Source organism: Burkholderia sp. KJ006, from assembly GCF_000262695.1.
Taxonomy (GTDB): Bacteria; Pseudomonadota; Gammaproteobacteria; order Burkholderiales; family Burkholderiaceae; genus Burkholderia; species Burkholderia vietnamiensis.
This window is the reverse complement of the sequence record NC_017921.1, coordinates 2,236,963-2,352,305: the sequence shown is the minus strand read 5'-3', so window position 1 is coordinate 2,352,305 and position 115,343 is coordinate 2,236,963. Positions and strand designations below refer to the sequence as shown.

Below are 115,343 nucleotides of genomic sequence, written 5' to 3'. Positions count from 1 at the left end.
AACATTTTCTGTGGAGAAGTGCATGTGGCGATCGTGTGGCGCGGTGTCCCGCTGCGCGGCGGTTCACGGCGTGCCAAAAATGCCCGTCGGCGCGACTTTCCGGAACGACGGCAGCTGTTGTTTCGCGATGGCGGCTGATCGAAACGTCACGGTCGACCCCATTCGATCGCATCGTTGAAATACGTCGGACTGCTGGCGAGTGCGCGACGAAGCTGGGTCGGCAGTGAACTGCCGCTTCAATGAATTCGGTGTCGCCGAGCCGCACGGTTCGCGATGTCGAGGCTACCAGCGGTGTCCGCGGCGACGTCGCTTTGCTGCGTATCACATGCGATAGCCATGCGCGACGGCGCGTTTGCTGCGCACACCGATCAAATCTTTTCGGATCAATGGCTTGCTGTCGTTGGCGGCTGGTTGTCCACAAGCTTGCCAACACAATCTGTGGACAAGCCGCGCGACCGGCCCGCGTCAGGACTCGTCTGGCCTCGTCATGCCGCGGCCGGGAAGCGCACCGTCACCGTCAGCCCGCGTCCGCCCTCGGTCGTGCCGAGCGAGACGGTCGCGCGATGCTGTTCGGCGATCCGTTTGACGATCGACAGCCCGAGTCCGCTGCCGGACGACGTGACGGCCTGCGCGCCCGCGCCGCGATAGAAGCGTTCCCACACGTCGTTGCGTTCCGCCTCGGGGATGCCGGGGCCGTTGTCGGCGACTTCGAGCACGGGCGTCGCGCCTTCGACGCGTGCCGACACGTCGACGCGCGCACCTTCGCCCGCATAGCGGATCGCGTTGTCGACCAGGTTGTTCAGCAGCACGCGCAGCGTGTCGGGATTGCCGGCGGCCATCACCGGCGACGACACGATCGCGCCGAGGTCGATGCGATGCGCATCGGCGACCCGCGCGCGCTCCGCGACGACCGAGCGGCACAGTGCCGCGAGATCGACGCGCGCGGCGGCCGCTGCGGCCGCCGGCGCATCGGGCTCGAGGCGCGCGAGCGTCAGCAACTGCTCGGCGAGATGGCCGAGACGCGTCGTGCCCGCATGGATCTGCGCGAGGATCTGCTCGCGTTCGTCGGCCGTCGACGCGCGCCGCAACAATTCCGACTGTATCGACAATCCCATGATCGGCGTGCGCAGCTCGTGCGCGGCGTCGGCGATGAAGTGCCGCTGCAGTGTGAAGGCGCGCTCGAGCCGCGCGAGCAGGTCGTTGATCGCTTCGGCGAGCGGGCGAACCTCGTTCGGCATCGACGCGACGTCGACCGGTTCGAGGTTGTTGGCATTCCTGCGCTTCAGCCCGGACGCGATCGTGCGCAGCGGTCGCAGCCCCGCGCCGATGCCGAACCACAGCCCGATCGCGAGCACCGGCAGCATCGAGAACACCGGCCACAGCAGATGCACGGCGATGCCCGCGATCGCTTCCCAGCGCGCGTGGCGCGCCTGTGCGAGCCGGATCGTGGTGCCGGCGCGTTCGGTCACGTAGGTGCGCCACGGCTGGCCGTCGACGTCGACGCTCGCGATGCCCGACCGCGTCGGCGGCGGCAGCGCCGATTCGCGATCGGTCGAATAGACGAGCGTGCCGTCGCGCCATACCTGCAGCAGTACGGCGTCGGGATCGTCGCGCTTGAAGCCGTGCTTGTCGCTGCCGCGATCGCGGAACGACAGCTCGCCGTTCGGGCCGACCACGATCTGCTTCGACATGCTGCGCATCTGATCGTCGAGCAGGTCGTCGAGTTCGCGCAGCGCGCCCCAGTAGGTGCCCGCGCTCGCGACCAGCCCGATCGCGCAGGCGGCGGGCAGCAGCCACATCAGCAGGCGCCGCCGCAGCGACGCGCTGCGCCAGCGCGCGATCGCCTGTTGCAGGCCGCTCATGCGCTGTCACCGATCCGGTAGCCGACGCCGCGCACCGTGCGGATCATGTCATGACCGAGCTTCTTGCGCAGGTTGTGGATGTGAACCTGCACCGCGTTGCTCTCGATCTCTTCGCCCCAGCTGTACAGCCGTTCCTCGAACTGTTCGCGCGAGATCACCGCGCCGGGGTCGCGCATCAGTTCGTGCAGCAGCACGAACTCCTTCGGCGACAGCGTAACTTCGTCGTCGTTGAGCCACACCAGATGCTTGATCGGATCGAGCCGCAGCGGGCCGATCGCGAGCGTCGTCTGCGCGCGCCCGGCGTGACGCCGCGTGACCGCGCGAATGCGCGCGAGCAGCTCCTCGAGCACGAACGGCTTGACGAGGTAGTCGTCGGCGCCGCTGTCGAGGCCGGCGATGCGGTCCGGCACGCCGTCGCGCGCGGTGATGATGATCGCGGGCAGCGTTTCGTCGCGGCGGCGCAGTGCCGCGAGCACCGACAGACCGTCGCGGTTCGGCAGCCCGAGGTCGAGCAGCAGCAGCCCGTAGCCGGTCGAGCGCAGCGCGAGCGACGCGGCGTCGCCGTCCTTCACCCAGTCGACCGCGAAGCCTTCCTGTCTGAGGCCCTGTTCGAGCCCGCTGCCGATCAGCGGATCGTCCTCGACGAGCAGTACGCGCATGGATTGGTATCTCTTCAGCAGGGCGCGATGCGCCCGGGGTGTCCATGATAAGCGCCCGTATCTTAGGTCGTGCTTAAGTGCCGGCGCCCGGCGCCACGACCGCGTCGCGCGGTTCGCGCCTTCAGGTGCGCTTAATCTTACGCTTCGTAAGCTCTGGCCGTCGCGCTCGATCCGGGCGCGGCGCACCATCGAAGAAGAGGAAACGACATCATGAAGAAACGGTTCAGCATCCTGGCCGTCGCGCTCGCCACGCTGTCGGCGGGCGCGCACGCGCAATACACGGGGCCGTCGGCGGCCGCCGCCACGACCGTGAAGGACCTGCTCGCCACCGGCAAGGACGACCAGCCGGTGCAGTTGCACGGACGGATCGTCCGGCACGTCGGCGGCGACGACTACGAGTTCGCCGATGCGACCGGCACGATCCGCGTCGAAATCGACCGGAAGCTGTGGGCGGCGGGGCAGCCCGTCAGCGAGCAGAGCGACGTGAAGCTGACCGGCGAGTTCGAGCGCAAGTGGTCCGGCAGCGTGAAGGTCGACGTCGATCGCGTGGACGTGCTGCGCTGAACGGTGCGCGCGGGGCCGGTGATACCATGGGCGACCGGTTCCCGTTCTCACCAAGATGGCTGCCAATTTCGATGAACTCGCGTCCCGGATTCGGGCGCAATTTTCCGAACTGAGCCCGCAATTCCAGGCGGGTGCTGCATTTCTGCTCGATCATCCCGACGAGGTCGCCACGTCGTCGATGCGCAAGGTCGCGCAGCACGCGCAGGTTCAGCCCGCGTCGCTCGTGCGCCTCGCGCAGCAATTCGGTTTTCCCGGCTGGAACGAGCTGCGCGATCTGTGCGTCGCGCGCGTGCGCACGCGCCCCGAGCCGCTCACGCAGCGCGCGCGCTCGCTCGTGCGGCCCGACGCGAAGGCGTCGCTCGCGCACGACCTGCTCGCGGCCCAGCAGCACAATCTGTCGGTGACCGCCGCACAGAACGAGCACGCGCTCGCCGACGCCGCGAAGCTGATCCGCAAGGCAGCGCACGTGCACGTCGCGGGCTTCCGGTCGTGCTATCCGGTGGCGTTCGGTTTCGTGTACGGCTACCGGCTGTTCCGGCCGACCGTGTCGCTGCTCAACGGCGTCGCCGGTTCGCTCGAGATGGAGCTGCGCACGATCGCGAAACACAGCGTGACCGTGATCATCAGCTTCGCGCCGTATTCGGCCGAAGCGACGCGCGTGGCGCAGGCCGCGAAAGCGCAGGGCAGCAAGATCGTCGCGATCACCGACAGCGCGGTCGCGCCGATCGCGCTGCATGCCGATGCGCAACTGATCTTCACGCACGACAGCCCGTCGTTCTTTCCGTCGCTCGTGGCCGCGCATGCGATGGCCGAAGCGCTGGTCGCGCAGCTGCTCGCGCTGGAAGGCAGCGGTGCGGTCGCGGCGCTCGAGCGCACCGAAGCCGAGTTGCATGCGAAGGGCGCGTACGTCGTGTAGCCGCGCGCGCGGCTGCGGGACGCTTGCGCCGCCGACGGCCTGACACGGGTCCAACACGGATCTAACACGGCGGCAGACGGCCCGGCGCTCGCACGCGCATGGTCGCGATCAAACGGCGCGGCTCCCGTGCCGGTCTCGCCCGCATCGATATTTCAGCGCACGCCGAACCGTGCCCGCGCCGTGCGCGCGTATGCTGGCGTCTCCCGTTCCGAGGAGACGACGATGTCCGATTCCGTTCTGCAATTGCGCCACGCGCAAGCGTTTCGTGCGCTGCATACGCGCCCCGGCGCGTTCATCATCCCGAACCCGTGGGATGCCGGCTCCGCGCGGCTGCTCGCGATGGCCGGCTTCGACGCGCTCGCCACCACCAGCGCCGGTTTCGCCTATTCGCGCGGCCGGCCGGACAACGCGATCGGCCGTGACGAAATGCTCGCGCACATCGCGGAGATCGTCGCCGCAGGCGGTCTGCCGGTCAGCGCCGATCTCGAGAACGGCTTCGGCGATGCGCCCGACACGGTGGCCGACACGATCCGGCTGGCGGCCGCGGCCGGCGCGGTGGGCGGCTCGATCGAGGATGCGACCGGACGCGCCGACGCGCCGATCTATCCGCACGACCTCGCGGTCGAGCGCATCGCGGCGGCCGTTGCCGCGGCGCGCGAGCTGCCGTTTCCGTTCATGCTGACCGCGCGTTGCGAGAACTATCTGCACGGACGCCGCGATCTCGCCGACACGATCGCGCGGTTGACCGCCTATCGCGATGCGGGCGCCGACGTGATCTATGCGCCGGGCCTGACCGATCGCGACGACATCGCGGCCGTCACCCGCGCCGTCGGCGCGCCGGTCAATGTCGTGATGGGGCTGCGGGGCGGCGTGCTGAGCATGGATGAACTCGCCGCGCTCGGCGTGAAGCGCGTGAGCGTCGGCGGCGCGCTCGCGCGGACCGCGCTGGGCGCATTCCTGCGGGCGGCGACGGAAATGGCGCGCGACGGCACGTTTACCTTCGCGCAAGAGGCGGTGCTGGGCAGCGATCTCGATCGCTGGTTCGCCGCGCGGGACAATTCGCCGGTCCGTTTCGCAGAATGATCGTGGCTAAATCGGGGTAACGTTTTCCAGATGGATACCGGTTGACCGTTATCAAACGAAGCCGCAGTCGATTTAATCTTCGGTGACTGCGGCAATTACATCGTTTACTCTGCGAATTCCGGCCGATTGGCGGGAGTCGGCGCGCAAGCCGCGCCGGCATTGGCGCCAATCATGCGCCCGGCGTACCCGATTTACGTATTGTCCCGATTTTAAGACCGGTATTTTTTCGGTTTTCGGGAGTTGCCGGTTATTTTTCGGATTGTTAATCTGCGGCATATCCGAATGATCGGCCGGCGGGGCGCCGGAAATAATGAATATATAAAAATCGAGAGAGCGATGACAATCCGAGAAAATCACCGCAGCCGCTTTCGCGTCGGCGATGTCGTGACGCTGAAAACCGGCGGCCCGCGCATGACCGTGACTTACGCGGGCCCCGTCGTGTTCGACGACGCCGACTGGCTGATCTGCCAGTGGTTCGACGACGGCGGCCACTTCCGGCAGGAAATGTTTCACCACGAGATGGTCGCGCCGGAGCCGCGCGCGATTTCGGCGGGCCGCGCGCGCGTGCGCATGCAAACGTTTCGCTTTCGTTCGGCGGCCTGACGCAGGAGCGGGGCGCCGGTTCGGTGCGGCCGCTGCGCCTATTGTGCTGGCGGGTTCACAGCGGCATTGCGTCATTGCGGTCGTCGCGGCGATCCCGCTCACCGCGGCCACTGCGGCCACTGCGGTCACGCGCCCACGCAACCACGCCACCACGCCACCGCGCCACCGCGCCACCGCGCCACCGCGGCCCGAAGCCCCCGCACACCCGCACACCCGCACACCCGCACACCCGCACATCGACATTTCACGTCGACCCGAAACATGCTGCCGGCCTGCGCGCCGATACTGCACGCATGAACCCGACCGATCCGATTGCCGCGGTTACGCACCGCGATCCCTATCCCTACTACGCGACGCTCGTCGACGGGCCGCCGCTCGCGTTCGACGCGACGCTCGGCCTGTGGGTCGCGAGCCGCGCGGCCAGCGTGGCGGCGGTGCTCGGCCATCCGACCTGCCGCGTCAGGCCGCTCGATGCGCCGGTGCCGCCCGCGTTGCGCGGCACCACCGCCGGCGCGCTGTTCGGCGACCTGATCCGCATGAACGACGGCGCGTTGCGCCACGACGTGCCGAAACAGGCGCTGCGCGCGGCATTCGCATCGATCGACGCGCACGCGTTGCGCGAGCGGACCGCGTCGCTCGCCGGCCGCCGCCTGCGCGCGCCGCTCGACGCTGAGGCATTGAACGCATGGTGCCTGACGGTGCCCGTCTGCGCGGTCGCCGATCTGCTCGGCTTCGATGAAGCACAGCTCGACGACATCGCTGCGCTCGTCGTCGCGTTCGTCGCCGCGCTGTCGCCGCTGTCGGACGACGCGACGCTGGCGCGTGCAAGCGATGCTGCGCGGCGCTTGCTCGAACGGATGACGGAGCGGGTCGCACGCACGCGCGCCCGGGACGGGTCGCTCGTCGCGGCGGTTCAGGATGCGGCGCGCGCCGCGGGCTGGCAGGCCGGCGGCGCGCTGGTCACGAATCTGGTCGGATTGCTGTCGCAGACATGCGAGGCGAGCGCCGCGTGGCTCGGCAATGCGCTGATCGCTTGGGAAGAGTCGGCGCGCGCGAGCGCGGACGGCGGGCGGGCGATTCCGGATGCCGCTGCGCTCGACGCATTCGTCGCGGAAGTGGGGCGCTTCGATTCGCCGGTGCAGAACACACGCCGCTTCGTCGCGTCGCATACGACGATCGAAGGCGTGAGCGTCGATGCCGGCGCGGCGATCCTCGTCGTGCTCGCCGCGGCGAACCGCGATCCGGCCGTGCATCGCGAGCCGCATCGCCTGCTGCCCGGCCGCGCGCCTGCGCCGACTTTCGGCTTCGGTAAGGGGCCGCATGGCTGCCCGGGCGAGCGCATCGCGCGGGCGGTGACGACGGGGGCGTTCGACGTGTGGTTACATGCGAGCAGCGGCGAGCTGCCCAGCGGGCTCGTGTGGGACTACCGCGCGTCGACCAACATCAGGATGCCGAACTTCGGCATCGCGAGCCAGGCGTGAACAGGCGGTTCAGCGGCAGCCCTGCTTTTCGGCCCATTGCTCCTGGGCGGCGATACGGCGCTGCACGCGCTCGACGAGGCCGGTCGAGAAGGTCCGCATGCTGATGCCGCGGCGCTTCGCGAGGATCGTTTGCGCGACGTCGGCCCGCGGGTTCGGCTGGCACGCCCAGTAGAGCGTCATCAGCCAGCCGATGCCGGTCCATCCGAACAGTGCGTTGAACATCGCGATCGTCAGCTTGTCGTGCCGCCCGCGCCGGTCGGCGATGACGGCCGGCAGGAAATAGAGCGCGATCGCTGCGATCGAACCGGCTACCTGAATCAGGACTGCGTGTGGCATGTTGCTACTCCGTCCAGACTGCAATGAGACCGATTGTCGCGCTTTTTCCGTTCGTGTGCAGGCCTTCCTTCGGCAATTGATTGTTGCGTTTTTAGCGACGATCAGTGCATGGCACCGGTTTCCATTTGCGCATCGTTGCTCAGCGCGAAACCCTCGTCGCGCCAGCCGGCGATCCCGCCGATCATCAGCTTCACCGGGCGGCCGAGCCGCGCGAGCCGGATCGCCGCGCGCGCGGCGCCGTTGCAGTGCGGGCCCGCGCAGTAGACGACGAACAGCGTGTCGGCCGGATGGTCGCCGAGCTTGCCCGCGACGATCTTGCGGTGCGGCAGGTTGCGCGCGCCCGGCACGTGGCCGGCCGCGAATTGTTCGGGACCGCGAACGTCGAGCAGCACGAAATCGGCTGCGCCGGACGTGAGCGCGTCGTGCACGTCCCAGCAATCGGTTTCGAACCGCAGCGACGCTTCGAAATGCGTGGCGGCGCTTGCGCTGTCGGCGGCCGGGACGTCGGTGACATATGACATGAAATGCGCTCCTGAGCAGGCGGCGCGGAATGCGCCGCAACGAGGCCAGTATCGCGTGCGCGCCGGTTTTCCGGCAGTGGCGCGATCGACAAGTTCCGGTAACATCGCGCCATGCACAATCATCTCGTCGTCGCGCTTGCCTACGATCGGCTCTGCACTTTCGAATTCGGCTGCGTGGTCGAATTGTTCGCACTCGAACGGCCGGAACTCGGCGTCGACTGGTATCGCTTCGCGGTCTGTGCGAGCGAGCCCGGGCCGGTGCGCGCCGCGGGCGGCATCACGGTCGCCGCGCCGTACCGGCTCGCGATGCTCGATCGTGCGGACACCATCGTGATTCCCGGCTGGCGCGACCCGGACGAACGGCCGCCCGAACCGCTGCTGAAGAAACTGCGCGCCGCGCATCGCCGCGGCGCGCGGCTCTGTTCGATCTGTTCGGGCGTGTTCGTGCTGGCGGCGGCCGGCGTGCTCGACGGGCTTACCGTGACGACCCACTGGCGTTACGCGGAGCGCCTGCAGGCGCGCTATCCGGCGCTGCGCGTGAACCCCGACGCGCTGTACGTCGATGCCGGGCAGATCGTCACGTCGGCCGGTTCGGCGGCCGGCCTCGACATGCTGCTGCATCTGGTGCGCCGCGATCACGGCGGCGCGATCGCGAACCGCGTCGCGCAGCGGCTCGTGCTGCCGCCGCATCGCGACGGCGGGCAGGCGCAGTTCGTGCCGCGCCCCGTCGCGCCTGGCGGCAGCGACCGGCTCGCGAAGCTGATCGACTGGATGCGCGCGCATGCGGCCGAGCCGCACACGCTCGCGTCGCTGGCCGCGCATGCCGCGATGAGCCCGCGCACGCTGCAGCGGCAGTTCGCCGACGCGACCGGGATGTCGCCACTCGCGTGGCTGATCCGCGAGCGCGTGAACGTCGCGAAGGATATGCTCGAAGCGCAGCCGTCCCTGTCGCTGGCGCAGGTTGCCGCGCGTGCGGGCTTCGGCTCGGAGGAATCGTTGCGCCGGCATTTCCGGCGCGTCGCGGCGACGAGCCCGGCCGCTTACCGGCGCGGCATGGATCGCGGCGTGCGGCCGCCGCGCGCGTGACGCGTCGCGGCGCTCCTGGACGGCTGCACGCGGCGGTCGCCTTTTCGCTTTTCCCGTTGCCCGTTTCCGCCACCGCGTCGCACGCGTAAGATGGCGGTCGCCGTGCGGCGGCCGTGGATGCGGCGCCGCCATTCCTTCACCATAACGACAAGGACCACGACATGGGTCTGCTGGGAAAGCTGTTCGGGAAGAAACCGCGCGACGAGGCCGCCTCGCTCACGCCGCCCGCATCGTCTACGCAACGCACGCAGCCGTCGGACGCCGACGCGGACGCGGACGAACAGCGCGGCCCCGACATCGCCCCCGAACTGGCCGCGGCGCTGGCGGCATATCAGGCCGGCCGGCACGAAGCGGCGATCGCGGCTGCCGCGCCGCATGCGCAACGGCTGGCCGACGCGGCGCGTCTGTGCGCGCTGTCGTATTCGGCGCTGCAGCGCTACGCGGAGGCATTCCCTTACTGGCTCGAATTGTTCGGCCATGAGCCGAGTGCGCACAACGCGGTGCAGCTCGCGACGACGTCGGTGATGTGCGACGAAGTGGAGCGCGGCGAGGCGTGGATGCAGAAGGCGGCCGAGATCAATCATGAGACGCACGAACAGTCCGACGTCGCCGCGCGCACGAACTTCATTTCGGCATTGATGCAAAGCGGTCATGCGCGCGAGGCGCTGCCGCATCTCGGGTGGCTGCGCGACGTGTACGGCCATGTGCGCATCACCGATTCGACGTTCCTCTACATGCGCGGGATTCCGTTCTTCGGCGCGTTCCTCGAGAACAGCCTCGAGATCCTGAAGGCCACGCAGCCGGCCGACGCGATCGTGCAGTGGTATGGAGAACTCAGCGGCAAGCTCGACGACGAAGGCGAAGCGCAGCTTGCCGCGTGGGTCGCCAAGTTGCCCGCGTAGCGGGCCGGCACCCCCGGCCCCGGCCGGGGCCGTTAGCGACCGGCCGTGACGCCGGTCGCTGCTCACCGCCTTCGCTCAGCGCGCGGCGCTATCGCGGCCCGCCTGCCTGATGCACGCGATGCGGTACACGCCGTCGTCCACTTCGACGCCGTGCGTATCGTGCGTGAAGCCCGGGAAGCGCCGGTCGAACTGTTCGAGCGCCTTCAGGTAACCGAGCAGCGGACCGTCGGCCGGCCCTGCGTTCTCGCCCGGCATCAGCAGCGGAATGCCGGGCGGATAGGGCACGACGCCGGTCGCGACGGTGCGGCCGGCCATCTCCGACAGCTCGAGCATCTCGATGTCGTTGTGAACCAGATGCTCGTACGCCTCGGCCGGGCTGTAGTCCGGCTGCGGCAGCGTCGAGAAGCCGCGCGACATCATCTCGGTCGTCTTCAGGTCGCTCATCGCGGCGAACATCAGATCGCACAGCTCGCGCAGCCCCAGCTTGCCGTAACGCTCCGGATAGCGCGCGACGAGCTCCGGCAGCGCTTGCTCGAGCGGCGCGTTCGCATCGTAGTCGCGCTTGAAGTCGAGCAGCGTGTTGACGAGCGTGCCCCACTTGCCCTTCGTCACGCCGAGCGAGAACAGGAACAGGATCGTGAAGTCGGTCGTCTTCTCGACGACGATCCCTTGCCGGTCAAGATAGGCCGTCACCACCGACGCGGGAATGCCGACCGGCATCAGCCCGCCGTGCGGCGCGACGCCCGGCGTGACGATCGACACCTTGATCGGGTCGAGCATGCAGTAGTCGTCCTCGATCGCGCCGAAGCCGTGCCACGTGTCGCCCGGATGCAGCACCCAGCACGACGGATCGGTCGCGAGCAGCGTCTCGTCCGCTTCGTGGAACGGCACGCGTCGCCCGGTCTTGCGGTCGACGACCGTGTCCGGCTGCCAGCCGTCGAAGAACCAGTCGTCGTTCTCGTCGTATTCCGCATGCAGGCGCGCCAGCATCCGGCGAAACGACACGGCCTCGCGGATCGCGTCGGTCGTCAGCGCTTCGCCGCCGGGGCCGTCCATCATCGCCGCGCTCACGTCGTTCGACGCGATGATCGCGTAGTTCGGCGACGTCGACGCGTGCATCATGTACGCCTCGTTGAAGCGCGCGTGCTCGATCGGATTGCGGCCGTCGCGGATATGGATGAACGACGCCTGCGACAGCGCGGCGAGCAGCTTGTGCGTCGATTGCGTCGCGAACACCGTCGGCTTGCTCGCGTCGTGCTGCGCCGGATCGCCGTGCATCGCATAACGATCGCGGTAGATCGGGTTGAAGCGCGCATAGCCGTACCAGGCTTCGTCGAAATGCAGGCGGTCGACGCTCTGGCCGAGCAGCTCCTCGACGCGCGCGACGTTGTAGCACAGCCCGTCGTAGGTCGAGTTCGTGATCAGCGCGTGCACGGGCGTCGGGCTGATGCCGTCGCGGCCGCGCACCAGCGGGTTCGCGTCGATCGCGAGCCGCACGGCCGCGGCCGTGAGCCGCTCGGGCATGATCGGGCCGATGATGCCGTAGTGGTTGCGCGACGGGATCAGGTAGGTCGGAATCGCGCCGGACATCGTCATCGCGTGCTCGGCCGATTTGTGGCAGTTGCGGTCGCACAGCGCGACCTGATTGCGCGTGACGCTCGCCATCAGGATCACGCGGTTCGACATCGACGAGCCGTTCGTCACGTGATACGTGCGATGCGCGCCGAACACGCGCGCCGCATAGCGCTCGCTGTCGCCGATCGGGCCGGAGTGGTCGAGCAGCGAGCCGAGTTCGCCGACCGAGATCGACAGGTCCGAGCGAAACAGCGCTTCGCCGAAGAATTCGAAGTAGGCGCGCCCGACCGGCGACTTCAGGAACGCGGTGCCGCCCGTATGGCCCGGCGTGTGCCACGAGTATTCGTACACGCGCGAGAACTGCGCGAGCGCGCGGAACATCGGCGGCAGCACCGTCTCGCGGTAGCGTTCGATCGCGGCGACGATCCGCCCGCCGATGAACGCGGTGGTGTCCTCGAGCATCCAGATGAAGTCGTCGGCCTTGCGCATCGCGTCGACCGGAATCGCGGCCGCGCTCGCGCGGCTCGCGAGCAGGAACACCGGCACCGTCGCGTTGCGCGCGCGCATTGCGTCGAGCACGGCCTGCGCGGGCGCGTGGGCCGGATCGTTGCCGAGTTCCCAGTTGAGCAGCAGGCACTGGATCGCCGGATCGGCGACGACCACCGCGCACGCGTCGTCGGCGGAGGTCGCGATCACGACGTCGACGAGCCGCGTGCGCAATTCTTCGGCGAGCGCGGTGGCGGCGCGGCCGGTCGCGGTTCGCTCGTCGATGTCGTGCTGCACGAGCAGCGCCTTCATCCCGAGGCGGCGCAATGCGGGTTGGGTCAAGGAAGCGGTCATCTGTTATTCCCCCGTGTGCTGGGTTGCCGCGACGCCCGCGGCCGGCGAGCGTGCGTGAAGGAGATCGGCCTCGTGCTGGCCGACGGAGATCCAGAACGTCGCGGCGAGCGCGACGATGGTGACGCCGAGCGCGAAGTAGCGCACCCAGCGCGGCGAACGGCCGCCCGGATGGACGTGGGTTTCCTCGATTTCGCGCTGGCGGTTGATCGACAGTTCGTAGAACACGATCGTCGCGATCACGAAGATCAGCGACCAGCGCGTCTGCTGGCCGTCGGAGCCGACCATCGCCCACAGCGAGTAGACCGCGCCGATCAGGCCGACGATCGTGTAGAACGTGAACTGGTGCGGCGGCATCTTGCCGTAGCCGAGCACCTTGATCGCGATGCACGAGTAGATGTACGGCAGCAGCGTCATGATCACCGCGATCGACGCGATCTTGCCGAACTGCTGGCTTGCGCTCGGCGACATCGTCGCGAGCACCTGCACGGTCATGATGACGGCGACGATCGCGAGCCCCGCCGACGGCACGTTCTTCGAGTTCACGCGTGCGAACACGCTGGCGAACAGGCCGTCGTCGGCCGCGGCCTTCGCGGTCTGTCCGACCAGCAGCGTCCAGCCCGCGAGCGAGCCGAGGCAGCCGAGCGCCGCGCACAGCGCGACCGCGTTCGCGGCGGTGTCGCCGAGCGCGAGGCGCGCGGCGTCGGCGAACGGCGCGCTCGAGGCGAGCAGCGCCTTGTTCGGAATCATCCCCATGATGACGGTCGAGCTGAGCACGTAGCAGACGGCCGCGAGCACCACGCCGCCGACGGTCGCGATCGGCACGTTGCGCGACGGATTCTCGACCACGCCGGCCGACACCGACGCGCTCTCGACGCCGATGAACGCCCACAGCGTGAAGTTCAGCGTCGCGCCGATCGCGCCGATGCTGCTCGTGCCCGACACGTTCCAGCCCGCGAGATAGACGTCCTTGCTGAACCAGAACCAGCCGAACAGGGCCATCCCGAGGATCGGCACCAGCGCGACGACGGTCGTGACCGACTGCACGCGGCCGACCACGTTCGGCCCGAGGATGTTCGCGTAGGTGAACAGCCAGATCACGAAGATCTGCGCGAGCGCGAACACCAGCGGGTCCTTCATCACCGGGAAGAAGTGCGTGAGGTAGCCGAGTCCCGCGACCGCGAGGCCGACGTTGCCGAGCACGTTCGCGAGCCAGTAGATCAGGTTGGTCTGATAGCCCATGTACGGGCCGAACGATTTTCTGGCGTACGCGTAGGGGCCGCCAGCGGCCGGGTCGATCGCCGCGAGCTTCGCGAACACCAGCGCGAGCGAGACGGCGCCGACGACGGTGATCAACCAGCCGAAGATCGCGATGCCGCCGGTGGCGGCGAGGTTCGCGGGCAGCATGAAGACGCCGGAACCCATCATGTTGCCCGCCACCATCAGCGTGGCGGGAACGACGCCGATCTTCGGCGCGTCGGACGCTGCCGACGCAGCGGTGGAACGGGAGGAGGACGAGCTGGCATCGGACATGCGAGGCTCCTTGAACGGACGTGATGCGGTTGAGGTGGCGCGGCCGGCGCCGGTGGACGATTCCGAAATGGATCGCCGTTTTATTAACGTCGCCATGTTATCGCTTTGGCCCGTTCTGGTAATGGTAAACGCCGGAATTTAATGACTTTAATATTGATTCATGTCATTGAAAGTAGGCGGGCGGCGACGCGCCGTTTCGGTATGTCGGGCGCTCGGCCTTTACTGATAAGGGCTTCGCCGATTTTCTCGGTCATTCGCTGGATGCGCGGAACAACCGGCGCCCGGTAAATATCCTTGACGAAATGGCTAAATCAATTCGCGGCCTAAATAATCCGGCGGCTCGTAATCGTTTTGGTTGATGGGGCGCGTTCTGCCGAACGGTATCGCTCGCCGGCCGTGGCGGAAAGGGCACTGAAAGCCAGCGCGCCGTGAATGCACCCGGGCGGCGGGCCGTCGGCGTATCATCCGAATCTTCGTCAGCCCGATCCCGGCACCCACCATGACCTCCGTCGACACTACCCCCGTCCTCGACCATGACAAGCTCGTCGCCTTCGTCGAGCGCAAGTGGAACGATGAAATTCTCCACGCCCTGACCGACTACATCGCGATCCCCGCGAAGAGCCCCGCGTTCGACCCGGACTGGGCGAAACGCGGCTATCTGGAGCGCGTCGTGACCGATGCCGCGCAGTGGGCCGAACGCCAGCCGGTGAAAGGGCTGAAGCTCGAGATCGTTCGGCTGCCGGGCCGCACGCCCGTGATCTTCTTCGAAACGCCGGCGACGCGCGCGGGCAGCACCGACACGATCCTGCTGTACGGCCACCTCGACAAGCAGCCCGAATTCGACGGCTGGCGCGCCGACCTCGGCCCGTGGACGCCGAAGTTCGAGAACGGTAAGCTGTACGGCCGCGGCGGCGCGGACGACGGCTATGCGATCTACGCGAGCCTCGCGGCGCTCGGCGCGCTCGACGAGCAGGGCGTCGAACGGCCGCGCTGCGTCGGCCTGATCGAGACGTGCGAGGAGTCGGGCAGCTACGATCTGCTGCCGTACGTCGACGCGCTGCGCGACCGGCTCGGCCAGGTATCGCTCGTCGTGTGCCTCGATTCCGGCGCAGGCAACTACGACCAGATGTGGCTCACGACGTCGTTGCGCGGGCTGGTGTCCGGCGATCTGCAGGTCGAGGTGCTCGACGAAGGCGTTCATTCGGGCGTGTTCGGCGGTATCGCGCCGTCGAGCTTCCGCGTGATGCGGCAGCTGTTCGAGCGCCTCGAGGACGCCGGCAGCGGCAACCTGCTGCCGCGCGTGTTCCATTGCGAGATTCCCGACAGCCGCGTGCGCGAAGCCGATGCGGCCGCGGTCATCCTCGGCGATGCGGTATGGAAGGGCCTGCCGTGGGCCTGCGGCGCGGACGGCAAGCCGGTGCTGCCGACCACGACCGACCCGCGCGAGGCGCTGCTGAATTCGACGTGGCGGCCGTCGCTGTCGGTGACCGGCGCGTCCGGGTTGCCGGCGCTCGCCGATGCGGGCAACGTGCTGCGGCCGCGCACCGCGTTCAAGCTGTCGCTGCGCCTGCCGCCGCTCGTCGACGCCGCGCAGGCCGTGCAGCAGTTGAAGGAACTGCTCGAACTCGATCCGCCGTACAACGCGCGCGTCACGTTCAAGCCGGATGCGGGCGCCGCGACCGGCTGGAGCGCGCCCGATCTCGCGCCGTGGCTCGCGTCGTCGCTCGATGCCGCGTCGCACCGCCACTTCGGCGCAGCGTGCGGGTACATGGGCCTCGGCGGCACGATCCCGCTGATGAACGTGTTGCAGGCCGGCTTCCCGTCGGCGCAGTTCATGGTGTGCGGCGTGCTGGGGCCGAAGTCGAACGCGCACGGCCCGAACGAGTTCCTGCACGTGCCGTATGCGAAGAAGCTGACCGCGGCGGTCGCGGACGTGATCGCTTCCGCTCGCTGAGCGCGATGGCCGGCCGATCGGGCCGGCGTCGGTCTGAACCCCTGGAGTCCTGCCGATGACTGTGCCGCCGATACCCGATACCGATGCGTTGTGCATGCGCGCCGAGCCGCTGCACGACTTCGTCGCCGCGCTGTGGGAACGGGCCGGCAGCAGCGCGCGCGAGGCGCGGCTGGTTGCCGAGCACCTGGTCGGCGCGAACCTCGCCGGTCACGATTCGCACGGCATCGGGATGATCCCGAACTACGTCGCATCCTGCCGCGAAGGGCAGTTGCAGTTGAACCGGCATGCGGCGATCGTGCGCGACGGCGGCGCGGTGCTGACGATCGACGGCGGCCGCGGCTTCGGGCAGGTGATCGCGTTCGAGGCAATGGTCGAGGGCATCGAGCGCGCGCGGCGCATGGGCATCTGCGCGATCGGATTGCGCGACGTGCATCATCTCGGCCGCATCGGCCACTGGGCCGAGCAATGCGCGCGATCGGGGCTCGCTTCGTTCCATTTCGTCAACGTGCCGGGCGATCTGCTGGTCGCGCCGCTTCACGGCGCCGATCCCCGGTTCGGCACCAATCCGTTCTGCGCCGCGTATCCGCGCGCCGGGCGCGCGCCGCTGCTGCTCGATTTCGCGACCAGCGCGGTCGCGTACGGCAAGACGCGCGTCGCGTACCACCAGCGCAAGCGCGTGCCGGCGGGCGCGCTGATCGACCATCGCGGGCGGCCGACCGACGATCCGGCCGTCATGCACGAGCAACCGTTCGGCGCGCTGCTGCCGTTCGGGCTGCACAAGGGTTATGCGCTCGCCGCGATGTGCGAGGTGTTCGGCGGCGCACTCGTCGGCGGGCATACGACCTACGACGGCACGTTGCAGAAGACCAGCGCGATCGTCAACGGCATGCTGTCGGTGTTGATCGATCCGAACGCGTTCGATGCGGCCGATGCGCAGCGCGAGGCCGATGCGTTCGTCGCGTGGGCGAAGGCGTCGCCGCGTTCCGGCGACGCGCCGGTGCAGATGCCCGGCGAGCCGGAGGAGGCGAGCCGCGCCGAGCGGCTCGCGCACGGCATCCCGGTCGATCGGCCGACGTGGCGTCAGATCGGCGACAGCGCGGCGGCGCTCGGCTTCGACGCCGCCGAATTCGACGCATGGACGCAACGCTGCGTCGGCGCCGCGTGATGCACCGGCAAGAAGGAGCGTGCCGATGAGCTGGCAGGCAGACAAGGCGCACGGCGACGAGATCGCGTATCGGCTCGCGATGCTCGGCAACGTCGTGGTGACGCGATTCTTCGGCGGCGCGGCGATGCGGCTCGACGGCGTGATGTTCGGCTTCCTCGCGCGCGGGTCGCTGTTCTTGCGCGTCGACGACTTGAATCGTCCGGCGTTCGTCGCGGCGGGGATGGGGCCGTTTTCGTATACGGGGCGCACGCGTACCGTCGCGCTCGAAGGCTATTACGAAACGCCCGCCGACGTGCTCGAGGATGCGGGCGCGCTGTTCGACTGGTGTCGCGGCGCGTATCGGGCGGCGTTGCTTGCGGGGGCGCCCAAGCGCAAAGCGAAGGCGAGGCGGAAGCCGGTGGACGAGGGTGAGGCGGAGTCGCGGTCGATGCGTGGGCGCAGTGTCAAGCCGTCCGCGAAACCTGACGCGAAGCGGGCGACGGAATCGGCTTCGAAGCGTGCGTCGAAAGCGGAAACGAAATCCGGAGCGAAACCGGTGTCGAAGCGTAGGCAGGCGTAGCGTCGGTCGGCGCCGCGGCGCTCGGTGTTCGCTGCTCTTGGCATTCGGCACGCGACGCTCAGGACTCTTACTCGGTGCTCGGTGCCCAGTGCTCGATGCTCAGTGCCCTGCGCCGTCCACCCGCATACGCCCTGACGATTCGCGCGCCGCACGTTGCTCGCATCCGCTAGACGAAACTTCAAGCATGCCGCGCGCTGTTTCTCCGCGCTTCACAACGGCGGTCGCGGCGTTTATGATCGGCGCGAGCCGCACGCGACATCTGAGCGGCCCGCACCGCGACACCCGCCCCGCGAACGGCGCATCGACGCCGCGCTGAATGCATTCCCCACTCATCGTTGCAGATGGAGACAACCGATGCTCGTGCTGATTCTCGGTTTGGCGATCTTCCTCGGCGTACATTCGATCCGCATCGTGGCCAGCCGCTGGCGCGCCGCGACGATCGCGCGCGTCGGTGAGCGCGGCTGGAAGGCCGGCTATTCGGTTGCGTCGCTGATCGGCTTGGTGTTGATCGTGCGCGGCTACGGGATCGCCCGCGACAGCGCGACGCTGCTGTGGGTCTCGCCGGTCGGCGTGCGCCATCTGACGGGCATGTTGACTGCGATCGCGTTCGTGCTGATCGCCGCGTCGTACGTGCCGCGCAACCGGATCAAGACGCTCGCCGGGCATCCGATGGTCGCCGGCGTGATGGTGTGGGCCGTCGCGCATCTGCTCGTCAACGGCACGTTGCGGGCGGCCGTGTTGTTCGGCGCATTCTTCGTGTGGTCGCTCATCCTGTTCATCGCGTCGCGCACGCGCGATCGGCGCGACCGCGTCCGTTATCCGGCGGGCCGTCTGTCGGGCGATGTGTCGGCGATCGCGGCCGGCGTCGTCGCATGGGCGGTGTTTGCGCTGTTCCTGCACGGCCCGTTGATCGGCGTGCGGCCGTTCGGTTGAACGTTGCGCGTGCGCAGGCTCGGCGACTGCGTCACGCCGATCGGCCGCGGCCCGGCGCGCGAGCGGCAGGCATCGCCCGGCCTACCGGCCGACGCATTCAACATCGGTGGCGGCATTGACCGACGGCGGGCACGATCGCGCGGCGGCTGGCGAGTTCGCCCGCGCATCGACGCGGGCGCATGGCGACGACGCTCGCGGCACGCGCGTCAGAGCGGCCTGACGAACAGCCCGACCGTCAGTGCCGCGCCGATACAGACGATGGCGATCCGCAGCACGCGCTCGTTCACGCGATGCAGCGCCCATGCGCCGAGCAGGCCGCCGACGATCGCGCCGCTGCCGAGCGCAAGCGCCGCGCCCCAGTGCAATTGCGGCGAGGTGACGAACAGCAGGACCGCCGACGCGTTCATCACGCCCGCGAGCGCGTTCTTGGTCGACATCGCGTGACGCGGCGACAGGCCGGCCATCGTGAGCGCGGCCATCATCAGGAAGCCGATACCGCCGCCGAAATAGCCGCCGTAGATCGCGATCAGGAACTGCGAGATCCCGGCCGCCATCGGGCCGAGATGCTGCGCGGCCTCGGTCGGCTTGCGGAAGAAGCTGCCCCATGCGAACACGACGGTTGCGAACAGCACGAGCCACGGCACCAGCTGCGAGAAGATCGACGACGGCGTTTTGAGCAGCAGCAGCCCGCCGAGCGCGCCGCCGATCACGCTGATCACAAACAGCGCGCGAAACGACAGCGTGCCTGCGCCGCGGACCATCTTGCGGCTTGCCCAGCCGGTCGTGACCTGGCCGGGAAACAGCGCGACCGTCGACGTGATGTTGGCCGCGAGCGGCGACATCCCCGATACGATCAGCGCCGGTAGCGTGACGAACGAACCGCCGCCCGCGAGGGCGTTCTGGAGACCGGCCCACAGGCCGGCGAGGATGATGAGGACGAGCATCGGTGCGCAGGAAGGGTAGCGTGGCAGGGCGCGCCGGCGGCGAGCGCGAGCGCGAAGGTGGCCCGATGGTAATGCAGGATCGCGTCCGCGCAAAGGCGGTGCGTGCGCTCCGTTTCAGACGCGCACGGGCGGCCGCCGTGCGGCGGCGCATCGGCCGGCTGCGTCAACCGATCGTGTCAACCCGTCGCATCAACCAACCGCATCAACCAGCCGGCGCGGGCAGCGCCGACGCCCGGTCATTCGTTCGATTGCGGCGCGGCATCTTCCTGCGTATCGCCGTCGGCGTCCGGATAGACGACCGCACCGTCGTCGCGGACCGTCGCGCCGGCCGTGATGCGCGCCGGCTCGACACGATTCAGGCCCATGATGTGCAGCACCGTCTCGCCGCGCGCGAGCAGGTAGTCGGACACGATACGCCGGTGACAGCGCCACCAGACGGCCTCCGAACACATGAGCGCGCAGCGCTGCTGCTCCCCGAGCGCGATCAGCCGCGTGAGGCCGGCGCGGAATTCCGGCGACAGCGCGTAGTCGGCATACCGATGGAAGCTGCGGTTCGTCCAGAAGCCGTTGAGTGCGTCGGGCACGTCGCGCGACTTGCCGCGCAGCCCGCCGAGCTCGGCGATGTGCTCGTAGCCGATGTCGGCGGCGGCCAGCGCGTCGGGCAGCGTTGCCTCGTTGAACTGCGGGTTGGTGCGCGAGCGCGTCATCTTGCGGATATCGACGAGCAGCGTGATGTCGACGGCCCGCAGCATCGCGACGAGTTCGCCGAGCGTGCGGTTCGAATGGCCGATCGTGTAGAACGGGAGCGTCACGTGCGCTCCTTGCCGGCGACGCGTTCGAGCACGCGGCCGCGATGCGCGGCGATGTGGTCGGTGCGATCGCTTTTGATGTCGTATTGGGGGTCGTCGGGCGACGCGCGATGACGATGGCCCTTGTAGTCGAAATCCTGCGTGTGCACCGCGATGATCGTGCCGGTCACGTGACCGGCTTCGGAATTCCAGCGGACATGGTCGCCCGGTTCGAACGGCGTCGTCATGCGGGAGCCTCCTCGTGGTGATGCTGTTGCGATACGGCCGCAAGCTGCGGGTGGAGCGAGCCACGCCAGTATGCACATTGCCGCGCTTTCGCGCGTGCGAGGTGCATCGTGTGGGGTCTCGGGCAGGCTCGTCCATGCAATCTGCATGCCCTGTGTCGAGGTCTGAAGTGACATTTTTGCTTCGCGAGCATCGACGACTTTGCTTTGGCCGACGGCTCGACGACGATCAGGCGAAGCAGATGAAAGTCGATCCCGATCCGATCGTCCGGCATATGGCGCAGTCTCCGAACGACCGCCTCGAATCGGCGCGCGGTTCGGCAATGGACCGCCGACAGGACATCGTGCATCAGCAAAACTCTGGCAGTTTTTGCAGATGCGTTGTCATCTTCCACAAATTCATGCTCGCTGGATGTCGATAAAGTACGCATCACGGAGACGCTTCAAAGCACCGACGTGCCGGGTTCCGTGCTTCGGGCCGGTAGTGAACAAGCGTTGTGCGATGTCGATGGCCGCGATGCGTCATGAACCCATGATGCAGCGCTTCGAGCGCTGTTCAGCACCATCGACGGATCGCCGAGAGATCGACCGTAAGGTCGGGTCAGATAGGGAGTCAATCATCATGAAATTTGTCATTTCGAAAGTCGCAAAGGCAATCGTGTCCGCGTGCGCCATTCAGAGGGCCGACGTCATGGTCTGCAATTCGGCGGGACAGCAGATCCCGTACGTCATGTTGTTCACCATGTATGGCTTCGTCTGAGCGCGGCGCCACGGCTTCACAAGGAAGGAGATTCTCATGCGCACGGCAATTGCAGCGATACTCTGGTTCGTCACGTGCATCCCGTTGGTCGCGAGCGCCGGTGTAGTCGATGCGGGCTGCGCCGCGGCCGTGGTCACGAGCGGAAAGACACGCGCCGAAGTGCGGGCCGAACTCATTCAGGCAGAACGCGACGGCTGGATTCCGACTCACTCGCCCAGGCAGCGGACCTATCCGCCCGATATGGCGCAGGCTCGCCGGAATCGGGATGTCCGCGATGCAGGCGCGGTGGCGACGCCATCCTTGCAGGCGTCGAACCAGCAGCCTTGAACAATGACCCTGGCGTCCGCATGCTTGCGCTGCAATATCGCTGCATCGTCATGTAGGCTCCAGGGCGAGCCACGCTCAGAACTTATGTCGTATAGCGAGCCGATAAACCATCTGGTGGTTATTCGACGAATCTCCGGAGCCGCCGATGTTGGCGACGGCTGGCGCGCCCGTCGACGATGTGCCCGAAGCGCGCTGCCAGCCGCCGGAGAGGTACACGTCGGTACGCTTCGACAGCAGATAGTCCAGCGTGAACGCCACCTGATTGTAGTGCTGGTTGCCGACGGCATTGCCTTGTGCCGTCGTGACGCTCCGCGCGTTCATGTAGTCGTACGCGACGCCGACGAAAAAGACCGGCGTGACACGGTAGTTCAACCCGATGTCGTAGTTGTTGAAGACGGCGGTGCCGTTCATGAACCCCGCGCCGAGATTGGCGTATTGAACGTTCGAATACGATGCGCTGATCGTCGCGTTTCCGATCGTGTAGGCCGCCGCGATGACGGCGTCCTGATAGGCCTGCGCGACCTGATAGGCCGAGTTCAGAGAGGAGGCCAGCAGATTGAAGCCGCTTGCATAGTTGGTGAACCATCCGTTGCCTGGCGTCGAGGTCGGGTGTTTGAAGTAATCGAACGCCGCGCCGATCTGAAGCGGACCGTGTGTGTAACCGACTCCAAGCGAATAGCCCGACGTCGACGTGAAGTCGCCGGGTACGCCGCCAAGGCTATATTCGACGCCAAAGGAGAAGCCGCGGAAGTCCGGGCTCATGTAGCGCACCGAGTTGTTGAATCGCACGCTGTTGCTGGTGTTGTCGAAATCTCCCGGATGCGCGCTCGGCAGGTCGCCAACCGCCGCGGATCCGGCAAGAAACTCGGGGAAATACCACACCATGTCGTATTGGCGGCCGGCGGTGAGAGAGCCGTAAGTGTCGCTGCTCAGTCCGACGAAAGCCTGCCGGCCGAACGCCGTGCCGCCCTGGGCAAACTGTCCGTTGTTCACGTTGATGCCGGACTCGAGCGTAAAAATCGCCTTGAGACCGCCACCCAGATCTTCCTTGCCGGTCAGCCCCCAGCGGCTGCCGTCGATGCCGTCCAGCGAGTCCATGTAGACGGCCTTGCCGCCGCCTACGTTGGTCTGGTAATGAATGCCGTTGTCGATCTCGCCATAGAGTGTGACGCTGCTCTGGCTATGCGCGACGGAACTGGCCAGCCCCACGAGCGAGCCGACAATGATTTCGATTTTTTTGGTTTTCATGAGATCTCCGCAATCAAAAGGCCATACAAAAGAACGGTTCACTTGACGTTCATCGATTCAGCGAGCGGTACCGGTCAGGCCGAAAAGGATTTCTTCAGGCCGTTCTTCGTCAGGCCATAGCAAGCGCCCATCAGCGCCACGCAAGCCGCTGCAATGAGGATTGGCGCGGCTGCCACGCGAAACATCGCGTCGACGCTCCAGTTGTTCGCGTAAAGGACGCCCGCGAGGTAAGTGCCGCCCGCGGCGCCGAGCCGACCGAATCCGTAGGCCCACGCGACGCCCGGGGCGCGCAATTCCGGGCTATAGAACAGCGTGCACAACGCGATCGCGCAGGTTTGTCCGCCGCTGATGCAAAAGCCGCAAAAGAAGATCGTCGTGAGTAAGGCGAGATGCGATGAGCCGATCGCGATGGAGATTGCGTACATCGACACGGCGCCGCCGACGTAGACCGCGGACAGAATTCTGTAAGGGCTCGTGCGATCCATGATGGGTCCCATCAGCAGACTGGCCACCATGCCGCCGATGATCACGGTGATGGTCGCCCAGACCACGAGCGCGGGTGGGAACGAGATGGACGCGAGAACGGTCGGCAGCCAGCTCTGCAGAAAATAGAACGCGGCCAGGTTGATGGCGAATACGGCCCACAGCAGGAATGTCCCAACGCGGAATTGTGCGGAGAACAATCCGAGCACACTTGCGTCTGCCGGCTTCTCTTCGTGAGTGACCAGTTCGCTGTCCGCTTGCAGCGTGAAATCGGGAAAGAGGCGCTTGGTTGCACGAAGCAATTCACCGGGCTGCGCGTTTGCCGACAGGTAGGCCACGGATTCCGGCAGCAGCGGAACGAGCAACACCGTCAAGCCGAGTGCCGCGAGCCCGCCCAGCCACAGTGGGCCTTCCCAGCCGAACCGCGGGATCAACGCGCTGCTGCAGATGCCCGCGAAGATGAACCCCAGCGCATATCCCATGTAGACGAGAATGACGAAAGTCGCGCGGGTTCTCTTCGGGCTGAATTCCGAAACGAGGCCCACCGCGCAAGGCGTGGCCGCTCCGAGGCCGATGCCGGTGAGGAACCTCAAGGCGATCAGTTGCGGCACGCTGGTGGCAAAGACGGTCAGGACGGTGAACAGGCCGAAAGCAGCGGTTGCCACGAAAGCGATCTTCTTCGTGCCGAAGCGTCGGGTCGCGAACGGAATGCCGAAATTGCCGATCAGCAACCCGAAGAACACCGCTGAAAAAATCGCACCGAATACGGCCTTGGGCAGTTGCCATTCTTTCGCGAGAACGGGCACGATGAAGCTGATGACCTGAGTGTCGAAACCGTCGAAAAGCATCAGCAGCGCGCAGAAGGCGACGATGAAATACTGCCTCCTGCCGATTCTGCGACTGTCGATGATGTCGTAGACGTTGATTTTCCGTATTTCCACATCGTTCTCCTCGCGTTAAAAGAAAAGGTTTTACTTCGGGTATTGCACTTTCTTGCAGGGTTAAAGGTGATGGCGCGAATGGGCGGGCATTCGGTGCCATTAAAGCGGGCTTGAAGAATCGACGTTTAATACGACGAATACTTGATTAATTTCAGAAGCTGATTGCTGATGCAAATGCGGCGGCCCGGCGGATTCGGCCAACGACCGTGCCGTGCCGTCCCGTCCCGCACGGGGCAAGTGCCATGCACAATGGTGCGGTGCCGTCGTCCGTTCGGTATTGGTGTGAAAAAACTGTCTCGCTCGATTTATTATTCCGTCGCTCCGTATTTCATTGCGTTTGAAGAAATCCGGGGCGCCGGCATCGTGAAGTCATCTTGATTGCACGGAGAAATATTGCCGCAGTCCAGGCAGTATTTATTATTCTTGTGTTGCCGCGGCGGCGCTCCGTTCGGCAGATTGTGCGGTGAGAGCGGTTGATCGAAGCGTAATTCGCGGTCGGTGGCTCGCTGAACTTCGCGGTGCCGTCCACGCCGATCTGCTCGACGCCATCGTGGCGTTCGCCCGACTCGTGAAGCGTGCCCGTGACGTGCCACAGCCCACGTACGAAGCACAATCGGGTCCGAACCGGACTGCATGGGCATCGACACCGTCGAACCGCTCACGCGCGAGCCCGGACGTCGGGCGTCCGGGAAGGGGCGGTCTCGCGCAATGAAGTCGTGGCGCCATTCCAGCGTGGCACGTGATGCGGCTGTGCCTGCTTATGCTTCGCATCGTTCGCCACAATTTCAACATGTCGCTAGAATGCCCGATATGAACCGTTACGTTAGCCTTCCTGATTTTGCGGATCCGGACGCGATCGATCGGCCGGCGGTGGCGATGTGCATGCACGTCGACGAGCATGCTGCCGAAATTCCGGTTCACAAGCATCAGAAGGGGCAACTGGTGCTGGCGTTGCACGGCGCCGTGACCTGCCGGGTCGCGGGCGCGTTCTGGATCGTCCCGCCGCAATGCGGCGTCTGGATTCCCGGCGAGATGCCGCACAGTAACCATGCGACACCCAATGCCCGGCTTTGCTATCTGTTCGCCGAGCCCGGTGTCGTCGACCTGCCGACGGAGTGCTGCACGCTCTCCATTTCGCCGATGCTGCGCGAAATGATCCTGCATCTGGCCGGTGCGCCGCTCGACTACGAGCAGGGCGGCCATACCGACCGGCTTGCGCGCGTGCTGTTGCATGAGCTGACGTTGATGCCGGTCGAGCGCCTCTATCTGCCGGTTACGGATCATCCGCGCATCCGGCAGATGGCGGACGCGTTGAACGCCAATCCCGGCGATCGCAGCACCGTCGCGCAATGGGCGAAGCGTCTCGCCATGAGCGAGCGTTCGCTGGCAAGACTCGTCGTCAGTGAAACGGGACTGACCTTCGGCCGCTGGCGGCAGCAGTTGCAATTGCTCGTTGCGGTGCGCGAACTTGCCGGCGGCGCTTCCGTGCAACGCGTGTCGGACGAACTCGGCTACGAGTCGGTAACCGCCTTCATCACCATGTTCAAGAAAGCGCTCGGGCATTCGCCAGGCCGCTATTTCGCCGCGCTGGCTCGCACGCAATCGGAGGCCGGGCTCGCGCCGGCGGCTGCGACCGAGATGGACGACCGAGCGGATGGCGCAGCGGACGTTGTGGGCGATGCATGAAGCCGCGCCTTCGTCCGTTTTCCCGCCCGTGACGCCGGGTTCTCCACGCGAGACCGCGCGCATCGAATAGAAATGCTGTAGATCGCGCATTCCGCAGAAGACACTGCAGCCGACACCGCTTTGGCGGCCTTCAATACGACCACACATTCTGCGGCATCCCCCGTAATCTTTGCGCACTCGCCACTGAACTCGCATTGCTTTTACGGAGTTGCAAGATGACCGACTTATCGACGGGGACACCCTCGATCCTTTCCCTGGGCCAGACGAAAATCGACGACGACCCACTCGAAACCGCCGAATGGCTCGATGCGCTCGATGGCGTGGTTCGGCATGCCGGTGCCGAACGGGCTCAGTACCTGTTCGATCGGCTCGCGGCCCACGCGTCGTCCAACGGTATCGCAACGGCGCGCCTCAATGTCACGCCCTACGCGAATACGATCGCCGTCGATCAGCAGCCGCCGTATCCGGGAGACTTCGATATCGAAGAAAAGCTTGCCGCCGCGCTGCGCTGGAATGCGCTGGCCATGGTCGTGCGGGCCAATCGCGCCTACGGCGAACTCGGCGGGCATATTGCCAGCTATGCGTCGGCGGCCGACCTGTTCGAAGTGGGCTTCAATCATTTCTTTCGCGGCGCGAACGATGCCAACGGTGGCGATCTCGTCTATTTTCAACCCCATTCCGCGCCGGGCGTTTACGCGCGGGCTTACCTCGAGGGTTTTCTCGACGAAGCGCATCTCGAGCATTACCGACAGGAAATCACCGGTGCAGGCCTGTGTTCCTACCCGCACCCGTGGCTGATGCCGGACTTCTGGCAGTTCCCGACCGGCTCGATGGGTATTGGGCCGATCAACTCGATCTACCAGGCGCGCTTCATGCGCTACCTGCAGAACCGCGGACTGCAACGCACGGAAGGCCGCAAGGTGTGGGGCTATTTCGGCGATGGCGAAATGGACGAACCCGAGGCGATCGGCGCACTGTCGCTGGCGGCGCGCGAGGGTCTCGACAATCTCGTGTTCGTGATCAACTGCAATTTGCAGCGGCTCGACGGACCGGTGCGCAGCAATGGCCGCATCATCGACGAACTCGAGGCGCAGTTCACGGGGGCGGGCTGGAACGTCATCAAGGTGTTGTGGGGTTCGGACTGGGATCCCCTGTTCGCACGCGATCGCAGTGGGGCGCTGTTGCGCGCGTTCGCGCACACCGTGGACGGCCAGTTCCAGACTTTTTCCGCCAACGACGGCGCCTACAATCGTGACCGCTTTTTCGGCCAGAACGCCGAACTGGCCGCGCTCGCCGCGCATCTGAGCAACGACGATATCGACCGCCTGCGGCGCGGCGGCCACGATGTGCGCAAATTGCACGCTGCCTACGACAAGGCGTCGAAACACCGCGGGCAACCTACGGTGATTCTCGCGAAGACGATGAAGGGCTTCGGCATGGGCTCGATCGGCCAGGGGCGCATGACCACACATCAGCAAAAGAAGCTCGACATCGAACAGTTGAAGGCGTTTCGCGACCGCTTTCGCCTGCCGCTCTCCGACGACGATGTCGAACAACTCAAGTTCTACAAGCCGGACGAAAACAGTGCCGTCATGCAGTATCTGCACGCGCGCCGTGCGGCGCTGGGCGGCTATCTTCCGCGCAGGCGCACAGCTGCGTCGCACGCGCCCGCCGTGCCCGCGATGTCGTCGTGGGGACGATTCGCGCTCGATACCAACGACAAGGAAATGTCGACCACGATGGCGTTCGTGCGCATGCTCGGCAACCTGTTGAAGGACGCCGAGCTGGGGCCGCGTGTGGTGCCCGTCGTCGCCGACGAGGCGCGCACCTTCGGCATGGCGAATCTGTTCCGGCAAATCGGCATCTATTCTCCGCTCGGTCAACTGTACGAGCCGGAAGACATGGGTTCGATGCTCTATTACCGTGAGGATACGGGCGGCCAGATTCTGGAAGAGGGCATCTCCGAGGCGGGCGCGGTGTCGTCGTGGATTGCGGCGGCGACGTCATACAGCGTGCACGATCTGACGATGCTGCCGTTCTATATCTACTACTCGATGTTCGGTTTCCAGCGCATCGGCGACCTGATCTGGGCGGCTGCCGACCAGCGCGCGCGCGGTTTCCTGATCGGCGCGACGGCCGGCAAGACGACGCTCGGCGGTGAGGGTCTGCAGCATCAGGACGGCACGAGCCACCTTGCGGCCTCGACGATACCGAACTGCCGTGCGTACGATCCGGCGTTCGCGTACGAAGTGGCGATGATCGTCGACGAAGGCGTGCAGGAGATGATCGCGCGTCAGCGCGACGTCTTTTACTACATGACCGTCACCAACGAAAACTACGCACAGCGTTCGTTGACTGAAGCGGATCTCGATCGCGTCCGTAGCGGCGTGCTCAAGGGGATGTACGTGCTGGAGCCCGCGCAGATCGAGATCGCGCAGGTGCAGTTGCTCGGCTCGGGCGCGATTCTCGGTGAGGTCCAGGCCGCGGCACGGATGTTGAAAGACGACTGGCATATCGACGCGGCCGTCTGGAGCGTGACGAGCTTCACCGAATTACATCGCGACGGCGTGTCCGCGGAGCGTGCGCAGCGGCTATTGGCGCGCGGCGAGCCTGCGGTGCCCTACGTGACGGCGGCCCTGGGCGCCGCGCGTGGACCGGTGATCGCCGCGACCGACTATGTGCGCGCCGTGCCCGAGCTGATCCGCGCGTATGTACCGTCCCGCTACGTCGTGCTCGGCACCGACGGCTTCGGGCGCAGCGATACACGTGCGGCGTTGCGTGCGTTCTTCGAAGTGGACCGTGCGTCGATCGTGATCGCCGCGCTGAAAGCACTCGTCGACGAGGGCCGGCAGGACCCTGACGTCGTGCGTCAGGCGATCGACCGATACGGGCGAAGCGGAACCGGGCTGACCGAACCCTGGCTGGTCTAGCACCCGTTGACCGGTGAGCGTCGTGCGAGCGGCGCGCGAAGCGGCTGCTCGAAGGCCTTGCGCGTCCATCGGTCCATCGCGGGAAATCCGATCGAATCTAGTGCGTCCGACCTGATGAAGAGGGGGCGTTGACTGTTGAAATGCTTGCTGTTGGAGACGAATGTGCGGGTGACACGAATAGAAGTACCGGATATCGGCGATTACAAGAACATCCCCGTGATCGAAGTTCTGGTGGGAGTCGGACAACGCGTCGAACGGGAGCAGTCGCTCGTCGTGCTCGAGTCGGACAAGGCGACGATGGATGTGCCCAGTCCCGCCGCTGGCGTGATCAGGGAGATGAAGGTCGCGGTCGGCGAAACGGTGTCGCAAGGCACGTTGATCGCGCTGCTCGACAGCGACGGCGAGCGGCAGGACGACGCGGCGCCTGTGCCTGCGACCGCCTCGGCTGCGCGCGATCTCGCGTGTCCGTCGGCGAATGTCGCGACAGGGCTGGTGCCGGCGCTTGCGCCGGCGCCCGAACTGGAATCCGCATCCGCGCCATTGCAATGCGCGCCGGCGCGCGAAGGCGAGCCGTCTCGCGCCAACCACGCGTCGCCGTCGGTGCGCAAGTTCGCGCGCGAGCTCGGCGTCGACGTCGCGCGCGTGCCGGGCAGCGGCCCGAAGGGGCGCATCACCAAGGACGACATCACGGGCTTCGTGAAGGGCGTGATGTCGGGCCAGCGCGCGGCGCCGGGCGCGGCAGCCGCGCCGGCAGGCGGCGGCGAGCTGAATCTGCTGCCGTGGCCGAAGGTCGACTTCGCGAAGTTCGGCCCGTTCGAGGCGAAGCCGCTGTCGCGCATCAAGAAGATCTCGGGCGCGAACCTGCATCGCAACTGGGTGATGATCCCGCACGTCACGAACAACGACGAAGCGGACATCACCGAGCTCGAAGCGCTGCGCGTGCAGTTGAACAAGGAGCACGAGAAGGCGGGCGTGAAGTTCACGATGCTCGCGTTCGTGATCAAGGCAGTGGTGGCCGCGCTGAAGAAATTCCCGACCTTCAACGCGAGCCTCGACGGCGACAACCTGGTGTTCAAGCAGTACTACCACATCGGGTTCGCGGCCGACACGCCGAACGGTCTCGTCGTACCGGTGATCCGCGATGCGGACAAGAAGGGCCTCGTCGACATCGCGAAGGAAATGGCCGAGCTGTCGAAGGCCGCGCGCGACGGCAAGCTCAAGCCCGACCAGATGCAGGGCGGCTGCTTCTCGATCTCGTCGCTCGGCGGGATCGGCGGCACGCACTTCACGCCGATCATCAACGCGCCGGAAGTGGCGATCCTCGGGTTGTCGCGCGGGCAGATGAAGCCGGTGTGGGACGGCAAGCAGTTCGTGCCGCGGTTGACGTTGCCGCTTTCCCTGGCGTTCGATCATCGCGTGATCGATGGCGCTGAAGCCGCGCGGTTCAATGCTTATCTTGGCGCGTTGCTTGGGGATTTCCGTCGCATCGTTCTTTGATGAGAAGAGGGGCTCGCGGGGGCGTGCGTTTTTGTCGGTGCGCCTCTTACTGTCGTTGAACCTGTTTTGCATACGGTCTGCTGGCGTCGCCCCTGCGCGGGGCGGCGGTCACTTTTCTTTGTCTTCCAAAGAAAAGTAACCAAAAGAAAGGCGCGTCCTTGGGCGGACAGCAAAGGTGGTTCTGCCCAGGTTCGCGTTCTCTTGTCAGGCCGTGGCCGGTTCGTCGCGCGAGTTTCCATTCCCTCTCTCCGTAGCCAACAAGAAGGGGACGTACATGAGTCTCATCGAAGTCAAAGTTCCAGATATCGGCGATTTCAGCGGCGTCGATGTCATCGAAGTCAACATCAAGCCCGGCGACGTGATCGAAAAAGAGCAAACGCTCCTCACGCTCGAATCCGATAAGGCATCCATGGAAGTGCCCAGCGACATCGCCGGCACCGTCAAGGAAATCAAAGTCAAAGCCGGCGACAAAGTCTCGCAAGGCACCGTGATCGCACTCGTCGAAGCATCGACAGGCGCAGCCGCGCCGGCACCCGCGAAAGCACCCGAAGCACCGAAGCCCGCAGCGGCTGCGCCGGCTCCGGCCGCTGCCGCCCCGGCACCCGCGCCGCAAGTCGGCAGCTACGGCGGCTCAGCCGACATCGAATGCGACATGCTCGTACTCGGCGCCGGCCCCGGCGGCTACTCGGCCGCATTCCGCGCCGCCGACCTCGGCATGAAGACGGTACTCGTCGAACGCTATTCGACACTCGGCGGCGTATGCCTGAACGTCGGCTGCATCCCGTCGAAAGCACTGCTGCACACGGCGCTCGTCGTCGAGGAAGCCGCAGCGCTCGCGTCGCACGGCATCACGTTCGGCAAGCCCGAAGTCGACCTCGACAAGCTGCGCGACTTCAAGGGCGGCGTCGTCAAGAAGCTGACCACCGGCCTCGCCGGCATGGCGAAGGCGCGCAAGGTCGAAGTCGTGACCGGCATCGGCGCATTCGTCGACCCGTTCCACATGGAAGTGCAGGGCGACAACGGCAAGAAGGTCGTCAAGTTCAAGCAGGCCATCATCGCAGCCGGCTCGCAAGCAGTGAAGCTGCCGTTCATGCCGGAAGACCCGCGCGTCGTCGATTCGACCGGTGCACTCGAGTTGCGCCAGCTGCCCAAGCGGATGCTCGTGATCGGCGGCGGCATCATCGGCCTCGAAATGGCGACGGTGTACTCGACGCTCGGCGCCGAGATCGACGTCGTCGAAATGATGGACGGCCTGATGATGGGCGCCGACCGCGATCTCGTGAAGGTCTGGGAAAAGTTCAACGCGAAGCGCTTCGGCAACGTGATGCTGAAGACCAAGACGGTCGGCGCCCAAGCGAAGGAAGACGGCATCTACGTGAAGTTCGAAGGCGAGAAGGCGCCCGCGGAAGCGCAGCGCTACGACCTCGTGCTCGTCGCGGTGGGCCGCAGCCCGAACGGCAAGAAGATCGGCGCGGACAAGGCGGGCGTCGCGGTCACCGAGCGTGGCTTCATCGACGTCGACAAGCAGATGCGCACGAACGTGCCGCACATCTTCGCGATCGGCGATATCGTCGGCCAGCCGATGCTCGCGCACAAGGCCGTGCATGAAGGCCACGTCGCAGCCGAAGCCGCTCACGGCGAAAAGGCGTACTTCGACGCGCTGCAGATTCCGTCGGTGGCATACACCGATCCGGAAGTGGCATGGGCCGGCAAGACGGAAGATCAGTGCAAGGCCGAAGGCATCAAGTACGGCAAGGCGGTGTTCCCGTGGGCCGCGTCGGGCCGCGCGATCGCGAACGGCCGCGACGAAGGCTTCACGAAGCTGATCTTCGACGAGGCAACCCATCGCGTGATCGGCGGCGGCATCGTGGGCCTGAACGCGGGCGACCTCATCAGCGAAGTGTGTCTCGCAGTCGAAATGGGCGCGGACGCCGAAGACATCGGCAAGACGATTCACCCGCACCCGACGCTCGGCGAATCGGTCGGCATGGCCGCCGAATTGTACGAAGGCGTCTGTACGGACTTGCCGCCGCCCAGAAAGGCCTGATCGCCATCTCGGCTTGCGTGTCGCAAGTATGACGAGTTGCGGGTTTTCCCGAGCGTGCGGCGACAATGACCGTTTTTGGTGATAACTCGACTTTTTATCAGAATTTTCCGCGGAGCTGCCAGGCATAAACTTGTTCATCAGGTGATGTTGTTCGAATGCCTGCTGGAGCGGAAATCGATGTTCTGCCGCGCTAGCGAGCGTTCGAGCTTCAGGGCACCGGAGCCTTGTGCAAAGAGGAGACGCGGGCTATGAACGTTGCGCTGGACAGGATAGACCTTAGCATCCTGAGTGAACTTCAGGAGGACTCAAGTTTGACGAATCTCGAACTGGCGGCTCGAGTCAACCTGTCGCCCTCTCCCTGTCTCGTCAGGGTCAGAAATCTGGAGCGTCTCGGTGTAATCAGCCGACGCGTCGCCGTGCTCAATGCGTCCCTGCTCGGCCTGGGCATCATGGCCATCGTCGAGATCAGTCTGGAGCGGCAGGGCATGCAGGCGCGGGAGAGTTTCGCCGACACGGTCAGAGGCATCACCGAAGTCATGGACTGCTTCATGATGACCGGGCAAACCGACTATCTGCTGCGGGTGGTGGCGAGAGATCTCGTCGAACTCGAACACATCATCACGCACAAGCTGACGTCGCTTCCCGGTGTGGCCAGCGTTCGCTCGAACGTCGTCCTGAAACGGCTTGCCAACAAGACGACGCTTCCCATCGACAAGACGCGGCCCATTCAGATTCATGGACTGGCGCAGGCGTCGTGATCACATCGCGCAAGGTGCTCTCATGAGTAACGCAATGTCCGCCGGCCGGCCGGCAGATTCGCGCGCCGACATCGCAACGGCGTTGGAGATTATCGAAGAAGCGCGCGCCGGGCGGATGTTCATTCTGGTCGACGACGAGGACCGTGAGAACGAAGGCGACCTCGTCATTCCCGCGCAATTCGCCACGCCCGACGCCGTCAACTTCATGGCGACGCATGCGCGCGGCTTGATCTGTCTCGCGATGACGCGCTCGCGCTGCGAATCGCTGGGTTTGCATTTGATGAGCCGAATCAACGGTTCGCGGCACGAGACGGCCTTCACGGTGTCGATCGAGGCGCGTGACGGTGTGAGCACCGGCATCTCGGCGGCCGACCGCTCCCGCACGATTTCGCTGGCGATCAATCCGGAAACGGGGCGAGACGAGCTCGTTTCTCCCGGACACGTCTTTCCACTCATGGCGCGCGACGGCGGCACGCTCGTGCGCGCGGGCCACACCGAGGCGGCGGTAGATATCGCCCGGCTGGCCGGGCTCGCACCGGCCGGTGCGATCTGCGAAATCATGAACGACGACGGCACCATGGCGAGGCTGCCGGACCTCATCGCCTTTTCACGGCGGCATCAGCTGAAGCTGGGCACGATCGCCGATCTCATCGCATATCGCCGACGAACGGAACGGCTCGTGGAGGCCGTTGAACACGGGAGCTTCACCGAGCCGAATGGACGGCATTGGCGGATCGTGGTCTACCGGAACCGGATCGATCAGGTCGAGCATATCGCCTTCGTCATGGGCGATCTACGGGGCGCCGACCCCGTTCTCGTGCGCATGCATGCAATGGATACCATGAACGACGTCATCGGCGGTCACCACCTCGCGTCCCTGCGCGGCGCCGCGCGTTTGCTGGAGAACGAGAATCGCGGCGTCATCGTGGTGATCCGCGAATCCCGCCTCACGGCCGTGTCCGAGCGTGTGCGTGCCATGATGCATCCCAAGCCTGCCGAGCCGGAGCTGCGCGATTACGGAATAGGCGCGCAAATTCTCACCGAACTCGGCGTGAAGAACATGATCCTGCTCTCCAATCATGAAAGAACGATCGTGGGCCTGGAGGGCTACGGTTTGAACATGGTCGAGCAGAGAAAAATAGAGCGGATTCACGACTATCAGGAAGTTTGACGCCATCCGGTCGCGCTGCCGTGCCGATGCAGAAATCGGGTCGTCCCGTTCTGATCGCGGCGGCGTTGTTCCGGATGAAGTCGTGACGCTCATCGCAGGGCGTTCCGTGACCATAAAAGCAACTGGAGGAGAGATGAGACACGCAGAAAACCCCGACATCGTCGGCGCGCGCGAGCGCCGTGGCCGCGGGGCGGCCCGCATGAAAACGACGGCAGACCATCCCTATACGACCGGACTCGAGCGCGACCCGGCGAACTTCATTGCCTTGTCGCCGCTGACGTTTCTCGAACGCGCCGCATCCGTCTGGCCGGAGCGCACGGCCATCGTGCACGGCACGATACGCCGCGACTGGGCCGAAACCTACCGGCGTTGCCGGCTGCTCGCCGGCGCGTTGCGCGGGCGCGGCATCGGCAACGACGATACGGTGGCGATGATCGCGGCCAATACACCGGAACTGTTCGAGGCGCATTTCGGTGTACCGCTTTGCGGCGCCGTCCTGAACACCATCAACACACGGCTCGATGCCGACACGATCGCGTTCATTCTCGGCCACGGCGACGCGAAGCTGCTGATCACCGACCGCGAATTCTCCTCGACGGTGAAGAAGGCTCTGGCACGGCTCGGCCGTGCCATTCAGGTCATCGACATCGACGATCCACAGTTCGGAGAAGGCGATCTGCTCGGCGAAAAAGACTACGAGGCGTTGCTGCAGGAGGCCGCGCACACGGAATTTTCTGTCGCGATGCCGGAAGACGAATGGCAGGCCATATCGCTGAACTACACATCGGGCACGACGGGCAATCCCAAGGGCGTCGTGTATCACCATCGCGGCGCATATCTGAACGCCGTATCGAACGCACTATCGTGGCATCTGGACGAGGACACGACCTATTTGTGGACCTTGCCGATGTTTCACTGCAATGGCTGGTGCTTTCCGTGGACCATGGCGTTGGTGGCCGGCACCAGTGTCTTTCTGCGCCATACGCGGGCCGAGCGAATTCTCGCCGCCATCCGCACCGAGGCGGTCACGCATTTTTGTGCGGCGTCCGTAGTGTTGAACATGATCAATAACGCCGCGCCGGAGCTGAAAGCCGGCATCAGTCATGGAGTCAAGGTCATGACCGGCGGTGCACCGCCGCCCGCTTCGGTGATCGCCGGCATGGAGCGCATGGGCTGGGACGTGACGCACGCCTACGGGTTGACCGAGTCCTATGGGCCGGTCGTGCAATGCGTGTGGCGCGACTCGTGGAATGCACTCGATCTCGATGCGAAAGCGCGGCTCAAGGCCCGCCAGGGAGTGCGCGGCCCCGCTCTCGAGGCAGTGATGGTAGCCAGCCCCGATACGCTGGAGCCCGTTCCAAAAGACGGGCAAACGCTCGGCGAGGTATTTCTGCGCGGCAACAACGTGATGAAGGGCTACCTGAAGAATCCGGACGCCACCGTGGAGGCATTTTCTGGCGGGTGGTTTCACACGGGCGATCTCGCGGTATGGCACCCCGATGGCTACCTGGAAATCAAGGACCGCTCGAAGGACATCATCATCTCGGGAGGCGAAAACATTTCGTCGATCGAGATCGAGGACATACTGTATTCCCATCCCGCCGTTCTGGAGGCGGCAATCGTCGCGCGTCCCGACGACAAGTGGGGCGAGACACCTTGTGCTTTCATCGCGCTCAAAGCCGATTCGGCGGTGACCGAAGCGGACATCATCGCGTTTTGCCGCGAGCGGCTGGCACATTTCAAGGTGCCCAAGACCATCGTGTTCTCGCCTCTGCCGAAGACTGCGACCGGCAAGATCCAGAAGTTCCACTTGAGGGAGCGGGCGCGCCAGCTGTGAAAGAGGCGGCGGCGTAGCGCCAGCCGCCGCGTTTCGATCAGCGCGAGGACGCCTCCTTCTGGTCCACGCGAAACTTGCCGGGACTTTGTCCCATGGTCTTCTTGAACATGGTGATGAACGAGTTCGGACCTTCATAGCCGAGCTCGAGCGCCACGGCGTGAACCGACGCGCCTGCCGACAATCGCTGAAGCGCAATGATGATATGCAGACGCTCGCGCCAGCGCCCGAAGGTCATGCCGGTTTCGCTGCGTACCAGCCGCGCGAGCGTACGTTCGCTCATCGCATATCGGCGCCCCCATTCCGCGATCGTGCTGCGGTCGGCGGGGTTGTCGAGCAACGCCGAAGCGATCTGTTGCAGCCGGGGATTGTCGGAGATCGGGAGAAAGACGTCGTCGGGCGCCAGCAGCGCGAGCTGATCCAGCAACACTCTGGCGAGCCGGCCCACCGGGCCGTCCTTCGGATAGTCGGGCGGGAACCTGGCCAGTGAACGGATCAGCTCGCGGATGAGCGGCGTGATCGTAAAGCTGCGGCAGTCGGTGGGCAGGCCGGCCTCGTCGGGCGGAATGAAGATGACGTACAGCTTGGCGAAATCGGAAGCATGATTGCTGTGCGGAATGCCACCCGGAATCCACACCGCGCCGTTGGGCGGAACGATCCACCATCCGCTCGGCGATCGGCACATGACCGACCCGCTCAATGCGACGACCAGTTGCCCCTTGCGATGAACGTGCATCGGCAGCTCATCCTCTTTTCCGCTCGTCTCCAGGAGAACGGAAATGACCGGCAAATCGACGGAGTCCGGATCGAACGGCTGATAGTTGATCTTCACCGGGTCTGTCATGGCTCGCGAAGCGGACATGCCGATTTCAGGATTGTTGGGTTCCACGGTTCACTCGCTTTCTGCGCCTGCCTGGCCTCGGTGAATTCATGTATCGCCGCCCTCGGTGCAACATACGGTGGGCCATCCGACTGACGCGATTTTAATCCGCCGAATCAACGATGGCGCTGGCAAATCAAAATTAAATTTGGCCCCGTCGGACCTACACTGGCTCGATGAAAATTCACGAGACATCAGGTATGAAAACCGACGAATTGATTTGCACACGGATCGACGCGGACGTCGTGCAACTGACGATCGACCGGCCGCCGGCGAACGCACTGAACGAACCGCTCATCACCGCATTGATGTCCGTCTTCCGCGACTTCGCTCGACACGACGTGCCACCCGGCATCGTGCTAACCGGGGCGGGAGAGAAGTTCTTTTGTGCCGGCGGCGATATCAATGAAGTGGCGGACCATGAGCTCGCCCTGTCGCGCATGGAAGCGTTCCACGCGTTCCTGGCGCAACTCGAGCAGTATCCGAGCCCGCTCGTGTGCGCGGTCAACGGCTATGCAGTGGGTGCCGGATTCGAAATGGCGCTGCATGCGGACTACGTCGTCGCGTCCGCTGAATCCCGGCTGGGATTTCCCGAGATCAATCACGGCCTGTTGCCCGCGGCAAAAGGCATGCGCCACGCAGCGGCCCTGCTGGGTCGACGGGCCGCGCGTTCGCTGCTTTTTTCCGGTGAACTGATCACGGCCGGAGAGGCGTTGGCGATAGGCGCGGTGGACGCGATCTCCGCGCACGATGAAACGCTGAGAGACGCGCTGGCCAAATGCCGCGCGCTTTGCGCCAAAGATCGCCAGCTGTTCGCCGCCATCAAGCGAACGCTGCGCGAGAGTCCACGGATGAACGACGAAGCTCTGCTGCAGATGACGCTCGATGACCTGCGTGGATATCTCGGCAACGCGCGGACCGCGGACGCAAGATCCAGATTTCTGAACCGCAACAAGAAGGCCTGATCGTGAGCAATCTCAAACTGCCGGAAACGCTGCATCTTGCCCGCATGACGTATGAGGACGTGGCGGCCGCATTGGCCACGCAGTTCGATCGCGTCATCATTCCTTGCGGCGCAATCGAGCAGCACGGCCCCCATCTGCCGCTGAGCATGGATGCCGATCATGCTGACGCGCTGGCCGTGGAAATCGCCACGTTGCTGGAGCGAACGCTGATTGCGCCGACGATACGAGTGGGATGCTCGAAGCACCACATGGCCTTCCCGGGCACGATCTCGTTGCAGGAGCACACGTATGCCGCGCTCTGCCACGATTACTGCGTGAGCCTCGCGGCACATGGATTCAAGTGCATCTATCTGTTCTCGGCGCATGTCGGTAACTTCAATGCCCTTCATGCGATGTTGCCGGAATTGCGACAGGCCGTCGGGCCGGACGTCCAGGTGCTTGCCTATACGGATCATCAGGCGTGGCTGCGCGAATGGCGACTGGCCGTCGAGGAAGCCGGCGGCGATCCGGAATCCGTGGGCGGACACGCAGACATCGCAGAAACCTCCCTCATGATCCACCTTGATCCGGACAGTGTGCGACTCGCTCGACTCACGACCGGCCACGTGGGCGCCATGACGACCGAGCAATTGAACCGGATGTGGAAGGAGGGCGTGGCGTCGATCTCCCGAAACGGCGTGCTGGGCGATGCGCGAGGATCGTCACGCGAGATTGGCGAGGCCTGTTTGCGTGCGACGGCGAGGCTTCTCGCGTCGGCATTTGCGGCCGAATCGTCGACCTAGAAAAAGACGGAAAGCCGGCAGCATGATCTGCCGGTATCGGCAAGGTTGCGGCATGAAAAGAATAAAAAATGCTGCGGGATGTGCGGCAATATTTATTCATGAAAACAAAAGAGACATCAAGACAGAGAAGGCATCCGGATGGATAAGTGTCGCCATCCAATCTGGATGCGCTGTTTCTAAATCAGGTTAAACGACGATGTTAATTGGTTGGCGGCGTGACACTGCCCGAACCTCGGCAGCAGTTCGCACGCGCCGTGAATTTTCGAATTACGACTGTCAAGGAAAAGGAAATGCCATTGAAATTCGGTTTTTGGTCCGAGCAGGAGACGCAGGTCTGGCATAGCTACTCGAACAGGCTTCGCGAGCTGGTTCGCGAAGCGCGCTTCGCCGAGCAAATGGGTTTCGACTTTGTTGCGTTGTCGGAGCAGCACTTTGCGCTTGGCGGCGTGTCGAGTTCGGCGCCTGAAGTGGTGTTCGGTTATCTCGCGGCCGTCACTTCGCGAATCAAGCTGCGTCCTGCCGTGGCGCTGATGCCGAAGGCCATCAATCACGCGCTGCGTACCGCGGAACGGCTGGCGGCCACCGACATCCTCTCCGAAGGCCGGATGGAGATGTATTGCGGGCGCGCGAACACGACGATCGCAATGCGCGCGTTCAACGTATCGCCCGAGGAAACCCTGCCGCAAATGGAAGAGGGCATGGCGCTGTTGCGCAAAGCGATGCGTGAGGACGTGTTCACTTTCGAGGGAAAGTATTACCAGGTGCCGCCCCGGTCGCTCGTGCCGAAGCCGTTGCAAAAACCGTATCCCGTCCTCGGCGTTGCCGCCACCAGCGCGAACAGCCATGCCTGGGCCGGCTCGGAAGGCCTCGCGGTGATGAGCCATGCGATTTATCAGGGATGGGAGAAACAGAAGGGGCTGCTGGACACCTACTGGAACAGCTGGAAGCGCGATGAGACCGGGCCGTTGCACAAGCCGCGCGCCGGCATGCCGCTCTTCATCGGTATCGGCAAGACCGACCAGGAAGCGAAGGACATTTACGCCGGCGCGATCATGAACTATGCGCGCATCTCGACTGATGCGTATCCGCGGCTCGCCAAACTCGCGGACAACTACGCGTACATGGCCGAAAGCGTGCCCGCAATGCAGCGCGCCGCCGAAGATTGGGACTACCTGCTGAACGAATCCGCCACCACGGTGTGCGGAAGCCCCGACACCGTCATCCGTCAGTTGGAGCAATACGAGAAGCTCGGAATCGACGAGGTGCTGCTGCATATCGACTCGGTGCCGCACGAGCAGATCATGTCGACGATCGACATGGTGGGCCGTTACGTGATTCCGCATTTCAACGATCGCAACAACATCGTCCGCCCGACCGACGAGTTGCTCGAGAAGATTCGCGCCATGCGCCCGCAGGCCGCCAACCCGAAGCAAAGTCAAGGATGAACCGATGAATACGTCTTCGCGCTATCAGTATCTGAATGTCGAACAACGGTCCTCCGGTGTCGCGATCGTCACGATGAATCGCCCGGAAATCCTGAACGCCATCAATTGGGACATGCACGACGAACTCGAACGGGTATTCGTCGAGCTGGATCACGACAAATCGGTCAAGGCGATCGTGTTGACCGGCGCCGGCCGCGGGTTCTGCTCGGGCGGCGACCAGAAGTCGATCGACAACGGCAATATCCCGTCGGCGACGCGTGGTGGCCGTCACCTCATAAGAAACATGCTGGAGGTCGAGGTGCCGATCGTGGCGGCGGTCAATGGCGTGGCCGTGGGCCTGGGCGCGACGCTCGCGCTGTTCTGCGACATGATTTATGCGAGCCCGACCGCACGGTTCGCCGATACGCACGTCAATGCCGGTGTCGTCGCGGGCGACGGCGGTGCGGTGATCTGGCCGCTTCTGCTCGGGCCGGTCCGCGCGCGGCACTATCTGATGACGGGCGACTTCGTCAGCGCGGAGGAAGCGCTGACGATGGGGATGATCAACAAGATCGTCGAAAGCGACAAGCTGCTGGAGGCGGCGCTCGATTACGCGGAGTTGCTCGCGAGCGGCCCGCGCGACGCGATCGTCTGGACGAAGTACTGCGTCAACAAGCTCGTCAAGCAGAATGCCCATCTGCTTCTCGACACGTCGATCGCTCTGGAGACGATCACGTTCAATTCGCCCGAGCGGCGCGAAGCGGTGGCTTCGTTTACCGAAAGGCGCAAGCGCTTTGGAGACAACTGGAAATGAGCGCGGCACCGTGGACTTCCGGCAATCAATTCGCGACCACCACCATTCCGGCCTTGCTGATCGAGCGCGTGAAGAACGGCGCTGACGCAGACGCGTTCTTTCAACGGCGTGCCGGAGCGTGGGTGCCCACCACCTGGAAGGGCTATGCGAACGCAGTCTGTTCCGTATCCGCAGCGCTCGGCGCGGCCGGGGTCGCACGAGGCGATCGGATTGCCATCATGGGCGACGTATCGCGGGAGTGGCTGATTGCCGACATGGCGACGATCTGCTCGGGCGCGGTGACGGTAGGCGTCTATTTCACCGCGTCGGTCGAAGAGGTCCGCTACTACCTGGAGGATTCAGGGGCGACACTCGCTTTTGCCGGAAGTGCCGAGCAGCTTCGGGTCATGAAAGCGGCCGATACGTCCAGCAGGCTCCTCAAGATCGTGGTGCTCGATCCGGACTGGAAGCGCTCGCCTGACGAAACCGGCATGAATGTCGTTTCACTCGCCGAGTTCGCGTCGCATTTTGACGGCGACGAAGTCGCCTATCTGCGTGAGCAGTCCGAGCTTGCGCGGCCGACGGACCTGGTGAGCCTGGGTTACACCTCGGGAACCACGGGGGCGCCGAAAGGCGCGATGCTGACGCACGTGTCGATGCTCGCGGGAGCGTTCACGTGGCCGACCTTCTGTCCGGCGATATTGTCCGAACCGCAGCGCATGGTGATCCATCTGCCGCTTTCGCACACGGTCGCGCGCATTCAGGCGACGACGCTGCCGTTGATCGCGAAGACGGTATCTTACTTCGTCGACGTGTCGGCCGATTTCGCGAAGTGCATTCAGGAAGTCAGACCGACGTCCTATATGGCGCCGCCGCGCTTCTATCAGAAGTTCGCGACCCAGATCATCAACCACGTGAACGGCAGCAGCGAAGCCGAGCGGAGAAACTACACGCTCGCGCTCGGCATCGCGCGGGAAGTGCTGGCCGATCGCCAGGACGCAGGCACGGGCGACCCGTTCAAGGAACAGCTCTACGCCATCTGCCGTGAGCGCGTGTTCAAGCCGTTGCTGGCCAGAATCGGCTTCGACGATTTGCGCTATCCGTACACGGCCTCCGCTCCGGTGCCGCCCGAGGTCGTCACGCTGTTTCAGTTGTGGGGCGTCAACCTGAAAGAGAATTACGGGCAAACGGAGATGGTCGGCGGCAACCTCGCGCAGGTGACCGACTGGTCGAGGCCCGGCAACTCCGGGGTCCCGCTCGACGACCCCGCCTGGGAAACCCGCGTGTTGCCGGACGGCGAAATGATCGTTCGGGGGCCGGGGCTGTTCATCGGCTACTGGAACAAGGAAGCCGAAACGAAGGCCGCGCTGCGGGACGGCTGGCTGTACACCGGCGATATCGTCGACGTCGGCGCGGACGGTTCGTACAAGCTGATCGATCGAAAGAAGGAGCTCATCAATACGGCCGCCGGCAAATCGATCAGCCCGGTGCAGATCGAAAACGAACTGCGCCAGAGTCCGTACATTACCGAGGCACTCGTGATCGGCGAAGGGCGCAAGTATCTGACGGCGTTGATCGAAGTCGACGGCACGCTCGCCATGGACTGGGCCAGGACGCACGACCCGTCGGTCACGCAGTACGCCGATCTGGCCAGTTCGCCGCCCGTTATCGACCTGATCCGTGAAGAAGTGGAAAAGGCGAATGCGAGGTTGGCGCGCGCGGAGCAGATCAAGGCGTTCAGGATATTCCCCGAGGAACTCACACCGGAAAACGGCGTGATGACCGCCACGCGCAAGAAACGCCGCAAGGCATTGATGGCACGCTACGCGCACATTATTGCCGGCCTTTACGACGACGCCGAAGAGCGGTTGATCAAGGAGCAACTCGTCGGTTCAGGGACAGCAGCGTCCGTTCACCGGCAATAGGAATCGCCGGCAGCGCAATTGGCCACGAGAACCCGTCGACGGTGCGGCGCGGGCGATGAACGGTGCAACGCCACGGGTACTTCGCCACGCATGCTTCATGCAAGGACCCGTGGCGCGCCGCCACGAAGCCGCACCGCCGTTCCGTCCACCGAGAGAGGTACCGCCGTGATAGCACTTTCCCCCGACCGCACGACCTTCCGCGAAGCCATGTCCCGTATCGGCGCAGCGGTGAATATCATCACCACCACGACGCCTTCCGGCGATGTCGGCATGACGGTGTCCGCAGTGTGCTCCGTCACCGACGATCCTGCTACGGTGCTCGTTTGCATAGGCCGGTCCAGCCGTCAATATGGACACTTCAGCAAGGCGGGCATCATCTGCGTCAACGTTCTTTCCCATGAGCACGAGATGCTTGCACCGATCTTCGCGGGCAAGGGCGATGTCCCGATGACCGAGCGCTTCACGTACGGCGAGTGGATCCGTCTCGTCACGGGTGCGCCGGTGCTGGCCACAGCGGCCGCGAGTCTCGACTGCACGGTGGACCGGAGCATCGACATCGGCACACATACGGTCTTTTTCTGCGCCGTGCAGGCGCTACATCTCGGCTCCGCGTGTTCGGGCCTCGTCTATCACGGGCGAGCTTATCATCGGCTGCCGCAGCAGCATGCGTGACACGGCGCGGCCGTTTCCCAGCGACCACAAGGCCAGGCCGATTGTTGCCGTTCGAAGTTTCTGCTGACAGTGTCCGCCGATACTGCTGATGGGTTCGTTTGCGGTGGCGTCGTCAGCAAAGGACGAGAGCTACACCGGGACGATGGAAGTCGATGGTGGGCTGCCCCGGCTTTATACAAATTGCGGGTCTTCCGATGTAGAGCGATGACCTGGTGCAGACGTGAGATGGCGGACTTCTAGGTCGGAGTGTTACGACGATGAATGGCGCTACGGGCGAACACGAACGATTACGACCGCTTGCGTTCGGAGCCGAAGCCGGCCGGGCGAGGGCGTTGCTGCGCACTTTCCGCCAACAACGACGTTCTCACCATTGCTTGACGTAGACAAACGCGGTCAGCCAGTAGCCGAGGAAGCCGAGCGCGAAGCCGGCTTCGTCGCCTGCGGTGCCGTTGATGACGGCCCACGCACCTCACGCCTCCAGACGAGATTCGTGCGAAACCCTACACAGCATTTGACCCGCCAAGAAAGCGCAATACCGCCCAGTTGAACGCCCCGGCGCGGTCGAGATTTGCATGATGTCCGCCTCCGGGAAGCGTTCCGTAGCGGGCACCCGGAATCATGGCAGCGAGCCGCTGCCCTTCGGTCGCCGGAAAAATGCTGCCGTCTTCGCTTTGCAACACGAGCGTTTCGCTGCGTACGAGATTCAGTCGCCTTCTGACGTCGTAGTTCGCGATCCCGATGCAAAGGCGGGCAAGCTGCGCGGAATCGGTGGTTGCCGCGCGCGCATGGCCGATCTGATACGCGATCTCGCCAGCTTCCGATTGAGCGAATTCGGCGCTCACCATCAGCGGCCACATTTCCTCGAACCAGCGGCTTGCGCCATCGTCGCGCGCGAAACCGCATTTCCAGAACTCGAAGCGCCGGACGAAATCGTCGTCGACCAGGTTCGAGAAGCCATTGCAGACGACCAGCTTGCCGACGCGTGCGGGCGCATCGAGCGCGATCGTCAAGGCGATCGCGCTACCAAGCGAGATGCCGACGAGGGCGGCACTTTCGAGGCCAAGATAATCCAGCAGAAACTGCAGCCTGCCGGCAAGTTCCCTCACGTCAAGCGTGCGATCCGGATACGAAGACGCACCGTGCCCCGGCAGATCCGGCACGATGACGCGATAACCCGCTTGACGCAGAAACGGAATTTGCCGTGTCCATGCGAGACCGCAGCTACCCAGATCGTGAATCAATATGATCGGTTGGCCGCTGCCGACGTCCGCATAATAAAGATCGTGGTCACTGAATGATAGTTTTGCCATCTGCCTGCTCCACTGCTGTCCCCCGTGTACTTCTGAACTATCTTAATATTGAGATATATTGGCTGCAAGTTGAGCGACCAAGCCCCCATCGAATGCGAGGATATTCATGACGGTTCCGGGTACCGAAGATCACGTTGACCTCGTCGTCGCGCAATGGCGCGACGAGCGGCCTGAACTCGATGTGGCGTCGATGGAGGTGTTCGGGCGTTTGGCGCGACTGGCAAAGCATTGCGAGAAGGCGCGGACCGAGGCGTTGTCGCCGTTCGGCTTCAAGGAAGGCGAATTCGACGTTCTGGCCACGCTTCGCCGGGCGGGCGCACCGTACGAACTGTCGCCCACGCAGCTGTACCGCTCGCTGATGATTTCGTCGGGCGCGATCACGAACCGGCTGATGCGACTCGAGCAGGCCGGCCTCGTCGAGCGCATTCCGAATCCGCAGGACGGCAGGGGAATGGCCGTGCGATTGACGCGCGAAGGGCTCGCACTGATCGACAGGGCGGTGAATGTACACGTGGACACACTGGATCTGTTGCTCGGCGGGCTGGATCGGGACGACCGCACGACACTTGCATCACTGCTGAAGCGTGCGCTTCTCGCGCTGCCGGGCGAAGCGCTCCCGCCCGATTGCGAACGGTGGGCGCGAGGGGAGCAGGCGTGACAGACCGAACCTCGATGGGTTTAAGATAAAGACCGCAACAAATGAGGCCGGCGACAACAATAACGATAAGGAAATATCGTGCTTAACAGTAACGTATTGCGCCAACTCGATCTTCAGGACGTGATGGTATTTCTGTGTCTGTACGAACATAAAAGCGCGCGCCGCACTGCCGAGGTCCTGAGCATCAGCCAGCCGACGGTCAGCTATTGCCTGAAACGCTTGCGCAATTGCTTTCACGACGTACTGTTCGACGTCGATCGCGGCAGCCTCGTCGCGACGGCCAAGGCCGAGGCGATCGAGCCGTATCTGCGAAACGTGATCGATGCGGTGAACCACTGCGCCGACATGGACGACGACCAGGTGGCCGCCACGTCACGCCGCGTGATGCGCGTATGCGCGCCGGAGTATTTCGAGCTGCTGCTCTTGCCGGGGGTGCTCGAGTCGTTCATGAAGCGCGGCCGCGAGACCTCGCTGATCGTCGATCGCCTCGGCCGCGAGCTGCCGGTAGAACGGCTGCTGGCCGGCGAACTCGATTTCGCGATCGGCTTCGGTCCCGGCTATCATCGGCTGCATCCCGACCTGCAATGGGAGTCGGTGCTCTCCGACACCTTCGTGTGTCTGACCGCTTCGCGCAAGCTCGCACCGTCGACGCGCGTCTCGCTCGACGAATTCTGCGACATGGAGCACGTGTTCCCCACGCCGTGGGTATCCGAGCGCAACATGATCGACGGCTGGCTCGAAAAGCTCGGCCGCTCGCGCAGTATCGTCGCGCGCGCCAACACGTATCAGGCCTGCCTGAACATCGTCGCGCGGCTGCCGGTCGCGCTGACGCTGCCGCGGCGCCTGATCCAGCACCTGTCGATTCCGGCGAACGTACAGATCTGCGAAGTGCCCCTCGGCTTCCCGACCTTCACGCTGGACGTGATCTGGTCGACGCCGATGGAGAAGAACCCCGACATCCGCACCATGCGCAGCCTCTTCAAGGATCTCGCGAGCGCCAACGCGTTCGAGCCGGGGGAGTTGCCTCGCGCCTAGCCGCAATCGGTTCGCGCCGGCCGGCGAGCGGTGCGGGTTATTGCCAATGGGGAAGCAAAGCCGGGCTTCCTTTCAGGAACCTGAACAAAATTCACATCCACCATTTAATTTTTAAAACGGTGCGCCCCGCCGTGTCGGTAGATTAGTCAGTGTTCGACGAGGCCGTGCTTCGAACACAAAACTAACCACACTGAGAGGCAACCATGATGGATGTTGTTGATGTAGTCGCTGCGAGGGTTCAGCACAAACCGTTACCGCGTTTCGGCTTCGAGTTGATCGAAAGCCTCGAGGCCGGTCAGAAGGCGATCGACCTGGTCGATACCGATCAGTTGTACGAGCAACTCGCCCATTCGGGTGTCGTGATCTTTCGCAATTTCGCCGATACGCTCGACGATTTCAACCGCTTCGTCAGCCTGCATTCGGCGCGCGTCACGTTCGATCCCGCGCGCAAGACCTCGACGGAGAACACCGCCGAAATCGATGCCGGCGAGCTGGAAATGGGCCTGCACCGTGAGAACGGCAACCTGCCGTTCACGCCCGACCTGCAATGGTTCTACTGCCTCGAGCCGGCTCGCGTCGGCTCCGAAACGACGATCTGCGACGGGCAGCGCGTGCTGCAGGAACTGACGCCGGCCGTGCGTCGTCTGTTCGAGCAACGCCAGATCAAGTATTCGCGCCGCATTCCCTGGCCGAACGTGCAGCGCTTCCTGAGCGTCGAACTCCAGCTGCCGGCGCACGAGGTGAACGACTCGCACCTCGAGGTCGTCAACCAGCGCGTTCGTGGCCAGCACTATCGCCGTCTCGACCAGTTTCTCGTGTCGTCCGAGCGTGTGACCGATGCGATCACCGTCAGCTGCTTCTCCGGCCGTCGCGCGTTCTGCAACTCGCTGCTCGGGCCGAGCGTGAACTACGAGCCGCCGCTGATCACGTGGGCCGACGGTACCGACATCGATTTCGAGGTGTGGGACGAAATCAAGGACGTGACCGCCCGCTATACGTACGACCTGTTCTGGAACAAGGGCGACGTCGTCGTGATCGACAACAGCCGCGTGATGCACGGCCGCCGCCGTCTCGCGGACACGGGCCGCCGCATCTTCGGTGCGCAAAGCTATCGCAAGGGAGCAATCGCATGATCAGCGCACTCATCGAACGTCATTTCGCCGAAGCGCCGAACCGCATCGTCGTGCGGGAGATGGACGGCCGCGAATACTCGCTCGATCAACTGCGCGCCGACGTCGCGCGGATCGGCGGCAAGCTGGAGGAGGTGTACGGCGATTGCAGCGGTCTCGTGTTCGGTATTGCCGCGCGCTCGAGCTACACGTGGGTGGCGACGATGCTCGCGATCCTGCGCGTGAAGGCGGTGCTTCTGCCGGTGCCGATCGAGTTTTCCGACGAGCAGATCGGCAGCCTGTTGCACAAGGCCACCGCGATCTTCGCGCAGGATGCGCAAACGGCCGCGCGCATCGGTTCGATCCTGCCCGGCATCTCGTGCATTGACGCCGCGAGCGAGCGCGACGAATGGCCCGCAGCGGGCGCACCCACCGGGGAGCGGATCGAGCCGGGCATCTGCGGGATCATCCATACGTCCGGCACGACGTCGAAGCCGAAGGGCGTGAAGATCCGCGACGAGGCGGTCGGCCTGCTGGTGACGAACGTGCTGAAGCGCGTGCCGGCCGGCCCGCTCGATTACCTGTCGATCGTGCCGATGAGCCTGCTGATCGAACAGGTGCTCGGCGTGTTCCTGCCGGTGCTGTCCGGCGGCTCGCTGACGCTGATGCCCGCGCACTACGCGGAGTACGGCGCACGCAGCGGCAATGCGCGCGAATACCTGGACCTGATCGCCCGCGTCGATCCGAACTTCCTGTACCTGCCGCCGAAGCTGCTCGAGGAGGCCGATGCCTTGCTGGAGTCGACCAGTACGACGCAACTGTTCGGCCGCCGCAATCCGCACATCATCACGGGCGGCGCGAAGATTCCGGCCACCGTGCTCGAATCGTTGGACAAGCGCGGCGTGCAAATATACGAAGCGTACGGTCTCAGCGAGAACAGCTCGATCATCTCGCTGAACTATCCGGGGCAGCGCCGCATCGGTTCCGCCGGGACGTTCCTCGACGGCATCGAGCCGGTGATCGTCGACGGCGAGCTGCGCGTGCGCACACCGACGCTCTGCGCGGGCTACTACAACTCGGACGATACGTCGTGCGAGCTCACCGACGGCTACCTGCATACCGGCGACCTCGCCGAGATCGTCGATGGCTTCCTGTACATCACCGGCCGCAAGAAGCACGTGATCATCCTGTCGACGGCGCGCAACATCTCGCCGGAGTGGGTCGAGACGGTCTACAAGGAAAGCGCGCTGATCGACGACATCGTGGTGTTCGGCGAAGGGCGCGAAGAGCCGGCGGCGATCGTGCTGTCCACGCACGACGAAGCGGCGGTGCGCGACGAGATGGCGCGGCTCGAACCGCGGCTCGCGGATTTCGCGCGGGTGCGGCGCGTGCGGGTCGTGACCGACATCGAGCGCTTCCGCACGGATTACTACACGGTCACCGGGCGGCCGCGCCGTCAGCTGATCGAGCGTGACCATGCGGCGTCGCTTTACTGACCGGGGAGCCGAACGTGCAGATCGTACGGACCTTTCACCCGGGCCAGGACGCCTATCGCGAGATTCAGCTCGCGGTCTCGCAGCACTACTATCAGGCGCACGGCGCGCGTCCTGAGCCTCGCCCGGACCAGTTCTGGTGTCTGACCGACCGCGAGAGAACCTTGCCCGGATACGCATGCCTGGGGCTCAGCTGGGGCGATAGCGCGCGGCTGTTCTCGGAGCACTACCTCGACGAATCGCTGACGAGCCTGTATGGGCTGTCGCGTGCGGAGCTGATCGAGCTCGGGCAGTTCTCGTCGTTCGGCCCGAAGGGCGCCGGGCGCTACCTGATGGCGAGCGTGTTCCGCACCCTGGCCCAGCACCACTACCGGTACGTGCTGATGACGGCGACCGAGCGCGTGCGTTACATCGTGCAGTCGTTGCAGATCGCCTACGACGATCTCGGCCGCGCGTGCGTGAGCCGGGTGCGTGACCGGCATGTCGACTGGGGCACGTACTACGACAACGCGCCGCGCGTCATCATGGTAAGGATCGACGACATGGCCCGACGCAACGATTTGCCGATGTGGAGCCCGCTCGGCGATCCGCCCTCGGCCCGAATGCCGCCAAGGCAGGTCGAATGCACCGCCAACGGTCACTGATCCCGACAGGCCGCACGCACTCGCGTCGGCCTGTCCCGTCATTTCAGGAACGTCCCCATGTCCAACTCAAACAGATATGAAAACTTCCTCGTGTTCCTGGCGCCGCTGATCAATAGCGTCGGCGGGATCGCGATCGACCTCTATGCGCCCAGCATCCCGGCCATCGGTCGAGAACTCGACGTCATGCCGAGCATGATGCAGAACACGATCACGATCACGCTCGTGTTCTATGCGATCGGCCAGCTCGGCTTCGGCATCCTGGCCGACTGGTGGGGCAGACGCCCGTCGATACTGTTCGGCCTCGTGCTGTTCATCGCCGGCAGCGCGCTGGCGGTCGTCGCGCCTTCGTTCGAGGTGCTGATGGCGGGACGCGCGATTCAGGGCTTCGCGATCGGCTCGTGCCAGGTCGTCGCGCGCGCCGTGCTGGTCGACCGGCTGAAGGGCGACCGCTTCCGCGTCGCGATCGTCTACCTCAGCCTGGCGTTCGGGCTGGGCCCCGTGATCGCGCCTTACGTGGGCGGACACGTGCAGGAGTGGGCCGGCTGGCGCTGGAACTTCGTCGTGTACTGCGGTTATGGGCTCATTGTGCTGTCGTTCGCGTTCGCGGGCCTGCGCGAGACGCTGCGGCCGGAGTTGCGGCGCACGCCGCGGCAAACCATTGCGGGCTATCGCGAGATCCTGTCTGATCCGCACTTCCAGTCGGCTGTCGCGATGCTCGGGATGAGCTTCTCGGCGTTCCTGATGTGGAACGTGATCGGCCCGTACATCGTGCAAATCCGCCTCGGGCATTCCGCGGCTTATTTCGGTTCGACTGCGCTCGGCGTCGGCCTGTGCTACCTCGGCGGCACGACGCTGAACCGGAGCCTGATCCGGCGCTACAGCGGCGAGCAGCTGATGCGCGTCGGCATCGCGACCTTTGCGCTCGGGGTGGCCTGCGTGGCGTCGAGCGGCGTCGAGCTGAGCCTCGTGACCGCCCTCGGCGGGATCATGCTGATCGCGTTTGCACAGGGCTTCATCTTCTCCAACGCGATGGCGCGCTCGATGGCCCTGTTTCCGGGCCGCGCGGGCGCGGCAGCGAGTCTGCAAGGGTGCCTGATGCTGGCGCTCGGTTCGATCGTGTCGGGGGTCGTCAGCGCATTGCCCATGGAGACGAACGCGACGATTGCCATCATGTTCGCGTGTCTGCTCGGCGTGACCATGATCGGCTTCCGGCAGCTGCATCGCCGCCATCCGCAGGTGGCGCGATGAAGGCCGCCGTCGCGCTCGTGCTGCGGCTCGTACTCGGCGCGTTCTGGATCTGGGCGGGCTTGACGAAGATCGTCGGGCACTTCGATGCAGGCCCCTTTCTGACGGCAGCCGTCTCGCGATCCGCGGTGGCGCCCGAAGCCGTGCGGCTCGCGCTGACCGGCGCGATCGTGCACGTCGCGCTTCCGCACGTCGTCGCGGTGAACCTGATCGTGCCCTGGCTGGAACTGGCGGCAGGATTATCGATCCTGCTCGGCATCGCGATCGCGTGGGGTGTCGCCGGCGCGGCGGCGATGTCGGTGCTGTTCCTGATGTGCGGGGCGGTCGGCACCAATCCATTGCTGCTGTTCGGCGCCGTCCTGTTGGCGATGTCACACTCGTATGCGCGCGCATGGACCCTTCATGCGCCGCGAGCGCCTGCCACGACCATCTGAGCTCGTAGCGGGCGTTGCTTCGCCGCTTGCCGCGTTCGTCGCGGCAAGCGGCTTTTTTCGTGTCGGGCATGCGAAAAATTTAAACGGGGATTCGAAAAGTTGACGTCCGGGCGCGGCGGCTCCACCCAAACTGACGTCATGACTGATTCATTGGGGAGATATCGGTGAGACGCTCTGTGTTCCTTGCCGCAGGCGCGTTGGTCGTCCTGTCCGGCGCATTGTTCCTTTGGCGCACGGAACGTGTATCGGCGGCCGATCGGCCTGCGTCGCCACCGGCGCCGTTGCCGGTCGAGACCATCGTCGTGAAGCCGCAGGCCGATGCGCCGACGCTCGAGGCGGTCGGCTCGCTCGAAGCGGTGCGGCAGGTGACCATCGCGCCGGAAGTCGCCGGCCGCGTCGTCGACATCCGGTTCGTCGCGGGCTCGCGCGTGAGCGCCGGGCAAACGCTCGTGCAACTGTACGATGCACCCGAGCAGGCGAAGCTCGCCGGCTTGCAGGCGAAGGCCGACTACACGCGCCGGCAGTTCGACCGCGCCGTGCAACTCGTGCCGAACGGCGCCGAGCCGAAGGCGACATTCGACGCACGCCGCTACGAGCTCGACGCCGCGCGCGCCGATATCCGCGAGACTCGAGCGGTCATCACGCAAAAGCTGATTCGCGCGCCGTTTTCCGGCGTGATCGGCTTGCGCCGCGTGAACCTCGGGCAGTACCTGAACCCGGGCGACCCGATCGCGACGCTGACCGATCTCGGCGTGTTGTACGCGAACTTCACGGTGCCGCAGAAGGAGTTGAGCCGCGTGTCGCTCGGCCAGACGGTGCGTGTGACGACGGATGCGTATCCGGGCCGGACCTTCGAAGGCCACGTGACGGCGATCGAGCCGCAGGTCGGCGACGAGACCCGCAACATCACCGTGCAGGCCACGGTGACCAATACCGGCCAGTTGCTGCGCCCCGGCATGTATATCGACGCGCATCTGGCGCTGCCCGGCCGCGACGCGGTGATCAGCGTGCCGGATACCGCCGTGCAGACCTCCCAGGCGGGCGACACCGTGGTGGTGGTCGAGCAGCGCGACGGGCGCGGCGTCGGCGTTGCGCGCGTGCGCCAGGTGCGTGCCGGCGCGCGCGAGCGTGGCCGCATCGTCATCGAGGACGGGCTGCGCGCCGGCGACGTGGTCGTGACGACCGGGCAGTTGCGCGTCGCACCGGGCGCGAAGGTGCAGGCGCTGGCCGATGCGGGCACACAACGGGAGACGGTGCGATGAGCCAGACCACGCAGGGCGCGCGTTTCACCGACATCTTCGTGCGGCGGCCGGTGCTGTCGATCGTCTGCAGCCTGCTGATTTTGCTGGTGGGCCTGCGCTCGCTCGGTGCGCTGCCGGTGCGCCAGTATCCGATGCTGGAGAGCGCGACGATCAGTGTCGAGACGGCCTATCCCGGTGCGTCGCAGGCGTTGATGCAGGGCTTCGTGACGACGCCGATCGCCCAGTCGATCGCGACCGCGGACGGCATCGAGTATTTGACCTCCACGTCCACGCAGGGCAAGAGCGTCGTGAAGGCGCGGCTGCGCCTGAATGCGAACGCCGATCGCGCGATGACGGAAATCATGGCGAAGGTGCAGGAGGTCAAGTACAAGATGCCCGAAGGCGCGTACGACTCCGTGATCACCAAGCTGACCGACGCGCCCACGGCCGTGATGTATCTGGGCTTTTCGAGCGATACGTTGTCGATCCCCGAGATCACCGACTACGTGGTGCGCGTGGCGCAGCCGCTCGTCACCACGGTGCCGGGCGTCGCGTCCGCCGACATCGTCGGCGGCCAGAATCTCGCGATGCGCGTCTGGCTCGACGCGTCGCGGCTCGCCGCGCACGGGCTGTCGGCCGGCGATGTCGCGGCCGCGCTGAAGGCGAACAACGTGCAGGCTGCGCCGGGCCAGTTGAAGGGCGCGCTGACCGTCGCCGACATTTCCGCGAACACCGACCTGACCGACGTCGGCGCGTTCGGCAACCTCGTCGTGAAATCGGAGGCGAACGGCAGTTTCGTGCGCTTGCGCGACGTCGCGACGATCGAGCTGGGCGGCCAGCAATACAACGCGAGCGCGCTGATGAACGGGCGCCGCGCGGTCAACATCGCGATCAACGCGACGCCGTCGGGCAACCCGCTCGACATCGTGCGCGGCGTACAGGCGTTGCTGCCGACGATGGAGCGCAGCAAGCCGGCCAGCATCAGGATCGGCGACGTGTTCGACGTCGCGCGCTTCGTCAACGCGTCGATCGACGAGGTGCGCGAGACGATCATCGAGGCGATCGCGATCGTCGTGGTCGTGATCTTCCTGTTCCTCGGCTCGTTCCGTGCGGTCGTGATCCCGGTCGTGACGATTCCGCTCGCGCTCGTCGGCTCGGCCGCGCTGATGCTGGCCGCGGGCTTCTCGCTGAACCTGCTCACGTTGCTCGCGATGGTGCTGGCGATCGGGCTCGTCGTGGACGACGCGATCGTCGTCGTCGAGAACATTCACCGGCACATCGAATCCGGCGAGCCGCCCGCGCGCGCGGCGCTGCTCGGCGCGCGCGAGATCGCGTCGCCGGTGATCGTGATGACCATCACGCTCGTTGCGGTGTATGCGCCGATCGGGCTGATGGGCGGGCTGACCGGCTCGTTGTTCCGCGAGTTCGCTTTCACGCTCGCGGGGGCGGTGTGCGTGTCCGCGGTGATCGCGTTGACGCTCTCGCCGATGCTCAGCTCGCTGCTGCTCGACAGCCGGATGTCGGAGGGCCGTGTCGCGCGGGCGATCGAACACACGCTGTCGCGCGTCACGCACGCGTACCGGCGCCTGCTGCATGCGAGCCTCGGCGCGCGGCCGGCGGTGCTGGTTTTCGGAGCGGGCGTCCTGTTGGGCATCGGCCTGCTGTTCAGCGGCGTGAAGCGCGAACTGGCGCCGCAGGAGGACCAGGGCTCGATCATGCTGCAGGTGAAGGCGCCGCAGTACGCGAATCTGGACTACCTCGAACGCTACGCGCCGCAGATCGAGAAGGTGTTCCGCTCGCTGCCGGAAGCGGATACCAGCTTCGTGTTGAACGGTGTCGGCGGTGCGAATCTCGGCTTCGCCGGCGTGAACCTCGTCGACTGGTCGAAGCGCACGCGCAGTGCGGCCGACCTGCAGGCGCGGGTGCAGGCGGGCGCGAACGCGATCGCCGGCGACCAGGTGTTCACGTTCCTGCTGCCGTCGCTGCCCGCGTCGAGCGGCGGCCTGCCGATCCAGATGGTGCTGCGCGCGCCGGCCGATTTCAACGGCATCTTCGCGACGATGGACAAATTGAAGGCTGCCGCGTCGAAGAGCGGGCTGTTCGCGGTGGTCGACAGCGATCTGACGTTCGACAGCCGTGCGGTCGGCGTAACGATCGACCGCAACCAGGCGAATGCGCTCGGCGTGACGATGAAGGACATCGCCGATACGCTCGCGGTGCTCGTGGGCGAGAACTACGTGAACCGCTTCGATCACGACGGCCGCTCGTACGACGTGATTCCGCAGGTCGCGCGCGCCGAGCGCCTGTCGTCGGACATGCTGAACCGCTACTACGTGAAGACGCGCGGCGGCAAGATGGTGGCGCTGTCGACCGTCGTGCGCGTGTCGAACGGCAGCCAGGCCAACGCGCTCACGCAGTTCAATCAGATGAACTCGGCGACCCTGTCGGCGGTGGCCGCGCCGGGCGTGACGATGGGGCAAGCGGTCGAGTTTCTGCAGAAACAGCCGCTGCCGGCCGGCTACGAGATCGACTGGCTCGGCGAATCGCGGCAATACGTGCAGGAAGGCAACCGGCTGACGGTCACGTTCGTGTTCGCGCTCGTCGTGATCTTTCTGGTGCTCGCCGCGCAGTTCGAGAGCCTGCGCGATCCGCTGGTGATCCTCGTGTCGGTGCCGCTGTCGGTGTGCGGCGCGTTGGTGCCTCTGTACCTCGGCTTCGCGACGCTGAACATCTATACGCAGATCGGGCTCGTGACGCTGATCGGCCTGATTTCCAAGCACGGGATCCTGATGGTGAGCTTCGCGAACGAACTGCAACGCACGCAGCACCTCGACCGGCGCGCGGCGATCGAGCACGCGGCCGCGGTACGGCTGCGGCCGATCCTCATGACGACGGCCGCGATGGTCGCCGGGCTCGTGCCGCTGATTTTCGCACGCGGCGCGGGCGCGGCCAGCCGCTTCGCGATCGGGATCACGGTCTCGACCGGCATGCTGGTCGGTACGCTGTTCACGCTGTTCGTGCTGCCGACCGTGTACACGCTGATCGCGAAGCGCCATCGCGAGGCCGCGAACAGCGAGCGCGCCCGCGTGCTGGAGACCGTATGACGATGCAATCTGCAACGCGTGCCGCGACGGGACGCAACGAGGGCAACATGAATGGATTTCGCATGGCGGCCGCCGCGGCGCTCGCGCTGTTCGCCACGGGCTGCACGATGGCGCCGCATTACACGCGGCCCGACGCGCCCGTCGCGCAGGCGTACCCGGCCGGCGGCGTCTACGCGACGCAGCCCGCTGCGGCCGGCACGCGCAGCGCCAACGGCCAGGCGGCGACCGCCATCGGCTGGCGCGAATTCTTCGCCGATCCGCGCCTGCAGCGGCTGATCGAGATCGCGCTGAACAACAACCGCGACCTGCGCGTCGCGGTGCTGAACATCGAGGCGTCGCGCGCGCAGTACCAGATCACGCGCGCGGGGCTGTTCCCGACCCTCGACGGCACCGGCTCCGGCAACATCCAGCGCTATCCCGCGGGCGTGTCGACGACGCGCCAGCCGCTCATCACGCGCACCTACAGCGTCGGGCTTTCCGCGTCCTGGGAGCTCGACCTGTTCGGCCGCGTGCAGAGCCTGAAGGACCAGGCGCTCGCGCAGTACCTGTCGACCTCGTATGCACGGCAGGCCACCGAGATCTCGCTCGTGTCGCAGGTCGCGGACCAGTATCTGACGTTGCTGTCGACCGAGGACCTGCTGAAGGTCACGGAGAACACGCTGAAGACCGCGCAGGCGTCGTACGACCTGACCAAGCTGCAGTTCGACAACGGTACGGGCTCGGAGCTCGATCTGCGTCAGGCGCAGACGGTCGTCGAGCAGGCGCTCGCGAACCAGCAGGCGCAGGCGCGTGCGCGGGCGCAGGCGGTGAATGCGCTGGTGCTGCTGATCGGCGAGCCGCTGCCGGACGATCTGCCGGCCGGCATGTCGCTCGACGCGCAGAACCTGCTCGCCGACGTGCCGGCGGGCCTGCCGTCGGACCTGCTCACGCGTCGTCCCGACGTGATGCAGGCCGAGCAGACGCTGCTGGCCGCGAACGCGAACATCGGCGCGGCGCGCGCGGCGTTCTTCCCGCGCATCTCGCTGACGGCCGCGTTCGGCACCGCGAGCCCGACGCTCGGCGGGCTGTTCAAGGCCGGCACGGCGGCGTGGTCGTTCGCGCCGCAGCTGACGATGCCGATCTTCGAAGGCGGGCAGAACATCGCGAACCTGAACCTCGCGAACGTGCAGAAGCGCATCGAGATCGCGAACTACGAGAAGGCGATCCAGTCGGCGTTCCGCGAGGTGTCGGACGGTCTTGCCGCGCGCGGCACGTACGATCTGCAGATCGCCGCGCTCGAGCGCAACGAGCATGCGCAGCAGCGTCGCTTCGATCTGTCGGACCTGCGTTACAAGAACGGTGTCGACAGCTATCTGTCGGTGCTGACCGCGCAGACGGATCTGTATTCCGCGCAGCAGTCGCTGATCAGCGCGCGCCTCGCGCGCTGGACCAACCTCGTCGATCTGTATCGTGCGCTGGGCGGCGGCTGGATCCAGCACGCCGGCGAGACGCCGCGCGCGCCGGATGCGTCGGCCGATTGAGACATGCTCCGCTCCCGAAGAAGTCCGCGCTTGAACATGCAGCGCTGCTGCTGATCGGGCCAGCCAGCCGGCCAACGTTATGACGCAGCCCGATTAATTTATCGCTTTATATCGCTTGGGATACCGGGATCGGCGGAACAGAATGCCCGCTGCCGGAACGCAATCACGTCAGTCTGTCGACGCGCCCGCGTTCCGTCGAAATCCTGCCGATCGCGAATGCACCAGCCTGGGCTCCGGCTCCACGCCGGCCTCGGCGTGCATTCCGCCAAACCCCAAGGAATGCGATGAGTTCGATCGATCTAAGCCCTGCAACACCGGTTTCCTCTCCCATCCGCTCGGCCAGCGACGTCGCGCGCCTGATCAATACCGTGGACAGTTCGGTCAGCCATGCGCGGATGATCGTGCTGCTGGCGCTCGGCGGCGTGTTTCTCGACGCGTACGACCTCACGACGCTGTCCTACGGCATCGACGACGTCGCGCGCGAATTCGGGCTGACGCCCGCGCTGACCGGGCTCGTCGGTTCGGCGATCATGATCGGCACGATCTTCGGCAGCCTGATCGGCGGCTGGCTGACCGACCGGATCGGCCGCTATCAGGTGTTCATGGCCGACATGCTGTTCTTCGTGGTCGCGGCGATCGCGGCCGGCCTCGCGCCGAACGTCTGGGTGCTGATCGCGGCCCGCTTCGTGATGGGGCTCGGCGTCGGCATCGACCTGCCCGTCGCGATGGCGTTTCTCGCGGAATTCTCGAAGTTCAACGGGCGCGGCAACAAGGCGTCGCGGCTCGCGGCGTGGTGCCCGATGTGGTACGTCGCGTCGTCGGTCTGCTTCCTGCTGATCTTCGGCCTGTATTTCCTGTTGCCGGCCGAGCACGCGGGATGGCTGTGGCGCGCATCGCTGATCTTCGGGGCGGTGCCGGCGCTCGTCATCATCCTGTTCCGCAACCGGTTCATGAACGAATCGCCGCTGTGGGCCGCGAACCAGGGCGACCTGGCCGATGCCGCGCGCATCCTGCGCGAGTCGTACGGCATTCACGCGCATGAGGCCGACGATGCGCGGCGCGAGCCGAGTCCGCCGCCCGTGCGGATCCGCGTGCTGTTCCAGCGCCCGTATCTCGGGCGCACGATCGTCGCCAGCGCGATGAACCTGTGCATTCCGTTCGAGTACACGGCGATCGCGTTCTTCCTGCCGTCGATCCTGTCGCAGTTTCTCGGCGCGGGCGTGTTCGAAACGATCGCGGCGTCGCTTGCGCTGAACGTGCTGTTCGCGTTCACCGGCGGCTTGCTGGGCATGCGCCTCGCGTATCGCTATCCGTCGCGCCATGTCGCGATCGCCGGCTTCGCGCTGCAGACGATCGCGCTGGTCGCGCTGGCGCTCGCCGGGCATCCGCACGGCGCGATCGCGGTGGGCGTCGTGCTGCTGATGCTCGGGACCTGGCTGTTCGCCGAAGGATTCGGCCCCGGTGCGCAGATGATGATCTATCCGACGCTGTCGTATCCGGCCGCGATCCGCGGCACCGGCGTCGGCTTCGGACGCTCGCTGTGCGGCATCGGCCAGGCGCTCGCGCTGTTCGTGCTGCCGATCCTGCAGGCGCGTCTCGGCACCGACATGTTCTGGGTCGTCGCGGTCAGCGCGGTCACGCCGATCGCGTTCCTGCTGATCGTGCGGTACGAACCGACGGCGCACGACATCGACGACGAAAGCGTCGCATGAACGCGCGGGGCATCGACCGCCCCGAAAAGCGCCAACGGCTTCGTCGAACCGCACGAAGCCGTTGGTATTGCAGCCGGTCGGCCCGCACGCGGGCAGACCGGCCTCGACGTCCCGCTACGCGCCGACCGCCTCCCGCTCGGCTTCACGCTTGACCTGCTCGATATCGCGAAACTGCGCGGCGGGATGCTCGTCGGGCAGTCGCGCCGAGCCGCCGAACAGCTTTTCGCGCAGCGTGCCCGGCGCATACGCGGTCGGATACACGCCGCGGCGCTGCAACTCGGGCACGAGATGACGCACGACATCCTCGAAGGTTTCGTGCGCAACCGCATACGCGAGATTGAAGCCGTCGACGTCGGTCGCCGCGACCCATTCCTGCAGGATGTCCGCGACGGTCGCGGCGGAGCCGACGAACACCGGCCCCATTCCGCCGATACCGCCCCACGTGGCCAGCGCCTCGATCGTCCACGCGGTGTCGCCGCCCGCCAGGTGCTCGACGGCCGACACGATGGCATTCGTTTCGACGCGCCGCACGGGATCGGTCGGCGCGTACTGGCCGAAGTCGATGCCGGTCCAGCCCGACATGAACACCAGCGAGCCATCGTACGACACGTAGCGGCGGTACTCGTCGAACTTGGCCTGCGCCTTTTCGTCGGTTTCGTCGACGATCACCGTGACGAGGTTGTAAATCAGCACCTTGGCCGGATCGCGGCCTGCCGCGGCGGCCTGCGCACGCACGTCGGCCACGTAGCGTGCGAGCTGCTCGCGGGTCGGCGCGGCGACGAACACGCATTCCGCGTGCTGCGCGGCGAACGCCTTGCCGGGGCCGGACGCGCCGGCCTGGAACAGCACCGGCGTGCGCTGCGGCGACGGTTCGCACAGATGGTAGCCGGGCACGTCGAAGAAGCGACCCTTGTGGCCGATCTCGTGCACTTTCTCGGGATGCGTGAACACGCGGCCGTCGCGATCGCGCACCACCGCGCCATCCTCCCAGCTGCCCTCGAACAGCTTGTACAGCACCTCGACGTATTCGGCCGCGACCGCGTAGCGGTCGTCGTGCGTGCGCAGGCCCTGGTCGCCGACGTTCTTCGCGCCGCTCTCCAGGTACGACGTGACGATGTTCCACGCGAGCCGGCCCTTCGTGTGATGGTCGGCCGTCGACAGGCGGCGCGCGAACGTGTACGGGTGCTCGAACGTCGTCGACGCGGTAATGCCGATCCCGAGATGCTCGGTCGCCATCGCGATCGGCGCGGCAAGCTGCAGCGGATCGTTGACCGGGATCTGCGCGGCCTGATGCAGCGCGTGATAGTTGCTGCCCTGGTAGACGTCGTAATAGCCGATCACGTCCGCGATGAAGATCGCGTCGAAGATCCCGCGCTCGAGCACGCGGGCGAGGTCGGTCCAGTAGTCGAGGTCCTTGTACTGCCACGAGCGGTCGCGCGGATGCGCCCACAGGCCCGGCGACTGGTGGCCGACGCAGTTCATCTCGAACGCGTTGAAACGGATCGTCTTGCTCATCGTGCGCCTCCCGCTTCCACGCCGGTGCCCGCACCGTTGCCGACGCGCCAGACGAACGGCGGCGTGCGGCCGTTGATGACCCAGTCGCCGACGATCCGCGCCTTGTAGACGAGCGGATTGTGCGACGACACCGTGCGCGCGTTGCGCCAGTGGCGGTCGAGTGCGGTCGTGGTGCGCGTCGCGGACGCGCCGAGCGCGTCGAACAGGCGCGTCGCCGCGCGCAGCACGAGTTCGGACACGACGAGCTGGCTCTGCGCGGATTCGATCTCGGCCGCGACGTTCGCCGCGTGCTCGATCGCTTCGTCGTCGCCGAAGCGCGCTTCATAGGCCCGTTGCAGCGGCTGCGCGGCGCGCAGCGCGAGCGCGTCGGCCGCATACGCCCACGACGCGATCTCGCCGATCACCTGCTGCAGCTGCACGTCGTCGCCCGCGCGCGGTGCGTTGCCGTGGCTGTACACGCGCGTCCGGTTGCGCACGAGCTCGCCGGCGTCGCGTACGATCGCGTGGCCGATGCCGGCCAGCGTCGCGACGTGGAACAACTGGTAGAACGCGGTCTGGTACTTGAAGCGGCGCGCGAAGTCGATCACGTGGTCGGCGTCGACGGTCGCATCCTCGAAGCGCGTGGTGCCGCTGCCGGTCGTGGTCTGGCCGAAGCCGTCCCAGTCGTCCTCACGGATCACGCCCGGCTGCGCGGTCGCGACCGCGACGATCACGTCGCTGCCGTCGTGCGCGCGCTGCGCGAACACGTCGATCCAGTCGGCGAACAGGCTGCCCGTGCTGTAGAACTTCCGGCCGTTCAGCACGAGCCGGCCGTTGCGCTCCGACACCTTCGTGACGGTCTGGCCGAGCGGCACGTCGCCGGCCTCCGACCATGCGTTGCCGACCAGCTGGCCGCTTGCGAAGCGATCGAACCAGGTCGTGCGCTGCGGCCCGGACGGGGCGTTCAGCCAGTCCTCGACGAACGCGAAATGCCCGCGCAATGCCTGCGGCAGATTGGAATCGGCGCCGGCCAGTTCGGTCAGCAGCCGGAACAGCTGCGGCAGCGAGGCGCCGGCGCCGCCGGCGCTGGCCGGCAGCCGCACCGCGCCGAAGCCTGCGGCCTTCAACCAGCCGATCGCCTCGTGCGGCAACTCGCGGCGGCGTTCGCGTTCGGCGGTGCCCGTGGCGATGCGCTCGAAGATCGGCCTGAACCGGCTCGCGAGCGCGTCGTAGTCGGTACCGGTGGATAGGTCGGGGGCAGCGTGCAACGAAGTCATGCGGTGTTCCTCGAAGAGCGGGCCGATTGCGCCGGGAGGCCAGTATAGGAAGCGCGACATGCGCGTTCCAATAACGGATTCGCAGATCGTTATCGTCGCTGCGTATTACCGCAGGTGCACCGCGATGCGGCGACGCCGGCGCGTCGATTGCGGCGCCGAAGCGCGTGTCGCCGGCGCCGATCGGGTCGTTTGTTATCCGGAGGAATATCGTTCCGAGAATCGCTCGTTTTTCCGGCCCGCGCTGCGCTGCTAGATTGAGTGCTTTCGTCATTCGACAGGAGAACCCGATGTCAGACACGAGCGCGACGATTCAGGAGCAGCCAGCCGATGTGCAACCACCCGCGGCCCGCGTGATCGCCGACGATGCGCAGGCGATCGCAGCCGCGCACGCGCTGGCGAAGCGGCTCGCGGAAGATGCCGCCGAGCGCGATCGCACGCGCCGCCTGCCGCGCGACGAAATCGAATGGTTCTCGCAGTCGGGGCTGTGGGCGATCACGGTGCCGAAGGCATACGGCGGCGCAGGCGTGTCGCATGTCACGCTGACCGAGGTCGTCAAGATCGTCGCGGCGGCCGATCCGTCGCTCGGGCAGCTGCCGCAGAATCATTTCGGGCTGGTCGACGTGATCGCGCTCACCGGCACCGACGCGCAGAAGCGCCATTTCTTCGCGGAGATACTGAGCGGCAAGCGCTTCGGCAACGGGTTCTCGGAGAAGGGCACGAAGCACGTGCTCGACCTGAAGACGCGCGTGCGCCGCGACGGAGACGACTATGTCGTCGACGGCACGAAGTTCTACTCGACCGGTGCGCTGTTCGCGCATTACGTACCGGTGCTCGGCCTCGACGACGCACGCCAGGCATGGCTCGCGTACGTGCCGCAACCGACGCCGGGGCTGGCCGTGATCGACGACTGGTCGGGATTCGGGCAACGCACGACCGCGAGCGGCACGGTCGTGCTCGATGCGGTGCGCGTTCCGGCGTCGCACGTGCTGCCCGCGCAGCGCGTGTCGGACGTGCCGACGCTCAACGGCCCGCTGTCGCAGATCATCCAGGCCGCGATCGACGCGGGCATCGCGAAGGCGGCCATCGACGATACGCTGGCGTTCGTGCGGACCCGCACGCGCCCGTGGGTCGACAGCGGCGTCGATCGTGCAGTCGACGATCCGCTGACGATTCGCGAGATCGGCCATCTGCACATCCAGCTGCATGCGGCCGAGGCATTGCTCGAACGCGCGGCACGCACGCTCGACGAGATCACGGCGCGCGGCGACGTGACCGAAGACGACGTTGCGCGCGCATCGGTCGCGGTCGGCGAGGCGAAGGTGCTGACGACCGAGGTGGCGCTGCTCGCGGGAGAGAAGCTGTTCGAGCTGGCCGGCACGCAGTCGACGCTCGCCGAGCACAATCTCGACCGGCATTGGCGCAACGCGCGCACGCATACGCTGCACGATCCGGTGCGCTGGAAATATCACCTCGTCGGCAACTACTACCTGAACGGCGTGCGTCCGGCACGCCATGCGTGGAACTGAGCCGCTCGTGGGCCGCCGATCGCGGCCCGATCGATCGTCGCGTTGGCGATTAGCCGCGCGGTACCGTCGAGCGCGAACCCGAGTGCGTCGACGACGAGAATCACGGCCGTCGGTTGGGAATACGCGCGCCGATCATGAATGCTTGAGAAGACGAGTAATCTTCTCGCGCAGTTGCATCGTCGCGATGGCCCGCATCGATGAACGTCCGCTGTTGCGTGCGGATTCGCCCCGTCGCGTGCCGACGCGACGGTGAGATAGACATTAGGCCGTTGCGGGATCCTACGTCGATGCGCGGGGACGCGCTTCCGACTCCTGCTTCAATGCTTCGGCAATATCCAGTGCTGCTTTTTGCAGCTCCGGCACATAGCGGCGCACGGCGTCTTCGAGCCGTACCGCGCGTGACAGGAAGATGACGTTGAGACTCGCGATCACGCGTTCGTCCGCGCTGATCGCGACCGCCACCGCACCGATCTTCGCCTGCGCGGTCCAGTCACCGTGGTTCGATCCGAAACCGTCGTCGCGCACACGTCGGATCAGCTTGCGCACGAGCGCATCGTTTCTCGCGAACGCCTGTTGCTCGTCACCGCCCGCACCGGAGCGCAGCAGTTCCAGAATATCCTCGCGCTCCTCGTCGGGGCACATTGCGAAGTAGGCGCGGCCCGCAGCCGTCAGCAACATCGGCAGGCGCCGCCCGACCATCGCGCGATGAAACGACAGCCGGCTGAAGCGATGCGTCGTCTCGCGGATGATCATCGCGTCGCCATCGGGCGTGGTCAGATCGGATGGCCATGCCACGCGCTGCAGCAACTGACCCATGATCGGCGGCGCCACGGTCGCGATGCGCTCGGTATCGGTGAATCCTTCGCTCAACGAACGCACCGCGAGCGTCAGGCGGAAGCTGTCGTCCGATGTGCTGCGGCGCACGAAACCTTCTTCCATCAACGTCTCGAGCAGACGGCGCACCGTGGTGCGATGCAGGCCGGTCAGATCGGCGAGTTGCTGACTCGTTGCATGGCCGTCTTCCATCGCGTTCAGCGCCCGCAGCACCTGCAGGCCGCGCGCCAGGCCGCGCACGTTTGTGTAGGTTGTCACGGCAAAAACCCCATTTAAATCAATCATGTGCATTCTATGCACATTCCTGAGATTTTGTTGAGAGGGTTTTCCGCCATCCCTAAACTGCGTCCATAAGCTGAACGAGCGACAGCCACGCGCTGCGTCGATTCAGCACAACGAACAAGTCCAGTCAGGAGACAAGCATGCGCCCCGCTTTTGAACCGGCGGCCGGCCTCGGCCGCGCTCATCCTCACGAAACGACACCTCGCTCGATCGACGCCGATGTCGCGATCATCGGTGCTGGCCCGGTCGGCCTGATGATCGCGAACATCCTCGGCCTGCAGGGCGTGCGCGTCGTCGTTGTCGAGAAGCTCACGCAGATCATCGACTATCCGCGCGCCATCGGGCTCGACGACGAAGCACTGCGCGTATTCCAGTCGGTCGGCCTCGCAGAGGCGCTGCTGCCGCACACCACGCCGAATCACTGGATGCGCTTCACGCTGAATGGGAAGTGCTTCGCGTCGATCGAGCCGCGCACCGACGAGTTCGGCTGGCCGCGCCGCAACGCCTTCATCCAGCCGCTCGCCGATCAGATCCTGTACCGCGGTCTCGAGCGTTTCGACCATGTGTCGACGCTGCTCGGCCACAACGTCGACCGTTTCGCGCAGGACGAAAGCGGCGTGACCATCGACGCGACCGATGCGCACGGCGTGCGCACGACGATCCGCGCCGCATACATGGTCGGCGCGGACGGCGGCAACAGCTTCGTGCGCCGCACGCTCGACGTGCCGTTCGAAGGGCGCACGAAGCCGAATCAATGGATCGTGATCGACGTGCGCAACGATCCGATCGGCTCTCCGCATGTCTATCTGCATTGCGACGCGCGGCGGCCCTACGTGTCGGCGGCGCTGCCGCACGGCATCCGGCGCTTCGAATTCATGGTGATGCCGGGCGAGACGGAGGAGGAGCTGTCGAAGCCGGAGAACATGGCGGCGCTGGTGCGCGGGGTGGTCGACGATCCTGACAAGGTCGACTACATCCGCCAACGGGTCTATACGCACAACGCGCGGCTCGCGAGCGTGTTCCGCGTGAAGCGCATCCTGCTCGCGGGCGACGCCGCCCACATCATGCCGGTGTGGCAGGGGCAGGGTTACAACAGCGGGATTCGCGATGCGAGCAATCTCGGCTGGAAGCTCGCGATGGTCGTGAAGGGCACGGCGCGCGACGCGCTGCTCGATACCTACACGATGGAGCGGCGCGCCCACGCGCGCTCGATGATCCACCTGTCGGAAGTGGCCGGCGACATCTTCGCGCCGACGAGCTTCGTCGGAACGCGCGTGCGCGACGCGTTCGTGCGCTGCTTCGACGTGCTGCCGTCCCTGAAGCGCTACTTCGTCGAGATGCGTTTCAAGCCGATGCCGCGCTATGAAGACGGCGTCGTGCTGCTGGCACGACGCGCGCGGTCCGAAGGCATGCTCGCGCGGCTGATCGCCAGCCGGGGGCACGGCGCGTTCGGGAGGCTGGTCGGTCTGATGAGCGAGAAGCGTGAATCGTTGCTCGGACGGATCGTGCACGGCCGCGATGCGCAGGCGGGGACGCCCGTGGGCCGCATGTTCATCCAGCCGCGCGTGCGTGTCGCGGATTGCAGCATCGTCCGGCTCGACGATGCGATCGGCAACCGCTTCGCGATCCTGAGCTGGGGCACGGACCCGACCTTCGGCCTGACGCCCGAGGCGCGCCGCATCTGGAGCGCGCTCGGCGGATGCTTCGTGCTCGCGAAGCCCGACCCGCAGCTCGGCTTCCGCGACGACGTACCCGCAGACGTGATCGCGATCGGCGATGTCGACTCGTGCCTGCGCGACTGGTTCGCGCGGGTGCCGGAGTCGGTCGTGCTGTTGCGGCCGGACCGCTTCGTGGCAGGCATGTGCTCGCCGCAATGCGTATCGGAATGCGTGTCGCAGCTCGCCCAACGGCTGTCGCTTTCCGTGGCAACGGGCGCGCAGGCCGACGACGCGACGTTCGCGCCGGCCGCAGGCCTGGTGGGAGCCTGAGATGCCGATCCATCTCGAATGCATGTCGCACACGCCGCTGCACGGCTATTTCGATCCCGCGCCGGCAGTCGTCGCGGAAGTCGAGCACGTGCAGCGCGCGGCGCGCGAGCGGGTCGACGCGTTCGATCCGGAGCTGGTGATCGTGTTCGCGCCGGATCACTACAACGGCTTCTTTTACGACGTGATGCCGCAGTTCTGCATCGGCGCAAGTGCGACGGCCGTCGGCGATTTCGGCAGCGCGGCCGGCCCGTTGCCCGTCGCGCGCGATGCGGCGCTCGCGCTCGCCGATGCGGCGCTCGCGAGCGATATCGACGTCGCCGTGTCGTATCGGATGCAGGTCGATCACGGCTGCGCCCAGGCGCTCGAGGTACTCACGGGCCGCATCGACCGCTTCCCGGTGGTACCCGTCTTCATCAACTCGGTTGCGCCGCCGATGGCGTCGTGCCGCCGCGCGCGCCTGCTCGGCGACGCGATCGGCCGTGCCGTCGCGCGCATGAACCGGCGCGTGTTGGTGATCGGCTCGGGCGGCATCTCGCATGAGCCGCCCGTGCCGGAAATCGCCGGCGCGGACGACGTCGTCGCGGAACGGTTGATCGCGGGCCGCAACCCGTCGCCCGCGTCGCGCGATGCGCGGCAATCCAGCACCGTCGCGGCGGCCAGGGCATTCGCAGCGGGCGACAGCCGCCTGCATCCGCTCAATCCCGCATGGGATCGCAGGTTCCTCGAATTGCTCGAACGCGGTGACCTCACCGCCGCCGATGGCCTCACGAACGAAGCGATCACGCGCGATGCGGGCAAGTCCGCGCACGAGATCCGCACGTGGGTCGCCGCATTCGGCGCGCTTGCGGCGAGCGGCCCGTACACGGCGTCGATCGATTACTACCGCGCGATTCCCGAATGGATCGCGGGTTTCGGCGCGATGCACGCGCGAGAGCGGACCCTTTCCAGGAGATAGAACCATGTCGGATGACAACAGCATTGCTTCGATGGCCGCGCGCCTGCGTGAAGCACAGGCGTCGGGCCGGACGATCGCACCGCTGCGCGATACCTGTCCGGACGGCGACGCGACGCTCGCCTATGCGATCCAGCAGATCAACAACGACTTGCGCAAGACCAGCGGCGAGCGTGTCGTCGGCAGGAAGATCGGCCTGACTTCGCCTGCGGTGCAGAAGCAGCTCGGCGTCGATCAGCCGGACTTCGGTGCGTTGTTCGCGTCGATGGCGTACGGCGACGGCGAGCCGATGCCGCTTGCGTCGTTGATCCAGCCGAAGGTCGAAGCGGAGATCGCGCTCGTGCTCGAACGCGACCTGACCGCAGAAAAACACACGTTCGCGGACCTCATCTCCGCGACCGCGTATGCCGTGGCCGCGATCGAGGTCGTCGACAGTCGCATCCGCGACTGGGACATCCGCTTTTTCGACACCGTCGCGGACAACGCATCGAGCGCGCTGTTCGTGCTCGGCAGCCGGCCGGTCCTGCTGCGCGACATCGATCTGACCGCGTGCGCGATGACGCTCGCGCAGGACGGCGAAGTCCTGTCGCGCGGCAACGGCGCTGCGTGCCTCGGCAATCCGCTGAATGCGGCCGCGTGGCTCGCGGACCGGATGGTCCGACTCGGCACGCCGCTGCGTGCGGGCGACGTCGTGCTGACGGGCGCGCTTGGCCCGATGGTCGCAGTGAAGGCGGCCGGCACCTATGCGGCGCACATCGACGGGCTCGGCAGCGTGCGCGCCACTTTCACCGAATGACGGACGGAGACATTCCCATGGCAACAGACAACACCCGGTGCAAGGCCGCGATCATCGGCTCCGGCAACATCGGCACCGACCTCATGATCAAGATCATGCGCAGCGGCAAGCACCTCGAAATCGCCGCGATGGTCGGCATCGATCCGGCCTCGGACGGCCTCGCGCGCGCCGCGAGGCTCGGCGTGGCGACGACGCATGAAGGCGTGGAAGGGCTCGCGCGCCTGCCCGTGTTCGACGAGATCGACTTCGTGTTCGATGCGACGTCGGCCGGCGCACATGTGAAGAACGACGCGTTCCTGCGCGCGCTCAAGCCCGGCATTCGGATGATCGACCTGACGCCCGCTGCCATCGGCCCGTACTGCGTGCCGGTGGTGAATCTCGACGCGCATCTCGATGCGCCGAACGTGAACATGGTCACCTGCGGCGGGCAGGCGACGATCCCGATGGTCGCCGCGGTGTCGCGCGTCGCAAAGGTGCATTACGCGGAGATCGTCGCGTCGATCAGCAGCAAGTCGGCAGGGCCGGGCACGCGCGCCAACATCGACGAGTTCACGGAGACGACGTCGAAGGCGCTCGAAGCGGTCGGCGGTGCCGGCAAGGGCAAGGCGATCATCGTGCTCAATCCGGCCGAGCCGCCGCTCATGATGCGCGACACGGTGTATCTGCTGTCCGAAGCGGTGGACCGCGCGCTGATCGAAGCGTCGGTCAGCGAGATGGCCGCTGCGGTCCAGGCCTATGTGCCCGGCTATCGGCTGAAACAGTCCGTGCAGTTCGACGACATCCCCGCCGCTGCGCCGGTGCATATCCCCGGACTCGGCCGTTTCAGCGGACTTAAGACTTCGATCTTCGTCGAAGTGGAAGGCGCGGCGCATTATCTGCCGGCCTACGCCGGCAATCTCGACATCATGACGTCCGCCGCGCTGGCAACGGCCGAGCGCATGGCCGCGTCGCTCGTGAACGCCTGACGCAAGGAGCACTCGATCATGGACAAGAAACTCTACATTTCCGATGTGACGCTGCGCGACGGCATGCACGCGATCCGTCATCAGTATTCGAATCAGAACGTGCAGGACATCGCCCGCGCGCTCGACGAGGCGAAGGTCGACAGCATCGAGGTCGCACACGGCGATGGCCTGCAGGGTTCGAGCTTCAACTATGGCTTTGGCGCGCACAGCGATCTGGAATGGATCGAGGCGGTAGCCGAGGTGGTGAAGCACGCGAAAATCGCGACGCTGCTGTTGCCCGGCATCGGCACGATTCATGACCTGAAGGCCGCGTACGACGCGGGTGCGCGTGTCGTCCGTGTCGCAACCCATTGCACGGAAGCGGACATTTCGAAGCAGCACATCGAATACGCACGCAGCCTCGGCATGGATACCGTCGGCTTCCTGATGATGAGTCACATGACGACGCCCGACCATCTCGCGATCGAAGCGAAGAAGATGGAAAGCTATGGCGCGACCTGCGTGTACGTGGTGGATTCCGGCGGCGCGATGAACATGCACGACATCCGCGCGCGCTTCCGGGCGCTCAAGGCAGCGCTTCGCCCGGAGACCCAGACGGGCATGCATGCCCATCACAACCTGAGCCTCGGCGTCGCCAACTCGATCGCCGCGGTCGAGGAAGGTTGCGATCGCATCGATGCGAGCCTGGCTGGCATGGGCGCGGGAGCCGGCAACGCGCCGCTCGAAGTGTTCATCGCGGCGGCCGAGCGCCTTGGCTGGCACCACGGCACCGATCTCTATCGGCTGCTCGACGCGGCCGACGACATCGTGCGCCCGTTGCAGGACCGGCCGGTGCGGGTCGACCGCGAAACGCTCGCGCTCGGCTATGCGGGGGTGTATTCGAGCTTTCTGCGGCATGCCGAAATCGCGGCGAAGAAATACGGCCTGAAAGCCGTCGACATTCTCGTCGAACTGGGCAAGCGACGCATGGTGGGCGGTCAGGAAGACATGATCGTCGACGTCGCGCTCGATCTGAAGAGGCGCGAAGCACGCGCCTGAACCATCCGATATGCCAGGCGCCACGAAGAGCGCTGCATCGTTCAACCTGGAGACAACAATGAACACGTCAACGGCTTCCCCCCCGCGCGTCGGCGGCGGCATCACCATCGGCCTGTGCCTCGCGGTCGCGCTCCTCGAAGGGCTCGATCTGCAATCCACGGGCATCGCTGCGCCGCGCATGGCACGCGAGTTTCATCTCGCGGTGGCGCAACTCGGCTGGGCATTCGGTATCGGCGCGCTCGGCTTGTTGCCGGGCGCGGCGCTTGGCGGCAGGCTCGCCGATCGCATCGGCCGCAAGCGCGTGCTGATGATGTCCGTCGCGCTGTTCGGGATATTTTCGATTGCAACGACCCAGGTGTGGGATCTGCAGAGCCTGCTCGTCGCGCGCTTTCTCACGGGCCTCGGCCTCGGCGCGGCGATGCCGAACCTGATCGCCTTGTGCGCGGAGGCAGCGCCGCCCCGACAGCGCAGCACGGCGGTCGGCGCAATGTACTGCGGCATGCCTTTCGGCGCGGCGCTCGCGGCCGTGATCGGCATCGTCAGCCCGGGCGCCGAGGGCTGGCGGCAGATCTTCTATGTCGGCGGGATCGGGCCGCTGCTGACCTTGCCGCTGCTGGCGCTGTTCTTGAAGGAGTCGACGCAATTCGCCGCGGCGAGCCAGGGTGCGAGCCGCGCGTCGAAGGACGGCATCGTGCGCGCGCTCTTCAGCGACGGGCGCGCGGGGACGACCATCGCCCTGTGGATCAGCTACCTGGGGACGCTGATCGTGCTGTATTTCCTGATGAACTGGCTGCCGTCGATGGTGCTCTCGCGCGGCCTCACGCCGGTCCAGGCGAGCGTCGTGCAGATGATGTTCAACATCGGCGGCGGCATCGGCGCGATCGTGATCGCGGGGCTGTCGGATCGCATCGGCAAGCGGCCGGTCGTGGTCGGCATGTATGCCGGCATCGCGCTTGCGTTGCTGGCGCTCGCCGGTGCGACGGGGAGCGTGTCGATGGCATGGGGCGGCCTGCTGGCCGGCCTGTTTCTCGTCGGCACGCAGTCGGTGCTGTATGCGCTCGCCGGCGCGACGTATCCGACGCGGGTGCGGGGCACGGGCGTCGGCGCAGCGGTGGCCGTCGGCCGCATGGGTTCGATGATCGGCCCGCTGATCGCCGGGCAACTGCTGGCGTTGGGCCAGAGCGCGTCGCTGCTCGTGATCTCGAGCATTCCGCTCATCGTCATCGCGGCGCTCGGTGCGCTCACCGCAGTCGCGAAATCTCCGCGCGAGTCGGTCAACGGCTCGCACACCCTTGGAACCGAATCGATCTGACGAAGGACATCGACATGACTGACACTGTGATTCATACCGAAAGCGCGACCAGCAAGTACGTGAACGTGGTGGAAGACGGCACGGAACTGCGCGTGCACTACAACGACACGGGCACCGGCAACGAAGCGCTCGTTCTGCTGCACGGCTCGGGGCCGGGCGCGACCGGCTGGGCGAACTTCCATCGCAACGTGGACGCATTCGCGAACGCGGGTTATCGCGTGATCCTCGTCGACTGTCCCGGCTGGGGCAAGAGCGATTCGATCGTCTGTACCGGCTCGCGCTCCGACCTCAACGCGCGCGTGCTGGCGGGCGTGCTGGATACGCTCGGCATCGGGCGCGCGCATCTCGTCGGCAACTCGATGGGCGGGCATAGCGCGGTGGCCTTCGCGCTGTCGTATCCCGAGCGGGTCGGCAAGCTGGTGCTGATGGGCGGCGGCACGGGCGGTCCGAGCCAGTTCGTGCCGATGCCGACCGAAGGCATCAAGCTGCTTCAAGCGCTGTATCGCGACCCGACGCTCGAGAACCTGAAGAAGATGCTCAACGTGTTCGTCTACGATGCGAGCACGATGACGGAAGAGCTGATGCAGACGCGGCTCGAGAACATGCTCGGACGGCGCGATCATCTGGAGAATTTCGTGAAAAGTCTGGCGGCCAATCCGAAGCAGTTTCCGGATTACGGTCACCGGCTGAGCGAGATCAAGGCGCCCGCGCTCGTGATTTGGGGCCGCGACGACCGGTTCGTGCCGATGGATGTCGGGCTGCGGCTCGTCTGGAATATGCCGAACGCCGATCTCCACGTGTTCGGGCGCTGCGGGCACTGGGCGCAATGGGAGCACGCGGAGCGCTTCAACCGGATGGTGCTCGAGTTCCTGCGCCGATAACGAAGGGTGGCATCGGTGGCGGCCGTTTGCCCGGCCTAACGACGTAAATCAGTCCAAGAAAATGGCCGCATCCTCGAAATCAACGGCGGCCTTTATGATCCGCCGCCGGCGAAGCTGAACAACCCCTTTGTCCGCCAAGGAATCGCAACGACCCTGTCAAAAGTGTCAGTTTCAATTCCATTAATATTTTGTTTTAATCGGCGTCCCTATTCCGAGGGCCACCAATAAATTGCCGGTGTCGTGAGTAGTCGTTCGTGTGAAGATGCGCATTCGGCGCGATTCGATCGATTGCTTCTTCAAAACCGGTGTCTAAAAGTACCAGCCGTGCTTACGCCAGGCTGGCGCGTTGAAACTAAATCGCAAAAGAGTCAGGGCGGCGATCGCTGTTCATCTGCGCCTTGCGCCAGCGTGCGTACGTCGACATGTTCGGCTCGAGTACCGCAGACTCGAGTCGACTCCAGCCGTAGAACGCGCCATCCCATCCGGGAACGGGCAGCGGCTGGATTGACGGAACCCCCATCATGCCCGCGCGGTAGGCCTGAAACGGCCAATACAACGGCATGATGCGACGGGCTTCCATTTCCCGGCGCAGTGAGGAAGTGTCGCCTTCATCGGCCACGATGCCGCACTGGAATGCCCATTCGTCGGCGTCCCACACGAGAAAAACACTCGGCTGACCACTGGCGTCGAACATCAGCACGGCGTTCTGATCGAGACGCCAGTAATATTCCACGATCCGTTCCCGCTCGACGATGGTCTGCATCACCGCCAGCGCTCTCGCGTCGCAGTACGTGGATCCGACGTCGTTGGCGCTGATCATTCCTCGCTCGGCACAGTGGCGTGCCTTCGCCTCCGTCAGTGCGCGGGTCAGCTTCTCCGTCATGTCCGGCGCGGACTTCTTCACGTACAGGTCGATGACGCCGGCGTTGAACGCCTCAACGGCTTCCCGCTCCGTCGCCACGCCCGTCAGCAAGATCTTCGTACACGGCATGTCGGCCAAGGCCGCGAAAACCTCGACGCCGTTCATTTCGTCCATCTCGTAGTCGGCAACGACGGCGGCCACTTCGTCGAATCGCGTCACGTCGGTCAGCGCATCGAGCCCCAAGGCATTGAAGCTGCGCTTTTCAAAATCGGAAAATTGCGATCCCGATAGCCGCTCGGGCGTGCCGCGACGGTGTTGCGATGTCAGGAAGTTCAATGCTTCGCGCGGTGAGCTGAAAAAGCGGTTCAGAGGCCCGTTCCGATAGGTTCCACGTAGCGCGTCGAGGAAGCCCGGATGATCGTCGACAAATACCGTGGACACGGGATAGAACACCGGCTGCCTGACAAAGCGACGCATAGCTGATCCGAGAAACGTGAATTAAACGAGCGAGCCATCCCGCATCGGGATATGGCGCCGCGCACCAGCGTCAGATTATCGGACATCTCAAAGGCGACCGGCAACTGCAGCCCATTTTGTCCGGGTACGACCAACAAAAATAGGGCAAATCCAAAATGGGACACGCCCTCATGCCGAAGGCGTGCGTTGCTGCCGCTTGCAGTCGTTCTTCTGGAAAAAAATCCATGTTGACGCGAAACGCAATCCCTCAAATCCTGCTCAATAACCCGGAGCTGCTGTCGTCGGAATTAAACACGGCTGCGCCTCACAAGACGTTCCATCACGTGATCGACATTTATCTGAAAGATTCCAATGCATTCATGAACACGTATTTCGCACGCTATTTCGAGTGGCAGGGCGTATGTCGTGAGCGCTGGTTCCACGAGTGCATTCACAACAATCTGCTGGCTTCCGGCGGCACGTTCGTCACGAAACGTGCGCACCAGGAGTACGTCCAGGAGACGTTCCCGTTTCAGCGCGTCGATTGCTACCTCAATACGCTGCAGGTGCGGCAGTGCTCGGCCTATCTGGTGTTCCGCTTCTGCGTCGACGAACGCACGGTTTCGCTGGGATACCAGCAGATCCTCTTCGCGGGAACCGACAAGCGGATCCGCCGCTTCCCGGCCGGCATCATCGAGCGGGTCAAGGAATATGAACTGAACCTGCCGTCGCTCGAAAGCTAAGCTGTGTCGTCCCGCCCGGCGCGCCAGTGCCGGGCGGGCGCCGTATCGGCACGCCGGTCACCTGCGCGACGCAGGTGACCCGGCCTCAGGCAAGCGAATCGTGAAGGTCGTCATGACGCCCGGCACCGACTCGCACGAAATCTGACCGCCGAACATCTCGCAGACTCGACGGCAATACGCCAGCCCAAGGCCAGCGCCGCGGCCGTGCGACTTCGTGGAATAGAACGGATCGAAGATGTGAGGCAGAACATTGGCGTCGATGCCGGTACCGGTATCTCGAATCTGGAGCACGCAAGAACCGTCGTCTCGCTCGGCGAGGATCTCGATCCTGCCCGTTGTGCCGCCCATCGTTGCGTGCAACGCGTTTTTCAGCAGGTTGAACACGACGAAAAGCATCAGCGAATCGGACCCGAAGTACTGCAGCCGCGGGTCGATCGGCGCGACGTCGACACGCTCGCGTTCCCCGGCGGAAAAAGGATAGCAATCGAGCGCAACGTCGATGCAGCGCCCGATCGAATGAGTCGAGAAGCTTTGGCGATCCACGCTGTCCAGCGTAAACATCGCCAGCGACATTTTGACCATCGCATGCGTGCTGTCGACCTGGTGGCGTATCGCAGCGGGCAGCGCCGGAAGTCGCTCGAGCTGCTCGGTGTCCAAATCGCCATCCACGAGCCGATGCGTCACGGCGAGCTGATATCCACGTAGCAGGGCCGGCAGCGCTCGGTCGATTTCTGCCACATACATGCCGATCGTCGCAAGCGGGGTGGTCACTTCATGCGCTACCGTCGCCGCGACCAGGAACGGCCGCATCAGCCGATAGCGAACGATCGTCACAGCGAGGATGCCGAGGCTGAGCGCGATGAAGACGACGCCCGGCGGATAAAACGGGTAGCCGTAATTCACGGCGTAGTCGATGGCCGCGAGCGAATACAGCCCGAGGCTCAGCAGGCAGAGATCGAGGAGCTTGCGCTCGTCCCGGCCGCGAGCCGCCCGACGGCGCGCGGTGACCAGGAGCCAGCCGCTGCGACCGGCGAGGACGATCGTTTGCACGACGTGCACGGGATGCAGACGCCCGGCGCGGGGATAATCTCCGAAAGCAAATTGACGAACGCCGTCGACGACCTCGTTGCCGGTGAGCAGCAGTACCGCCAGCACCGCGCTGATGGCATATGACGCCAGCAGCAGCGGGCGTTCGTTTCGCCGGGCAACGGTTGCCGTTACAAAGTGATAGAACGTCGTCGGCAGGAACATGATGAACAGATAGCCGACCTTGGCCAGCACGCGGGCAACGTCCGGCTGGCTGGTCTGAAACAGGAAGGCCCACGTCCCCTGCCAGACGAAGGTGGTCATGCACATCAGCACGAAGGGCGTCGATCGTCGGGTCACGCCCTCGGTCAGCCATACATAGACACCAAATCCGAGAAAGAGGGCGGACACAAACGCCGGCAAGATCGAATACATGCAACTCGGTTCCGTTTCACAGGGTTGCCTACAGCGGACTGCTTAGTGCAGGGTTGAAGTTTCGTCGTCGATTCCGATGGCTGACTCGTTCAACGATCGCATGGCTTGCCTGCTTCGGTCGCGCCGCCTCCGGCATTCCGTTGCGACGCAAACAGACGGATTGCGGCACGGAAGACCGCGGTACGCCCGAGCATCGAGAATATCAACGGTATTTTGCCTTGGAGGTCATCAACGATACCAGAGGATGAATCACGGTCGTGGCGGTCAGCTTCAGATACTCGAGCGCGAGCGTTTCGCTTTGGTTTTCGATTGCGTCATGTTTTTACTTTTCCGTTCGGGCGTTGGCACTTGCCGCCGCCCGTTTAAGAAAAAGCGCCGACGGGTGTGAACCGGTCGGCAGATGGAGTCCCGGCATCCGAGGGTTGAATTGCATTGTCGAAACCGGGCAAAAGGGGACGCCGTCGTGGATTTACGATCGGCTTCGTTCTTGCCAGTCGATCAATTCGGTCTCCATTGTCGGAAGGTGCTGCGACGGCTTTTCTTGATGAGCAGGGCAGGCACGCCGTCATGTGTACCCCAAGGCGCAAGAGATTGAGTCACGCGGGACATGGCCTCGACGGAGGCACCTTCGCCAATCTCGCATCCCGGTAGTACGGAACCCGCGCCGATCGTTACGTGGCGGCCTAACCGCGCGGAAGCGATGTCGACACCTGGACGTTGTTCGGGCGGTACCAGCCAATGGCGCCTTCGACAGTCTCGAGGAAAGTCATCCGGATCAGTGGGGTGGCTCACAGTTGTAATTCTCTCGACATCGGCAGGAGTTTCTTGGTGTGCGTACAGACGCGATTCGATGGCGGGGATTACTGCCGGTGTCGATAACGCCGGTTGCATCGCATGTCGGTTGCGAAGTGTGCGAGCCTGAGGCGCCGCAAAGTGGTGCATCCACGGCGGCATCATTGGGCGAACTTTCGCGCCGTGCGCGCAAGAGTGGGTGGACTTTAATTGCAGCCAGCGAACGCGGCGTGCCGCGTTGTGCTGATTAAATCAGACGCGCTCCAGTCGAGGCGGTGGTTGCGCGCTGGGAAGCCCTCGCGACGGGCGTTCGGATGTATATCACGGGTCGCCTGGTGCGCACCGCGCGCTGCCAGCCGAATGTCCCTCAATGTTGCCGAATGTCCGATTCGGCCACCAGAGCCCTAAATCGGCGACATTTGGTTCGTCGGACGGTACACGGACCGACTTACCTCCCCACGCTCGCCCCCTTGCCCGCATGAAATCGGCGTGCTAATTTTTCATGAAATTCACCTGCAAAAATTTCACGAAAACCCGCATGTTCGTGCAATCCGACCGTCACGTCGCCAGCTACTACGCCGCTGCCCACCCGGCACCGATCCCGCAGCGTCCTGAACTGGACGAGCGTATCGACGCCGACGTGCTGGTCGTCGGCGCCGGCTTCAGCGGCCTGCATACGGCGTTGCGCCTCGCGCTCGCCGGCAAGCGCGTCGTCGTGCTCGAAGCGAGCCGGGTCGGATGGGCCGCCTCGGGGCGCAACGGCGGGCAGGCGCTGCTCGGCTGGTCGTGCGACATGCAGCCACTCGAGGATGCGCTCGGCCGCGATGGTGCGCGCCTGCTGTGGGACAGCATGCGCTGGGCCGCCGCCGAAGTGCGCGAACTGCCGGTGCGGCACGGTTTCGACATCGATTACCGGCCCGGCAGCCTGTGGGCCGCGGTGCGGCCGCGGCGCGTCGCGCTGCTCGCGCAGGCGCGCGACGAGGCCGCCGAGCGCTGGGGCTACGACCGCTTGCGCGTGATCGGCAAGGACGAGATGCCCGCATGGATCGGCAGCGCACGCTATCTCGCGGCGCTGCACGATCCGGAAGCGGGCCACCTGAATCCGCTCAAGCTCGCGCTCGGCCTCGCGCAGACGATCGAACGCGCAGGCGCGCGCATCTACGAGCAAAGCCGCGTGCTCGACTGCCGCGAGACGCCCGACGGCCATATCGCCCGCACCGCGCGCGGCGAAGTGCGCGCCGACGTGCTGGTGCTCGCGTGCAATGCCTATGTCGACCGGCTCGATCCGGCGCTGTCGCGTCGGCTGTTGCCGGTCGGCACGTATCAGGTGGCGACCGCGCCGCTCGCGCCGGCGCTCGCACGCTCGCTGCTGCCGCACGACAGCTGCGTGATCGACAACCAGTTCGTGCCCGACTACTTCCGCCTGAGCCCGGATAACCGTCTGCTGTTCGGCGGCGGCTGCACCTATCTCGGCGGCATTCCCGCGGACATCGCGGCCGCCACGCGCCCGCGTCTCGAGCGCGTGTTCCCGCAGTTGGCGGGCGTGCGGCTCGACTACGCGTGGGGCGGCCATATCGACATCAGCATGCGGCGCACGCCCGACATCGGCCGCCACGGTCAGCGTTTCTGGCTGCAGGGCTTCTCCGGGCACGGCGTGCTGCCGACGCTCGCGGGCGCCCGCGCGGTCGCGGACGCCGTGCTCGGCGACGATCGTCTGCTCGCCCAGTATCAGCGCATCCGCAACCCGCGCTTCCCCGGCGGCGAGCGCTTCGCCGCGCCGCTCGAAGCGCTCGGCAAGGCCTGGTACCGTTTGCGCGATACCGTCTGACGCACCGGAACTCACGATGAACGAACAGGAAGAAATAGAAAGTCTGGCGATCCTGATCCGCGATCTGCGCAAGCATCGCAAGGTCACGCTCAACGATCTCGCGGAGCGGATCGGCCGCTCGGTCGGTTTTCTGTCGCAGGTCGAACGCGGGCTGTCGCGTCCGACCGTCGCCGATCTCACCGCGATCGGCGAGGCGCTCGGCGTGCCGACCACGTACTTCTACAGCCTCAGCAAGCCGCGCAGCGTGCCGTGGGTCACGCGGCCCGACGAACGCCGCACCGTGTATTACGCGGCCGGCATCACCGACATCCTCGTCTCGCCGAACATGCGTTCGCGCTTCTCGGTTCTCGAAAGCCATCTGGCGCCCGGCGCGAACAGCGGCGAGCGCCCGGTGGACGACAGCGACGAGCAGGGCGGCTTCGTGCTCGAAGGCGAGCTGACGATCTGGCTGGACGGCGACGACACGCCCGTCACGCTCGGCCCGAACGACGCGTTCCAGCTGCCCGCGCACAAGCGGTTCCGCTACGCGAACCTGGGCGACGTGCCGGCGCGCGTGATCTGGGTGTTCACCTGAGCGATTGCATGCGGCCGGCAGGTCCTGCCGCATGGCGGTTGCCCGTTACGCAGTACCGATTGACGGCTGCATGCGACGTGCCGCATGCCGATGAAGCGGTTCGCCGCGCCGCGGCGCCGCATACATGGAAAGGATTGAGACATGGCTGACGTCGTTCCCGCGCTGGTCGATGAAGTGCGCGCATTTCGGCACGCGTATCCCGAGATCCGTTATGTCGACCTGATCTGCCTCGACCTGCCGGGCCATTTCTACGGCAAGCGCTATCCGATCGATGCGCTCGAGAAGGTCGCGACCGGCTCGCTGCTGAAGCTGCCGCAGAACTGCGTGCTGCTCGGCACGCAGGGCGGGCTCTACAAGATCGGCGACTACTGCTTCAACGACGGCGACCCGGACGCGCCGCGCCGGCTGATTCCCGGCACGCTGAAGCCGGTGCGCTGGGAGCGGCAGCCGCTCGCGCAGATGCTGATCAGCTCGGACGGCACCGACGCGCCGATCGAGTTCGAGCCGCGCGAGGTGCTCGCGCGCGTGCTGCGACGATTCGCGGCGCGCGGCATCCGGCCGGTCGTCGCGTTCGAGCTGGAGTTCTACCTGTTCGCCGCACAGCTCGCCGACGGCATGCCGCAGTATCCGCGCGACCGCCTGAGCGACGACGCCGACGATCAGCCGAACATGCACATCGAGCGTCTGTCGCGTTTCTCCGACGTGCTGCACGAGATGGTGGAAGCGGCGCGCGAGCAGGGCGTCGACGCGACCGTGATCACCGCGGAGCTCGGGCCCGGCCAGTTCGAGATCAATTTCGGCCACAGCGACGACGCGCTGCGTGCGGCCGACTGGTCGGCGCTGTTCTGTCGCAGCACGCGCGGCGTCGCGTTGCGGCACGGCTATCGCGCGAGCTTCATGGGCAAGCCGTACCTGCATGCGCCCGGCAGCGGGATGCACGTGCACGTGAGCCTCTACGACGAAGCTGGCCGCAACGTGCTCGCGGCCGACGATCAGCGGCCGCTGCGGCACGCGGTGGCCGGCTGTCTCGCGCTGCTGCCGCATTGCATGCCGGTGTTCGCACCGAATCACAACGCGTTTCGCCGCTACGGGTCGATGGTGAACGCGGCGAGCCGCGCGAGCTGGGGCTTCGAGGATCGCGACGCGTGCCTGCGGATTCCGGAGTCCGATGCGCGCAATCTGCGCATCGAGCATCGGCTCGCGAGTGCGGACGCGAATCCGTATCTGGTGCTCGCGGCGATTCTTACCGGCATCGAGCATGGGCTCGACGCGCGGCTCGAACCGATCGCGCCGCTCAACGACGATCGCGGCAGCGGCATCGACTTCCCGAAGGAGATGCTGTCGGCAGTCGCCGCGATGCAGGATCATGCGGCCGTGCGCGATGGGCTCGGCAGCGAATTCGTGATGGTGTACTGCGAGAACAAGCGGCAGGAAGAGCTGGATTTTCGCAACGAGATCGGCGCGCGCGAGTATCGCTGGTTTCTGTGAGCGCGGCGCGATGACGGTCCCGCGCCGCGACCGAGGCGTGGCACGGCGCGGAACCGGGGCAACGCTCAGTCGCCGAGCTTCGCCGTGACGCAGCCGGTGCTCGTGCACTCGCGTTCGCGTTCGCGCAGGAACGTCAGCCGCGATTGCGTCGCGTCGATCGCGCATTGCAGGTTCACGAGGTAGCCGTCGTCGCGCGTTTCGCTGCAGCGGTCGTCGCGCTGCTTCATCCACGCGAGCTGGCCGGACTTCAGCTTGGCCTGCTGGTCGCCGCTCAACTGCTTGCGCAGGCGGCCGTATTGGTCGTTGAGTTCGCGGTCGAGCTGCGAAAACTCGTTGCTGCTGCAATACACCTGGTCGAACGCGCTGCGCGGTTTCCCGCAACCGGCCGCGTGCGCCGCGAACGGCACGGCGAGCGCGAACAGCGCGCAGGATGCGAGCAGATTCTTCTTCTTCATCGTAGTGCTCCTCACTGGGTAAAACCGTTGAAAGCGGGCGGCCGCGTCTTCAGCGGGCCGCCGTACATGCGTCGATGCCGCCGGCGATCGCCGCGCCCAAACGCTGGATCGTGTCGCGCTGCGCGAGGCGCTTTTCCTCGTCGGGATTGACGATCACGCCGGCTTCGACGAGCACGGCCGGAATCGGCGCGGTGCGCAGCACGACCAGATCGTCGAAGCGGTGGATGCCGAGCTGCGGATCGATCAGCGGCCGGTTCTCGCCCTTGATCGGCTGCGCGTGATACAGCGATGGCCGTTCGCCGGCCGCGAGCAAGTGCTCGGCGATCGACTTCGCGCAGCGCAGGCTTTCCGCGTAGTGCGGATTGCGCTCCGACACGAACACCGCGAACCCGTGGAATTCGCGCTGCCGCCCCGCGTCGATGAACTGCTGCTGCATCGAATCGTGATGGATCGACACGAACAGGTTCGCATCGGGCGCCTGCGTCGAGCGCTGGTCGAGCGCGATCTCGCGGCCGTCGGCCGACGTGCGCAGCACGCGGTCGCCGTGGGCGATGAGCGTGTCGGCGACGGCGGTGGACAGATCCAGGTTGTAGCGGTATTCGACGCGGCCGCTCGCGCCGGTCGCGCCCGGATGGGCCGGCGTATGGCCGGTGTCGACGACGATGTAGCGGGCGGACGGCGGCGGCGCGTCGGGGCCGGCGGCGCGGGCCGCGCCAGGCACGAGCGGCGCAGCCAGCAGCGGCATGCACGCGAGCAGGCGCGCAACGGCGCGCGTGGACGAACGAAGGCGTCGAACGGTTCGGTTTGTCATTGTTGTCGTCGAGATGGGCATCCGGCGCGTCGCATCCCCGTCGCGCCGACGGCCTGCTCAAGCAGTCGGAATGTGGCGCGATTATAGCGGCTGCGTGCGGCGAGGCAATGACCGAATGCGCGGCGGCGCACGCGTGCTCGGCGCGGCAACGTGGGTGCCGCCGCGGGCCGCGTCAACGGCAAGCGGTGCGGATCGGACGAAGCCGCCGTCGCGCCGCATTGCGCTCGAGTCGAGCGCGCGCTCGATTGATTTTCGCGGCGAATTCTCCTACGATTGCGTCCATGCCTTCGGGACAGACCCGAAGCGTTTCAATCTCTTGAGGGAGCCTCATGAGTACGCAACAGAACCGGCGCTTCGACGCGCTCGTTTTCATTGGTCGTTTCCAGCCTCCGCATCGTGGTCACCTGAACTTGCTGAAGTCGGCATTGAGCCGCGCCGAGCGCGTATGCGTGCTGATCGGTTCGACCGACAAGCCCCGCACCGTCAAGGATCCGTTCTCGTTCGACGAGCGTCGCCAGATGCTCGCGTCGTTGCTCGACGCGTCCGAACGCGAGCGCGTGACGATCGCTGCCGTGCAGGATTCGACGTACAACGACGGCGACTGGGTGCGCTGGGTGCAGGACGCCGTGGCAAGCGCGCTCGGCGACGTCGCGCAGCGCAAGGTGGGCATCATCGGCCACGAGAAGGACCCGACGTCGTATTACCTGCGGATGTTCCCGCAATGGGAGTTCGTCGACGCCGATGCGTCCGAAGACATTTCCGCGACCGACATCCGCGACCACTATTTCGCGGAACGCACCAACAGCTTCGTGCAATGGGCGGTGCCGGAGCCCGTGTTCGGCTGGCTCGAGCGCTTCCGCACGCAGCCTGAATTCGCGCAGCTGAAGGCCGAGGCCGAGTTCATCGCCGCGTATCGCAAGGCGTGGTCGGCCGCACCGTATCCGGTCACGTTCGTGACGGTCGACGCGGTGGTCGTGCACTCGGGCCATATCCTGCTGGTGCGCCGGCGCAGCGAGCCGGGCCGCGGGCTGTGGGCGCTGCCGGGCGGCTTCGTGAACCAGGACGAGCGGCTCGATGCGGCGTGCATCCGCGAGCTGCGCGAGGAGACCGGCCTGAAGCTGCCGGAGCCCGTGCTGCGCGGCTCGATCAAGGATCGTCAGGTCTTCGATCATCCGACGCGCTCGCTGCGCGGCCGCACGATCACGCACGCGTGCCTGTTCAATTTTCCGACCGGCGAGCTGCCGCGCGTGAAGGGCAGCGACGACGCCGACAAGGCGCGCTGGGTGCCGCTCAACGAATTCGCGCAGATGCGCAACGTGATGTTCGAGGATCACTTCGACATCGCGTATCACTTCCTGGGGAAGCTGTGATCCGCTGATTCCCCGGATACCGGTCCGCCGCGACAGACGCGGCGGCACTTCAACGGCCTAGAGGAGCTCTAGCCATGCAAGATCGTTCCGGCGGCTTTGCCGCAGTTCTCGCCAATCCGATCCTCAACACGGATTCGTACAAGGCTTCCCACTTCCTGCAATATCCGCCCGACGCGCAGGCGATGTTCTCCTACGTCGAATCGCGCGGCGGCCGCTACGACCGCACGTTGTTCTTCGGCCTGCAGATGCTGCTGAAGGAGTATCTGTGCCGGCCCGTCACGCACGCGATGATCGACGAGGCGCGCGATTTCTTCGCGGTGCACGGGCTGCCGTTCAACGAGGACGGCTGGCGCCATATCGTCGAGCGCTACGACGGCTTCCTGCCGGTGAAGATCCGCGCGGTGCCCGAAGGCTCGATCGTGCCCGTGCACAACGTGCTGATGACCGTCGAATGCGACGATCCGAAGGTGTTCTGGCTCGCGTCGTATCTGGAGACGATGCTGCTGCGCATCTGGTATCCGGTGACGGTCGCGACGCGCAGCTGGCATCTGCGGCAGACGATCCGCCGCTTCCTCGAGAAAACCGACGACGATCTCGCGCAGTTGCCGTTCAAGCTGCACGACTTCGGCGCGCGCGGCGTGTCGAGCGCCGAGTCGGCTGCGCTCGGCGGCGCCGCGCACCTGGTGAGCTTCATGGGCTCGGATACCGTGCTCGGCGTGCTCGCCGCGAACCGCTTCTATCGCGAGCCGATGGCCGCGTACTCGGTGCCGGCGGCCGAGCACAGCACGATCACGTCGTGGGGCCGCGAGCACGAGGCCGATGCGTACCGGAACATGATCGAGCGCTTCGGCCTGCCGGGCGCGATCGTGTCGGTCGTGTCGGATTCCTACGATCTGTTCGCCGCGCTCGACATGTGGGGCGGCCCGCTGCGTCAGGCGGTGCTCGATTCGGGCGCGACGCTCGTCGTGCGGCCCGACTCCGGCGACCCGGTGACGATCGTGCTGCAGACGGTGCGCGCGCTCGACGCGTCGTTCGGCTCGAGCGTGAACGGCAAGGGGCGGCGCGTGCTCGACCACGTGCGCGTGATCCAGGGCGACGGCGTCGACGAGCAGTCGATCGAGGCGATCCTAGCCGCACTCGACGACGCCGGCTACGCGGCCGGCAACGTCGTGTTCGGAATGGGCGGCGCGCTGCTGCAGCGGGTCGATCGCGACACGCAACGCTTCGCGATGAAATGCTCGGCGATCCGGCGCGGCGACGTTTGGAACGACGTCAGCAAGGATCCCGTCACCGATCCGGGCAAGCGCTCGAAGCAGGGGCGGCTCACGTTGCTGCGCAATCGGCGCACGGGCGAATACCGGACGGTGGCGCTGCCGGTCGCATGGGACGATCGCGCGCTCGAAGGCGAGTGGGACGATGCGCTCGAGACGGTGTTCGACACCGGGCGGATGCTCGTCGATGCGACGTTCGCCGAGGTGCGGGCGAGGGCGCACGCGGCCGAGGTGTGAAGGTCGGCGTCGGGGCGCTGGTTCGCCCCGACATGCGCCGCGACATGCGCCGCGACGCCGGCGAGCGTCATCGTTCGCCGGCCAGCGTGGACCCGCCGTGTTCCGCGCGCCGTGCCGCGTCCATGGCGCGCGCGAGCGCATCGAATACCGCCGGCCCCTTGCAGCGCGATACGTTGAAGCGCATGAACGACGTCGCGCTGCGCGACGCGCTGAACACGTCGCCGGGCGCGAGCACCACGTCATGGTCGAGCGCATGGCGCGCGACGCGCGCCGCATCGAGCCCGTCCGGCAGCGCCGCCCATACGAACAGACCGCCGCGCGGCTCCGTCCAGATCCGGAGCCCCGCGCGTGCGAGCCGCCGGATCGTTTCGCCCATCGCATCGGCCAACTGCGCGCGCAGGCCGTCGAGATGCCGCCGGTACGTGCCGTCCACCAGCAGCCGATGCACGACGTTGGCGCCGATCTGCGCGTTGCCGAACGACGTCGCGAGCTTCAGGTCGACCAGCGCGTCGATCCATTCGGGGCGCGCGGCGACATAGCCGCAGCGGATCGCGGCCGACAGCGTCTTCGAGAAGCTGCCGATCGACACCACGCGCGACAACCCGTCGAACGCCGCCAATCGCGGTGCGGGCGTGCTTTCGAAGTCCGCGAAGATATCGTCCTCGACGATCAGCAGCCCGTGCTCCGCCGCCAGCGTCAGCAGCCGATGCGCAACGGGCGGCGCGAGCGTTGCGCCGGTCGGGTTGTGCAGCGCGGCGTTGGTGATGTACAGGCGCGGCCGGTGTTCGGCGAGCGCCTGTTCGAAGCGCGCGAGATCGGGGCCGTTCGGCGTGTACGGCACGCTGACGATGCGCGCACGATGCGCGCGCAGCAGCGCCTGGAAGTTGAAGTAGCACGGATCGTCGAGCACGACCGTGTCGCCCGGCTCGAGCAGCAGCCGGCACACCAGATCGAGCGCGTGCGTGCCGCCGTCGGTCAGCATGATCTGCGCGGGCTCCGCGTGGACGCCGTGCTGGGCGAGGCGCCACGCAAGCTGCTGACGCAGCGCGGGCAGCCCGAGCGGCGTCGCATAGTCGGTCAGCGCATCGGGTTCGTCGCGCGACACCGCGCGCAGTGCGCGGCGCAGACTCTCGTCCGGCAGCCACGACGACGGCAGCCAGCCGCAGCCGGGCTTCACCGAGCCCGGCGCCGCCTCGAGCGCCTGGCGCGACAACCACAGCGGATCGAGCTCGCGATCGAGCCGCGGGCCGAGCTCCGCGAGCGCGAGCGGCGGCGCATGGCCCGCCACGTAGAAGCCCGAGCCGCGCCGCGCGACGAGCACGCCCTCGCTCGCGAGCCGCTCGTACGCATCGACGACGGTCGATTTCGACACGCCCAGCGCGTCGGCCATCATCCGGATCGACGGCACGCGCGCACCGGGCATCAGCGCGCGGCTCGCGATCCGCGCGCGCAAGGTGTCCATCACGGTTTCCACGCGGGTGCGCGAGGGTGCGGGCGCGGTGGGCAACGGGGGAATCGGCACGGCACGGCTCATGGCTGAAAAGAACTGTACGGACGGTTGTTCAGTACAGTTTGGCGGAATTGTATTGGGCTGTAGCTTACGCGCTTTTCGCGCGCGGCGGATCATCGGTGATCTCCATTCGACGATCAGGATTTCCCGTGCAAAAGACCACCGACGGATGGCTCAGCGGCCTGCTGGGCGTGATCATCTTCAGCGGCTCGCTGCCCGCGACGCGCGTCGCGGTGCAGGGGCTGGATCCGCTGTTCCTCACGTTCGCGCGCGCGACGATCGCCGGCGTGCTCGGGCTGATCCTGCTCGTCGCGTCGAAGCAGAAGCGGCCGACGCGCGCCGAGACCGCCTCGCTCGCCGTGGTCGCGCTCGGCGTCGTGGTCGGCTTTCCGCTGCTGACGGCGCTGGCGCTCAAGCACGTGACGTCCGCGCACGCGATCGTGTTCGTCGGGCTGCTGCCGCTCGCGACCGCGCTGTTCGGCGTGTGGCGCGGCGGCGAGCGGCCGCGGCTGCCGTTCTGGATCTTCTCGCTGGTCGGCAGCGGCGCGGTGGCCGCGTTCGCGCTGCGCAACGGCGGCAGCGCGTCGGTGGTCGGCGATGCGCTGATGCTCGCGGCGATCGTCGCGTGCGGGCTCGGCTATGCGGAAGGCGCACGCCTGTCGCGTCAGCTCGGCGGCTGGCAGGTGATCTCGTGGGCGCTCGTGTTGTCGCTGCCGGTGATGCTGCCGCTCGCCGCGTTCACGTGGCCCGCGACGTTCGACGGCGTCGACGCCGCCGCGCTGTGGGGGCTCGCGTACGTGTCGCTGTTCAGCATGCTGATCGGCTTCGTGTTCTGGTATCGCGGCCTCGCGCTCGGCGGGATCGCGGGCGTCGGCCAGCTGCAATTGCTGCAGCCGTTCTTCGGCTTCCTGCTCGCCGCCGGGCTGCTGCACGAGACGGTGCCGCCGTCGATGCTCGTCGTGACGGCGGTCGTGGTCGGCTGCGTGGCCGGCGCGAAGTACTTCTCGAAGATGGCGCCGGTGCAGCGCGCGGGCTGACGCGTGACTGCGCGGCGGCGGGTCAGACGACGACGTTCAACGATCGCCGCGAGCGCAATCGCCTGACAACGATACGGCCGCGCATGCCGGTAACGGCATTGCGCGGCCGTTGGCGTTCGGCTCGCCGAACGCGGCGCGGGCGCGGATGCGGATGCGGGCGGCGCGCGTTACTCGAAGGTCTCGAGCGCGAGCAGTTCGCCGATCGTCTGCCGGCGGCGGATCAGCCGCGGCGTGCCGCGATCGACGAGCACTTCCGGTGCGAGCGGCCGGCTGTTGTAGTTCGACGACATCGACGCGCCGTATGCGCCCGCATCGTGCAGGAACAGCAGATCGCCGATCTGCGGCTGCGGGAGCTTGCGGTGCGTGACCACGCCGCCCGCGTCCTGCGTGAACACGTCGCCGGACTCGCACAACGGGCCGGCGATCGCGATGTCGACGAGCGGGCGGCCGGCCGGCAGCGTGCCGTCCGGCGCGTGCACCGACACCGCGTGGTAGCTGCCGTACATCGACGGACGCATCAGGTCGTTGAAACCCGCGTCGATCAGCACGAAGTCGTGCTGCGGCCGACGGTTCACGGCCTGCACTTCGGTGACGAGCGTGCCGGCCTCGGCGACGAGGAAGCGGCCCGGTTCGATCTCGATGCGCACCGCGTGGCCGAGATGCCGTTCGATCCGCTTGCGCGCGGCATCCCACTGGTTGAAGTAGTGACCGACGTCGACGCGCGGCTCGCCGTCGCGATACGGAATCGACAACCCGCCGCCCGCCGAAATGGCGTCGATGTCGTGGCCGAGCGACGTGACGAGATCGACCATCGCGTCGCACACCTGCGACAGGTGGCCGTAGTCGACGCCCGAACCGATATGCATGTGGATGCCGACCAGTTTCAGCCCGTAGCGGCGCACGATCTCGATCGCGTGCGGCACGTCGTCGATCCAGATGCCGTGCTTGCTCTGCGGGCCGCCGGTGTTGGTCTTGTTGCTGTGGCCGTGGCCGAAGCCGGGGTTCACGCGCAGCCACACGCGATGGCCGGGCGCATGCTCGCCGACGCGCGCGAGCATGTCGAGCGACCCGGCGTTCACCGTCACGCCGTGCTTCAGCACGGCCGCGAGCGTCGGACGGTCGATCAGGTCGGCGGTGAACACGACGCCTTCCGGCTCGCCGGCCGGGCTGAAGCCGGCCGCGAGGCTGCGCTCGATTTCGCCGAGCGACACGGCGTCGACGCACGCGCCTTCTTCGCGCATCAGCTTCAGGATATGCAGGTTCGAGTTCGCCTTCTGCGCATAGCGGATCACGTCGAACGGGCGCAGTTGAGCGATGCGTTCGCGAATGACGTCGGCGTCGTACACCCACAGCGGGGTGCCGTATTGCTGCGCGAGCGTCGCGAGCTGGCGGGAATCGAGGGACATGGCGGTGGATCGGTCGAATGAACGGATAGCCGCAATGATGCGCCGGATCATCTATACAGTAAAATGCCTGTTTATATGTATTCGATTCATTCCTGATATATTGGTGGCCATGCTGACACACCGGCACATCGAGGTCTTCCGCGCGCTGATGGTCACCGGCAGCACCACGCGCGCGGCCGAAATGCTTTATACGTCGCAGCCGACGATCAGCCGCGAGCTCGCGCGGATGGAGCAGGCGGTCGGCTTCGCGCTGTTCGAGCGCTCGCACGGCCGGCTGCGGCCGACGATGGCCGCGCTCACGCTGTTCGACGACGTGCGGCTCGCGTATGTGGGGCTCGAGCGCGTCGCGGCGACGGCCGCGCGGTTGCGCGAGTTTCGCGACGGCCAGCTGTCGGTGATCGCGCTGCCGGCGTTCGCGCATGCGATTCTGCCGGGCGCGTGCCGGCGTTTTCACGACGCGCATGCGGGCGTCAGCGTGTCGGTCGCGACGCAGGAGTCGCCGGTGCTCGAGGAGTGGCTGACCGCGCAGCGCTACGACCTCGGCTTGACCGAGCACGACGTCGCGCCGGCCGGCACCGTGCTCACGCCGCTGCTCGAGGTCGACGAGGTCTGCGTGCTGCCCGACGGCCATCCGCTGCTCGACAAGCAGGCGATCGATCTCGCGGATCTCGCCGATCGCCCGTTCGTGAGCCTGTCGCTGAACGACCCATACCGGATCCTGATCGACGAGGCATTCGCGCAGCTCGGCGTCGCGCCGCGTTCGGTAGTCGAGACGCCGTCGGCCGTGTCGGTGTGCGCGTTCGTGCGGCAGGGGCTCGGTGCCGCGATCGTCAATCCGCTGACCGCGCTCGATTTCGTCGGGCGCGACCTGCATGTGCGGCCGCTCACGCGTTCGTTTGCGTATCGCGTCAGCGTGATCCTGCCCGAGCATCGGCCGAAGAACCTGCTGGTCGATGCGTTCACCGACGCATTGCGCGACGAAGCGACGGCGATCCGCAGCCGGCTCGCGGCCTTGCCGGGTTAGTGCGCGGGTAGCGCCGGCCGTATGATGGACGTTTCGCTGCATGCAGCCTCGCTTCGACGGAACCCGCGATGACCGACACTTCTTCGTTGCCCGCACAACCGACGCTCACCGGCGAGCACATCGTGCTGCGGCCACTCGCGCTATCCGACCGGCAGGCGCTGCTCGATGCGGCGGCGGACGGGGAGTTATGGAATTTGAAGGTCACGGTCGTGCCGGACGAACGCACGGTCGACGCGTATCTCGACACCGCGCTGCAAGGCCGCGCGGCCGGCACGGTGATGCCGTTCGCGATCGTCGAGCGGCCGTCGGGCCGCGTGATCGGCAGCACGCGCTTCTGGAAGATCGACCGCAACAATCGCAAGCTCGAAATCGGTCATACGTGGCTGAGCGCATCGGCGCAGCGCACGCGCGCGAATACCGAAGCGAAATGGCTGCTGCTCGCCTACGCATTCGACACGCTGCAGTGCGTGCGCGTGCAGTTCACGACCGACGAATTGAACGAGAAGTCACGCGCCGCGATACTGCGGCTCGGCGCGAAGCAGGAAGGGATCGTGCGTCACGAGCGGATCATGCCCGACGGGCGCAAGCGCAACTCGGTGCGCTTCAGCATCATCGACGACGAGTGGCCGGCCATCCGCGATCGGTTGAAAGCGAAGCTCGCGACCTGACGCTTGCCGTGTAGCGTCCGGTGATGCGCGTCGCGTGGCGTTGCCCGAGGGGAACGGCGGCGCGACGCGCGGGGATTCGGCATGCCGCCGCGCACGGCGCGCGGCGGTGCGTCGCGTTACTGCGCCGACGCGAGGTGATGACGCTGCGCGAGCTTCTGCGCGTCCGCGTAGTGCGCCTGCAGGATCGGCAGCGCCTGACGTGCGACTTCCTTCAGCTTCGCATCGCGGCCCGACGCGATTTCGGCCTGGAATGCCGAGATCGTCTTCTGCTGGCCGGCGAGCGCGACCTGCTCGATGTACGCCTTGTCGAACTCGGCGCCGCGCAGATTCTTGATGCCGTCGAGCACGGCGCGGTCGGGATCGTTGGCCGGCACGTCGACGCCGCGCGGGCTCGCGGCGCGCATCGCCTGGATGATCTTTTCATCGTCGGTCGACACGCGTTGCGCGAACGCCTTCACCTGGCTGTCCGACGTGCGCGAATCGGCGATGCGCGCGGCGTCGTGCTGGGTCGACACGGTCTTCGTGCCGTCGGTGATGAAGGCCTGGTCGGCTTCGTGGATGCGCGCTTGCGTCGTCGCGGCCGGCGCGGACGCCGACGGCTGCGCCGTTTGCGCGGTCGCCGTCACGGCGACGAGAAGCAGGCCAGCGGCAGACAGTGCAACGCGCGTGACTTTGGGAAAGCGGTTCATGGGACCTCCTTTCTATCGGGGCTCTGTTCAATGGACGGATCGCGTGATCCGCTGCTGTTGCGAGAGGCCGGGGCGCGGCCCGGGCCGGGCTCGAGCGCCGCTCTGCCGAGGCGGCTGTCGAAGTGTTTCCCGGCCCGACCGATTCTAGGAGAGCGTCTGCGTCGCAGGTGCAACCGCGCTGTGGTTTGTGTAACGGATGGTAAGACGAATGGAAGGGCTCGCGAGCGTGCAGGTAGCGGCTACCTGCGGCGCGCTTTCATGGCGGCAAAATTTGCGTGCCTGACGTGCATCGGCCCGGCCGCGCTCGGCGCGCGTGTCATCGGCGTGTCATCGTCGAATCTGCAACGCGGCGCGTGAACACGCGCCGCGCCGCTATACGCGATCGAGCAATGCGTCGAGGCTCGGCAGCAACGGTGTGTCGCAATGCGGCTGCAATGCGTGCGGCGTCGTATAGCCCCACGCGACGCCTTGAAATGCGATGCGCGCGCGGCGCGCGGCCTCGGCGTCGCGGATCTCGTCGCCGACGTACAGCACGTCGGCCGGTTGCACGCCTGCTTCACGCACCAGCGCACGCAGCCTGCGCGCCTTGCCGAACAGCGGAATGCCGCACGCAAACGTATCGACGCGGCCGCTCGCATGCGGGCCGAGCCGGTCGCGCACGACGTCCTCGCTGTTCGACGTCGCGATCGCGATGCGGATGCCGCGCGCGGCGAGCGCGTCGAACGTGGCGGCGACGCCGGGGAACAGCTCCACCTGCGCGAGGCGCGGGCGCATCAGCCGGCGCACGTCGAGCGTCACGCGCGGCACCTTCCAGACGGGCACCTCGAGGGCGCGGATGATCTCGCGCGCGGACATCCCGCGCAGCGCCGGCCGCAGCTCGGGCGTCGCGTCGCGAAAGCCGTGCAGGCGCGAGGCGTCGGTCAGCGCCGACAGGAAACAGTCGAGGGAATCGGCGAGCGTGCCGTCGAAGTCGAATGCGATGAGTCGATAGGGCATGAAACGGTGCGGGATATTCATCGAGCGGCCGACGATAGCACCGAATCGGAAGCGCTGCTGGGCGGTTTGGCCGCGACGCGCGGGCCACGGCGCACCTCGCGCCGCAGCCCTTCGCTGCGCGGCCGGGCTGCTTGCCGCTCGTCCGGGCGCGCGCTATCGTGGCTGCTCCGCCCGCGACTCCCGGAGACCGACGTGCCCGATATCCCGCCCGCCACGCTGAGAATTTCCACCGACAAGCGCGAACTCGACGTCGACGCGATCTTCGAGTTCCTGCATCGCGACGCGTACTGGTCGCAGGGCATCCCGCGCGACGTCGTCGAGCGTGCGATCGAAGCTTCGCTGTGCTTCGGCGCCTACGTCGACGGCCGGCAGGTCGGCTTCGCGCGGCTCGTGACCGATCACGCGACGTTCGCCTACCTGTGCGACGTGTTCGTGCTGCCGCACGCTCGCGGCAACGGCTACGGCCGCGCGTTGATCGACTACGTGTTCGCGCAGCCGATGTTGCAGGGCCTGCGCCGCGTCATGCTCGTGACGACCGATGCGCACGCGCTGTACCGGCCGGTCGGCTTCGAGCCGCCCGCGCATCCCGAGCGCATCATGGAGATTCGTCGCCCCGACGTGTACGCGAAGCGCTGACGCGCGGGGCGAACGCATGCGGCGCGCGGCGCATACAATACGCGCTTTCGTCTTGCAGAAGGAACGCCCATCATGACCGAACAGGAAGCCGAACAGCTCGCCACCCATCGCCACTACAAGGGCGGCCTCTATCGCTATATCGGCGTCGCGCGCCATTCGGAAACGGAGGAAGCGGTGGTCGTGTACGAGCACCTGTGGCCGCATGCGCGCGGCCTGTGGGTGCGCCCGGAAGCGATGTTCAACGAGAACCTGCCCGACGGTACGCCGCGCTTTCGCAAGCTGCGCGACTGATCGCCCACCGATAAGCCCGGCCGAGCCGCGCGTCAGCCGCCGCGGCGTGCGCCGTGCGATGCGTGGTCGCGCATCGCCATCGCGAAGAAACGCCGGATCTCGTCCATCAGCTCCGCGCGTGCCGACGCGAAGTCGAATGCGCGCCGGTTTTCCTGCGCGTGCACGCGCCGCCACTCGTCGGCCGCGTGGCGCGCTTCGCGCGCGCGCAGCGCATCGAGCTCGGGCGTGCGCAGCGCGTGATCGGCGATCAGCGTGACGCCTTCGCGGCTCACTTCGAGCACGCCGCCGGCCACCAGAATGCGGCGCCGCTCGCCGCTCGGCGCATCGACGAGCGTGACGACGCCGGGCCGGATGCGCGTGAGCAGCGGCGCGTGGCGCGGATAGATCCCGAGCTCGCCACTTTCGCCGGGGACGACGACGAAATGCGCGTCGCCCGAATACAGCACGTTCTCGACGCTCAGGATGTCGAGCTTCATCGACGTGTCCATCGTCGCCTCCTTCACTCGTTCAAACGGCCGCCGCGCCCGCGACGATCTCGCACAGCTCGGTGGTGATCTGCGCCTGCCGCGTCTTCTGGTAGAGCCGCCGCAGGTCGCGCAGCACGCGGTCCGCGTTGTCGGTCGCGGTCTGCATCGCGAACATGCGCGCGCATTGCTCGCACGCGTCGTTCTCGACGACGGCCTGGTACAGCATCGATTCGACGTAGCGCAGCAGCAGCGTCTCGACCGCCGGTCGCGGCGCCGGTTCGTACAGATAGTCGGACGACACGCTCTCGCTTGCCGGCGCGGCGTCGTCGGGCGTGGCGAGCGGCAGCAGCATGTCGATGCGCGGCTCGTACGCGAGCGGGCTCGTCAGACGGTTGTAAGCGATGTACACCGCGTCGAGTTCGCCGTCGACGAACGCGGTCAGCGGCACGAGCAGCGCGCCGAGCACGGTGTCGAAATGCGGTTGCGCGGCGAGGCCGCCCGAGCGCGCGACGATGGTCGCGCCGTGACGCATCATCGGCTGCAGCCCGCGCGCGCCGATCACGCTCAACTCGCACGCGATGCCGTCGTGCTCCCATCGTTCCAGCGCATCCAGGCATTGCACCAGTAGCCGCGCGTTCAGCGGCCCGCACAGCCCGCGGTCGGTGCTGACGACGATCAGCCCGACGCGCCGCACCGTTGCGCGTGGCGTCATCAGCGTCGAGCCGTAATCGGGCCGGTCGCGCAGCACGCGTTCGGCGATCGCGCGCACGCGCTCGGCATACGGCCGGAAGTCGCGGGCGCGCCGCTGCGCGCTCGCCATTTTGGTCCGTGCCATCATCTCCATCGCCTTGGTGATCTGGCGCGTGGACGAGGTGCTGGCGATTTTCGAGCGAATTTCGCGGATGTGCATGGTCGGCAAGGAAGGGGATGCGAGGCAGGACGCGCCGCGTATGCAGGCGGGCTGCCATCGGTGCGTCATGGTGCGATTTCATGCTATCGGGACTTCACCTGAAACGATTGATACGGGTCAAACAATCGTCTGCGGATTCGCACCAGAATCGGTTCACGCGTTCCTTCACGAACCTTCACGAGAGGCAGTCATGTCCGACTCCCGGCAGCATCAGAAATACGACGCGCTGATCGCGCGATGCCGTACGGTGCGGCCGGTGACGGTCGCGGTCGTCCATCCGTGCGACGAAGTGTCGTTGCGTGCGGCCGTCGATGCCGCGCAGGCCCGCATCATCACGCCGGTGCTGGTCGGCCCCGCCGCGCGCATCACGGCGCTGGCCGCGACGATCGGCGTCGACGTGTCGGGCTTTCGGCTCGTCGATGCGCCGCACAGTCACGCAGCGGCCGCGTTGGCCGTCGCGCTCGTGCGCGCGGGCGACGCGCAGGCGCTGATGAAGGGCAGCCTGCACACCGACGAGCTGCTCGAAGAAGTCGTGCGGCCCGATACCGGGCTGCGCACGCAGCGGCGGTTGAGCCACGTGTTCATCATGGACGTGCCGACCTACTACAAGCCGCTGTTCATCACCGATGCGGCCGTCAATATCCGGCCGACGCTCGAGCAGAAGGCCGACATCGCGCAGAACGCGATCGATCTCGCGCATGCGCTCGGCATCGCGCAGCCGAAGGTCGCGATCCTGTCGGCGGTCGAGACGGTCAGCTCGAAGCTGCCGTCGACGGTCGATGCGGCCGCGCTGTGCAAGATGGCCGAGCGCGGCCAGATCACCGGCGCGCTGCTCGACGGGCCGCTCGCGCTCGACAACGCGATCAGCCCCGAAGCCGCGCGCCTCAAGCATCTGTCGTCGGCTGTCGCCGGCGACGCCGACATCCTGCTCGCGCCCGATCTCGAAGCCGGCAACATGCTCGCGAAAGAGTTGACGTTCCTCGCCAACGCCGATGCGGCCGGCATCGTGCTCGGCGCGCGCGTGCCGGTGATCCTGACGAGCCGCGCCGACAACGAGCGCACGCGGCTCGCGAGCTGCGCGATCGCGGCGCTGGTCGCGGATGCCGCGCGTGGCGCGGGCGTGCCCGCGGCCGTGGTGTCGCCGGCATCGGCCACGCCGGCCGAGGCGGCGGTGCTGGCGTCGGCGCAAGCCGCATCACGGTGAAGGAGGCGGCGATGCGGCATCCGGTGCTGGTTCTGAACGCAGGCTCGTCGAGCCTGAAATTTTCGGTGTACGACACGCGTGACGACCGGTCGCTCGACGCCGGCGTGCATGGGCAGATCGACAGCCTGCACGTCGCGCCGCGTCTCACCGTGGTCGATGCGCACGGCGTGCTGCTCGCCGATCGCGCGGTCGCACGCCCCGGCCATCATGCGGCGATCGAAGCGCTGCACGCGTGGTTCGCCGATCACGTCGGGCGCGAGGCGGCGTTCGACGGCGTCGGCCACCGCGTCGTGCACGGCGGCCCGTACTTCACCGCGCCGGTGCGGATCGATGCGCGCGTGCTGGAGACGATCACGTCGCTGGCGCCGCTCGCGCCGCTGCACCAGCCGCATCATGTCGATGCGATTCGCGCGGTCGCCGCGGTCGCGCCCGAGCTGCCGCAGGTCGCCTGTTTCGACACCGCGTTCCATGCGACGATGCCCGCGCTCGAGCGCGAATTTGCGCTGCCGCGCGCGCTCACCGAACAGGGCATCGTGCGCTACGGCTTTCACGGGCTGTCGTACGAATATGTGTCGGGCGTGCTCGCGGAACTCGATCCCGCGTGGCGGCAGCGCCGCACCATCATCGCGCATCTCGGCAACGGCGCGAGCCTGTGCGCGCTCGAGCAGGGCCGCAGCGTCGCGACGACGATGGGCTTCACCGCCGTCGACGGGCTGCCGATGGGCACGCGCACGGGCAGCCTCGACCCCGGCGTGATCCTGTATCTGCTGCGACACGACGGGCGTTCCGTCGATGACGTCGAGCATCTGATCTATGCGGAATCCGGGCTGCTCGGCGTGTCGGGCGTGTCGAGCGACATGCGCACGCTGCTCGCGAGCGATGCGCCTTCGGCCGCGCATGCGGTCGAGCTGTTCGCGTATCGCGTCGCGCGCGAGATGGCCGCGCTGGCCGGCGTGCTCGGCGGCGTCGATACGCTGGTGTTCACCGCGGGCGTCGGCGAGCATGCGCCGCGCGTGCGCGAGCTGATCTGCGCGCGCGCCGCGTGGCTCGGCATCGCCGTCGACGCAAGCGCGAACGCGGCCGGCCGCGCGGTGATCTCGACCGACGCGTCGCGCGTGACGGTTCGCGTGATGCCGACCGACGAGAATTTGATGATCGCGCGTCACACGCGCCGCGTGCTGGACGGCGCGGTATTTTCTCCTTCGACCTCGAGCGCCTCACTATCCCGATGAAATCCACTCACCGACCCGCGACGGCGTCGCTGCCGATCTTCTGGCCGATGGCGGCCGCCGCCACGCTGTTCGAAGCCGGCTCCGAACTCACTGCCCGCAATCTGCGATTCGTCGCGGAGGAGGAGAAGCTGCACTTCGGCCAACGTCCGGCGCTCGCCACGGAGAACCGGCCGCTGCTCGAGCTGCGCACGATGATCTTTCGCGACTACTCGACGGCGCAGCCGCAAGGGCTGCCGACGATCGTCGATGCGCCGTATGCCGGCCACAGCGCGATGATCGCCGATTACCAGCCGGGGCAGAGCCTGATGCAGACGCTGCGCGAGCACGGCGTCACGCGGCTCTACCTGACCGACTGGCGTTCGGCGACCGAGGACATGAAGGATCTCGAGATCGACCAGTACCTTGCCGAACTGAACGTGTGCGTCGACGAGCTGGGCGGGCGCGTGAACCTCGTCGGGCTGTGCCAGGGCGGCTGGATGTCGGCGATGTACGCGGCGCGCTTCCCGCACAAGGTCGCGAGCCTCGTGCTCGCGGGCTCGCCGATCGACACGGACGCGGGCGACGGCCCGATCAAACAGATGGCGCATACCTATCCGCTGTCGTTCTACGAGGAGCTCGTTGCGATGGGCGGCGGCCTGATGCGCGGACGCTTCATGCTGCGCGGCTGGAAGAACATGCATCCCGACCAGCATTATCTGGCCGACCACGTCGATCTCTACGAACATCTCGACGACCCGGATTATCTGCGCAAGCGCGAGATATTCGCGAGCTGGTACGAGAGCCCGATCGACCTGCCGGGCCGCTGGTATCTGCAGGCGATCCAGCAGATCTTCAAGGAAAACCGGCTCGCGCGCGGCACCTTCGTTGCGCTGGGCCGCACGCTCGACCTGAAGGACGTGCGCTGTCCCGCATTCCTGCTCGCCGGCGAAACCGACGACATCACGACGCGCGAGCAGGTGTTCGGCGCGCAGCAGTATCTCGGCACGCCGGCGGAGCAGGTGACGAGCCGGCTCGTGCCGGGCGGCCACATCGGGCTGTTCATGGGCTCGCGCACGTTGAAGGACACGTGGCCGGGGATCGCCGCGTGGATCGCGCAGCAGCGTTGATGCAGGCGGTTGGCGCGGCGCGGCCGGCGCGCCCGCCCGCTCATGCGCCGGCCAGTGCCTTCGTCAATTCCGGCGGCGCGTGCGCGACCGTCACCTGCGGCGTGCCATGCCACGCCGCCAGCCGTTGCACGGCCTTCGCGACATCGGCCGCGAGCCCCGTGCCGAATCGCACGCCGGGCTCGACGTGCACGGCCTTCAATTCGAACGTGCCGAGCGCGCGATGCGCTTTCGCGTCGACGCGTCCGATCAGCCGGCCGCGATGCAGCACCGGCAGGCAGAAGTAGCCGTAGCGCCGCTTGTGCGCAGGCGTATAGCACTCGATCGTGTAGTCGAATCCGAACAGCGTCGACGCACGCCGGCGGTCCCACACCACCGGATCGAACGGCGACAGCAGCGTCGTCACCGTCGAGCGCAGCGTGTCCGCCGCGGCGGCCGGCAGCAATGCGTCGAGCGAGCAATGCACGTAGGCCGGCTCCTTCCAGCCGGCCACTTCGACCGGAATCAGCTCGCCCGCGCCTGCGAGCGCGTCGAGTTCGGCACGATACGAGCGGCGCGGCAGCCGGTAGTAATCGGCGACCCAGTCCGCGCGCACGACGCCGAGCGCGCGGCAGGTGTAGTCGAGCAGCGCCGGCAGCACCGCCTCGCGCGGCGGCAGGTCGCGCGCATCGTCCCAGTCGGGCAGCACACGTTCGCGCACGTCGTAGATCCGCTGGAAATTGCGGCGCTCCGATACCATCAGCTCGCCTAACGTGAACAGCACTTCCAGGTGCTTCTTCTCGGGTTTGCGGTCCCACCAGCCGTTGCCTGTTACGCCATCCTCACGGACGAAATCCGCCGATTTCACCGGGCCTTGCGCGCGGATCCGCGCCAGCAGCGAGTCGATCTCCGCGCGATTCTGCGCGTGCCAGTCGGCCGCGTATTTCCATCCCATTCCGCGCGGGTCGAGCATCTTGTAGCGCATCAGCCCGAACTGCTCGACGGGCAGGAAGCACGCTTCGTGCGACCAGTATTCGAACAGGCGCGCTTCGGCGAGATGCTCGTCGAGCCAACGCGGGTCGAAGTTGCCGACGCGGCTGAACAGCACCAGATACGGGCTGCGCGCGACGACGTGAATGGTGTCGATCTGCAATTGCGCCATGCGGCGGATCGCATCGAGGACGTCGGCCTTCGTGGCCTTGCGGCGCGGCGGGGTCAGCAGGCCCTGCGCGGCGAGATGCAATGCGCGGGCGGCGGCGGGCGAGAGCGTGAGCATCGGGACGGCGGCTGAGGTGGCGGTCGGGCATCACTGTAGCGCGAAAGCGGCGCGCGCGTGCACGCCGCGTGTCTGACAATGCTTGACAGATGCGCGGCCCGAGTTTCCTTATAGTGCTGCCATGACGCGATGAAACAGGCGCGCAACGATTCGGCTTCCGACGCACATATGTCAATGGCACGCAGGAAGCAGATCCGGGATTCTCAACCCCCACGAGGAACCCGGAGCCCTGAGCGGACATCCATGCGGCTGTGCACCGGCCCCGTGTGGATGTCCGCTGTTTTTTTTCGTGGTCCGTTACGAACCGAATCTGTTTCTTCTGCCCATCTGGCGCATCATTTCCGCTTGCCGCGCGCGACCTCGTCGCCGGCGCCCGGCGGCAGCCGGCGCGTGATCGGAATCGACGCGAACGAGCACAGCCCGACCACGACGAACGCGGGCCAGAAGTCCGACCACACCATCGTCTGATGCCCCTGCAGCCAGTGTGACAGGTGCAGCACGAGGCCGGCGACCGTCACGCCGAGCCCGAGCGACATCTGCTGGACGACGCTGCCGAGGCTCGTCGCGCGCCCTGCATCGGCCTGCGAAATATCGGCGTAGATCATCGAGTTGAGGCTCGTGAACTGCAGCGCGGGAAAGATTCCGCCCACCAGCACGATGGTCCAGATCGCCCAGGTCGGCATGCCCGGATGGAACACGCCGTATGCGGCGATCGCGAGCCCGGCGAACGCGGCGTTGTAGATCAGCACCGTGCGAAAGCCGAAGCGGCGCAGCGTATGAGTGGCCGTCGAGCGGCTCACCGCGCCGCCGAGCGCCGACGCGCAGGTGATCAGCCCGGAGTGGAACGCGCTCATGCCGAGCCCTTCCTGCAGCGCGAGCGGCAGCAGGAACGGCACCGCGCCGAGGCCGATCCGGAACAGCGAGCCGCCTACCACGCTCGCGTGGTAGGTCGGAATCTTCAGGAAGCTCAGATCGAGCACCGGCCGCGTCTTGCGGCGCGCGTACGGCACGTACAGCGCGAGCATCGCCGCGCCGACCGCGCACATCGCGATCGCGTTGCCGCGCGACGTGAGCGCGCCGTCGATCAGCGTCAGCCCCATCAGCAGCAGCGCGGCGCCGCTCGCCGACAACAGGAACCCGAACCAGTCGAGCGGGCCGGGATCGGGCTCGTGCGTGTTCGCGATGTGCTTGCTCGCCAGATAGATGCCGTAGATGCCGATCGGTACGTTGATGAAGAAGATCATCCGCCAGTGCAGATAGGTCGTGATGAAGCCGCCGACCAGCGGCCCGAGCGTGGGGCCGAACAGCGCGGGAATCGCGAGGTAGTTCATCGCGCGCACGAGCTCGGCGCGCGGCACCGCGCGGAAGATGATGATGCGGCCGACCGGCACCATCATCGCGCCGCCGACGCCCTGCACGAAGCGCGCGAAGGTCAGCAGGCCGAGCGAGTTGGAGGCCGCGCACAACAGTGAGCCGGCGACGAAAATGCCGATCGCGGTGCGGAATACCGAACGTGCGCTGAAGCGGTCGGCGAGCCATCCGCAGATCGGGATGAAGACGCCGAGGCCGACCACGTAGGCCGTGATCGCGATGTTCAGGGTGACGGGACTGTGCCCGAAGTCTCTCGCCATCGCGGGCAGCGCGGTGACGATGATGTTGGCGTCGACGCTTTCCATGAACAACGCACAGGCAACGATGAGCGGTGCTAGAAAGACGGGCGACATGGGCAGGGCGCGCGGTAAAGGCGCCATTATGCCCACATTGTGGTGATCGCGTCACGCAGCCGTGCGCGTGTTCCGCATGTTGCAATAGTCGTTCCTGTTACGGCGTCGCGAAGCAGAGACGACTGCGCCGGCGCCTCGGCTCCCGGCGACGCGCCCCCCCGACTTGCGCGCGTCGCGCGTTTCGTGCGACAGTCCACCCACATCTGCGAAACACCACAATGCGCATCGATCGACGGCCATCGAGACGAGCGCCCGCGCGAACGAGACCCCTGCCGATCCACTGGCCACCGAAAGGAGGGGACACGTCATGACATCGCGTCGCGCCGAATCGATCGCATCACATCCCGGTCTGCATCCGTCCACGTCCATGCCTGCGCTGCGTCCGCGCTGCGCGGCCGTGCTTGCCATCGCTTATCTTGCCGTCGCCGGCTGCGCCGCACAGGCCGACAATGCGAACCACGCGGCGAGCCAGCCCGCGATGCAGACGGCCGCAACGCCGGCAAGCGCCGCAGCGGGCGCGCTGCTGCCGCCGCCGAGCCAGCTGTACGGCGACCTGTTCGTCGCGGTGCAGACCGCGCAGCTCTATCCCGACCAGAAGACGTTCGTCGACGCGACGCCCAATACCGATCCGGCGACGATCGTCCAGTTGTATCAGCAACAGAAATCGCAGCCGGGCTTCTCGCTGAAGGCGTTCGTCGACCAGTACTTCACGGCGCCGCCGCAGGGTGGCGTCACGCCGCCCGCGAACCTGACGCTGCGTCAGCACATCGACTGGCTGTGGCCGCAGCTCACGCGGACCACGACGAGCGTGCCGCCGTACAGTTCGCTGGTTCCGATGCCGAAGCCGTACGTCGTGCCCGGCGGCCGGTTCCGCGAAGGCTACTACTGGGACACCTATTTCACGATGCTCGGGCTGCAGGTGTCGGGGCGCGAGGATCTGGTCGACGACATGCTCGACAACTTCGCGTACCTGATCGACACGGTGGGCCACATCCCGAACGGCAACCGCACGTACTACGCGAGCCGCTCGCAGCCGCCGTTCTTCGCGTACATGGTCACGCTCGCCGCGCGGGCGGAAGGCGACACGGTCTACCAGAAGTATCTGCCGGCGCTGCGCAAGGAGTATGCGTACTGGATGCAGGGCGAAAGCGCGGCGCCGCGCGGCGAGGCCGTGCGCCACGTGGTCGCGATGCCGGACGGCGCGGTGCTCAATCGCTACTGGGATGCGAGCGACACGCCGCGCGACGAGTCGTATCTCGAGGACGTGACGACGGCGAAGGCCGTGCCGAGCCGTCCGGCGAACGACGTGTACCGCGACCTGCGCGCGGGCGCCGAAAGCGGCTGGGACTACAGCTCGCGCTGGTTTGGCGACGGCAGGACGCTCGCGACGATCCGCACGACGTCGATCGTGCCGGTCGACCTGAACAGCCTGATGTTCCATCTCGAGACGACGATCGTGAAGGGCTGCACGGTCGCGCGCGACGTCGGATGCGTGGTCGATTTTTCCGCGCGGGCCGCGCGCCGCGCCGCCGCGATCAACCGCTATCTGTGGAACCGCCGCGGCTATTACGGCGATTACGACTGGCAGTTGCGCAAGCCGCGTGACGGCGTGACGGCCGCTGCGCTGTATCCGCTGTTTGCCGGCGTCGCGTGGCCGGAGCGCGCGAAGGCGACCGCGCGCGAGGTACGCAAGACGCTGTTGCAGCCGGGCGGCCTCGCGACGACGACGCAGAACACCGGCCAGCAGTGGGATGCGCCGAATGGCTGGGCGCCGCTGCAATGGATCGCGATCGAAGGGTTGCGGCGCTACGGCGAAGCGGCGCTCGCGAAGGACATCGGCACGCGCTTTCTCGCCGACGTGAAGCACGTGTATGCGACCGAAGGCAAGCTCGTCGAGAAGTACGTGGTGGAGGGCGCCGGCGAGGGCGGCGGCGGTGGCGGGGAATATCCGCTGCAGGACGGCTTTGGATGGACCAACGGCGTCACGCTGAAACTGCTCGGGTTGTATGGGGAGTAGCGGCGGTTGGCGCTGACGTGTGGCGACTAACGTGCGTTGGTCGAGACCTGATCTCCCGGTCAGCGGGAGATCAGGTCGGGGATTGCTTTGGGGTTGCTTCGTCAAGGGGGCGCGATCGACCCTGAGCGGTCAGTCAGGTTTGCCGTTAGCGGTCATTCAGCTTGAGGCTTGTGCTGGTAGGATTCACGTCCGGTTGGATGAATCGGAGCAATTCAGCAAATGAAATTCAACATCGAAGGGAAGGCGGAAATCATCGCGCCAACGCCACGACAGATCACTCACGCACTGAAATCGCTGCGCAGCTATGGCAAGTCATCTTATGCGTCTTTGACTGATGCTAGTGGTAGCTATGTGCAGGTAGCGGGCGGCGGCGTAAGTTGCATGATTGAGCGTTTCCAGTTCGGTGCGCAACGGTGGAGAGCATTCCACGACAAATCGTCACCTGTACGCCCAGACGGCACCATCCTAGTCTTCCGGGCGGGCAACATTCCGATGCGCTCAGATGAATGGTTCATGGCTGACCAGGTTGTGGAGGTATTTCTGGCCTTCCTCAACGGCGCACCGTACCCACCATTTGTTCATTGGCGGCCAGCGCCGGGCTTTTAAGGAGGCATCCGCCAGGAGACACTTTCTGCCGGCTTCTGTATCCCGAACTGTCAACGTTTCGAGGTTCGCGTTCGACTGACCGAAAATGGCCGAACCGAGTCAGCCGATCTGGTTCTGTCTATTTGGTCTAGCCGGCCTTAATACAGCTAACGGCAATCGGCTGCGACCGCCGGGGATCAGCTGCCGCAGCAGTAGCCGAAGCCCAATCCCCAAGCCGACTGCCCGTTCAACCACGCACCGCACTGCCGCGCGAGCGACGGTGAGGTGCGGCACCTCCCACCCAACCCGCCCATCAGAACGTAATCGTAGTGCGCACCCCGATCACCGTTTCATCCCCGATGCGCGCGCCGGCCGCGTTCGGGTTCGGGATCCCGCCGCCCGGCCGGAAGAAGTGCTGCAGGTCGGCCTGCAACTGCCACCACGGCGCGACCTGATACTGGTAGGTCGCTTCGATCACCGTTTCCGCGCGGCGCACCGGGTAGCCGGGCGTCTGATACGTGCCGGTGTCGCCGTCGAGCGCGCGCGCATGCGAGCCGATCTTGGTATAGCCGATCGCGATGCCGGCCGTGTCGTCGTCGCGGCCGCGGAACGGCGCCTTGAGCGTGATGCCCGCATTGGCCGCGAAATCGACGATGTTGCGATCGCCCGGCGCGCCCATCACGCGCGCGAACACGCCGACCGAACGCGGGCTGTCCGGCGCCGGCCGCCAGATCATCTGGTCCGCGCCCGCATAGAAGCCGTAGTTGCCGTGATGCGTGGCCGCAATCCCGTTGCTGGCGGGGTTCGCGAGCGACAGCCCGTCGGTGCCGACGCGCGGATCGTTCGCGTGCTGCGTCTGATACCAGAAGCCGATCTTGTAGGTGCCGGGCAGGCCGGCCGGCGGCGGCGCCTTCGGGTCGGACGACGGCGCGTTCAGCGCGTACTGCAGCTCGCCGATCACGAATGCGCCGCTGCGCAGGTTGAAGTTGGTGCCGTGCGCGTTCAGCGTCTGCGCATCGCCGTCGCTGCGGCCGGCCGCGTTGCCGTCGTAGACGCCGATCATTGCCGTCCACGCGTCGGCCGGCTTCACGCGCAAGCGCACCCCGAGCGACGACAGCGGATACGCCGGGCCGCCGGCCGGCAGGTCGGTGGCCGGCAGCACCGGCCAGCCGAACGTCGAGTTGATGAACGTCGCCGCGTACTGGCTGACCATGAACTCCTGGTCGACGCTCTGCTGGCCGATCCTCACGTCCGCCTTGCCGTCGAAAAACGCCTGCTGGTACCACAGCTCCCACAGGCGCGTGGTCGAATTCGCCTCGATGCCGGTCGCCGTCTGCAGCGTCTGCAGATAGCGCGACGTGAGGTTGGTGCCGTGGATCTGCAGCCCCGACACGTTGAACGTGCCGCCCGGCAGCCCGATCGCCTTCTGCGCATCGACGGTGAAGCCGAACTGCGTGAGCCCCTGATAGGCGCCGCCGCGCTGCGTGCCGCCCGCGGCGTTGTACAGGTACTCGCTGGTTTCCTGCAGGTTCAGCGTGACGCCGTGCTCGCCGAGCACGTCGCGCAGGCCGCCGATGTTGCCGAACAGGTTCGACCGTTCCCACAAACCGGTGGGCTCGGCAGCATCGGCGGCCTGCGCGGGGGCAGCGGCGCCGCTCGCGCCGGCAGCCGGTTCCGGCGCGGCGGCGGGCGGCAGTGCCTGCGCGAGCGCCGGAGCGGACGCCAGCGACAGCAGCAAGGTGGCGAACGCCGGCAGGCGTGGCTTGCGAGCAACGGGTTCGAGATGGTTCTTCATGTGATTTCCGTGTGGCGGTCCGATCAGTGAGATTGATGAAGAAAGATTGCAGTGCAGCGCGCGTTGCTAAGCGCGCGTGGCGATGCCCGTTACGGCAGCCAGCCGGCGACGCGCGAAACCTGCGCGAAGCCGACTCGCGATGCGCTCGCGCAGAGCAGCGCGCCGAGCGCGACGGCCGCGGCCATCGCGGCGAGCAGCGCGCAATCGAGCGCGCGCCACGCGGCACGCAGCTGCACGCGTGCGGCGTCGCGCCGGTGGCGGCGTGCGTGCGCAAGCGGGGAGCGCCTGCCGAGCGCACAGCGCGTGCGTCCTGCCTGCAAGCATCGCTCGAGTCTGAGTGAAAACGATTGAACGACCATGACGCTGCCTCCGGCCGCACCGGCGCAAGCCGGACGGCGTGATCGAGCGCGGGCGCGGCACGCGGCCTGCGATCGGCGATTGAAACGTAACGGAGCGTGCGACGGACGTACCGGCAATGCCGGCCGAAGGAAGCGCGCTAACCCGACTGATGCGAGCTAGCGGCGAAAGACGTGAGCCTGGCTGCTATCTCGCGATGGCTTGGCCGGCCTGAACCGGCCCCGAACTGCAACTGGAGCTAGTGTCCACGGAGGGGACTCCCGTGATGAATTTGGGGCGGATTGTAGTCGCGATTTTTGCTGCGGTGCAAGCAAAAATCGCATGAAAGCTGCGGTCGCGGCGCGCCGATGCGCGCTGACGAGCCCCTGGCGGCGGCGCGACGCAGCGCGTCAAAGCGTGCCCCGGCGGGCGTTGCACCGTTGTTCGCGCGCATCGGCGCAACGCCGCGCCGCGACGCGCTGAAAGGTTGCGCCGCGTGATGTCGAGCGCAAATCTTTCAGCGTCGGCGGCCGCGAAAATTATTTCGGGAAATGGCGTTTCCAGGGGTTGACTTCACTTTCGGGCGATCCATAGAATCCGGCATCTTCACTCTTGGGGCCGCCGCCTTGGACGCCTGCAGTAGTCGATCTTCGAACGAAATTTCCGCCTGAGCGACCGACGTCCGCGCCTCATCGAAGCCGCCGTTTGTCCGTCAGGCAAACGGTGCGCGCAGCAGTTTCCGCAGTAACTCCCTACGTGCACCCTGATTCGCGCCGGTCGGCGTGATGCGTTCGCGCATCCGCATTCCGGTCTCGCCGCCGCCCGTTGTGCGGCCGCGTTCGCGCATGCGTTCCGCCTGCGCCCGAACGACGGTCCGCGCGCCGCGCGGCGGCCAACCGTGTTCTCCGGAACACCGCACAGGAGCCGCCATGAACGACAGTGACAGTTGTCCCTTACGCCCGTTGCACCCACCGACCCAATTGAACCGGGATCGCAGGGACCTTCCGGCCGACTAGCCTGACGCATCGTTCAGCCCCGGACTGGCCCCGCGCCCACCACGCGGCCCGGCACGCATGCCGCCCGCCAAGGAGCCAGATCATGAACTTCGGCCTTCTGCTGTCGAACCTTCCGCACGTCACGGAATCGCGCCGTCACTACGACGCGATGCTGACGCTCGACGCCCGCCCGCGGGTGTTCTCGCGCTTCATCTCCCGCTTGAAGTCGCTGTTCCACTGAATCGCAGCACCGAGCAAGCCTCGGCATGCGCGCGGCGGCCGCTCCGCGCGCGTATGCCAAGGCCACGCGCTTGGCCAAACACATCTGCCGTACGGAATTCATCATGTCCACGCCATCGAACGTCTCTCCACCGATCGCCGTCGAACGCAGCGCCGTGCTCGACGAAGCCCACCTGGGCGACATCCGCGGCGCGCTCGGCACGATCGCGCATCACGACACCGCCGCGCGCGGCACCTGGTGGGCGCGGCTGCGCACGCTGCTGGCGATCATCGGGCCCGGTCTGATCGTGATGGTCGGCGACAACGATGCCGGCGCGTTCGGCACCTATACGCAGGCCGGCCAGAACTACGGCACGACGCTGCTGTGGACGCTGCTGCTGCTCGTGCCGGTGCTGTACGTGAACCAGGAAATGGTGCTGCGGCTCGGCGCCGTCACGGGCGTGGGCCATGCACGGCTGATCTTCGAGCGCTTCGGCAAGTTCTGGGGTGCGTTCAGCGTGATCGACCTGTTCCTGCTCAACGCGTTGACGATCGTCACGGAGTTCATCGGCATCACGTTCGTGCTCGCATTCTTCGGTCTCCCGAAGGTGGCCGGCGTGTGCGTCGCGGCCGCGCTGACGATGGCCGCGGTGAGTACCGGCGACTTCCGGCGCTTCGAGCGCTTCGCGATCGTGCTGTGCGTGCTGAGCCTGCTGCTCGTGCCGGTGCTCGTGTCGATCCATCCGCCGGTGTCGCAGATGTCGCGCGACTTCTTCATCCCGAACTGGCCCGCGCACGCGAAGCTGTCGGACGTGATGCTGCTCGTGATCGGCATCGTCGGTACGACGGTCGCGCCGTGGCAGCTGTTCTTCCAGCAGAGCTACGTGATCGACAAGCGCATCACGCCGCGCTTCATGAAGTACGAGAAGATCGATCTGTGGATCGGCATCGCGTTCGTGCTGATCGGCGCGGTCGCGATGATCGGCTTCAGCGCCGCGCTGTTCGGCGGCCATCCGGAAGCCGGCAACTTCACCGATGCGGGCGGCATCATCGCCGGCCTCGAGAAATACGCGGGCCGCACGAGCGCGACGCTGTTCGCGGTCGCGCTGCTCGACGCATGCATCATCGGCGCCGCGGCCGTGTCGCTGTCGACCGCGTACGCGATCGGCGACGTGTTCAAGATCCGCCATTCGCTGCATCGCGGCGTGTCCGACGCGAAGGGCTTCTATCTCGTCTACTTCGGGATCGTCGCGGCCGCGGCCGCGCTGGTGCTGATTCCGGGCAGCCCGCTCGGCCTCTTGACCGAAGCGGTGCAGACGCTCGCCGGCGTGCTGCTGCCGAGCGCCACGGTGTTCCTGCTCGTGCTGTGCAACGATCGCCAGGTGCTCGGGCCGTGGGTCAACTCGACGCGGCTGAACGTGTTCACGGGCGCGGTGATCTGGGTGCTCGTGCTGCTGTCGATCATCCTGACCGCCTCGGTGATGTACCCGGACATCAGCGGCGAAGCGATCGTCGACGTGCTGGTGGGCGGCACCGTGCTCGCGATCGCCGGCTATCTCGCGACGGTGCTGATCCGCCGCAACCGGCGCGTCGTCGAGCCCGGCATCGACCGCTCGCTGCGCGACGCGTGGCGCATGCCGCCGCTCGATTCGCTCACGCCGCAGAAGATGACCGTCGCGACGCGCGTGTGGATGGCCGTGCTGCGCGGCTATCTGGTGGTGGCGGTGGGCTTGGTGATCGTCAAGGTCGTGCAGATGACGTTGCTGAAGTAGCGCGGCGCGCGGTGGTCGCGCCACATGCGAACATGCCGGCCCGCGAGGCCGGCATGTTCGTTTACGCAGTAGCATGAGCGGTTGCTTACGCCGCTGCGTTGCCCGCGTCAGATCAACTCGAGCTTCGACGTGAGGTACGTGAGCTGAATCCGGTTCGCGACGCCGAAGCGCTTGCGCAGCTTGCGCAGGTGATAGTCGACGTTGTGCGCGCTGGTGTCGAGGCGCCGGCCGATCTCCTTGTCCGAGGCGCCTTCCGCGATGCCCAGCAACAGTTCCTGCTCGAACGGCGTGAGCCCGTTGATCGCGCGTTCGCGCGACGTCGCGATCAGCTGCGGCGACGCGAACTTGTGCACCGACAGCCCGATCGACAGCGCCTGCTCGATCGTCGTCGGCGCGATCCATTCGCGGGTGCGGCGCGGCGCGGTGAAGCTCATGAACGCATGCAGCCGGGTGCCGGGCACGGCCATCGAATACATGATGCCGCTGCACATCCCGTCGTCCTGCATCGTCTGCAGGAAACCGTCGAGCGCGGCCGACGTCACGCACGGGCCGCCGTCGCGCTCGCGATGCTCGCGGCGCAGCTGTTGCAGATCCCACACGATCGGCATGTTGCACACGCGCGCGCCGAGCGTGCGCGGATCGACGTCGTGATGGCTGTGGCGCACGTAGTCGCCGCGGTAGGTGGCCGGCGTGAACGCCTCGTGCAGATAGAGACTCTCGACGCGCTCGCGCGAGAACTCGAGCGCGAAATACGCGAAGGTCGAGAAGCCGGTCAGGTGCAGCAGGCTCGCGACGATCCGGTTGCGCTCGGCCGTGCTTTGCGCCTGCGCGAGCGTATCGGCGACGCCGAGCTTCGGCGCGTTCGGCTGCGCGACCTCGCCGAGCTTGACGTCGTCGCACCAGACGACCTGCACCGGCCGCTCCCTCGACGCATTCGCGTTCGCGATCGGACGCTGCGACGAACGGGCCATGCTGCCTGGGGCGACCGCTTCTTCATGCAATGCAATATCGGACATGAGCCATCCCTCGGAATCGACGCGCATCGCCGGGCAGTTGCCGTGTCGTACACGGTGTGCGCGGCGTGCGATCGAGCATCGTTATGATTTGCGCCGATCGTCATCCTGACGAAACGCGGGGGCATTGTACAAAAATGCCTGGGTACGCGTAATATGCCGTAATACTAATCGCCGCGAAAGGTTCATGCTCGCGTGCGCATACAGCCGACCAGAAAATCATAAATAAAAGACCAGATCGTGACGGGGCATGTTCACATATTGGGAAAGGGTGGGCGCCTCATGACACATGCTGACGACGCACCGCGCGTCGAATGGTTTTCGCAAACGGATATCGCGGCCGCTGCCGCTTATTCGACGGAAATTCACGCCGTCGAGCGCGACGTTTTTACCGGCGCGCGCATTCCATCCGGTAAATCGGACACATCTACGCTCGATTTCGCGCAATGCCATGCGCGCTTGAGACAAATCGGATTCAGCACGCTCGGCTACGGCGCATACGAGATGATCGGGCGGCGCATTCTGTGCGCGCATCTGTTGCGCGATCTTGCGCCGCCGACCTTCATGCAGCCGTATATCGAAGGCATGCTGTACGAGAACGACCCGCGCTTCGCGCAGGTTCGGCAAAGCGGTTTTCCGGTCGCGTGGCGGCTCGACGACATCGAAGGCGTCGCGCACGCGAGCGGCGATCGCAAGGTGCTCGCGCTGGCTGGACACCTGCGTGCGCATGCGATGAACAGCGGCGTGATCTTCAGCCTGTCGGCGCCGCGGCTCGATCTGCGTGTCGCGGTGAACCTGACGTCGGAGAGCCACGGCACGGAATGGATCGACGATCGCGTGATCGGCGGCGCGCTGTCGGTGAGCCTCGCCGTGCATCGCGTCGCGTTGCCGTTCCTCGAGGCGCGCGTCGCGCGCATGCGCGGCTTCGCGCTCGGCGACGAGCAGCAGCAGGTGCTCGAGCGCCTCGTGCACGGGCTGTCCGACCAGGAAATCGCGAGCGCGCTGCGCACCTCGTTGCACAAGGTCGGCCACCACATCCGCTCGCTCGAAAAACTGTTCAACGTGCGCAACCGCGCGCAGCTCGCCTATCTCGCCGGACGTCGTCTGGAGTCCTGAGCCTGAGGTCATGGGAAGCCCGCGCGGCGCCCGCCGCGCGATGGAAGCGGTTCCGGCCGCGCGCCGCGACGGCCGTCATCGGGTTTCGTAGTCCGTTTCGGCGGCTGCCGGAAAACCGCCGGAACGCTACGAGGCGCGCCCGTTTTTGCGCGGTTGCGCGTCGCTACACTCGTCCCATTCAACGGTCCGCACTGCACGGGGCATGACGGCCCGCGCCGCGCGGCGACAACGACAGGACGACGGCACGATGGCAGAACCCAAGGCGCTTCCCCGCGACTGGCAGCGGATTTTTTCCGCCGGCCGGGGCGTGTCCGGGCAGCGTCTCGGCGCGTCGCCGCGCGCCGATCTGTTTCTCGCCGCGTTCATCGTGTCGGTGGTCGCGCTGTTCATCCTGCCGCTGCCGCAGGCCGCGCTCGACGGGATGATCTCGCTGAACCTCGCCGCCAGCGTCGTGCTGCTGACCGTGTCCACCTATGTGCCGTCCGCCGTCAGTTTTTCGGCGTTTCCAGCGCTGCTGCTGTTCACGACGCTGTTCCGGCTCGCGCTGAACATCGCGTCGTGCAAGCTGATCCTGCTGCATGCGAACGCCGGCCACGTGATCGACGCGTTCGGGCGGCTGGTGGTCGGCAACAACGTCGTGGTCGGCGGCGTGGTGTTCCTCGTGATCGCGGTCGTGCAGTTCATCGTGATCGCGAAGGGCTCAGAACGCGTGGCCGAAGTCGGCGCGCGCTTCTCGCTCGACGCGATGCCGGGCAAGCAGATGAGCATCGACGCCGACCTGCGCGCCGGCATCATCAGCGCCGACGAAGCGCGCGAACGCCGCGAGAAGCTCGAGCAGGAATCGCAGATGCACGGCGCGATGGACGGCGCGATGAAGTTCGTCAAGGGCGACGCGATCGCGGGCCTCGTGATCGCGTTCATCAACATCGTCGCGGGGATCGCTGTCGGCACGCTGATGCACGGGATGGACATCGGCGAGGCGCTGCAACGCTACGCGATCCTGACGGTCGGCGACGGCATGGCGTCGCAGATTCCGTCGCTGCTCGTGTCGATCGCGGCCGGCATCGTGACGACGCGCGTCGCGACGCGCGATGCGCGGCAGCGCCAGCTCGGCGAACAGCTGGGCGAGCAGCTCGGCGCACATCCGCGCGCGCTCCTCATCGCGGCGCTGGTGCTGGCCGGCTTCCTGGTCGTGCCCGGCTTCCCGAAATGGTCGTTCGCGCTCATCGCGCTCGGCCTCGGCGCGTTCGCGGTGGCGCAGCTGAAGCGCAAGACGACGGCGCCGAGCTTCAACCTGATCCACGTCGCCGGCCGCATCGGCGCGGCCGACGACGGGCAGCCGGCGAAGGTGTCGCACGCGGCGGGCGTCACGTCGCTGATCGCGGTGTCGCTGTCGGACGATCTGCGCGCGGCGCTGAACCTCGCGCAGCTGCAGACGGCGCTGTCGAGCGCGAAGGCGCGCGTCGATGCGGACATCGGCACGGTGTTTCCGCGCATCACGTTGAACGACGACGAAGGCGCACCGGCGTCGAGCTACCGGATCTACCTGCAGGACGTGCTGGTCGCGCACGGCGCGCTGAAGCCGGGCTGGCTGCTGTGGGACGGCGTCGCGCCGCTGCCGGAGCGCGCGGAACGCCAGCCGGCCGAGGCGTTCGGCCCGTTCGCGACCGCGCTGTGGATCAAGCCCGACGGCGCGGCGCCGGACGGCAAGTGGCTGACGAGCGAAGCGGCGCTCGCCGCGCACGTCGAGCAGATCGTGCGCCAGCACGCGGACGAACTGCTCGGCATCCAGGAGACGCAGGCGCTCGTGCATCTGGTGCGCCGCGATCATCCGGAGCTGGTCGGCGAGCTGACGCGGCTCGTGCCGCTGCAGCGCATCACCGAGGTGTTGCGCCGGCTGCTCGCCGAACAGGTGCCGATCCGCAACCTGCGCGTGATTTTCGAAAGCCTCATCACGTGGGCGCCGAACGAGCCCGACGACGTGATCGCGCTGGTCGAGCTGGTGCGCGTCGACCTGCGCCGGATGATCACCGACCGTCATGCGGGCGCAACGCGGCAACTGCGCGTCGTGCTGTTCGAGCAGAACCTGCAGGAGCGCATCGAGAACGCGGTGATGCGCACCAAGCAGGGCAATTTCCTCGCGCTGTCGAGCGCGGTCAAGCAGGACATCGGCGAACAGGTGCGCGCGATCGCCAACACCGCACAGGCCGCACCGGCCGCGCACGGCGCCGCCGCCGGCACGCCGAGGCTCGCGGTGATGGTCGCGCTCGGCGCCCGCCGCTACGTCAAGACGATCCTGCAGCCGGTGCTGCCCGACCTGCCCGTGCTGTCGTATCAGGAGATCGAGGAGGACGTGCAGCTGCACACGGTCGGCTGGGTGAAGAACCCGCCCGACGACGGCACGGTCGGCGCGGGCGCCGGCGTGCGCGCACCGGGAGCCGTGCAATGACCAGCTCGACGATTCTCGACCTGACGCGTCAGGCGCTGATGCTGGTGCTGCTGCTGTCGCTGCCGATCGTCGCGATCGCCACCGTCACGGGCCTCGTCGTCGCGATCCTGCAGGCCGTCACGCAGGTGCAGGACGCCAACATCGGCATCGCGGTGCGGCTGATCGCCGTGATGGTCGCGCTGGTGCTGCTGTCCGGCTGGCTCGGCAGCGAAGTGCTGCGCTTCGCGCAGCAGGCGCTGGAACGCATGTTCGTTTCTTCCACAGGAGTGCTTTGATGCGTCGACGCGTCGCCCCGATCCGGATTCAACCGCGCCGCCTGCAACGCGCCGCGTTCGCGATGTGCGCGACCGCGCTGCTCGCCGCGGCGCTGTGCATGACGGTCGCGCAACCGGCGCGCGCGGCGGACCTGCGCTGGCGCAACAAGCCGTTCACGATCGTCGCGAACGGCAAGAAGATCGGCGACTTCATCCGCGAGCTCGCGTCGTCGCAGGGCGTGACGGCCGTGGTCGATCCGAAGGTCGACGGCGTGATCAGCGGCCGCTTCTCGGGCACGCCGCAGCAGACGCTCGACACGATCTGCTCGACCTACGGGCTCACGTGGTACTACGACGGCTCGTTCCTGTACGTCGATCCGGCCGACCAGTCGCAGACGCAGATGATCCCGATCCCGCCGAACGCGGCCGGCGAGATCGGCCGCGCGCTGCAGGCGATGCAGATTCCGGACAAGCGCTACACGCTCGTGATCAACGATCGCGCCAACAGCGTCTACGTGGCCGGCCCGCGCCGCTACGTCGAGCTGGTGCGGCAGGCGGTCGGCTCGGTCGGCGATCCGTCGGCGAACGGCGCGCACGCGGACATCCGCGCGTTCCGGCTGAAGTACGGCTGGGCGTCGGACTTCACGATCAACCGCTCGGGCAAGGAGGTGACGGTGCCGGGCGTCGCGTCGATCCTGCGCCGGCTGTTCGGCCGGGACGGCAGCACGAGCGCGCTGCCGTCGAGCACGCCGCTCGGGCAGGCCGCGCGTCAGGTGAAGCTCGGCTCGGGGCTCACGATCGCGGTGCCGCGGCTCGACTTCCCCGATATTTCCAGCGGCCCGCGGCAGGGCGGCTACGGCGGCGCGGACAGCGCCGCGGGCGGCATCTCGCCGTTCTCGGCCGGTGGCGGCGGCGATGCGCTGCCGCAGATCGTCGCCGATCCGGCGATCAACGCGGTGATCGTGCGCGACCTGCCGGAGAACATGTACCGCTACCAGTCGCTGATCGACCAGCTCGACGAGCGGCCGCGCATCGTCGAGATCAACGTGACGATCATCGACATCAACGAGGATTCGCTCGACAGCCTCGGGATCGACTGGCGCCTGCACACGACGCATGGCGACGTGCAGATCGGCAACGGCCAGAATCCGCTGAACGGCAACACGCAGTACAACGGCGCGGGCAACCCGCCGCTCACGTTCGGCATCGGCGCGTCGGAAACCGGCCAGACCGGCACCTTCATGCCGACCGGCATCGCGCTGACGGCGTCGATCGGCGGGTCGCTGCGCAACTACCTGCTCACGCGCGTCAACGCGCTCGCGCAGAAGGGGCAGGCGCAGCTGCGCTCGAAGCCGAAGGTGCTCGCGCTCGACAACACCGAGGCGATCCTCGAGAACCTCACGCAGTTCTACGTGCAGGTGCAGGGCTATCAGGATTCGTCGCTGTACAGCGTGACGACGGGGACGAGCATCAAGGTCACGCCGATGATCGTCGACGAGGCGATCCGCCATGCGGCCGCGGTGTCGGGCACGCCGCAGAGCGTGATGATGTCGATCGACATCCAGGACGGCAACATCGTGCCGGGGCAGGCGGTGTCGAACGTGCCGGTGATCCAGCAGCGCAACATCGTCACCAAGACGATGATCGACGAAGGCAAGAGCCTGCTGATCGCCGGCTTCAACGACGACGAGGTGCGGCTCAACAAGAGCGGCGTGCCGTGGCTGTCGGACATTCCGCTGATCGGCAACCTGTTCAAGTACACCGACAAGTCGG

Annotated in this window: 100 protein-coding genes (1 of these 100 running past the window's edge); 69 read left to right on the top strand and 31 right to left on the bottom strand. The window is 66.2% G+C overall.

What is annotated here, in order from left to right:
* Nucleotides 1–485: 485 nt before the first annotated feature.
* Both MYA_RS24190 and MYA_RS24185 read right to left on the bottom strand, forming a co-directional pair.
* On the bottom strand, nt 486–1,862 hold the full coding sequence (locus MYA_RS24190; RefSeq protein WP_014725488.1) for an ATP-binding protein: 1,377 nt from the start codon (nt 1,860–1,862) through the stop codon (nt 486–488).
* The gene (locus MYA_RS24185) at nt 1,859–2,521 is read right to left on the bottom strand and encodes a response regulator (protein WP_014725487.1); all 663 of its coding nucleotides are present in this window, start codon (nt 2,519–2,521) and stop codon (nt 1,859–1,861) included. The genes MYA_RS24190 and MYA_RS24185 overlap by 4 nt, the downstream gene beginning before the upstream one ends.
* 210 nt (nt 2,522–2,731) lie before the next feature.
* On the opposite strand from MYA_RS24185, the gene MYA_RS24180 reads away from it, so the two are divergent.
* The 5 genes from MYA_RS24180 (at nt 2,732) to MYA_RS24160 (ending at nt 7,168) form a co-directional block, all read left to right on the top strand.
* Nucleotides 2,732–3,085, top strand: coding sequence for a YgiW/YdeI family stress tolerance OB fold protein (locus MYA_RS24180; RefSeq protein ID WP_014725486.1), 354 nt, complete (start codon nt 2,732–2,734; stop codon nt 3,083–3,085).
* Nucleotides 3,086–3,140: 55 nt separating this feature from the next.
* Nucleotides 3,141–4,001 carry a MurR/RpiR family transcriptional regulator gene (locus tag MYA_RS24175; protein ID WP_014725485.1) on the top strand — a complete coding sequence of 287 codons (861 nt, stop codon included), beginning with the start codon at nt 3,141–3,143 and terminating at the stop codon, nt 3,999–4,001.
* 222 nt (nt 4,002–4,223) lie between these two features.
* Nucleotides 4,224–5,084 (top strand): isocitrate lyase/PEP mutase family protein, encoded by an 861-nt coding sequence (locus tag MYA_RS24170; protein WP_041494332.1) that lies wholly within the window; start codon nt 4,224–4,226, stop codon nt 5,082–5,084.
* Between the two features lie 336 nt (nt 5,085–5,420).
* The gene (locus MYA_RS24165; protein WP_014725483.1) at nt 5,421–5,687 is read left to right on the top strand and encodes a YodC family protein; all 267 of its coding nucleotides are present in this window, start codon (nt 5,421–5,423) and stop codon (nt 5,685–5,687) included.
* A 293-nt stretch (nt 5,688–5,980) separates the two neighbouring features.
* Nucleotides 5,981–7,168, top strand: coding sequence for a cytochrome P450 (locus tag MYA_RS24160; protein WP_014725482.1), 1,188 nt, complete (start codon nt 5,981–5,983; stop codon nt 7,166–7,168).
* A 9-nt stretch (nt 7,169–7,177) separates the two neighbouring features.
* Here MYA_RS24160 and MYA_RS24155 read toward each other — a convergent pair whose 3' ends face one another.
* Nucleotides 7,178–7,504 carry a superinfection immunity protein gene (locus MYA_RS24155; RefSeq protein ID WP_011882704.1) on the bottom strand — a complete coding sequence of 109 codons (327 nt, stop codon included), beginning with the start codon at nt 7,502–7,504 and terminating at the stop codon, nt 7,178–7,180.
* 101 nt (nt 7,505–7,605) lie between these two features.
* Nucleotides 7,606–8,025 carry a rhodanese-like domain-containing protein gene (locus tag MYA_RS24150; protein WP_041494226.1) on the bottom strand — a complete coding sequence of 140 codons (420 nt, stop codon included), beginning with the start codon at nt 8,023–8,025 and terminating at the stop codon, nt 7,606–7,608.
* Nucleotides 8,026–8,136: 111 nt separating this feature from the next.
* On the opposite strand from MYA_RS24150, the gene ftrA reads away from it, so the two are divergent.
* Complete coding sequence (gene ftrA, locus MYA_RS24145) at nt 8,137–9,111, top strand: transcriptional regulator FtrA (RefSeq protein WP_011882702.1); 975 nt, start codon at nt 8,137–8,139, stop codon at nt 9,109–9,111.
* A gap of 161 nt (nt 9,112–9,272) precedes the next feature.
* Nucleotides 9,273–10,013 carry a hypothetical protein gene (locus tag MYA_RS24140; RefSeq protein ID WP_011882701.1) on the top strand — a complete coding sequence of 247 codons (741 nt, stop codon included), beginning with the start codon at nt 9,273–9,275 and terminating at the stop codon, nt 10,011–10,013.
* Nucleotides 10,014–10,088: 75 nt separating this feature from the next.
* Here MYA_RS24140 and MYA_RS24135 read toward each other — a convergent pair whose 3' ends face one another.
* Both MYA_RS24135 and adiC read right to left on the bottom strand, forming a co-directional pair.
* Complete coding sequence (locus MYA_RS24135; protein WP_014725479.1) at nt 10,089–12,428, bottom strand: Orn/Lys/Arg decarboxylase N-terminal domain-containing protein; 2,340 nt, start codon at nt 12,426–12,428, stop codon at nt 10,089–10,091.
* Nucleotides 12,429–12,431: 3 nt separating this feature from the next.
* Complete coding sequence (gene adiC / locus MYA_RS24130; protein ID WP_011882699.1) at nt 12,432–13,958, bottom strand: arginine/agmatine antiporter; 1,527 nt, start codon at nt 13,956–13,958, stop codon at nt 12,432–12,434.
* Here adiC and MYA_RS31860 point away from each other — a divergent pair.
* From MYA_RS31860 to MYA_RS24110, 5 genes are all read left to right on the top strand, one after another.
* Nucleotides 13,852–14,100 carry a hypothetical protein gene (locus tag MYA_RS31860; RefSeq protein WP_162471376.1) on the top strand — a complete coding sequence of 83 codons (249 nt, stop codon included), beginning with the start codon at nt 13,852–13,854 and terminating at the stop codon, nt 14,098–14,100. The genes adiC and MYA_RS31860 overlap by 107 nt on opposite strands.
* A gap of 357 nt (nt 14,101–14,457) precedes the next feature.
* A complete protein-coding gene (locus MYA_RS24125; RefSeq protein ID WP_014725477.1) occupies nt 14,458–15,912 on the top strand; it encodes a M20 family metallopeptidase in 1,455 nt (484 codons plus the stop codon).
* A gap of 55 nt (nt 15,913–15,967) precedes the next feature.
* Nucleotides 15,968–17,077 carry a malate/lactate/ureidoglycolate dehydrogenase gene (locus MYA_RS24120; RefSeq protein WP_011882697.1) on the top strand — a complete coding sequence of 370 codons (1,110 nt, stop codon included), beginning with the start codon at nt 15,968–15,970 and terminating at the stop codon, nt 17,075–17,077.
* 79 nt (nt 17,078–17,156) lie between these two features.
* Nucleotides 17,157–17,636 (top strand): TfoX/Sxy family protein, encoded by a 480-nt coding sequence (locus MYA_RS24115; RefSeq protein WP_238539593.1) that lies wholly within the window; start codon nt 17,157–17,159, stop codon nt 17,634–17,636.
* Nucleotides 17,637–17,990: 354 nt separating this feature from the next.
* A complete protein-coding gene (locus MYA_RS24110) occupies nt 17,991–18,569 on the top strand; it encodes an NnrU family protein (RefSeq protein ID WP_011882695.1) in 579 nt (192 codons plus the stop codon).
* Nucleotides 18,570–18,775: 206 nt separating this feature from the next.
* Here the strand turns inward: MYA_RS24110 and MYA_RS24105 are convergent, their stop codons facing one another.
* The 3 genes from MYA_RS24105 to MYA_RS24095 all read right to left on the bottom strand — a co-directional run bounded on the left by MYA_RS24105 (nt 18,776) and on the right by MYA_RS24095 (nt 20,549).
* Nucleotides 18,776–19,513 carry a sulfite exporter TauE/SafE family protein gene (locus MYA_RS24105; RefSeq protein ID WP_011882694.1) on the bottom strand — a complete coding sequence of 246 codons (738 nt, stop codon included), beginning with the start codon at nt 19,511–19,513 and terminating at the stop codon, nt 18,776–18,778.
* A gap of 236 nt (nt 19,514–19,749) precedes the next feature.
* Nucleotides 19,750–20,325: a DUF488 domain-containing protein gene (locus tag MYA_RS24100; protein ID WP_014725473.1), complete on the bottom strand. Its 576-nt coding sequence runs from the start codon at nt 20,323–20,325 to the stop codon at nt 19,750–19,752.
* Nucleotides 20,322–20,549 carry a DUF2945 domain-containing protein gene (locus MYA_RS24095; protein WP_014725472.1) on the bottom strand — a complete coding sequence of 76 codons (228 nt, stop codon included), beginning with the start codon at nt 20,547–20,549 and terminating at the stop codon, nt 20,322–20,324. The genes MYA_RS24100 and MYA_RS24095 overlap by 4 nt, the downstream gene beginning before the upstream one ends.
* A 239-nt stretch (nt 20,550–20,788) precedes the next feature.
* Here MYA_RS24095 and MYA_RS31490 point away from each other — a divergent pair, with 239 nt between their 5' ends.
* From MYA_RS31490 to MYA_RS24085, 3 genes are all read left to right on the top strand, one after another.
* Nucleotides 20,789–20,968: a hypothetical protein gene (locus tag MYA_RS31490; RefSeq protein ID WP_146230260.1), complete on the top strand. Its 180-nt coding sequence runs from the start codon at nt 20,789–20,791 to the stop codon at nt 20,966–20,968.
* A gap of 80 nt (nt 20,969–21,048) precedes the next feature.
* Nucleotides 21,049–21,306, top strand: coding sequence for a hypothetical protein (locus MYA_RS24090; protein ID WP_041494225.1), 258 nt, complete (start codon nt 21,049–21,051; stop codon nt 21,304–21,306).
* Between the two features lie 36 nt (nt 21,307–21,342).
* Nucleotides 21,343–21,633 (top strand): DUF4148 domain-containing protein, encoded by a 291-nt coding sequence (locus MYA_RS24085; RefSeq protein ID WP_224024983.1) that lies wholly within the window; start codon nt 21,343–21,345, stop codon nt 21,631–21,633.
* 75 nt (nt 21,634–21,708) lie between these two features.
* On the opposite strand, the gene MYA_RS24080 is transcribed toward MYA_RS24085, so the two are convergent.
* On the bottom strand, nt 21,709–22,881 hold the full coding sequence (locus MYA_RS24080; RefSeq protein WP_041494224.1) for a porin: 1,173 nt from the start codon (nt 22,879–22,881) through the stop codon (nt 21,709–21,711).
* A 74-nt stretch (nt 22,882–22,955) separates the two neighbouring features.
* On the bottom strand, nt 22,956–24,305 hold the full coding sequence (locus MYA_RS24075; protein WP_011882689.1) for an MFS transporter: 1,350 nt from the start codon (nt 24,303–24,305) through the stop codon (nt 22,956–22,958).
* Between the two features lie 708 nt (nt 24,306–25,013).
* On the opposite strand from MYA_RS24075, the gene MYA_RS24070 reads away from it, so the two are divergent.
* From MYA_RS24070 to MYA_RS24040, 7 genes are all read left to right on the top strand, one after another.
* Nucleotides 25,014–25,991, top strand: coding sequence for an AraC family transcriptional regulator (locus tag MYA_RS24070; RefSeq protein WP_011548540.1), 978 nt, complete (start codon nt 25,014–25,016; stop codon nt 25,989–25,991).
* 215 nt (nt 25,992–26,206) lie between these two features.
* Nucleotides 26,207–28,921 (top strand): alpha-ketoglutarate dehydrogenase, encoded by a 2,715-nt coding sequence (mdeB, locus tag MYA_RS24065; RefSeq protein ID WP_014725467.1) that lies wholly within the window; start codon nt 26,207–26,209, stop codon nt 28,919–28,921.
* Between the two features lie 162 nt (nt 28,922–29,083).
* Complete coding sequence (aceF, locus tag MYA_RS24060) at nt 29,084–30,418, top strand: dihydrolipoyllysine-residue acetyltransferase (protein WP_193373724.1); 1,335 nt, start codon at nt 29,084–29,086, stop codon at nt 30,416–30,418.
* A 274-nt stretch (nt 30,419–30,692) separates the two neighbouring features.
* Nucleotides 30,693–32,465, top strand: a complete 1,773-nt coding sequence (lpdA, locus tag MYA_RS24055) for a dihydrolipoyl dehydrogenase (protein ID WP_014725465.1) — start codon at nt 30,693–30,695, stop codon at nt 32,463–32,465.
* Nucleotides 32,466–32,713: 248 nt separating this feature from the next.
* Nucleotides 32,714–33,223: an Lrp/AsnC family transcriptional regulator gene (locus MYA_RS24050; RefSeq protein ID WP_011661374.1), complete on the top strand. Its 510-nt coding sequence runs from the start codon at nt 32,714–32,716 to the stop codon at nt 33,221–33,223.
* Between the two features lie 22 nt (nt 33,224–33,245).
* Nucleotides 33,246–34,394: a 3,4-dihydroxy-2-butanone-4-phosphate synthase gene (gene ribB / locus MYA_RS24045; protein WP_011882683.1), complete on the top strand. Its 1,149-nt coding sequence runs from the start codon at nt 33,246–33,248 to the stop codon at nt 34,392–34,394.
* 199 nt (nt 34,395–34,593) lie between these two features.
* Nucleotides 34,594–36,231, top strand: coding sequence for an acyl-CoA synthetase (locus tag MYA_RS24040; protein ID WP_034194555.1), 1,638 nt, complete (start codon nt 34,594–34,596; stop codon nt 36,229–36,231).
* Between the two features lie 37 nt (nt 36,232–36,268).
* Here the strand turns inward: MYA_RS24040 and MYA_RS24035 are convergent, their stop codons facing one another.
* A complete protein-coding gene (locus tag MYA_RS24035; RefSeq protein ID WP_011694458.1) occupies nt 36,269–37,090 on the bottom strand; it encodes an AraC family transcriptional regulator in 822 nt (273 codons plus the stop codon).
* Nucleotides 37,091–37,308: 218 nt separating this feature from the next.
* Here MYA_RS24035 and MYA_RS24030 point away from each other — a divergent pair, with 218 nt between their 5' ends.
* From MYA_RS24030 to MYA_RS24005, 6 genes are all read left to right on the top strand, one after another.
* Nucleotides 37,309–38,073, top strand: a complete 765-nt coding sequence (locus MYA_RS24030; protein ID WP_014725460.1) for an enoyl-CoA hydratase/isomerase family protein — start codon at nt 37,309–37,311, stop codon at nt 38,071–38,073.
* A gap of 2 nt (nt 38,074–38,075) precedes the next feature.
* Nucleotides 38,076–38,855 (top strand): creatininase family protein, encoded by a 780-nt coding sequence (locus tag MYA_RS24025; RefSeq protein ID WP_014725459.1) that lies wholly within the window; start codon nt 38,076–38,078, stop codon nt 38,853–38,855.
* A gap of 290 nt (nt 38,856–39,145) precedes the next feature.
* Nucleotides 39,146–40,300, top strand: coding sequence for an LLM class flavin-dependent oxidoreductase (locus MYA_RS24020; protein WP_041494223.1), 1,155 nt, complete (start codon nt 39,146–39,148; stop codon nt 40,298–40,300).
* A gap of 4 nt (nt 40,301–40,304) precedes the next feature.
* A complete protein-coding gene (locus MYA_RS24015) occupies nt 40,305–41,093 on the top strand; it encodes an enoyl-CoA hydratase/isomerase family protein (protein ID WP_011882678.1) in 789 nt (262 codons plus the stop codon).
* Complete coding sequence (locus MYA_RS24010) at nt 41,090–42,997, top strand: AMP-dependent synthetase/ligase (RefSeq protein WP_014725457.1); 1,908 nt, start codon at nt 41,090–41,092, stop codon at nt 42,995–42,997. The genes MYA_RS24015 and MYA_RS24010 overlap by 4 nt, the downstream gene beginning before the upstream one ends.
* Nucleotides 42,998–43,162: 165 nt before the next feature.
* Nucleotides 43,163–43,669: a flavin reductase gene (locus tag MYA_RS24005; RefSeq protein WP_226151841.1), complete on the top strand. Its 507-nt coding sequence runs from the start codon at nt 43,163–43,165 to the stop codon at nt 43,667–43,669.
* A 500-nt stretch (nt 43,670–44,169) separates the two neighbouring features.
* On the opposite strand, the gene MYA_RS24000 is transcribed toward MYA_RS24005, so the two are convergent.
* Nucleotides 44,170–44,979 carry an alpha/beta fold hydrolase gene (locus tag MYA_RS24000; RefSeq protein ID WP_014725455.1) on the bottom strand — a complete coding sequence of 270 codons (810 nt, stop codon included), beginning with the start codon at nt 44,977–44,979 and terminating at the stop codon, nt 44,170–44,172.
* Nucleotides 44,980–45,085: 106 nt separating this feature from the next.
* Here MYA_RS24000 and MYA_RS23995 point away from each other — a divergent pair, with 106 nt between their 5' ends.
* From MYA_RS23995 to MYA_RS23945, 11 genes are all read left to right on the top strand, one after another.
* Nucleotides 45,086–45,637, top strand: a complete 552-nt coding sequence (locus MYA_RS23995; RefSeq protein ID WP_014725454.1) for a MarR family winged helix-turn-helix transcriptional regulator — start codon at nt 45,086–45,088, stop codon at nt 45,635–45,637.
* A gap of 78 nt (nt 45,638–45,715) precedes the next feature.
* Nucleotides 45,716–46,672: a LysR family transcriptional regulator gene (locus tag MYA_RS23990; RefSeq protein ID WP_014725453.1), complete on the top strand. Its 957-nt coding sequence runs from the start codon at nt 45,716–45,718 to the stop codon at nt 46,670–46,672.
* Between the two features lie 203 nt (nt 46,673–46,875).
* A complete protein-coding gene (locus MYA_RS23985) occupies nt 46,876–47,805 on the top strand; it encodes a TauD/TfdA family dioxygenase (protein ID WP_014725452.1) in 930 nt (309 codons plus the stop codon).
* Nucleotides 47,802–49,277 carry an AMP-binding protein gene (locus MYA_RS23980; RefSeq protein WP_014725451.1) on the top strand — a complete coding sequence of 492 codons (1,476 nt, stop codon included), beginning with the start codon at nt 47,802–47,804 and terminating at the stop codon, nt 49,275–49,277. The genes MYA_RS23985 and MYA_RS23980 overlap by 4 nt, the downstream gene beginning before the upstream one ends.
* Nucleotides 49,278–49,291: 14 nt before the next feature.
* Complete coding sequence (locus tag MYA_RS23975) at nt 49,292–49,918, top strand: thermostable hemolysin (protein ID WP_034194523.1); 627 nt, start codon at nt 49,292–49,294, stop codon at nt 49,916–49,918.
* 57 nt (nt 49,919–49,975) lie between these two features.
* Complete coding sequence (locus tag MYA_RS23970; protein ID WP_014725449.1) at nt 49,976–51,166, top strand: multidrug effflux MFS transporter; 1,191 nt, start codon at nt 49,976–49,978, stop codon at nt 51,164–51,166.
* Nucleotides 51,163–51,597 carry a hypothetical protein gene (locus tag MYA_RS23965; protein WP_014725448.1) on the top strand — a complete coding sequence of 145 codons (435 nt, stop codon included), beginning with the start codon at nt 51,163–51,165 and terminating at the stop codon, nt 51,595–51,597. The genes MYA_RS23970 and MYA_RS23965 overlap by 4 nt, the downstream gene beginning before the upstream one ends.
* Nucleotides 51,598–51,755: 158 nt before the next feature.
* Nucleotides 51,756–52,859 carry an efflux RND transporter periplasmic adaptor subunit gene (locus MYA_RS23960; RefSeq protein WP_081054779.1) on the top strand — a complete coding sequence of 368 codons (1,104 nt, stop codon included), beginning with the start codon at nt 51,756–51,758 and terminating at the stop codon, nt 52,857–52,859.
* The gene (locus MYA_RS23955; protein ID WP_014725446.1) at nt 52,856–55,942 is read left to right on the top strand and encodes an efflux RND transporter permease subunit; all 3,087 of its coding nucleotides are present in this window, start codon (nt 52,856–52,858) and stop codon (nt 55,940–55,942) included. The genes MYA_RS23960 and MYA_RS23955 overlap by 4 nt, the downstream gene beginning before the upstream one ends.
* 47 nt (nt 55,943–55,989) lie before the next feature.
* Nucleotides 55,990–57,462 carry an efflux transporter outer membrane subunit gene (locus MYA_RS23950; RefSeq protein ID WP_041494329.1) on the top strand — a complete coding sequence of 491 codons (1,473 nt, stop codon included), beginning with the start codon at nt 55,990–55,992 and terminating at the stop codon, nt 57,460–57,462.
* A 284-nt stretch (nt 57,463–57,746) separates the two neighbouring features.
* Nucleotides 57,747–59,174 carry an MFS transporter gene (locus tag MYA_RS23945; RefSeq protein ID WP_014725444.1) on the top strand — a complete coding sequence of 476 codons (1,428 nt, stop codon included), beginning with the start codon at nt 57,747–57,749 and terminating at the stop codon, nt 59,172–59,174.
* Nucleotides 59,175–59,288: 114 nt separating this feature from the next.
* Here the strand turns inward: MYA_RS23945 and MYA_RS23940 are convergent, their stop codons facing one another.
* Nucleotides 59,289–60,689, bottom strand: a complete 1,401-nt coding sequence (locus MYA_RS23940; RefSeq protein WP_014725443.1) for an LLM class flavin-dependent oxidoreductase — start codon at nt 60,687–60,689, stop codon at nt 59,289–59,291.
* Nucleotides 60,686–61,945: an acyl-CoA dehydrogenase family protein gene (locus MYA_RS23935; protein ID WP_014725442.1), complete on the bottom strand. Its 1,260-nt coding sequence runs from the start codon at nt 61,943–61,945 to the stop codon at nt 60,686–60,688. Before MYA_RS23935 ends, MYA_RS23940 begins: the two co-directional genes overlap by 4 nt.
* Before the next feature lie 287 nt (nt 61,946–62,232).
* Here MYA_RS23935 and MYA_RS23930 point away from each other — a divergent pair, with 287 nt between their 5' ends.
* Nucleotides 62,233–63,471: an SfnB family sulfur acquisition oxidoreductase gene (locus tag MYA_RS23930; protein WP_011882655.1), complete on the top strand. Its 1,239-nt coding sequence runs from the start codon at nt 62,233–62,235 to the stop codon at nt 63,469–63,471.
* Between the two features lie 279 nt (nt 63,472–63,750).
* Here MYA_RS23930 and MYA_RS23925 read toward each other — a convergent pair whose 3' ends face one another.
* Nucleotides 63,751–64,563 (bottom strand): DNA-binding transcriptional regulator, encoded by an 813-nt coding sequence (locus MYA_RS23925; RefSeq protein ID WP_034194532.1) that lies wholly within the window; start codon nt 64,561–64,563, stop codon nt 63,751–63,753.
* 164 nt (nt 64,564–64,727) lie between these two features.
* Between MYA_RS23925 and MYA_RS23920 the strand changes: the two genes are divergently transcribed.
* The 7 genes from MYA_RS23920 to MYA_RS23890 are packed head-to-tail and all read left to right on the top strand — an operon-like array spanning nt 64,728 to nt 72,519.
* Nucleotides 64,728–66,575: a bifunctional 3-(3-hydroxy-phenyl)propionate/3-hydroxycinnamic acid hydroxylase gene (locus MYA_RS23920; RefSeq protein ID WP_014725437.1), complete on the top strand. Its 1,848-nt coding sequence runs from the start codon at nt 64,728–64,730 to the stop codon at nt 66,573–66,575.
* A 1-nt stretch (nt 66,576) separates the two neighbouring features.
* Nucleotides 66,577–67,530, top strand: coding sequence for a 3-carboxyethylcatechol 2,3-dioxygenase (locus tag MYA_RS23915; RefSeq protein ID WP_014725436.1), 954 nt, complete (start codon nt 66,577–66,579; stop codon nt 67,528–67,530).
* Between the two features lie 4 nt (nt 67,531–67,534).
* Complete coding sequence (gene mhpD, locus MYA_RS23910; RefSeq protein WP_014725435.1) at nt 67,535–68,323, top strand: 2-keto-4-pentenoate hydratase; 789 nt, start codon at nt 67,535–67,537, stop codon at nt 68,321–68,323.
* A 17-nt stretch (nt 68,324–68,340) separates the two neighbouring features.
* Nucleotides 68,341–69,288: an acetaldehyde dehydrogenase (acetylating) gene (locus MYA_RS23905; protein ID WP_014725434.1), complete on the top strand. Its 948-nt coding sequence runs from the start codon at nt 68,341–68,343 to the stop codon at nt 69,286–69,288.
* Between the two features lie 15 nt (nt 69,289–69,303).
* Nucleotides 69,304–70,326, top strand: coding sequence for a 4-hydroxy-2-oxovalerate aldolase (dmpG, locus tag MYA_RS23900; protein WP_319000444.1), 1,023 nt, complete (start codon nt 69,304–69,306; stop codon nt 70,324–70,326).
* A gap of 58 nt (nt 70,327–70,384) precedes the next feature.
* Nucleotides 70,385–71,638, top strand: coding sequence for a 3-(3-hydroxy-phenyl)propionate transporter MhpT (gene mhpT / locus MYA_RS23895; RefSeq protein ID WP_011882648.1), 1,254 nt, complete (start codon nt 70,385–70,387; stop codon nt 71,636–71,638).
* Between the two features lie 14 nt (nt 71,639–71,652).
* Complete coding sequence (locus tag MYA_RS23890) at nt 71,653–72,519, top strand: alpha/beta fold hydrolase (protein WP_014725432.1); 867 nt, start codon at nt 71,653–71,655, stop codon at nt 72,517–72,519.
* Nucleotides 72,520–72,871: 352 nt separating this feature from the next.
* On the opposite strand, the gene MYA_RS23885 is transcribed toward MYA_RS23890, so the two are convergent.
* Nucleotides 72,872–73,858, bottom strand: coding sequence for a response regulator (locus MYA_RS23885; protein ID WP_041494220.1), 987 nt, complete (start codon nt 73,856–73,858; stop codon nt 72,872–72,874).
* A gap of 224 nt (nt 73,859–74,082) precedes the next feature.
* On the opposite strand from MYA_RS23885, the gene MYA_RS23880 reads away from it, so the two are divergent.
* Entirely contained in the window at nt 74,083–74,580 is a 498-nt protein-coding gene (locus MYA_RS23880; protein WP_011882645.1) for an acyl-CoA thioesterase, read from the top strand.
* Between the two features lie 57 nt (nt 74,581–74,637).
* Here MYA_RS23880 and MYA_RS23875 read toward each other — a convergent pair whose 3' ends face one another.
* Nucleotides 74,638–76,041: a sensor histidine kinase gene (locus MYA_RS23875; RefSeq protein WP_011882644.1), complete on the bottom strand. Its 1,404-nt coding sequence runs from the start codon at nt 76,039–76,041 to the stop codon at nt 74,638–74,640.
* Between the two features lie 1,330 nt (nt 76,042–77,371).
* On the opposite strand from MYA_RS23875, the gene MYA_RS23870 reads away from it, so the two are divergent.
* From MYA_RS23870 to MYA_RS23860, 3 genes are all read left to right on the top strand, one after another.
* Complete coding sequence (locus MYA_RS23870; RefSeq protein ID WP_041494219.1) at nt 77,372–78,661, top strand: NAD(P)/FAD-dependent oxidoreductase; 1,290 nt, start codon at nt 77,372–77,374, stop codon at nt 78,659–78,661.
* A gap of 16 nt (nt 78,662–78,677) precedes the next feature.
* Nucleotides 78,678–79,235, top strand: a complete 558-nt coding sequence (locus tag MYA_RS23865) for a helix-turn-helix domain-containing protein (RefSeq protein ID WP_011882642.1) — start codon at nt 78,678–78,680, stop codon at nt 79,233–79,235.
* A gap of 141 nt (nt 79,236–79,376) precedes the next feature.
* On the top strand, nt 79,377–80,723 hold the full coding sequence (locus MYA_RS23860; protein ID WP_011882641.1) for a glutamine synthetase family protein: 1,347 nt from the start codon (nt 79,377–79,379) through the stop codon (nt 80,721–80,723).
* Nucleotides 80,724–80,788: 65 nt separating this feature from the next.
* Here MYA_RS23860 and MYA_RS23855 read toward each other — a convergent pair whose 3' ends face one another.
* Nucleotides 80,789–81,178: a lysozyme inhibitor LprI family protein gene (locus tag MYA_RS23855; protein WP_014725429.1), complete on the bottom strand. Its 390-nt coding sequence runs from the start codon at nt 81,176–81,178 to the stop codon at nt 80,789–80,791.
* A gap of 49 nt (nt 81,179–81,227) precedes the next feature.
* Entirely contained in the window at nt 81,228–81,989 is a 762-nt protein-coding gene (locus tag MYA_RS23850; RefSeq protein WP_034194542.1) for an N-acetylmuramoyl-L-alanine amidase family protein, read from the bottom strand.
* Nucleotides 81,990–82,318: 329 nt separating this feature from the next.
* On the opposite strand from MYA_RS23850, the gene MYA_RS23845 reads away from it, so the two are divergent.
* Together MYA_RS23845 and MYA_RS23840 are read left to right on the top strand one after the other, a co-directional pair.
* Complete coding sequence (locus tag MYA_RS23845) at nt 82,319–83,359, top strand: bifunctional nicotinamide-nucleotide adenylyltransferase/Nudix hydroxylase (RefSeq protein WP_011882638.1); 1,041 nt, start codon at nt 82,319–82,321, stop codon at nt 83,357–83,359.
* A 74-nt stretch (nt 83,360–83,433) separates the two neighbouring features.
* A complete protein-coding gene (locus MYA_RS23840) occupies nt 83,434–84,867 on the top strand; it encodes a nicotinate phosphoribosyltransferase (RefSeq protein WP_014725427.1) in 1,434 nt (477 codons plus the stop codon).
* Nucleotides 84,868–84,934: 67 nt separating this feature from the next.
* Here MYA_RS23840 and MYA_RS23835 read toward each other — a convergent pair whose 3' ends face one another.
* Complete coding sequence (locus MYA_RS23835; RefSeq protein WP_041494218.1) at nt 84,935–86,401, bottom strand: aminotransferase-like domain-containing protein; 1,467 nt, start codon at nt 86,399–86,401, stop codon at nt 84,935–84,937.
* Nucleotides 86,402–86,526: 125 nt separating this feature from the next.
* On the opposite strand from MYA_RS23835, the gene MYA_RS23830 reads away from it, so the two are divergent.
* A complete protein-coding gene (locus tag MYA_RS23830; RefSeq protein WP_034194546.1) occupies nt 86,527–87,414 on the top strand; it encodes a DMT family transporter in 888 nt (295 codons plus the stop codon).
* Nucleotides 87,415–87,581: 167 nt separating this feature from the next.
* Here the strand turns inward: MYA_RS23830 and lysA are convergent, their stop codons facing one another.
* A complete protein-coding gene (gene lysA, locus MYA_RS23825; protein ID WP_014725424.1) occupies nt 87,582–88,820 on the bottom strand; it encodes a diaminopimelate decarboxylase in 1,239 nt (412 codons plus the stop codon).
* A gap of 109 nt (nt 88,821–88,929) precedes the next feature.
* Between lysA and MYA_RS23820 the strand changes: the two genes are divergently transcribed.
* Nucleotides 88,930–89,844: a LysR family transcriptional regulator gene (locus MYA_RS23820; RefSeq protein ID WP_041494217.1), complete on the top strand. Its 915-nt coding sequence runs from the start codon at nt 88,930–88,932 to the stop codon at nt 89,842–89,844.
* A 68-nt stretch (nt 89,845–89,912) separates the two neighbouring features.
* Entirely contained in the window at nt 89,913–90,512 is a 600-nt protein-coding gene (locus tag MYA_RS23815; protein ID WP_014725423.1) for a GNAT family N-acetyltransferase, read from the top strand.
* A gap of 116 nt (nt 90,513–90,628) precedes the next feature.
* On the opposite strand, the gene MYA_RS23810 is transcribed toward MYA_RS23815, so the two are convergent.
* Together MYA_RS23810 and MYA_RS23805 are read right to left on the bottom strand one after the other, a co-directional pair.
* On the bottom strand, nt 90,629–91,201 hold the full coding sequence (locus MYA_RS23810) for a DUF4142 domain-containing protein (RefSeq protein ID WP_014725422.1): 573 nt from the start codon (nt 91,199–91,201) through the stop codon (nt 90,629–90,631).
* 372 nt (nt 91,202–91,573) lie between these two features.
* On the bottom strand, nt 91,574–92,197 hold the full coding sequence (locus MYA_RS23805) for an HAD hydrolase-like protein (RefSeq protein ID WP_034194550.1): 624 nt from the start codon (nt 92,195–92,197) through the stop codon (nt 91,574–91,576).
* Nucleotides 92,198–92,389: 192 nt separating this feature from the next.
* Here MYA_RS23805 and MYA_RS23800 point away from each other — a divergent pair, with 192 nt between their 5' ends.
* Nucleotides 92,390–92,833 (top strand): GNAT family N-acetyltransferase, encoded by a 444-nt coding sequence (locus MYA_RS23800; RefSeq protein WP_014725420.1) that lies wholly within the window; start codon nt 92,390–92,392, stop codon nt 92,831–92,833.
* Between the two features lie 72 nt (nt 92,834–92,905).
* Nucleotides 92,906–93,124 carry a DUF1653 domain-containing protein gene (locus tag MYA_RS23795; RefSeq protein WP_009687837.1) on the top strand — a complete coding sequence of 73 codons (219 nt, stop codon included), beginning with the start codon at nt 92,906–92,908 and terminating at the stop codon, nt 93,122–93,124.
* Between the two features lie 32 nt (nt 93,125–93,156).
* Here MYA_RS23795 and atpC read toward each other — a convergent pair whose 3' ends face one another.
* Both atpC and atpG read right to left on the bottom strand, forming a co-directional pair.
* Nucleotides 93,157–93,612: an ATP synthase F1 subunit epsilon gene (gene atpC, locus MYA_RS23790; RefSeq protein ID WP_011882628.1), complete on the bottom strand. Its 456-nt coding sequence runs from the start codon at nt 93,610–93,612 to the stop codon at nt 93,157–93,159.
* A 19-nt stretch (nt 93,613–93,631) separates the two neighbouring features.
* The gene (gene atpG, locus MYA_RS23785; protein WP_014725419.1) at nt 93,632–94,501 is read right to left on the bottom strand and encodes an ATP synthase F1 subunit gamma; all 870 of its coding nucleotides are present in this window, start codon (nt 94,499–94,501) and stop codon (nt 93,632–93,634) included.
* Here atpG and MYA_RS23780 point away from each other — a divergent pair.
* From MYA_RS23780 to MYA_RS23770, 3 genes are read left to right on the top strand one after another with little or no spacing between them, the layout of a single operon-like run.
* Nucleotides 94,494–95,705, top strand: coding sequence for a phosphate acetyltransferase (locus tag MYA_RS23780; RefSeq protein ID WP_308726569.1), 1,212 nt, complete (start codon nt 94,494–94,496; stop codon nt 95,703–95,705). The genes atpG and MYA_RS23780 overlap by 8 nt on opposite strands.
* An 11-nt stretch (nt 95,706–95,716) precedes the next feature.
* Entirely contained in the window at nt 95,717–96,937 is a 1,221-nt protein-coding gene (locus tag MYA_RS23775) for an acetate/propionate family kinase (RefSeq protein ID WP_014725418.1), read from the top strand.
* Nucleotides 96,934–98,043: an alpha/beta fold hydrolase gene (locus MYA_RS23770; protein ID WP_011882624.1), complete on the top strand. Its 1,110-nt coding sequence runs from the start codon at nt 96,934–96,936 to the stop codon at nt 98,041–98,043. Before MYA_RS23775 ends, MYA_RS23770 begins: the two co-directional genes overlap by 4 nt.
* A 40-nt stretch (nt 98,044–98,083) precedes the next feature.
* Here MYA_RS23770 and MYA_RS23765 read toward each other — a convergent pair whose 3' ends face one another.
* Both MYA_RS23765 and MYA_RS23760 read right to left on the bottom strand, forming a co-directional pair.
* A complete protein-coding gene (locus tag MYA_RS23765) occupies nt 98,084–99,295 on the bottom strand; it encodes a winged helix-turn-helix domain-containing protein (protein WP_014725416.1) in 1,212 nt (403 codons plus the stop codon).
* 335 nt (nt 99,296–99,630) lie between these two features.
* Nucleotides 99,631–101,019: an MFS transporter gene (locus MYA_RS23760; RefSeq protein WP_014725415.1), complete on the bottom strand. Its 1,389-nt coding sequence runs from the start codon at nt 101,017–101,019 to the stop codon at nt 99,631–99,633.
* A 307-nt stretch (nt 101,020–101,326) separates the two neighbouring features.
* On the opposite strand from MYA_RS23760, the gene treA reads away from it, so the two are divergent.
* Nucleotides 101,327–103,036: an alpha,alpha-trehalase TreA gene (treA, locus tag MYA_RS23755; RefSeq protein ID WP_014725414.1), complete on the top strand. Its 1,710-nt coding sequence runs from the start codon at nt 101,327–101,329 to the stop codon at nt 103,034–103,036.
* A 219-nt stretch (nt 103,037–103,255) separates the two neighbouring features.
* A complete protein-coding gene (locus tag MYA_RS30335) occupies nt 103,256–103,642 on the top strand; it encodes a hypothetical protein (protein WP_080957615.1) in 387 nt (128 codons plus the stop codon).
* Between the two features lie 292 nt (nt 103,643–103,934).
* Here MYA_RS30335 and MYA_RS23750 read toward each other — a convergent pair whose 3' ends face one another.
* Together MYA_RS23750 and MYA_RS23745 are read right to left on the bottom strand one after the other, a co-directional pair.
* On the bottom strand, nt 103,935–105,416 hold the full coding sequence (locus MYA_RS23750; protein ID WP_014725413.1) for a carbohydrate porin: 1,482 nt from the start codon (nt 105,414–105,416) through the stop codon (nt 103,935–103,937).
* Nucleotides 105,417–105,505: 89 nt separating this feature from the next.
* On the bottom strand, nt 105,506–105,736 hold the full coding sequence (locus MYA_RS23745; RefSeq protein ID WP_014725412.1) for a hypothetical protein: 231 nt from the start codon (nt 105,734–105,736) through the stop codon (nt 105,506–105,508).
* Nucleotides 105,737–106,850: 1,114 nt separating this feature from the next.
* Between MYA_RS23745 and MYA_RS32010 the strand changes: the two genes are divergently transcribed.
* Together MYA_RS32010 and MYA_RS23740 are read left to right on the top strand one after the other, a co-directional pair.
* Nucleotides 106,851–106,988, top strand: coding sequence for a hypothetical protein (locus MYA_RS32010; RefSeq protein ID WP_014725409.1), 138 nt, complete (start codon nt 106,851–106,853; stop codon nt 106,986–106,988).
* A gap of 103 nt (nt 106,989–107,091) precedes the next feature.
* Nucleotides 107,092–108,738 carry an Nramp family divalent metal transporter gene (locus MYA_RS23740; protein WP_011882616.1) on the top strand — a complete coding sequence of 549 codons (1,647 nt, stop codon included), beginning with the start codon at nt 107,092–107,094 and terminating at the stop codon, nt 108,736–108,738.
* Between the two features lie 107 nt (nt 108,739–108,845).
* On the opposite strand, the gene MYA_RS23735 is transcribed toward MYA_RS23740, so the two are convergent.
* The gene (locus tag MYA_RS23735) at nt 108,846–109,754 is read right to left on the bottom strand and encodes a helix-turn-helix transcriptional regulator (RefSeq protein ID WP_011882615.1); all 909 of its coding nucleotides are present in this window, start codon (nt 109,752–109,754) and stop codon (nt 108,846–108,848) included.
* A 279-nt stretch (nt 109,755–110,033) separates the two neighbouring features.
* On the opposite strand from MYA_RS23735, the gene MYA_RS23730 reads away from it, so the two are divergent.
* The 4 genes from MYA_RS23730 to sctC form a co-directional block, all read left to right on the top strand.
* Nucleotides 110,034–110,867, top strand: coding sequence for a helix-turn-helix transcriptional regulator (locus MYA_RS23730; protein ID WP_011882614.1), 834 nt, complete (start codon nt 110,034–110,036; stop codon nt 110,865–110,867).
* Nucleotides 110,868–111,114: 247 nt separating this feature from the next.
* Nucleotides 111,115–113,316: a type III secretion system export apparatus subunit SctV gene (gene sctV / locus MYA_RS23725; RefSeq protein ID WP_041494328.1), complete on the top strand. Its 2,202-nt coding sequence runs from the start codon at nt 111,115–111,117 to the stop codon at nt 113,314–113,316.
* Entirely contained in the window at nt 113,313–113,591 is a 279-nt protein-coding gene (gene sctS / locus MYA_RS23720) for a type III secretion system export apparatus subunit SctS (RefSeq protein WP_014725405.1), read from the top strand. The genes sctV and sctS overlap by 4 nt, the downstream gene beginning before the upstream one ends.
* Nucleotides 113,591–115,343: the 5' portion of a type III secretion system outer membrane ring subunit SctC gene (gene sctC / locus MYA_RS23715; RefSeq protein ID WP_011882611.1), read on the top strand. It continues 287 nt past the right edge of the window; only the first 1,753 of its 2,040 coding nucleotides appear in the window; its start codon is at nt 113,591–113,593; its stop codon lies off the right edge, out of view. Before sctS ends, sctC begins: the two co-directional genes overlap by 1 nt.

Coding starts and splice junctions, on each gene's coding strand:
- MYA_RS24190 (WP_014725488.1), bottom strand. CDS start 1,862: ATGAGCGGCCTGCAACAGGCGATCGCGCGCTGGCGCAGCGCGTCGCTG.
- MYA_RS24185 (WP_014725487.1), bottom strand. CDS start 2,521: ATGCGCGTACTGCTCGTCGAGGACGATCCGCTGATCGGCAGCGGGCTC.
- MYA_RS24180 (WP_014725486.1), top strand. CDS start 2,732: ATGAAGAAACGGTTCAGCATCCTGGCCGTCGCGCTCGCCACGCTGTCG.
- MYA_RS24175 (WP_014725485.1), top strand. CDS start 3,141: ATGGCTGCCAATTTCGATGAACTCGCGTCCCGGATTCGGGCGCAATTT.
- MYA_RS24170 (WP_041494332.1), top strand. CDS start 4,224: ATGTCCGATTCCGTTCTGCAATTGCGCCACGCGCAAGCGTTTCGTGCG.
- MYA_RS24165 (WP_014725483.1), top strand. CDS start 5,421: ATGACAATCCGAGAAAATCACCGCAGCCGCTTTCGCGTCGGCGATGTC.
- MYA_RS24160 (WP_014725482.1), top strand. CDS start 5,981: ATGAACCCGACCGATCCGATTGCCGCGGTTACGCACCGCGATCCCTAT.
- MYA_RS24155 (WP_011882704.1), bottom strand. CDS start 7,504: ATGCCACACGCAGTCCTGATTCAGGTAGCCGGTTCGATCGCAGCGATC.
- MYA_RS24150 (WP_041494226.1), bottom strand. CDS start 8,025: ATGTCATATGTCACCGACGTCCCGGCCGCCGACAGCGCAAGCGCCGCC.
- ftrA (WP_011882702.1), top strand. CDS start 8,137: ATGCACAATCATCTCGTCGTCGCGCTTGCCTACGATCGGCTCTGCACT.
- MYA_RS24140 (WP_011882701.1), top strand. CDS start 9,273: ATGGGTCTGCTGGGAAAGCTGTTCGGGAAGAAACCGCGCGACGAGGCC.
- MYA_RS24135 (WP_014725479.1), bottom strand. CDS start 12,428: ATGACCGCTTCCTTGACCCAACCCGCATTGCGCCGCCTCGGGATGAAG.
- MYA_RS31860 (WP_162471376.1), top strand. CDS start 13,852: ATGTTGCCCGCCACCATCAGCGTGGCGGGAACGACGCCGATCTTCGGC.
- adiC (WP_011882699.1), bottom strand. CDS start 13,958: ATGTCCGATGCCAGCTCGTCCTCCTCCCGTTCCACCGCTGCGTCGGCA.
- MYA_RS24125 (WP_014725477.1), top strand. CDS start 14,458: ATGACCTCCGTCGACACTACCCCCGTCCTCGACCATGACAAGCTCGTC.
- MYA_RS24120 (WP_011882697.1), top strand. CDS start 15,968: ATGACTGTGCCGCCGATACCCGATACCGATGCGTTGTGCATGCGCGCC.
- MYA_RS24115 (WP_238539593.1), top strand. CDS start 17,157: ATGCTCGGCAACGTCGTGGTGACGCGATTCTTCGGCGGCGCGGCGATG.
- MYA_RS24110 (WP_011882695.1), top strand. CDS start 17,991: ATGCTCGTGCTGATTCTCGGTTTGGCGATCTTCCTCGGCGTACATTCG.
- MYA_RS24105 (WP_011882694.1), bottom strand. CDS start 19,513: ATGCTCGTCCTCATCATCCTCGCCGGCCTGTGGGCCGGTCTCCAGAAC.
- MYA_RS24095 (WP_014725472.1), bottom strand. CDS start 20,549: ATGACGACGCCGTTCGAACCGGGCGACCATGTCCGCTGGAATTCCGAA.
- MYA_RS31490 (WP_146230260.1), top strand. CDS start 20,789: ATGAAAGTCGATCCCGATCCGATCGTCCGGCATATGGCGCAGTCTCCG.
- MYA_RS24090 (WP_041494225.1), top strand. CDS start 21,049: ATGTCGATGGCCGCGATGCGTCATGAACCCATGATGCAGCGCTTCGAG.
- MYA_RS24085 (WP_224024983.1), top strand. CDS start 21,343: ATGCGCACGGCAATTGCAGCGATACTCTGGTTCGTCACGTGCATCCCG.
- MYA_RS24080 (WP_041494224.1), bottom strand. CDS start 22,881: ATGAAAACCAAAAAAATCGAAATCATTGTCGGCTCGCTCGTGGGGCTG.
- MYA_RS24070 (WP_011548540.1), top strand. CDS start 25,014: ATGAAGTCGTGGCGCCATTCCAGCGTGGCACGTGATGCGGCTGTGCCT.
- mdeB (WP_014725467.1), top strand. CDS start 26,207: ATGACCGACTTATCGACGGGGACACCCTCGATCCTTTCCCTGGGCCAG.
- lpdA (WP_014725465.1), top strand. CDS start 30,693: ATGAGTCTCATCGAAGTCAAAGTTCCAGATATCGGCGATTTCAGCGGC.
- MYA_RS24050 (WP_011661374.1), top strand. CDS start 32,714: ATGAACGTTGCGCTGGACAGGATAGACCTTAGCATCCTGAGTGAACTT.
- ribB (WP_011882683.1), top strand. CDS start 33,246: ATGAGTAACGCAATGTCCGCCGGCCGGCCGGCAGATTCGCGCGCCGAC.
- MYA_RS24040 (WP_034194555.1), top strand. CDS start 34,594: ATGAAAACGACGGCAGACCATCCCTATACGACCGGACTCGAGCGCGAC.
- MYA_RS24035 (WP_011694458.1), bottom strand. CDS start 37,090: ATGTCCGCTTCGCGAGCCATGACAGACCCGGTGAAGATCAACTATCAG.
- MYA_RS24030 (WP_014725460.1), top strand. CDS start 37,309: ATGAAAACCGACGAATTGATTTGCACACGGATCGACGCGGACGTCGTG.
- MYA_RS24020 (WP_041494223.1), top strand. CDS start 39,146: ATGCCATTGAAATTCGGTTTTTGGTCCGAGCAGGAGACGCAGGTCTGG.
- MYA_RS24015 (WP_011882678.1), top strand. CDS start 40,305: ATGAATACGTCTTCGCGCTATCAGTATCTGAATGTCGAACAACGGTCC.
- MYA_RS24010 (WP_014725457.1), top strand. CDS start 41,090: ATGAGCGCGGCACCGTGGACTTCCGGCAATCAATTCGCGACCACCACC.
- MYA_RS24000 (WP_014725455.1), bottom strand. CDS start 44,979: ATGGCAAAACTATCATTCAGTGACCACGATCTTTATTATGCGGACGTC.
- MYA_RS23995 (WP_014725454.1), top strand. CDS start 45,086: ATGACGGTTCCGGGTACCGAAGATCACGTTGACCTCGTCGTCGCGCAA.
- MYA_RS23985 (WP_014725452.1), top strand. CDS start 46,876: ATGATGGATGTTGTTGATGTAGTCGCTGCGAGGGTTCAGCACAAACCG.
- MYA_RS23980 (WP_014725451.1), top strand. CDS start 47,802: ATGATCAGCGCACTCATCGAACGTCATTTCGCCGAAGCGCCGAACCGC.
- MYA_RS23970 (WP_014725449.1), top strand. CDS start 49,976: ATGTCCAACTCAAACAGATATGAAAACTTCCTCGTGTTCCTGGCGCCG.
- MYA_RS23965 (WP_014725448.1), top strand. CDS start 51,163: ATGAAGGCCGCCGTCGCGCTCGTGCTGCGGCTCGTACTCGGCGCGTTC.
- MYA_RS23955 (WP_014725446.1), top strand. CDS start 52,856: ATGAGCCAGACCACGCAGGGCGCGCGTTTCACCGACATCTTCGTGCGG.
- MYA_RS23950 (WP_041494329.1), top strand. CDS start 55,990: ATGAATGGATTTCGCATGGCGGCCGCCGCGGCGCTCGCGCTGTTCGCC.
- MYA_RS23945 (WP_014725444.1), top strand. CDS start 57,747: ATGAGTTCGATCGATCTAAGCCCTGCAACACCGGTTTCCTCTCCCATC.
- MYA_RS23940 (WP_014725443.1), bottom strand. CDS start 60,689: ATGAGCAAGACGATCCGTTTCAACGCGTTCGAGATGAACTGCGTCGGC.
- MYA_RS23935 (WP_014725442.1), bottom strand. CDS start 61,945: ATGACTTCGTTGCACGCTGCCCCCGACCTATCCACCGGTACCGACTAC.
- MYA_RS23930 (WP_011882655.1), top strand. CDS start 62,233: ATGTCAGACACGAGCGCGACGATTCAGGAGCAGCCAGCCGATGTGCAA.
- MYA_RS23920 (WP_014725437.1), top strand. CDS start 64,728: ATGCGCCCCGCTTTTGAACCGGCGGCCGGCCTCGGCCGCGCTCATCCT.
- MYA_RS23915 (WP_014725436.1), top strand. CDS start 66,577: ATGCCGATCCATCTCGAATGCATGTCGCACACGCCGCTGCACGGCTAT.
- mhpD (WP_014725435.1), top strand. CDS start 67,535: ATGTCGGATGACAACAGCATTGCTTCGATGGCCGCGCGCCTGCGTGAA.
- MYA_RS23905 (WP_014725434.1), top strand. CDS start 68,341: ATGGCAACAGACAACACCCGGTGCAAGGCCGCGATCATCGGCTCCGGC.
- mhpT (WP_011882648.1), top strand. CDS start 70,385: ATGAACACGTCAACGGCTTCCCCCCCGCGCGTCGGCGGCGGCATCACC.
- MYA_RS23890 (WP_014725432.1), top strand. CDS start 71,653: ATGACTGACACTGTGATTCATACCGAAAGCGCGACCAGCAAGTACGTG.
- MYA_RS23885 (WP_041494220.1), bottom strand. CDS start 73,858: ATGCGTCGCTTTGTCAGGCAGCCGGTGTTCTATCCCGTGTCCACGGTA.
- MYA_RS23880 (WP_011882645.1), top strand. CDS start 74,083: ATGTTGACGCGAAACGCAATCCCTCAAATCCTGCTCAATAACCCGGAG.
- MYA_RS23875 (WP_011882644.1), bottom strand. CDS start 76,041: ATGTATTCGATCTTGCCGGCGTTTGTGTCCGCCCTCTTTCTCGGATTT.
- MYA_RS23870 (WP_041494219.1), top strand. CDS start 77,372: ATGTTCGTGCAATCCGACCGTCACGTCGCCAGCTACTACGCCGCTGCC.
- MYA_RS23865 (WP_011882642.1), top strand. CDS start 78,678: ATGAACGAACAGGAAGAAATAGAAAGTCTGGCGATCCTGATCCGCGAT.
- MYA_RS23860 (WP_011882641.1), top strand. CDS start 79,377: ATGGCTGACGTCGTTCCCGCGCTGGTCGATGAAGTGCGCGCATTTCGG.
- MYA_RS23855 (WP_014725429.1), bottom strand. CDS start 81,178: ATGAAGAAGAAGAATCTGCTCGCATCCTGCGCGCTGTTCGCGCTCGCC.
- MYA_RS23850 (WP_034194542.1), bottom strand. CDS start 81,989: ATGACAAACCGAACCGTTCGACGCCTTCGTTCGTCCACGCGCGCCGTT.
- MYA_RS23845 (WP_011882638.1), top strand. CDS start 82,319: ATGAGTACGCAACAGAACCGGCGCTTCGACGCGCTCGTTTTCATTGGT.
- MYA_RS23840 (WP_014725427.1), top strand. CDS start 83,434: ATGCAAGATCGTTCCGGCGGCTTTGCCGCAGTTCTCGCCAATCCGATC.
- MYA_RS23835 (WP_041494218.1), bottom strand. CDS start 86,401: ATGAGCCGTGCCGTGCCGATTCCCCCGTTGCCCACCGCGCCCGCACCC.
- lysA (WP_014725424.1), bottom strand. CDS start 88,820: ATGTCCCTCGATTCCCGCCAGCTCGCGACGCTCGCGCAGCAATACGGC.
- MYA_RS23820 (WP_041494217.1), top strand. CDS start 88,930: ATGCTGACACACCGGCACATCGAGGTCTTCCGCGCGCTGATGGTCACC.
- MYA_RS23815 (WP_014725423.1), top strand. CDS start 89,913: ATGACCGACACTTCTTCGTTGCCCGCACAACCGACGCTCACCGGCGAG.
- MYA_RS23810 (WP_014725422.1), bottom strand. CDS start 91,201: ATGAACCGCTTTCCCAAAGTCACGCGCGTTGCACTGTCTGCCGCTGGC.
- MYA_RS23805 (WP_034194550.1), bottom strand. CDS start 92,197: ATGCCCTATCGACTCATCGCATTCGACTTCGACGGCACGCTCGCCGAT.
- MYA_RS23795 (WP_009687837.1), top strand. CDS start 92,906: ATGACCGAACAGGAAGCCGAACAGCTCGCCACCCATCGCCACTACAAG.
- atpC (WP_011882628.1), bottom strand. CDS start 93,612: ATGGACACGTCGATGAAGCTCGACATCCTGAGCGTCGAGAACGTGCTG.
- MYA_RS23780 (WP_308726569.1), top strand. CDS start 94,494: ATGTGCATGGTCGGCAAGGAAGGGGATGCGAGGCAGGACGCGCCGCGT.
- atpG (WP_014725419.1), bottom strand. CDS start 94,501: ATGCACATCCGCGAAATTCGCTCGAAAATCGCCAGCACCTCGTCCACG.
- MYA_RS23775 (WP_014725418.1), top strand. CDS start 95,717: ATGCGGCATCCGGTGCTGGTTCTGAACGCAGGCTCGTCGAGCCTGAAA.
- MYA_RS23770 (WP_011882624.1), top strand. CDS start 96,934: ATGAAATCCACTCACCGACCCGCGACGGCGTCGCTGCCGATCTTCTGG.
- MYA_RS23765 (WP_014725416.1), bottom strand. CDS start 99,295: ATGCTCACGCTCTCGCCCGCCGCCGCCCGCGCATTGCATCTCGCCGCG.
- MYA_RS23760 (WP_014725415.1), bottom strand. CDS start 101,019: ATGTCGCCCGTCTTTCTAGCACCGCTCATCGTTGCCTGTGCGTTGTTC.
- treA (WP_014725414.1), top strand. CDS start 101,327: ATGACATCGCGTCGCGCCGAATCGATCGCATCACATCCCGGTCTGCAT.
- MYA_RS30335 (WP_080957615.1), top strand. CDS start 103,256: ATGAAATTCAACATCGAAGGGAAGGCGGAAATCATCGCGCCAACGCCA.
- MYA_RS23750 (WP_014725413.1), bottom strand. CDS start 105,416: ATGAAGAACCATCTCGAACCCGTTGCTCGCAAGCCACGCCTGCCGGCG.
- MYA_RS32010 (WP_014725409.1), top strand. CDS start 106,851: ATGAACTTCGGCCTTCTGCTGTCGAACCTTCCGCACGTCACGGAATCG.
- MYA_RS23740 (WP_011882616.1), top strand. CDS start 107,092: ATGTCCACGCCATCGAACGTCTCTCCACCGATCGCCGTCGAACGCAGC.
- MYA_RS23735 (WP_011882615.1), bottom strand. CDS start 109,754: ATGTCCGATATTGCATTGCATGAAGAAGCGGTCGCCCCAGGCAGCATG.
- MYA_RS23730 (WP_011882614.1), top strand. CDS start 110,034: ATGACACATGCTGACGACGCACCGCGCGTCGAATGGTTTTCGCAAACG.
- sctV (WP_041494328.1), top strand. CDS start 111,115: ATGGCAGAACCCAAGGCGCTTCCCCGCGACTGGCAGCGGATTTTTTCC.
- sctS (WP_014725405.1), top strand. CDS start 113,313: ATGACCAGCTCGACGATTCTCGACCTGACGCGTCAGGCGCTGATGCTG.